Origin of the sequence: Weissella coleopterorum (assembly GCF_011304355.1) — a bacterium.
GTDB classification, from domain to species: Bacteria; Bacillota; Bacilli; order Lactobacillales; family Lactobacillaceae; genus Weissella; species Weissella coleopterorum.
The window spans coordinates 230,685-346,027 of sequence record NZ_CP049888.1 but is presented as its reverse complement, the minus strand read 5'-3'; the positions used below and the strand labels follow the sequence as shown (position 1 = coordinate 346,027).

At 37.5% G+C, this 115,343-nt stretch carries 132 protein-coding genes, 1 tRNA gene, 3 pseudogenes, 1 riboswitch and 2 other annotated features (1 of these 139 only partly in view); of the genes and pseudogenes, 28 read left to right on the top strand and 108 right to left on the bottom strand.

Features of this window, described 5'->3' with window-relative positions; genetic code table 11:
* Positions 1 to 678, bottom strand: the start of a protein-coding gene (gene leuS / locus G7084_RS01870) for a leucine--tRNA ligase (protein ID WP_166009530.1). Its footprint begins 1,740 nt before the window's first position; only the first 678 of its 2,418 coding nucleotides appear in the window; it begins with the start codon at positions 676 to 678; its stop codon lies beyond the left edge, outside the window.
* 323 nt (positions 679 to 1,001) lie between these two features.
* Here leuS and G7084_RS01865 point away from each other — a divergent pair, with 323 nt between their 5' ends.
* Positions 1,002 to 1,643, top strand: coding sequence for a phosphatase PAP2 family protein (locus tag G7084_RS01865; protein ID WP_166009528.1), 642 nt, complete (start codon positions 1,002 to 1,004; stop codon positions 1,641 to 1,643).
* Positions 1,644 to 1,646: 3 nt separating this feature from the next.
* Positions 1,647 to 2,162 (top strand): class I SAM-dependent methyltransferase, encoded by a 516-nt coding sequence (locus G7084_RS01860; protein WP_166009526.1) that lies wholly within the window; start codon positions 1,647 to 1,649, stop codon positions 2,160 to 2,162.
* Between the two features lie 53 nt (positions 2,163 to 2,215).
* Here the strand turns inward: G7084_RS01860 and rlmD are convergent, their stop codons facing one another.
* From rlmD to G7084_RS01835, 5 genes are all read right to left on the bottom strand, one after another.
* Positions 2,216 to 3,595: a 23S rRNA (uracil(1939)-C(5))-methyltransferase RlmD gene (gene rlmD / locus G7084_RS01855; protein ID WP_166009524.1), complete on the bottom strand. Its 1,380-nt coding sequence runs from the start codon at positions 3,593 to 3,595 to the stop codon at positions 2,216 to 2,218.
* A gap of 29 nt (positions 3,596 to 3,624) precedes the next feature.
* Positions 3,625 to 4,977 (bottom strand): branched-chain amino acid transport system II carrier protein, encoded by a 1,353-nt coding sequence (brnQ, locus tag G7084_RS01850; protein ID WP_166009522.1) that lies wholly within the window; start codon positions 4,975 to 4,977, stop codon positions 3,625 to 3,627.
* A gap of 234 nt (positions 4,978 to 5,211) precedes the next feature.
* Positions 5,212 to 6,723, bottom strand: coding sequence for a glutamate/gamma-aminobutyrate family transporter YjeM (gene yjeM, locus G7084_RS01845; protein WP_166009520.1), 1,512 nt, complete (start codon positions 6,721 to 6,723; stop codon positions 5,212 to 5,214).
* A 33-nt stretch (positions 6,724 to 6,756) separates the two neighbouring features.
* Positions 6,757 to 8,181 carry a C69 family dipeptidase gene (locus G7084_RS01840; protein ID WP_166009518.1) on the bottom strand — a complete coding sequence of 475 codons (1,425 nt, stop codon included), beginning with the start codon at positions 8,179 to 8,181 and terminating at the stop codon, positions 6,757 to 6,759.
* Between the two features lie 321 nt (positions 8,182 to 8,502).
* Positions 8,503 to 9,834 (bottom strand): APC family permease, encoded by a 1,332-nt coding sequence (locus G7084_RS01835; protein ID WP_166009516.1) that lies wholly within the window; start codon positions 9,832 to 9,834, stop codon positions 8,503 to 8,505.
* Positions 9,835 to 10,141: 307 nt separating this feature from the next.
* On the opposite strand from G7084_RS01835, the gene G7084_RS01830 reads away from it, so the two are divergent.
* From G7084_RS01830 to G7084_RS01820, 3 genes are all read left to right on the top strand, one after another.
* Positions 10,142 to 10,600, top strand: coding sequence for a LytTR family DNA-binding domain-containing protein (locus G7084_RS01830; protein ID WP_166009514.1), 459 nt, complete (start codon positions 10,142 to 10,144; stop codon positions 10,598 to 10,600).
* Positions 10,597 to 11,397, top strand: a complete 801-nt coding sequence (locus G7084_RS01825; protein ID WP_166009512.1) for a LiaF transmembrane domain-containing protein — start codon at positions 10,597 to 10,599, stop codon at positions 11,395 to 11,397. Before G7084_RS01830 ends, G7084_RS01825 begins: the two co-directional genes overlap by 4 nt.
* 273 nt (positions 11,398 to 11,670) lie before the next feature.
* Entirely contained in the window at positions 11,671 to 12,843 is a 1,173-nt protein-coding gene (locus G7084_RS01820) for an iron-containing alcohol dehydrogenase (RefSeq protein ID WP_166009510.1), read from the top strand.
* A gap of 123 nt (positions 12,844 to 12,966) precedes the next feature.
* Here G7084_RS01820 and G7084_RS01815 read toward each other — a convergent pair whose 3' ends face one another.
* The 6 genes and pseudogenes from G7084_RS01815 to G7084_RS01790 form a co-directional block, all read right to left on the bottom strand.
* Positions 12,967 to 13,920 (bottom strand): nucleoside hydrolase, encoded by a 954-nt coding sequence (locus tag G7084_RS01815; protein ID WP_166009508.1) that lies wholly within the window; start codon positions 13,918 to 13,920, stop codon positions 12,967 to 12,969.
* A gap of 172 nt (positions 13,921 to 14,092) precedes the next feature.
* Positions 14,093 to 14,761 (bottom strand): ABC transporter ATP-binding protein, encoded by a 669-nt coding sequence (locus G7084_RS01810; protein ID WP_166009506.1) that lies wholly within the window; start codon positions 14,759 to 14,761, stop codon positions 14,093 to 14,095.
* Positions 14,762 to 14,802: 41 nt separating this feature from the next.
* Positions 14,803 to 16,251 carry an ABC transporter permease gene (locus tag G7084_RS01805; RefSeq protein WP_166009504.1) on the bottom strand — a complete coding sequence of 483 codons (1,449 nt, stop codon included), beginning with the start codon at positions 16,249 to 16,251 and terminating at the stop codon, positions 14,803 to 14,805.
* A gap of 212 nt (positions 16,252 to 16,463) precedes the next feature.
* Positions 16,464 to 17,656, bottom strand: a pseudogene (gene metK / locus G7084_RS01800) (methionine adenosyltransferase).
* 98 nt (positions 17,657 to 17,754) lie between these two features.
* A riboswitch (SAM riboswitch) is annotated at positions 17,755 to 17,846 on the bottom strand.
* 94 nt (positions 17,847 to 17,940) lie between these two features.
* Complete coding sequence (locus G7084_RS01795; RefSeq protein ID WP_166009502.1) at positions 17,941 to 18,789, bottom strand: DNA-binding domain-containing protein; 849 nt, start codon at positions 18,787 to 18,789, stop codon at positions 17,941 to 17,943.
* Positions 18,786 to 20,060 (bottom strand): ATP-binding protein, encoded by a 1,275-nt coding sequence (locus G7084_RS01790; protein ID WP_166009500.1) that lies wholly within the window; start codon positions 20,058 to 20,060, stop codon positions 18,786 to 18,788. The genes G7084_RS01795 and G7084_RS01790 overlap by 4 nt, the downstream gene beginning before the upstream one ends.
* A gap of 204 nt (positions 20,061 to 20,264) precedes the next feature.
* Between G7084_RS01790 and G7084_RS01785 the strand changes: the two genes are divergently transcribed.
* The gene (locus G7084_RS01785) at positions 20,265 to 21,815 is read left to right on the top strand and encodes a YfcC family protein (protein ID WP_166009498.1); all 1,551 of its coding nucleotides are present in this window, start codon (positions 20,265 to 20,267) and stop codon (positions 21,813 to 21,815) included.
* A gap of 222 nt (positions 21,816 to 22,037) precedes the next feature.
* Here G7084_RS01785 and G7084_RS01780 read toward each other — a convergent pair whose 3' ends face one another.
* From G7084_RS01780 to G7084_RS01740, 9 genes are all read right to left on the bottom strand, one after another.
* Complete coding sequence (locus G7084_RS01780) at positions 22,038 to 22,952, bottom strand: GRP family sugar transporter (RefSeq protein WP_166009496.1); 915 nt, start codon at positions 22,950 to 22,952, stop codon at positions 22,038 to 22,040.
* A gap of 148 nt (positions 22,953 to 23,100) precedes the next feature.
* Positions 23,101 to 23,523, bottom strand: coding sequence for a D-ribose pyranase (gene rbsD / locus G7084_RS01775; RefSeq protein WP_166009494.1), 423 nt, complete (start codon positions 23,521 to 23,523; stop codon positions 23,101 to 23,103).
* 27 nt (positions 23,524 to 23,550) lie between these two features.
* The gene (gene rbsK / locus G7084_RS01770; RefSeq protein WP_166009493.1) at positions 23,551 to 24,486 is read right to left on the bottom strand and encodes a ribokinase; all 936 of its coding nucleotides are present in this window, start codon (positions 24,484 to 24,486) and stop codon (positions 23,551 to 23,553) included.
* 498 nt (positions 24,487 to 24,984) lie between these two features.
* The gene (locus G7084_RS01765; protein ID WP_166009491.1) at positions 24,985 to 26,088 is read right to left on the bottom strand and encodes an SLC13 family permease; all 1,104 of its coding nucleotides are present in this window, start codon (positions 26,086 to 26,088) and stop codon (positions 24,985 to 24,987) included.
* Positions 26,081 to 26,263, bottom strand: a complete 183-nt coding sequence (locus G7084_RS01760; RefSeq protein WP_166009489.1) for a hypothetical protein — start codon at positions 26,261 to 26,263, stop codon at positions 26,081 to 26,083. Before G7084_RS01760 ends, G7084_RS01765 begins: the two co-directional genes overlap by 8 nt.
* 331 nt (positions 26,264 to 26,594) lie before the next feature.
* Positions 26,595 to 27,293, bottom strand: coding sequence for a D-lyxose/D-mannose family sugar isomerase (locus G7084_RS01755; RefSeq protein ID WP_166009487.1), 699 nt, complete (start codon positions 27,291 to 27,293; stop codon positions 26,595 to 26,597).
* Positions 27,280 to 27,738, bottom strand: coding sequence for an HIT family protein (locus G7084_RS01750; RefSeq protein WP_166009485.1), 459 nt, complete (start codon positions 27,736 to 27,738; stop codon positions 27,280 to 27,282). Before G7084_RS01750 ends, G7084_RS01755 begins: the two co-directional genes overlap by 14 nt.
* A 3-nt stretch (positions 27,739 to 27,741) precedes the next feature.
* Complete coding sequence (locus G7084_RS01745) at positions 27,742 to 28,839, bottom strand: zinc-dependent alcohol dehydrogenase (RefSeq protein ID WP_166009483.1); 1,098 nt, start codon at positions 28,837 to 28,839, stop codon at positions 27,742 to 27,744.
* Positions 28,839 to 30,140, bottom strand: coding sequence for an MFS transporter (locus G7084_RS01740; RefSeq protein WP_166009481.1), 1,302 nt, complete (start codon positions 30,138 to 30,140; stop codon positions 28,839 to 28,841). Before G7084_RS01740 ends, G7084_RS01745 begins: the two co-directional genes overlap by 1 nt.
* 55 nt (positions 30,141 to 30,195) lie before the next feature.
* On the opposite strand from G7084_RS01740, the gene G7084_RS01735 reads away from it, so the two are divergent.
* Together G7084_RS01735 and G7084_RS01730 are read left to right on the top strand one after the other, a co-directional pair.
* A complete protein-coding gene (locus G7084_RS01735) occupies positions 30,196 to 31,089 on the top strand; it encodes an AraC family transcriptional regulator (protein ID WP_246163837.1) in 894 nt (297 codons plus the stop codon).
* A gap of 102 nt (positions 31,090 to 31,191) precedes the next feature.
* Positions 31,192 to 31,713: a dihydrofolate reductase family protein gene (locus tag G7084_RS01730; protein ID WP_166009479.1), complete on the top strand. Its 522-nt coding sequence runs from the start codon at positions 31,192 to 31,194 to the stop codon at positions 31,711 to 31,713.
* Positions 31,714 to 31,864: 151 nt separating this feature from the next.
* Here G7084_RS01730 and G7084_RS01725 read toward each other — a convergent pair whose 3' ends face one another.
* The 3 genes from G7084_RS01725 to G7084_RS01715 form a co-directional block, all read right to left on the bottom strand.
* Positions 31,865 to 32,188: a DMT family transporter gene (locus G7084_RS01725; RefSeq protein WP_166009477.1), complete on the bottom strand. Its 324-nt coding sequence runs from the start codon at positions 32,186 to 32,188 to the stop codon at positions 31,865 to 31,867.
* A gap of 235 nt (positions 32,189 to 32,423) precedes the next feature.
* A complete protein-coding gene (locus tag G7084_RS01720) occupies positions 32,424 to 32,765 on the bottom strand; it encodes an MmcQ/YjbR family DNA-binding protein (protein ID WP_166009475.1) in 342 nt (113 codons plus the stop codon).
* A gap of 376 nt (positions 32,766 to 33,141) precedes the next feature.
* Positions 33,142 to 34,371: a hypothetical protein gene (locus G7084_RS01715; RefSeq protein ID WP_166009473.1), complete on the bottom strand. Its 1,230-nt coding sequence runs from the start codon at positions 34,369 to 34,371 to the stop codon at positions 33,142 to 33,144.
* A gap of 319 nt (positions 34,372 to 34,690) precedes the next feature.
* Here G7084_RS01715 and G7084_RS01710 point away from each other — a divergent pair, with 319 nt between their 5' ends.
* Positions 34,691 to 36,067, top strand: a complete 1,377-nt coding sequence (locus tag G7084_RS01710) for an ArnT family glycosyltransferase (protein WP_206212045.1) — start codon at positions 34,691 to 34,693, stop codon at positions 36,065 to 36,067.
* Between the two features lie 245 nt (positions 36,068 to 36,312).
* Here G7084_RS01710 and rplL read toward each other — a convergent pair whose 3' ends face one another.
* From rplL to rplK, 4 genes are all read right to left on the bottom strand, one after another.
* Positions 36,313 to 36,678, bottom strand: a complete 366-nt coding sequence (gene rplL, locus G7084_RS01705) for a 50S ribosomal protein L7/L12 (protein ID WP_166009469.1) — start codon at positions 36,676 to 36,678, stop codon at positions 36,313 to 36,315.
* A gap of 95 nt (positions 36,679 to 36,773) precedes the next feature.
* Entirely contained in the window at positions 36,774 to 37,271 is a 498-nt protein-coding gene (gene rplJ, locus G7084_RS01700; RefSeq protein ID WP_166009467.1) for a 50S ribosomal protein L10, read from the bottom strand.
* 28 nt (positions 37,272 to 37,299) lie between these two features.
* Positions 37,300 to 37,426, bottom strand: a sequence feature (ribosomal protein L10 leader region).
* A gap of 57 nt (positions 37,427 to 37,483) precedes the next feature.
* On the bottom strand, positions 37,484 to 38,176 hold the full coding sequence (rplA, locus tag G7084_RS01695) for a 50S ribosomal protein L1 (RefSeq protein WP_166009465.1): 693 nt from the start codon (positions 38,174 to 38,176) through the stop codon (positions 37,484 to 37,486).
* A gap of 120 nt (positions 38,177 to 38,296) precedes the next feature.
* Positions 38,297 to 38,722, bottom strand: coding sequence for a 50S ribosomal protein L11 (gene rplK, locus G7084_RS01690; protein WP_166009463.1), 426 nt, complete (start codon positions 38,720 to 38,722; stop codon positions 38,297 to 38,299).
* Positions 38,723 to 39,093: 371 nt separating this feature from the next.
* Between rplK and G7084_RS01685 the strand changes: the two genes are divergently transcribed.
* The gene (locus G7084_RS01685) at positions 39,094 to 39,615 is read left to right on the top strand and encodes a phosphatidylglycerophosphatase A family protein (protein WP_166009461.1); all 522 of its coding nucleotides are present in this window, start codon (positions 39,094 to 39,096) and stop codon (positions 39,613 to 39,615) included.
* A 69-nt stretch (positions 39,616 to 39,684) separates the two neighbouring features.
* On the top strand, positions 39,685 to 40,227 hold the full coding sequence (locus G7084_RS01680; RefSeq protein WP_166009459.1) for a nucleoside 2-deoxyribosyltransferase: 543 nt from the start codon (positions 39,685 to 39,687) through the stop codon (positions 40,225 to 40,227).
* A 305-nt stretch (positions 40,228 to 40,532) separates the two neighbouring features.
* On the opposite strand, the gene nusG is transcribed toward G7084_RS01680, so the two are convergent.
* The 9 genes from nusG to G7084_RS01635 all read right to left on the bottom strand — a co-directional run bounded on the left by nusG (position 40,533) and on the right by G7084_RS01635 (position 47,792).
* Positions 40,533 to 41,156, bottom strand: coding sequence for a transcription termination/antitermination protein NusG (nusG, locus tag G7084_RS01675; protein WP_246163889.1), 624 nt, complete (start codon positions 41,154 to 41,156; stop codon positions 40,533 to 40,535).
* 78 nt (positions 41,157 to 41,234) lie between these two features.
* Positions 41,235 to 41,405 carry a preprotein translocase subunit SecE gene (secE, locus tag G7084_RS01670; protein ID WP_166009457.1) on the bottom strand — a complete coding sequence of 57 codons (171 nt, stop codon included), beginning with the start codon at positions 41,403 to 41,405 and terminating at the stop codon, positions 41,235 to 41,237.
* 38 nt (positions 41,406 to 41,443) lie between these two features.
* Positions 41,444 to 41,593, bottom strand: a complete 150-nt coding sequence (gene rpmG / locus G7084_RS01665) for a 50S ribosomal protein L33 (protein ID WP_166009455.1) — start codon at positions 41,591 to 41,593, stop codon at positions 41,444 to 41,446.
* Positions 41,594 to 41,729: 136 nt separating this feature from the next.
* Entirely contained in the window at positions 41,730 to 42,272 is a 543-nt protein-coding gene (locus G7084_RS01660) for an RNA polymerase sigma factor (RefSeq protein WP_166009453.1), read from the bottom strand.
* Positions 42,273 to 42,578: 306 nt separating this feature from the next.
* Complete coding sequence (rlmB, locus tag G7084_RS01655) at positions 42,579 to 43,439, bottom strand: 23S rRNA (guanosine(2251)-2'-O)-methyltransferase RlmB (protein WP_166009451.1); 861 nt, start codon at positions 43,437 to 43,439, stop codon at positions 42,579 to 42,581.
* Positions 43,423 to 43,848: a Mini-ribonuclease 3 gene (locus tag G7084_RS01650; protein ID WP_166009449.1), complete on the bottom strand. Its 426-nt coding sequence runs from the start codon at positions 43,846 to 43,848 to the stop codon at positions 43,423 to 43,425. Before G7084_RS01650 ends, rlmB begins: the two co-directional genes overlap by 17 nt.
* Before the next feature lie 134 nt (positions 43,849 to 43,982).
* Positions 43,983 to 45,398, bottom strand: a complete 1,416-nt coding sequence (gene cysS, locus G7084_RS01645) for a cysteine--tRNA ligase (RefSeq protein ID WP_166009447.1) — start codon at positions 45,396 to 45,398, stop codon at positions 43,983 to 43,985.
* 41 nt (positions 45,399 to 45,439) lie between these two features.
* Positions 45,440 to 46,264, bottom strand: coding sequence for an ammonia-dependent NAD(+) synthetase (gene nadE, locus G7084_RS01640; RefSeq protein ID WP_166009445.1), 825 nt, complete (start codon positions 46,262 to 46,264; stop codon positions 45,440 to 45,442).
* A 25-nt stretch (positions 46,265 to 46,289) separates the two neighbouring features.
* Positions 46,290 to 47,792, bottom strand: a complete 1,503-nt coding sequence (locus tag G7084_RS01635; RefSeq protein WP_166009443.1) for a nicotinate phosphoribosyltransferase — start codon at positions 47,790 to 47,792, stop codon at positions 46,290 to 46,292.
* 234 nt (positions 47,793 to 48,026) lie between these two features.
* Here G7084_RS01635 and G7084_RS01630 point away from each other — a divergent pair, with 234 nt between their 5' ends.
* From G7084_RS01630 to G7084_RS01615, 4 genes and pseudogenes are all read left to right on the top strand, one after another.
* Entirely contained in the window at positions 48,027 to 48,695 is a 669-nt protein-coding gene (locus tag G7084_RS01630; protein ID WP_166009441.1) for a YoaK family protein, read from the top strand.
* Positions 48,696 to 48,746: 51 nt separating this feature from the next.
* Positions 48,747 to 49,017, top strand: a binding site (T-box leader).
* Positions 49,018 to 49,104: 87 nt separating this feature from the next.
* Complete coding sequence (locus G7084_RS01625) at positions 49,105 to 49,932, top strand: MetQ/NlpA family ABC transporter substrate-binding protein (protein WP_166009439.1); 828 nt, start codon at positions 49,105 to 49,107, stop codon at positions 49,930 to 49,932.
* A gap of 17 nt (positions 49,933 to 49,949) precedes the next feature.
* Positions 49,950 to 50,693, top strand: a pseudogene (locus G7084_RS01620) (methionine ABC transporter ATP-binding protein); the annotation flags it as partial.
* Between the two features lie 48 nt (positions 50,694 to 50,741).
* Entirely contained in the window at positions 50,742 to 51,434 is a 693-nt protein-coding gene (locus G7084_RS01615) for a methionine ABC transporter permease (RefSeq protein ID WP_166009435.1), read from the top strand.
* Positions 51,435 to 51,569: 135 nt separating this feature from the next.
* Here G7084_RS01615 and G7084_RS01610 read toward each other — a convergent pair whose 3' ends face one another.
* The 6 genes and pseudogenes from G7084_RS01610 to G7084_RS01590 form a co-directional block, all read right to left on the bottom strand.
* Positions 51,570 to 51,998: a hypothetical protein gene (locus tag G7084_RS01610; RefSeq protein ID WP_166009433.1), complete on the bottom strand. Its 429-nt coding sequence runs from the start codon at positions 51,996 to 51,998 to the stop codon at positions 51,570 to 51,572.
* Between the two features lie 752 nt (positions 51,999 to 52,750).
* On the bottom strand, positions 52,751 to 53,398 hold the full coding sequence (locus tag G7084_RS01605; RefSeq protein WP_166009431.1) for a FusB/FusC family EF-G-binding protein: 648 nt from the start codon (positions 53,396 to 53,398) through the stop codon (positions 52,751 to 52,753).
* 15 nt (positions 53,399 to 53,413) lie between these two features.
* The gene (gene manA / locus G7084_RS08185) at positions 53,414 to 54,382 is read right to left on the bottom strand and encodes a mannose-6-phosphate isomerase, class I (protein WP_246163887.1); all 969 of its coding nucleotides are present in this window, start codon (positions 54,380 to 54,382) and stop codon (positions 53,414 to 53,416) included.
* A gap of 570 nt (positions 54,383 to 54,952) precedes the next feature.
* Positions 54,953 to 55,156, bottom strand: a pseudogene (locus G7084_RS08180) (MucBP domain-containing protein); the annotation flags it as partial.
* A gap of 26 nt (positions 55,157 to 55,182) precedes the next feature.
* Entirely contained in the window at positions 55,183 to 55,680 is a 498-nt protein-coding gene (locus tag G7084_RS01595; protein WP_166009427.1) for a YbaK/EbsC family protein, read from the bottom strand.
* A 105-nt stretch (positions 55,681 to 55,785) separates the two neighbouring features.
* Positions 55,786 to 56,319 (bottom strand): DUF1836 domain-containing protein, encoded by a 534-nt coding sequence (locus G7084_RS01590; protein ID WP_166009425.1) that lies wholly within the window; start codon positions 56,317 to 56,319, stop codon positions 55,786 to 55,788.
* A 156-nt stretch (positions 56,320 to 56,475) separates the two neighbouring features.
* Here G7084_RS01590 and trhA point away from each other — a divergent pair, with 156 nt between their 5' ends.
* Positions 56,476 to 57,120, top strand: a complete 645-nt coding sequence (gene trhA / locus G7084_RS01585) for a PAQR family membrane homeostasis protein TrhA (protein ID WP_166009423.1) — start codon at positions 56,476 to 56,478, stop codon at positions 57,118 to 57,120.
* A 436-nt stretch (positions 57,121 to 57,556) separates the two neighbouring features.
* Here trhA and G7084_RS01580 read toward each other — a convergent pair whose 3' ends face one another.
* From G7084_RS01580 to G7084_RS01440, 30 genes are all read right to left on the bottom strand, one after another.
* A complete protein-coding gene (locus G7084_RS01580; RefSeq protein ID WP_166009421.1) occupies positions 57,557 to 58,453 on the bottom strand; it encodes a peptidoglycan recognition protein family protein in 897 nt (298 codons plus the stop codon).
* A gap of 12 nt (positions 58,454 to 58,465) precedes the next feature.
* Entirely contained in the window at positions 58,466 to 58,960 is a 495-nt protein-coding gene (locus G7084_RS01575) for a phage holin family protein (RefSeq protein WP_246163835.1), read from the bottom strand.
* Between the two features lie 20 nt (positions 58,961 to 58,980).
* The gene (locus G7084_RS01570) at positions 58,981 to 61,050 is read right to left on the bottom strand and encodes a pyocin knob domain-containing protein (protein ID WP_166009419.1); all 2,070 of its coding nucleotides are present in this window, start codon (positions 61,048 to 61,050) and stop codon (positions 58,981 to 58,983) included.
* Entirely contained in the window at positions 61,005 to 61,655 is a 651-nt protein-coding gene (locus G7084_RS01565) for a hypothetical protein (protein WP_166009417.1), read from the bottom strand. Before G7084_RS01565 ends, G7084_RS01570 begins: the two co-directional genes overlap by 46 nt.
* On the bottom strand, positions 61,645 to 62,802 hold the full coding sequence (locus G7084_RS01560; protein ID WP_166009415.1) for a baseplate J/gp47 family protein: 1,158 nt from the start codon (positions 62,800 to 62,802) through the stop codon (positions 61,645 to 61,647). Before G7084_RS01560 ends, G7084_RS01565 begins: the two co-directional genes overlap by 11 nt.
* A complete protein-coding gene (locus tag G7084_RS01555) occupies positions 62,792 to 63,157 on the bottom strand; it encodes a contractile injection system sheath initiator (RefSeq protein ID WP_166009413.1) in 366 nt (121 codons plus the stop codon). The genes G7084_RS01560 and G7084_RS01555 overlap by 11 nt, the downstream gene beginning before the upstream one ends.
* Before the next feature lie 11 nt (positions 63,158 to 63,168).
* Positions 63,169 to 63,525 (bottom strand): ABC transporter substrate-binding protein, encoded by a 357-nt coding sequence (locus tag G7084_RS01550; RefSeq protein WP_166009411.1) that lies wholly within the window; start codon positions 63,523 to 63,525, stop codon positions 63,169 to 63,171.
* On the bottom strand, positions 63,526 to 64,395 hold the full coding sequence (locus tag G7084_RS01545) for a phage protein (RefSeq protein WP_166009409.1): 870 nt from the start codon (positions 64,393 to 64,395) through the stop codon (positions 63,526 to 63,528).
* A complete protein-coding gene (locus G7084_RS01540) occupies positions 64,395 to 64,736 on the bottom strand; it encodes a phage baseplate plug family protein (protein ID WP_166009407.1) in 342 nt (113 codons plus the stop codon). The genes G7084_RS01545 and G7084_RS01540 overlap by 1 nt, the downstream gene beginning before the upstream one ends.
* Positions 64,736 to 65,296: a LysM peptidoglycan-binding domain-containing protein gene (locus G7084_RS01535; protein ID WP_166009405.1), complete on the bottom strand. Its 561-nt coding sequence runs from the start codon at positions 65,294 to 65,296 to the stop codon at positions 64,736 to 64,738. The genes G7084_RS01540 and G7084_RS01535 overlap by 1 nt, the downstream gene beginning before the upstream one ends.
* Positions 65,297 to 65,311: 15 nt before the next feature.
* Positions 65,312 to 69,448, bottom strand: coding sequence for a hypothetical protein (locus G7084_RS01530; protein ID WP_166009403.1), 4,137 nt, complete (start codon positions 69,446 to 69,448; stop codon positions 65,312 to 65,314).
* Positions 69,405 to 69,662: a hypothetical protein gene (locus G7084_RS01525; RefSeq protein WP_166008872.1), complete on the bottom strand. Its 258-nt coding sequence runs from the start codon at positions 69,660 to 69,662 to the stop codon at positions 69,405 to 69,407. The genes G7084_RS01530 and G7084_RS01525 overlap by 44 nt, the downstream gene beginning before the upstream one ends.
* A complete protein-coding gene (locus tag G7084_RS01520; RefSeq protein ID WP_166009401.1) occupies positions 69,643 to 70,008 on the bottom strand; it encodes a hypothetical protein in 366 nt (121 codons plus the stop codon). The genes G7084_RS01525 and G7084_RS01520 overlap by 20 nt, the downstream gene beginning before the upstream one ends.
* Before the next feature lie 145 nt (positions 70,009 to 70,153).
* Positions 70,154 to 70,558: a phage structural protein gene (locus G7084_RS01515; RefSeq protein WP_166009399.1), complete on the bottom strand. Its 405-nt coding sequence runs from the start codon at positions 70,556 to 70,558 to the stop codon at positions 70,154 to 70,156.
* Positions 70,559 to 70,573: 15 nt separating this feature from the next.
* The gene (locus tag G7084_RS01510; protein ID WP_166009397.1) at positions 70,574 to 71,698 is read right to left on the bottom strand and encodes a DUF3383 family protein; all 1,125 of its coding nucleotides are present in this window, start codon (positions 71,696 to 71,698) and stop codon (positions 70,574 to 70,576) included.
* A 54-nt stretch (positions 71,699 to 71,752) separates the two neighbouring features.
* Positions 71,753 to 72,049, bottom strand: a complete 297-nt coding sequence (locus G7084_RS01505; RefSeq protein ID WP_425508991.1) for a phage neck terminator protein — start codon at positions 72,047 to 72,049, stop codon at positions 71,753 to 71,755.
* Positions 72,050 to 72,096: 47 nt separating this feature from the next.
* Complete coding sequence (locus tag G7084_RS08335) at positions 72,097 to 72,219, bottom strand: hypothetical protein (RefSeq protein ID WP_281346937.1); 123 nt, start codon at positions 72,217 to 72,219, stop codon at positions 72,097 to 72,099.
* On the bottom strand, positions 72,203 to 72,586 hold the full coding sequence (locus G7084_RS01500) for a hypothetical protein (protein WP_166009393.1): 384 nt from the start codon (positions 72,584 to 72,586) through the stop codon (positions 72,203 to 72,205). Before G7084_RS01500 ends, G7084_RS08335 begins: the two co-directional genes overlap by 17 nt.
* A gap of 2 nt (positions 72,587 to 72,588) precedes the next feature.
* Positions 72,589 to 73,026 carry a hypothetical protein gene (locus G7084_RS01495; protein WP_166009391.1) on the bottom strand — a complete coding sequence of 146 codons (438 nt, stop codon included), beginning with the start codon at positions 73,024 to 73,026 and terminating at the stop codon, positions 72,589 to 72,591.
* Positions 73,027 to 73,036: 10 nt separating this feature from the next.
* A complete protein-coding gene (locus G7084_RS01490) occupies positions 73,037 to 73,375 on the bottom strand; it encodes a DUF4054 domain-containing protein (protein ID WP_166009389.1) in 339 nt (112 codons plus the stop codon).
* 2 nt (positions 73,376 to 73,377) lie between these two features.
* Positions 73,378 to 73,836 (bottom strand): LysM peptidoglycan-binding domain-containing protein, encoded by a 459-nt coding sequence (locus tag G7084_RS01485; RefSeq protein ID WP_166009387.1) that lies wholly within the window; start codon positions 73,834 to 73,836, stop codon positions 73,378 to 73,380.
* Between the two features lie 13 nt (positions 73,837 to 73,849).
* Complete coding sequence (locus tag G7084_RS01480) at positions 73,850 to 74,863, bottom strand: major capsid protein (protein ID WP_166009386.1); 1,014 nt, start codon at positions 74,861 to 74,863, stop codon at positions 73,850 to 73,852.
* Complete coding sequence (locus tag G7084_RS01475) at positions 74,863 to 75,213, bottom strand: hypothetical protein (RefSeq protein ID WP_166009384.1); 351 nt, start codon at positions 75,211 to 75,213, stop codon at positions 74,863 to 74,865. The genes G7084_RS01480 and G7084_RS01475 overlap by 1 nt, the downstream gene beginning before the upstream one ends.
* A gap of 13 nt (positions 75,214 to 75,226) precedes the next feature.
* Positions 75,227 to 75,838, bottom strand: a complete 612-nt coding sequence (locus tag G7084_RS01470) for a capsid assembly scaffolding protein Gp46 family protein (protein ID WP_166009382.1) — start codon at positions 75,836 to 75,838, stop codon at positions 75,227 to 75,229.
* Positions 75,839 to 75,949: 111 nt separating this feature from the next.
* Positions 75,950 to 76,159 carry a hypothetical protein gene (locus tag G7084_RS01465; RefSeq protein WP_166009380.1) on the bottom strand — a complete coding sequence of 70 codons (210 nt, stop codon included), beginning with the start codon at positions 76,157 to 76,159 and terminating at the stop codon, positions 75,950 to 75,952.
* Between the two features lie 12 nt (positions 76,160 to 76,171).
* The gene (locus tag G7084_RS01460; RefSeq protein WP_166009378.1) at positions 76,172 to 77,041 is read right to left on the bottom strand and encodes a polymorphic toxin type 50 domain-containing protein; all 870 of its coding nucleotides are present in this window, start codon (positions 77,039 to 77,041) and stop codon (positions 76,172 to 76,174) included.
* Positions 77,042 to 77,644, bottom strand: coding sequence for a hypothetical protein (locus tag G7084_RS01455; protein ID WP_166009376.1), 603 nt, complete (start codon positions 77,642 to 77,644; stop codon positions 77,042 to 77,044).
* A 5-nt stretch (positions 77,645 to 77,649) separates the two neighbouring features.
* Positions 77,650 to 79,065 (bottom strand): phage portal protein, encoded by a 1,416-nt coding sequence (locus G7084_RS01450; protein ID WP_166009374.1) that lies wholly within the window; start codon positions 79,063 to 79,065, stop codon positions 77,650 to 77,652.
* Positions 79,066 to 80,298 carry a PBSX family phage terminase large subunit gene (locus G7084_RS01445; protein WP_246163833.1) on the bottom strand — a complete coding sequence of 411 codons (1,233 nt, stop codon included), beginning with the start codon at positions 80,296 to 80,298 and terminating at the stop codon, positions 79,066 to 79,068.
* Entirely contained in the window at positions 80,282 to 81,025 is a 744-nt protein-coding gene (locus tag G7084_RS01440; RefSeq protein WP_166009372.1) for a terminase small subunit, read from the bottom strand. The genes G7084_RS01445 and G7084_RS01440 overlap by 17 nt, the downstream gene beginning before the upstream one ends.
* A gap of 16 nt (positions 81,026 to 81,041) precedes the next feature.
* Between G7084_RS01440 and G7084_RS01435 the strand changes: the two genes are divergently transcribed.
* Positions 81,042 to 82,111 (top strand): IS3 family transposase gene (locus G7084_RS01435; protein ID WP_166009362.1). Its coding sequence is split into 2 segments (ribosomal slippage): positions 81,042 to 81,258 and positions 81,258 to 82,111, totalling 1,071 coding nucleotides; the frame shifts between segments, so codons are not numbered across the junction.
* A gap of 109 nt (positions 82,112 to 82,220) precedes the next feature.
* Here G7084_RS01435 and G7084_RS01430 read toward each other — a convergent pair.
* The 29 genes from G7084_RS01430 to G7084_RS01295 all read right to left on the bottom strand — a co-directional run bounded on the left by G7084_RS01430 (position 82,221) and on the right by G7084_RS01295 (position 96,395).
* Positions 82,221 to 82,466: a terminase gpP N-terminus-related DNA-binding protein gene (locus G7084_RS01430; protein ID WP_166009370.1), complete on the bottom strand. Its 246-nt coding sequence runs from the start codon at positions 82,464 to 82,466 to the stop codon at positions 82,221 to 82,223.
* A gap of 99 nt (positions 82,467 to 82,565) precedes the next feature.
* Positions 82,566 to 82,763 (bottom strand): hypothetical protein, encoded by a 198-nt coding sequence (locus tag G7084_RS01425; RefSeq protein WP_166009368.1) that lies wholly within the window; start codon positions 82,761 to 82,763, stop codon positions 82,566 to 82,568.
* 46 nt (positions 82,764 to 82,809) lie between these two features.
* Positions 82,810 to 83,313: a hypothetical protein gene (locus tag G7084_RS01420; protein WP_166009366.1), complete on the bottom strand. Its 504-nt coding sequence runs from the start codon at positions 83,311 to 83,313 to the stop codon at positions 82,810 to 82,812.
* Positions 83,314 to 83,348: 35 nt separating this feature from the next.
* Positions 83,349 to 84,254 carry a DUF6731 family protein gene (locus G7084_RS01415; RefSeq protein ID WP_166009364.1) on the bottom strand — a complete coding sequence of 302 codons (906 nt, stop codon included), beginning with the start codon at positions 84,252 to 84,254 and terminating at the stop codon, positions 83,349 to 83,351.
* Between the two features lie 345 nt (positions 84,255 to 84,599).
* On the bottom strand, positions 84,600 to 84,890 hold the full coding sequence (locus G7084_RS01410; RefSeq protein ID WP_281346946.1) for a hypothetical protein: 291 nt from the start codon (positions 84,888 to 84,890) through the stop codon (positions 84,600 to 84,602).
* 240 nt (positions 84,891 to 85,130) lie between these two features.
* A protein-coding gene (locus G7084_RS01405) for an IS3 family transposase (RefSeq protein WP_166009362.1) occupies positions 85,131 to 86,200 on the bottom strand; the annotation gives its coding sequence in 2 pieces (ribosomal slippage) (positions 85,131 to 85,984 and positions 85,984 to 86,200; 1,071 coding nt in all).
* A 105-nt stretch (positions 86,201 to 86,305) separates the two neighbouring features.
* On the bottom strand, positions 86,306 to 86,629 hold the full coding sequence (locus tag G7084_RS01400) for a hypothetical protein (RefSeq protein ID WP_166009360.1): 324 nt from the start codon (positions 86,627 to 86,629) through the stop codon (positions 86,306 to 86,308).
* Positions 86,622 to 86,876: a hypothetical protein gene (locus G7084_RS01395; RefSeq protein ID WP_166009358.1), complete on the bottom strand. Its 255-nt coding sequence runs from the start codon at positions 86,874 to 86,876 to the stop codon at positions 86,622 to 86,624. Before G7084_RS01395 ends, G7084_RS01400 begins: the two co-directional genes overlap by 8 nt.
* Positions 86,877 to 87,059, bottom strand: coding sequence for a hypothetical protein (locus G7084_RS01390; RefSeq protein WP_166009356.1), 183 nt, complete (start codon positions 87,057 to 87,059; stop codon positions 86,877 to 86,879).
* The gene (locus G7084_RS01385; RefSeq protein WP_166009354.1) at positions 87,046 to 87,324 is read right to left on the bottom strand and encodes a hypothetical protein; all 279 of its coding nucleotides are present in this window, start codon (positions 87,322 to 87,324) and stop codon (positions 87,046 to 87,048) included. Before G7084_RS01385 ends, G7084_RS01390 begins: the two co-directional genes overlap by 14 nt.
* Positions 87,325 to 87,684, bottom strand: coding sequence for a YopX family protein (locus tag G7084_RS01380; RefSeq protein WP_166009352.1), 360 nt, complete (start codon positions 87,682 to 87,684; stop codon positions 87,325 to 87,327). It abuts the gene before it with no gap.
* A 1-nt stretch (position 87,685) separates the two neighbouring features.
* Positions 87,686 to 87,955, bottom strand: a complete 270-nt coding sequence (locus tag G7084_RS01375) for a hypothetical protein (RefSeq protein WP_166009350.1) — start codon at positions 87,953 to 87,955, stop codon at positions 87,686 to 87,688.
* 2 nt (positions 87,956 to 87,957) lie between these two features.
* Positions 87,958 to 88,209 carry a hypothetical protein gene (locus G7084_RS01370; RefSeq protein ID WP_166009348.1) on the bottom strand — a complete coding sequence of 84 codons (252 nt, stop codon included), beginning with the start codon at positions 88,207 to 88,209 and terminating at the stop codon, positions 87,958 to 87,960.
* A 1-nt stretch (position 88,210) separates the two neighbouring features.
* Entirely contained in the window at positions 88,211 to 88,651 is a 441-nt protein-coding gene (locus tag G7084_RS01365; RefSeq protein ID WP_166009346.1) for a hypothetical protein, read from the bottom strand.
* Positions 88,644 to 89,093, bottom strand: coding sequence for a hypothetical protein (locus G7084_RS01360; protein WP_166009344.1), 450 nt, complete (start codon positions 89,091 to 89,093; stop codon positions 88,644 to 88,646). Before G7084_RS01360 ends, G7084_RS01365 begins: the two co-directional genes overlap by 8 nt.
* 216 nt (positions 89,094 to 89,309) lie before the next feature.
* Positions 89,310 to 90,338: an adenine-specific methyltransferase EcoRI family protein gene (locus G7084_RS01355; RefSeq protein ID WP_166009342.1), complete on the bottom strand. Its 1,029-nt coding sequence runs from the start codon at positions 90,336 to 90,338 to the stop codon at positions 89,310 to 89,312.
* Between the two features lie 3 nt (positions 90,339 to 90,341).
* On the bottom strand, positions 90,342 to 90,530 hold the full coding sequence (locus tag G7084_RS08110) for a hypothetical protein (protein WP_206212044.1): 189 nt from the start codon (positions 90,528 to 90,530) through the stop codon (positions 90,342 to 90,344).
* Positions 90,527 to 90,925, bottom strand: a complete 399-nt coding sequence (locus G7084_RS01350; RefSeq protein WP_166009340.1) for a hypothetical protein — start codon at positions 90,923 to 90,925, stop codon at positions 90,527 to 90,529. Before G7084_RS01350 ends, G7084_RS08110 begins: the two co-directional genes overlap by 4 nt.
* A 232-nt stretch (positions 90,926 to 91,157) precedes the next feature.
* On the bottom strand, positions 91,158 to 91,337 hold the full coding sequence (locus tag G7084_RS01345; protein WP_166009338.1) for a hypothetical protein: 180 nt from the start codon (positions 91,335 to 91,337) through the stop codon (positions 91,158 to 91,160).
* 9 nt (positions 91,338 to 91,346) lie between these two features.
* Positions 91,347 to 91,841 (bottom strand): single-stranded DNA-binding protein, encoded by a 495-nt coding sequence (ssb, locus tag G7084_RS01340; RefSeq protein ID WP_166009336.1) that lies wholly within the window; start codon positions 91,839 to 91,841, stop codon positions 91,347 to 91,349.
* Complete coding sequence (locus tag G7084_RS01335; RefSeq protein ID WP_166009334.1) at positions 91,807 to 92,520, bottom strand: putative HNHc nuclease; 714 nt, start codon at positions 92,518 to 92,520, stop codon at positions 91,807 to 91,809. The genes ssb and G7084_RS01335 overlap by 35 nt, the downstream gene beginning before the upstream one ends.
* The gene (locus G7084_RS01330) at positions 92,521 to 93,246 is read right to left on the bottom strand and encodes an ERF family protein (protein WP_166009332.1); all 726 of its coding nucleotides are present in this window, start codon (positions 93,244 to 93,246) and stop codon (positions 92,521 to 92,523) included.
* A 10-nt stretch (positions 93,247 to 93,256) separates the two neighbouring features.
* Positions 93,257 to 93,751, bottom strand: coding sequence for a siphovirus Gp157 family protein (locus G7084_RS01325; RefSeq protein ID WP_166009330.1), 495 nt, complete (start codon positions 93,749 to 93,751; stop codon positions 93,257 to 93,259).
* 27 nt (positions 93,752 to 93,778) lie between these two features.
* A complete protein-coding gene (locus G7084_RS01320; RefSeq protein WP_166009328.1) occupies positions 93,779 to 94,303 on the bottom strand; it encodes a hypothetical protein in 525 nt (174 codons plus the stop codon).
* 278 nt (positions 94,304 to 94,581) lie between these two features.
* Positions 94,582 to 94,770, bottom strand: a complete 189-nt coding sequence (locus G7084_RS01315; RefSeq protein ID WP_166009326.1) for a hypothetical protein — start codon at positions 94,768 to 94,770, stop codon at positions 94,582 to 94,584.
* A 95-nt stretch (positions 94,771 to 94,865) separates the two neighbouring features.
* A complete protein-coding gene (locus G7084_RS01310; protein WP_166009324.1) occupies positions 94,866 to 95,096 on the bottom strand; it encodes a hypothetical protein in 231 nt (76 codons plus the stop codon).
* Between the two features lie 6 nt (positions 95,097 to 95,102).
* Positions 95,103 to 95,324: a hypothetical protein gene (locus G7084_RS01305; RefSeq protein ID WP_166009322.1), complete on the bottom strand. Its 222-nt coding sequence runs from the start codon at positions 95,322 to 95,324 to the stop codon at positions 95,103 to 95,105.
* Between the two features lie 59 nt (positions 95,325 to 95,383).
* The gene (locus G7084_RS01300) at positions 95,384 to 96,160 is read right to left on the bottom strand and encodes a phage antirepressor (protein WP_166009320.1); all 777 of its coding nucleotides are present in this window, start codon (positions 96,158 to 96,160) and stop codon (positions 95,384 to 95,386) included.
* A 13-nt stretch (positions 96,161 to 96,173) separates the two neighbouring features.
* A complete protein-coding gene (locus tag G7084_RS01295; protein WP_166009318.1) occupies positions 96,174 to 96,395 on the bottom strand; it encodes a hypothetical protein in 222 nt (73 codons plus the stop codon).
* A 227-nt stretch (positions 96,396 to 96,622) separates the two neighbouring features.
* On the opposite strand from G7084_RS01295, the gene G7084_RS01290 reads away from it, so the two are divergent.
* The 10 genes from G7084_RS01290 to G7084_RS01245 all read left to right on the top strand — a co-directional run bounded on the left by G7084_RS01290 (position 96,623) and on the right by G7084_RS01245 (position 104,601).
* On the top strand, positions 96,623 to 96,988 hold the full coding sequence (locus G7084_RS01290) for a helix-turn-helix domain-containing protein (protein WP_166009316.1): 366 nt from the start codon (positions 96,623 to 96,625) through the stop codon (positions 96,986 to 96,988).
* Positions 96,969 to 98,219 carry an ImmA/IrrE family metallo-endopeptidase gene (locus G7084_RS01285; RefSeq protein WP_166009314.1) on the top strand — a complete coding sequence of 417 codons (1,251 nt, stop codon included), beginning with the start codon at positions 96,969 to 96,971 and terminating at the stop codon, positions 98,217 to 98,219. The genes G7084_RS01290 and G7084_RS01285 overlap by 20 nt, the downstream gene beginning before the upstream one ends.
* Positions 98,220 to 98,235: 16 nt before the next feature.
* The gene (locus tag G7084_RS01280; RefSeq protein WP_166009312.1) at positions 98,236 to 98,661 is read left to right on the top strand and encodes a hypothetical protein; all 426 of its coding nucleotides are present in this window, start codon (positions 98,236 to 98,238) and stop codon (positions 98,659 to 98,661) included.
* A gap of 83 nt (positions 98,662 to 98,744) precedes the next feature.
* Positions 98,745 to 99,680, top strand: coding sequence for a hypothetical protein (locus G7084_RS01275; protein ID WP_166009309.1), 936 nt, complete (start codon positions 98,745 to 98,747; stop codon positions 99,678 to 99,680).
* Between the two features lie 7 nt (positions 99,681 to 99,687).
* On the top strand, positions 99,688 to 100,431 hold the full coding sequence (locus G7084_RS01270; protein ID WP_166009307.1) for a competence protein CoiA family protein: 744 nt from the start codon (positions 99,688 to 99,690) through the stop codon (positions 100,429 to 100,431).
* Positions 100,432 to 100,491: 60 nt separating this feature from the next.
* A complete protein-coding gene (locus tag G7084_RS01265) occupies positions 100,492 to 101,307 on the top strand; it encodes an FxLYD domain-containing protein (protein WP_166009306.1) in 816 nt (271 codons plus the stop codon).
* A 71-nt stretch (positions 101,308 to 101,378) separates the two neighbouring features.
* Positions 101,379 to 102,236, top strand: coding sequence for a hypothetical protein (locus tag G7084_RS01260; RefSeq protein WP_166009304.1), 858 nt, complete (start codon positions 101,379 to 101,381; stop codon positions 102,234 to 102,236).
* A 41-nt stretch (positions 102,237 to 102,277) separates the two neighbouring features.
* A tRNA-Ile gene (locus tag G7084_RS01255) sits at positions 102,278 to 102,351 on the top strand.
* Between the two features lie 119 nt (positions 102,352 to 102,470).
* Entirely contained in the window at positions 102,471 to 103,295 is an 825-nt protein-coding gene (locus tag G7084_RS01250; RefSeq protein WP_166009302.1) for a KilA-N domain-containing protein, read from the top strand.
* A gap of 166 nt (positions 103,296 to 103,461) precedes the next feature.
* Positions 103,462 to 104,601 (top strand): tyrosine-type recombinase/integrase, encoded by a 1,140-nt coding sequence (locus G7084_RS01245; RefSeq protein WP_166009300.1) that lies wholly within the window; start codon positions 103,462 to 103,464, stop codon positions 104,599 to 104,601.
* Between the two features lie 131 nt (positions 104,602 to 104,732).
* Here G7084_RS01245 and G7084_RS01240 read toward each other — a convergent pair whose 3' ends face one another.
* Entirely contained in the window at positions 104,733 to 107,186 is a 2,454-nt protein-coding gene (locus tag G7084_RS01240) for a phosphoketolase family protein (protein ID WP_166009298.1), read from the bottom strand.
* A 326-nt stretch (positions 107,187 to 107,512) separates the two neighbouring features.
* On the opposite strand from G7084_RS01240, the gene G7084_RS01235 reads away from it, so the two are divergent.
* On the top strand, positions 107,513 to 108,877 hold the full coding sequence (locus tag G7084_RS01235) for a cytosine permease (protein ID WP_166009296.1): 1,365 nt from the start codon (positions 107,513 to 107,515) through the stop codon (positions 108,875 to 108,877).
* Between the two features lie 64 nt (positions 108,878 to 108,941).
* Here G7084_RS01235 and G7084_RS01230 read toward each other — a convergent pair whose 3' ends face one another.
* From G7084_RS01230 to G7084_RS01210, 5 genes are all read right to left on the bottom strand, one after another.
* Positions 108,942 to 109,673 carry a GntR family transcriptional regulator gene (locus G7084_RS01230; RefSeq protein WP_166009294.1) on the bottom strand — a complete coding sequence of 244 codons (732 nt, stop codon included), beginning with the start codon at positions 109,671 to 109,673 and terminating at the stop codon, positions 108,942 to 108,944.
* An 89-nt stretch (positions 109,674 to 109,762) separates the two neighbouring features.
* The gene (locus G7084_RS01225; protein ID WP_166009292.1) at positions 109,763 to 111,145 is read right to left on the bottom strand and encodes an MDR family MFS transporter; all 1,383 of its coding nucleotides are present in this window, start codon (positions 111,143 to 111,145) and stop codon (positions 109,763 to 109,765) included.
* A gap of 24 nt (positions 111,146 to 111,169) precedes the next feature.
* Complete coding sequence (locus G7084_RS01220) at positions 111,170 to 111,871, bottom strand: hypothetical protein (protein ID WP_166009290.1); 702 nt, start codon at positions 111,869 to 111,871, stop codon at positions 111,170 to 111,172.
* A 17-nt stretch (positions 111,872 to 111,888) separates the two neighbouring features.
* The gene (locus G7084_RS01215) at positions 111,889 to 112,944 is read right to left on the bottom strand and encodes a hypothetical protein (RefSeq protein ID WP_166009288.1); all 1,056 of its coding nucleotides are present in this window, start codon (positions 112,942 to 112,944) and stop codon (positions 111,889 to 111,891) included.
* A 275-nt stretch (positions 112,945 to 113,219) separates the two neighbouring features.
* Positions 113,220 to 115,202, bottom strand: a complete 1,983-nt coding sequence (locus G7084_RS01210) for a hypothetical protein (RefSeq protein ID WP_166009286.1) — start codon at positions 115,200 to 115,202, stop codon at positions 113,220 to 113,222.
* Positions 115,203 to 115,343 lie beyond the last annotated feature (141 nt).

Here is a 115,343-nt window from a genome sequence, read left to right as displayed (position 1 = left end):
ACGACCAATCCAATTTCTCTGTTGCTCTTTAATGGCTTCCGGCCAATCTAAATCATCCAAATCATCCAAGAGCCGGTCGGCATATTCAGTAATTTTCAAAACCCACTGCCGCATTGGAACCCGATATACAGGGTAGTCTCCACGCTCAGTCCGGCCATTAATAATTTCTTCGTTGGCGACCACAGTTCCACCATTATAATCAGGGGCCCAGTTCACCATCATTTCATCTTCGTAAGCCAAACCTTTTTTATACAACTGCTCAAAAATCCACTGTGTCCATTTGTAGTACTTTGGATTAGTCGTGTTAACTTCCCGCGACCAATCATATGAAAGTCCCAATGAACGCATTTGACGGCGAAAATTATTTACATTCGTTTTCGTCACATCTTTAGGGTTCGCCCCCGTCTTAATTGCGTAGTCTTCCGTAGGGAGTCCAAAGGCATCAAATCCCATTGGATGCAAAACATTAAATCCTTGCATCCGCTTCATCCGTGCTAAAATATCAGTCGCCGTGTATCCCTCTGGATGCCCCACATGAAGTCCTTGTCCTGAAGGAAAGGGGAACATATCCAAAACATAGTACTTAGGTTTCGATTGATCGGTTCCAGTTTTAAATGTCTGATTAGCATCCCAAAAATGTTGCCATTTTTGTTCCACTTCTTGATGTTGGTATGCCATTGATCTCATCCTCACTTTGCTGACCATTCGATTTAACAGCATTTTATCGATGGTCGGTTTTTTCAGTTTATATAAAAAAATTATACGCTAATTCCAACTTAATTTGTATGTGTATTTTTTGAAGGCGCCAAAAGTTATCAAAGGTTTAAATCACCTGATCTCTAAACGCTTCTTCCCATTTTTAATGGTCGCTGCGTTCAAGCCAGTTTCCTATATAATTCATTCAAATCATTCAACATTCGACTGTGTTTTCGTCCCCGCGTTTCTAACATTGTGTGCTAATATGAAAGGTAAATTATTTTAAAATGAGGAGAAAGTTTCGTATGCAACGTCAAATCAATCGCTGGCAAATTAGTTTAGCCTTTTTTTGCCTCGCTATCTTTCTAATCCTCCTGATGGGGGTCGTCTGGCACCTACCTTACATCCACCAATTAGATCAGTGGGGGCTTCAAAACATTCGTGAACCTGTCACACCAGAACGAACTTGGTTTTTTAAAAATATCACGCGAGCTGGGAATCCTATTTGGACCGGTTTCATTGCACTGTGGGCTTGTTTTTTTGCCTTAATTTTTAAAAAGTATGATATTGCGCTCTTCGTGATGCTCAATGTCGGCATCTTTGGCCTTGGAGTCATGAAAATATTTAAACACTTTGTGAATCGGCCTCGGCCTAACATTCTCCATCTAGTTGACGAAGGTGGTTCATCATTTCCATCTGGACATTCCATGAATGCCATGCTTCTCTATGGCTCATTAATTGTATTAGTTTACTATTACGTCAAAAACGATCCAATTAAATATGCATTCATGACATTATTAACCTGTCTGATTGTGACAATCCCAATGAGTCGCGTATATCTAGGTGTACATTACCTTTCCGATGTCCTAGCTGGCCTTGTTTTAGCTGGCTTTTTACTCATTATCTCAAAAGAATTTATTTTCAGATATAAACCCAAGGAGAAATAAAGCATGCGTAAAACCCATAATTTAGCTCAAATCCAAATTGACGAAATTCTACACGTAGGTGATACCGTCGTTGATGCCACCATCAAAGCGGGAGATAGTACCCGATTTTTAGCCAGTCGTGTCGGAGATGGCGGTCACGTCCTAGCTTTTTCTGATCAAAAAAAAGAAATTGATGATATGGCCGCATCCCTCTTTTTAAGTGGACTAACGGCCCGCGTAGAGCCAATTGAAAAAGCCTTCACGGAAATCCCAAACTATTTAAGCCCCGCTGAATTGATTACCGTCTTTTTATTTCAAATTGATGCGCAAACTGATGCCAACGCACTAAAACAAACGATTCAACAAATTCAACTCTATCTGCGAACACTCGGTTTGATCGTTTTAGACGGTCATCATCAAGATCCGGCGATGCAGCAAATCCTAGCCATAACCAAAAACCTCCCCATTAATGCTTATGAGGTTCGTTATTTTTATGACGTGCTTACTGATGAGGCCGCTTTGTTATTACAGCGTAAATAAACTAAAAACGCCACCTAGATTGTTTTAAATCTAGGTGGCGTTTTTAGTTGATATTAATGCTTATTGACTAATAAAGCCACACATTCAACGTGTGCTGTCTGTGGAAACTGATCAAGGGGCTGAATCGGTCCTTGCACTTGATACCCATGTTCCGTCATATATTTAATATCCCGCGCCATCGTAACCGGGTTACATGAAACATAAACCACCCGGTCTGGATTAAGATACACCATGGCATCCATTAATGTTTCCGTTAAGCCACGCCGTGGCGGATCCACAAAGATGATATCAGCAGGTAAATTTTCATCTCGCCACTTTTCCATCTGGACTGGAGCGTCAGCTGCAATATATTGCGCATTTTTAATTTGATTTTGCGCAATATTTATTTTAGCGTCTTCAACCGCTCGCTCCACTACCTCAACTCCGTAAACTTGCTGAACTTGATCTGCAATCGAAAGACCAATCGTTCCAATCCCCGAGTATGCATCAATAGCATGATCACTTGCTTTCAATTCGCCCATCTGTGCGGCCAATTGGTAGAGAACTTCGGTCGTTTTAGGATTAACTTGATAAAAAGAATTTGGTCCAATCACAAAGTCATGCCCAAGTAATTGGTCATGAATAGCTGCATCCCCCCACAAAACGCGATTATCACCGGTCAATTGTTGACTTGTTTGACGTGGATTATGATTTAAGATTAAACTTTTCAAGGCCGGGACTTGTTCCACAATGGCTTGTGCAATCGCGGCTTCATCTGGTATTTGCGCCAAGTGGCTGACCAAAACGACCATGACTTGCTGCGAATAATATCCGCGTCGCACCATAATATAGCGCATGGCACCTTGCTTAGTGACATCATTATAAATTGGCGTCTTAAATTGATCCAAAATATCACGGACAATCCCAATCGTTTGATCGATGATAGGATCATTCAAATAATAATCATCCATCGGGACAATGGTATCTTTATTTTTCCGATCAAAGAAACCAGTTGTCAGATGCCCATTTTGATTTTTCAAAGGCACGACCGTCTTATTACGATAATGCGTTGGTTGGTCTGCTCCAATGGTGGCTGCCACAGGGAGCTTTAAATCAACGGCCGCAAACGCTTGTTCGACCTGTCGCCGTTTTAACTTCAATTGCCCCGAATAACTTAAGTTCACATACGGCGCCACCCCCGCTTCAAGCAGATATGCTTTATTTTGATTCTGCCGATCCGCGGACGGTTTTACAACCGTCAGGACCTCACCGTATGCCGATAAGCGATCAACCTGGGTCAAACGACACCGAATTTTTTCACCTAAAAAAGCATCCACTAACTTTACTGGATAGTGTTGATCAACCATGATCACGCCCATCCCATTATGTAAGATGTCTGTGACCACGCCTTCTTTAATTTCATTTAATTTTACAGGCAGAATATTTCTGGGCATGTCGATCCTCCCCCATTTAAATCTAGTGCTTATTTCTCAATCTTTTGCATAATCTTGGTTTGAATCAAACGATATTGACCATAACCTAGTAACGCTCCAATGAATCCCGGTAGAATCCAACCCAGTCCTTGGCTACTAAATGGGACCAAATGATGGTATCCCGCTACTAGATGATCCAAACCAGCATTTGAAACCGGTAAATTAGCCAACATATCACCGATTGCTGGAATCGTGATTAAACCGATTGTCCAACGATAAACAACTGGTGAGCCTTCAAAATATTTTTTACATAAACTTAAGCCAATGATCCCTAAGGCATAAGGATATAACATCATCATCACCGGAACGGACCAAGCAATAATTGTCGTTAATCCGAGGTTGGCCACGATCAATGAACCAATCGTAATCACGCGCAACCAGAATCGGTAAGAGTACTTTGGAAAGACAGCTTCCATATCTTGAGCGAAAGCTTGAAATAGCCCCATCGCGGTCGTAAAGACGGTCAGCGTGACCAAAATGGCGGTCAAAATTAAGCCAGCATTTCCAGCATAATGACTAATAATTTGTGCTAAAGCAATCCCACCATTTTCCGAAAGCTTTAATTGCCCTAAACTCATCGTGCCCATTAAGATCAAGATGATATAGATTACTGCTTCGACAATCACACTTAAAGCCCCAGCTTTGGCGATTTCTTTAGAAATATTATCATTGTGTACGCCTAAACCACGCACCGCATAGACAATAGTTACCCCGACTGTTAACAGGCCAACTCCATCCATTGTGTTATAGCCTTCCATGAAACCAGCTGTAAAAGCACTAGTTCGATAGGCCGCCGTTGGAATGTGATTTAGATGCCCCATTGGGAATAGAAACGCGACCACAAATAGGGCAAACAACCCCATCAAGAAAAGTGGATTCAAATATTTGCCGATCCAAGCCGTAATATCGGCTTCCTTAACCGTTAATAGATAGGCTAACCCGAAAAAAATGATCGTAAAAATCAATAAGCCGAAACTAGCGTACTTAGCAGGTAAAAGCGGCGCAATTCCCGTAGAAAAAGCGACCGCCGGCAAGCGGGGCGTAGCAAAAAGAGGCCCAATGACCAAGTGAAATGCGACCACGATAAACAAAGCAAAGTAATGTGAAACTGGTTGGGCTAAAGCATATAAGTCTTCACTTTTAGTCACCGAGACTGCCAACATTGCTAGATAGGGTACGATCGTCCCCGTTAATACGAAACCAATCGTTGCTGGCAACCAATTAGCACCCGCTGCTTGTCCCAAATGAATCGGAAATATCAAATTCCCCGCTCCAAAGAAAATCCCAAAGATCAACGAAGCTAGTAAAAGTACTTTATTAAAGCCTAACTTTTCATTTTTCATAACTAGGGTACCTCTGTCCTAATTTTATATTTATCCGTAAATTTAAAGATACCATATTTGCTTCCAAAAAGGCAGACAAACCTCATGAATTCAACCGTAATTCACCATAGTTTTTAACATATTTTAGAATGTACTATAAATATAATCTAAATAATTAAATTAAAAACGACTGACACCGAGATTTATGATCCCAGGCCTGCCGCTTCAATATAAATTTAAATAAATTTACGTTTTTTAATTTTCATGCCGTTTCTTACGCTCATAGCGACGGTATAAAATTACCGCAATCAAAGTGAAGAAGACCGGTCCAGATACCGTCCAAAACGCATCTGTCCATTGGTGTTGCAAAATTGGTTCCACACAAGTAAATAACACACTCAGCGCTAATACAATAAATGAAATCGACGTAACAATCCACATACCTGTCTTATTTTTAAAGAAGACATACGGCTTTTCAATGGTTTGGTTTTGGTTGAAGAAAGGATATGCTCCTACCAAGAACAAGTAAGGCAAAGCCGTTGAAACATTCCCCATCAATGTCAAAATATTGTAGAAAACTTGGGCGGTTGAACCACCAAAAGCAATCGCAATAATCAAAACAATCACGAAAAGTGCTTGATACCACATTGCATTTGAGGGCATTCCCTTCGCATTGAGCTCGGTCACATGTTTTGGCCAGAAATCCTTAGGCGTTCCTAGGACAAAGGCTTTAATCGGTGAATAAATCAAAACGAAAAATGAACCAATGTAAACAATAAACATGTCAAAGCCCGCAAAACGTGCGAACCACTGGCCCAATGTGGCTGCGCCCGTGGCATTCAAGCCAATTTGATGCCCAAAGGTGCTTCCCAAATTATTCATCATTACGTAGGTTACGTTCCCCAAGTTAACATGGCCTTGATCAATAATTTGTGACCAATTCGCGCTGACCCCCCATAAGAAGATTGAGAATGCATATAAAACAGCAATGATGGCGGTTGAAATCAAAACTCCCCGGGGGAAATCACGTTTGGGATTCTCCATACTATCAGTAATTCCACCCATTGACTCCATCCCAGCGTAGGCAAAGACCGCATAGACAACGAAACTAAGCATCGCAATCGGTGATGTGAAACTAGGGTTGGCACTGTGGATAAAAGTCGAAATACCATGGACTGGTTCAGCTGTATGGAACCCATTCGCCAAAAGAATAAAAATACTTAAAATGAAAAAGAGAATATTAATTGTCACCATCATAATTCCACCAAATGATGAAATTTTTGAAATCCAATCAATTCCTTTCGAAGCAAAAAAGGTAACCACAATAATCAGCAAAACCGCTAATATTCCAATCACTTGATTCGAATTAAGCCCGAAAAGGTGCCAAGTTTGCGTTTGATCGGATCCGCTAATAAAGGTTGAAAACGGAATCCAAATTTTAGATGCGGTGGCTACCAGCCAAGTTTCCCAAGAAGCTAACCACATAAAGGTTCCAATAAACGCCGTCTTAGGTCCAACGGCTCCTTCAATCCAAGAGTAGATTCCACCCTTAGCCTCATTAAAGGCTGATCCATATTCTGCCATCATAAATCCTAATGGCAAGAAGAAGAAAATCGCCGCAAAAATATACCAAATAATACTTGCATAACCCATTTGCATGAAAGCAATCGGGGTATTGGCAAACCCAAAGATGGTCGTAAAGATCATCATAATTAATGTCATTAATTTAATCGATTTGCCTGTTTTTCCGTTCTCAGCGTCGTTCATAGTTTCATTCACTCCTTCAAAGCTCTCTATCAATTATAAATTTAAATCAGTTTTAAAATTCAACCGCGAAAAATCGGTCGAAGCGGTAATTATATCAGCCGTTAACTTCCGGTAGGCACTTAGGGCTTGGTTCGATAATGCTACACCCGTCTGCGTTAAGAACTTGGTCAATTCCACTCCTGCTAACGATTGGGCCTGTTGGTCAGCATCCCGCAACCCCTTGTTCAAGGTAATATTAACTTGTTTTTGGGTTGCTTGGAGCTGCTTACCAAACTCCTTATAATGCCCATCTACTAAGACACTTACCAACTTATAAACCCAGTAAGCAGAGTTGCCATCATACGGTAAGGTTCCTAGCTGATATGCCTCCGGCGTTTCATCAATTCCAAGATAAAATGGTACATAGACGCTCTGCGCTGAAACACCCATCGCAATCCATTGAACACAAGCTACTGTTGGATCTAAATTAGGCCGATGTTGTAAGATATGTGATTCTTGCGTCTTAGCTAAACTAATTGGCCGGAAAAGATGGTTTTGTGATGACTCATTCATCGGATCATACGGAGTTTTCTCAAAATGTGAACTTAGATACATTTTGACATCATCAATACTTAACAAGCGGTTGGCCTTTTTAATAAAAGCTAGCTCTTCACTCATAGGTGATTCATCAGTAAAACCGGAAAATTGTTGTTGGCCCCACCAGACACGTGGAGTACTATAATGTTCATCCGACAAGGTCTGTGTTCCAAAAATCTTTCGAAAATTAAAAGTCTGTGGATTCGGATTTAAATGGTTCGTTTCGACAAATTCAGCAATCTGATCAGCGAACATAAAATTGTCAGAATCTGCAAAGTCAATTGTTTGAATCGCTAATTGATTAGCCACAACGGCATAACTATCATCAGGAATTCGTTGTGCAACCCAATAATGCCCAGTTCCCGTCTCCATATACCAAACTTCATCATCATCGGAAAATAGAATTCCATTCGTCTCACATGTTCCATATTCTTCAACAATCGCCCCTAGGCGGGCAACCCCGTCACGCGCCGATTTAACATATGGCAAGACCACGGTCACCATTGCTTCTTCGCCAATCCCATCTTCCACCAAGGGATCTGCTCCTAATACAGTTTCATTGGCATACGCACTTTCGGTGGCACTCATCGCCACTCCGTATTCATTGAACCCATCTTCTTCAAAAAGGCCTTCTTTGGTAGTCCATTCAGGTGTCGCGGTGTATTTGAATTGCTCTTGTGGCAGAGACATTTTAAACCCATTGGCTTTTGACACAAAAGTTTGTGCGGTGGTGTGTTCTATATGGGGATGCACTACAAAATGCTTGGGCCATGAGGCTTGAGCATCTTCGTTTCGTCCAATCATGGTTGAGCCATCAATCGTAGCCTTCTTACCCACTAAAATACTTGTACAAGCACTCAATTCCGCCTTATTATATTCCATCTTATTTCTCCAATAATTAATGCATACGGTGTATAAATATTCTAATATTATTCACTAATTGAAAAATATCTTCATTAGAATTATATACCTATTTCCCCATAAGTCATTAGTTAATTTATATATTTAACATTTATTCAATCCCGATCATCATTCAAACGTGCAATACTATTTTCCATAACGTAATTGAATTAATTTTATGCATTCACTTGCATAAAATCACACAACTTCTCATTAATTTAATAGCGCTTTGTAACATAGTTTTAAATATTGCATAAAAAAAGGGGCTATCGCCCCTCGTCGTTCAAAAAAATTTACATTATCCTAATTTTGTTTCTGATTTTGATATTGCATCCAAAAATAAACCGGAAGCCCCAACACCGTTAATCCAATTCCAGTCATGGCGAGCCAGAAATTGGAGAATAACGTCATCGCTAAAATAAAGACGCCACCTAAGATCGCAATAATAGGCATCAAAGGATAAAATGGGACTTTGTATGGTCGGTCGAGATCAGGTTCCGAATGTCTTAACTTGATCACGGCAACAAAGACTAACGTATAGAACATCCAAATCACAAAGATCAGCATATCGGTCAAAAGGTCAAAACCACCCACAAACATTAGAGCAATCGCGACCACTAATTGAAAAATACCTGCCACATATGGAATCTGATAACGATTTAATTTAACTAAGTACTTTGAGAATGGTAAATTATTTTCGCGTGCCATCGCGTATGGTAAACGCATCCCCGTCATTGTATAACCATTCAGAGTTCCATAAATAGAAACCAGGATTCCGATCGTAATTAACTTTCCACCAAAATTACCAAAAATTCGTTCAGCTACATCCATGGCGGCATTTTCATTCCCGGCAATGGCTTGAATTGGTAATGTATGGAGGAAAACATAGTTCACTAATAAGTAGATGATCATGATTCCCAATAAACCACCGGCAATGGCCCGTGGTAAATCACGTGATGGGTTTTTCAACTCACCGGCAATATTTCCAACATGGATCCAGCCATCATAGGCGTACATGGTTGCTAATAGTCCAGCTCCTAATCCTGTTAAGAAACCACTTGTATGCGCTCCTGTATGAATAGGGAAGAAACTAACTTCTACGCCTCCCGGTTGCATTAACCCGAAAATAATAATGAGGGCTAGCGGAATTAATTTAAATAACAATGTAATCGCTTGAAAATGTCCTGCTACCTTCGAACCTAATAAATTAATCAGAAAAACTGAAATCAATGCCGCAATTCCAGCTGGCACCACATAATTAACTGATAGATGAAATAAGTTCACCACTTGAGTTCCAAAGATAATACCTTTCGCGGCAATACTGGCGGGAAAATATACGATCACTTGAGCCCAACCTAACAGGTAACTTAATAACTTACCGTACGCGCGTTCGATGTAAACTAACATCCCACCAGTTTCAGGAATTGCAGCCGCTAATTCCGCCCCGGTTAATCCGGCCGCTAAACTAATCAGTCCCCCTAATACCCAAACTAAAATTGACATGTTAGCATTTTCAGTCGCTAACGCTACCCCGGAAGCTTTAAAAAATACTCCCGCACCAATTACCGTTCCCATCACGGTGGAAATCGCTGGGATCAAAGTCATCGTTCGCTTTAATTCTGTTTGCTCACTCATTCTGTATCCTACCCCTAATTTATTTATATTTGATCTAAAAAAACATGCTGCGATAGCTCATCACCACCACTCAACGAGCTAATTAATCGTAATAATCAGCTTTCCAAACTAGAAAATTATAACAAACCAAACTGTGATATGAAATAATTATGTTAAAAAAGCTCACATCGATTGGTATTAAAATATCTAGACCATTTACTTAAAGTAAGCTGGCACCCACTCACTCATGAGATTTAACCGGTTAGTCAAAATCAATTTACGCCCGACCATATTTATGGTGTACTACTAAATGAAAGGATTCAGGCATATGAAAATCACGTTAGAAATTGATCCCAGTTTAACAGCCCCAGAGGTAATCATTCGTGCACCGGCCGCATCAGCAGAAGTTAATGCGCTCAAAGAACAGTTAAGCACTGGAAATCAACCTGTCAAACAAATCACTCTTTATCAACACCAAACCAAATTTGAATTACCACTCGATCAAATTATCTTTTTTGAAACTGATGAACGTCAAGTTTGGGCTCATACAGTCAAGCAAAGTTTTGCCACGCATCAACGGCTCTATACATTAGAAGCTACCTTACCACCACAATTTATTCGAATTTCTAAAGCTGGAATTGTCAACGTAACTAAGATTCAAGCTTTAACCAAATCAATCTCAAATACCCTCATTCAATTTCAGAACTCACATAAACAAATTTACGCCTCACGTCGATATCACAAAGCTTTAGAGGCCCGCTTACAAGATTGGAGAAAATTATCATGAAAAAAACTAACTGGTTCTGGGGTAGCTTCTTTATTATTGCCGCTGCCTTTCTTATTGCGACCCAAATAGGTTGGCTCAGTTTCCAGATGCCTTTGGTGACCGTAACCTTCGCTATTATTTTAATTGCTCTTTTAGTGTCAAACCTCATGTATCGGTCGATCGGAGGAAGTATAATTACTCTCACTGGATTAGCCATGTTATTCAATCGTCAATTAGGAATTCAGGCATTAATGCCTTGGACCATCATTGGTGTTGCACTGCTCTTGCTCATCGGTTTAAAGTTGATTTTCGGTTCTAGAAACCGTTGGTATCATTATGATTGGCACCAAGTTCAAACTGATCAATTTTATCACAGTTCTCCCCACCACTCTTTTGATCAATCCGCAGATCGACCTTTGCATGCCGATCAAGCCTCAAATTCAACGAATGCTTCCGCTGAATTCGAGGAAGGTACTACAGATTCTGGTTCAACGACCATCAATATTACAACAACCATGGGCAATAATATTCGGTATCTACAAGAACCCAATGTAAACAAGATTAATTTACATAATTATATGGGAGATACCAAGGTCTACTTTGATCAACTCGCCAATGTCGACCAAATTGAATTAATCCTGGATAATTCATTAGGCAGCGTGAATCTATATCTTCCTGGTAATTGGCAAATCACCAATGAACTCAATTCTTTCCTATCGGCATTAGATGAACGTGGTATTCGGCGTCAAGCTGACGGTCCTCAATTAGTCATCCGTGGGCGCGTGTATCTTGGGAACGTAGTCATTCACTATATTTAAATAAATTTTAAAGTCGCATGCCATATTGGTTGCGGCTTTTTAGTTTAATATACCCTAGTCCAAGACATATATTCCCGTAATTTATTTTTAATAAATATTATATAAATTTAATTTCTATGCTCAACAATCAACAATAGCTATAATTATAATTTTATTTGTATGCAACACCTCAAACCTAATTTGGTATTCCTAAGTAAAGCGTGGTAAGATCAACACTGTAAGCGTTATCAATTAATAGACTTGATTTTACAATAATAGAAAGAAGGCTTCAAAATGAGCGAACGTAGTTTTGATTTTCTAATGCCCAGTGTTAATTTTTTCGGACCTAATGTTATCCAAAAGCTCGGTGAACGTGCCAAAATGTTAGGGATGCAGAAACCCGTCATTGTAACTGATCATTTTTTGGAGACGCTACCAAATGGTGCCGTTGCACAGGCACTGGTGTCGTTACAAAAAGCAGGCGTTGATTATGTCATTTACAATGGCGTTGAAGCTAATCCCAAAATCCACAATATTCAAGCCGTCAAAGCCCTCTATTTAAAGGAGCAGGCCGATTCCATCATTACCATTGGTGGTGGTTCCGCTCACGACACCGGAAAAGGTGCCGGAATAATTTTAACCAACGGAGATGATATCACCCAGTTAGCGGGAATCGAGACACTCAATAACCCCTTACCACCACTAATTGCAGTTAATACCACTGCTGGAACGGGATCCGAGTTAACCCGACACGCCGTTATTACAAACGAAGCCACTCATCTAAAATTCGTGGTAGTCTCATGGCGCAATATTCCGCTTGTTTCTTTCAACGATCCCACTTTGATGCTGGAAGTACCTGCTAGCCTAACAGCCGCCACGGGGATGGACGCCTTCGTACAAGCAGTGGAACCTTATGTTTCAATTGATCACAATCCAATCACAGACGCTCAATGTATCGAAGCGATTAAGTTAATTGAAAGTTCCTTACGCGAAGCTGTTGCCAATGGTCATAATCTAGACGCTCGTACTAAAATGGTTGAAGCAGAAATGCTCGCCGGTATGGCTTTCAACAATGCGAACTTAGGTTACGTCCATGCTATGGCTCATCAACTTGGCGGACAATATGATGCTCCACACGGTGTTTGTTGCGCTCTTTTGCTCCCTTATGTTGAACAATATAACTTAATTGCCGATCCAACCCGTTTTGCGGAACTAGCTGAAATCATGGGTGAAAACACCACTGGTCTCTCAACACGAGATGCGGCTGAATTAGCCATTAAGGCCATGAAGCAATTAGCAGAAGATGTTGGGATCCCTCGTTCAATTAAAGCTATCGGGTCTAAGCCAGAAGACTTCGCAATGATGGCCGAAAATGCTTTGCAAGATGGTAATGCATTCTCCAATCCTCGCAAGGGTACCAAACAAGATATCATCAATATCTTCCAAGCCGCTTACGATGCCAAATAACCATACTACAAGCTTCTAAATGTAAAAAAGCAACCCAATCTTGGATTTAACTCCAACCTTGGGTTGCTTTTTTTAATACTTTTCTTTAAAGAATAAAATATATAAATAGATTCAATCGTCTCATCATTTACCATTCAGCCCCAATAGGGTATTTTCAAAATAACTAAAGAAAGCATCATGGTCCACTTGATAAACAAATTCAACTGGGTGTCCATCAGGAGTAATCATCGTTCTTCCTCGACTAATTCCCTTTGTAATCACGTCTATCGTTAATACTTTTGTTTGAACCAATTCGGCATTCAGCATAAAGGCTGTTGTTAATACATCCCATAAGAAATACGTTGAATTGGTTTCAAAATGATTGAGCACTGGGACCGTGGCATAGGCCTGACCAATAAAATCAAGACTTAAGTGTTGGCGTAGTTTCGCCCACCGTAGGCGGTCCACGGGGCGTAGTGGCACTTCATGGGTACTCTCTAATCCGACCATTTGAAATTTCAAACCGGCATCAACCACAATCTTAAACGCCTGGGGATCCCAAAATACATTCCATTCAGCGGTACCATCTTGTTCTGGTTCCGCAATATTGCCTGGTCCAAACGTTCCTCCCATAACAACGAGACGCTTTATCTTTTTATTTAACTCCGGTTGCCGTAGTAGGACCGTTGCCAAATCACTCACCGGACCCGTAAATAGTAGAGTTAACGGATCACTGGTTTGCATTAACAATCTTTGAAGATCATCTGCGGCCGAATGAGACGAAATTTTCGTTTGACCCACGCCTAATTCATTTAAAATAGGCAATGCATCGACCGTGAAGGCATCCATACGCCATTCTTTAGGAAATGGATCACTCGACCGAGCATCCGATGCACTAATCAGCATTTCAGCATGTCGTGAAAAGCGGTGAATAATCTTTTGCGTTGCTGAAATGGCGGGAGCTAAATATGAGTCGGCTGGGACCACTCCAATTCCTACTAAATCAATTTGATGTTGAGCTTCAGCTGCTAACAATAACATTAATGATGCTAAATCATCCACACCACCATCATGACTAAAATAGACTTTTTCAACCATTTTTTAAACTCCCTCATCTGAATCATTCGTAGTTATGTCATTATTAGAATAATAACATAACTTTTAAGATGAATAAACGAACATTGTTTCAATATATATGTTTAAAATCAAATTTTAAACAAACATTTTTAATATATACATATATCATCCCAAGTGACCCTCGCATTTTATATTAGACCTGGTTGTCCACGACAAAATGGTTTTGTTTTAGTTTAATTTGAATATCAGCTTGACCGGCTAGTTGCTGATCATGGGTTATCATGATCACTGTTTTACCATGTTCACTAGCCAATTCTTTAAATAAATCGACGATTAATTGTGAATTAGTATGATCTAGGTTACCTGTCGGTTCATCTGCCGCCACAATTCGGGCGTCGACTAATAAAGCCCGGACAATGGCTACACGCTGCTGTTCTCCTCCCGACAATTTTCTCACAGGTAACTTGGCTTGTTCTCGACTAATACCAACTCGCTCAAGGGTACTTAATATATATTTCTTATCTCCAAGATGGCTCGATTTCGTAATCGCTAATGCCGTTTCAATATTTTGATAAACCGTCATCGTATTGAGTAGATTATACGCTTGATAGATTGTCGAAACATACTTCTGACGGTATTTTGTAAGACCAATTTGATAAATGGAAACCCCATCGACCGTAATATCACCCTGCCGTGGTACATCTAAACCGGCCAAAAAGGACAGCAACGTTGTTTTTCCTGAACCCGATTCACCCACAATGGAATAAAATTTACCTGCTTCAAAGGTTAAATCAACGTCTTCATATAATTTTTGATCTTCACTGGCATACCAATGACTGAGTTTTCTAATTTTTAAGGTCATACTGTCGTTCCTCGTTTCTAGTTTTCTTTATCATTCGTTGTTTAATCCACTTGTAAAATTTGTTTTGGTTGTAATTTCAAAATCATGATGGCACCACCACCCACGGATAACAAAGCAATCAAAATAGCAATCCCACCTAATTCCAACACAGTTATCGGTGTCATCACATTATTTAACTTAACCGTTTTTGAAGATTGACTAAAACTCTGTTCCATGCCAGCACCTGGTTGGTGATCGCCACTCGGTTGACCATTTGTCGCACTACCCTTACTTGGGGCTTGACCACCACCTGGGGCCCCACCCATCCGTTGCTGCGTTTGACTAGTTTGTTGCTGACTAACTAAGCTTTTTCCAACTTGATTGGATACCGTAGTACCGACTGCCGTCGCAATTCCTAGGGCAACAACCAATATCATTAATAACTCAACAAATAGTTGGCTCACAACCTTACTTTTAGTCTCACCTAAGGACACCAAAATTCCAATTTCACGCCGGCGCTCCCGCGTTAATAATAAGATAATCAATCCCAAAATCAACGCACCAGCGATTGCTACAACCCAAACAATTTGACCGGCTAAGCTAGCTACTCGTCGCATATTTTTAGCAGCCAACTTATAAGCCGAGGCATCCGATGTTAAAGTTATCTTATTATCGTTTAAGATTTTCTTAGCAGCTTGGACAAACTGCTTTGTTTTGGCAGGTTCTTGCATATTAAAGGTTACATTTGCCACTTCATTTTCTGTTCCTGCCAAACTATTGACTAAGGTATACGAACCATAAATAGTATTCCCCGCTCCAGCCCCCATTGGGCCACTATCAGTTGCCTTACTCTGATAAATTCCAACGACTTTTAGCGAAGTTGTTTTACTACTATCATCCGAATTAGCTACTTTCAAGTGGTCACCAACCTTAATCCCATTGGCCAAAGCTAATTCTGTTTCCACAATGATATTTTTGGTATTCACATCACTTGCCTTAATCCCACGCCCAGACGTAATCTTACTGGTCTTGTCCTGAAATCCAGATACACCTGCGGTAGTCAATGTTCCACTGATTGAGATATCGCCGCTACTCGTCTGACTCATTCCTCCCAACATCTGGCCTTGCTTCTTAGAAGTAGAAATTGCCTTAAAACTATTCGCATTTACCGAAGTACTATTGGTAATATTATAAGAACTCACATTGGATAATGCTGCCATTTTTTGAACTTTCGCTACCGTCGTGGTCGGTGTTTGAATCGTTGTATCCGAAGTGCTATCACTATCAGTACTTTGCTTACGCATTTGTTCAAACATTTTTTCACGATTAGCCGAAAGTGTCACCGTTGATCCAACCGCATCCGCTGCAATTTTAGCTGAACTTTGCGCCGCATTTTGAATAATGAGTCCCGCCATTACAAACACTAAAATCACACTGGATACAATCGTCAATAAAATCGTGCGCCCTTTTTGCGTCCACAGGGTAATTCCCGCCCTTTTGATAAAATTCATAATAAGTCCCTCGTTTCTCTATCTTGAATAATTTTCATTATAGAAACGATCACTTAGGTTAAGCATAAATCTACTTCAAACCAAACTTAAATTCCCTAAAACTCTTAAATTGAAATGCATCTTGGTCTAACTTCCTCTTGAAATTAATATTTTTGATAAATAAAAAGCCATGCCTTGTTATGAAATAACAATCCATGACTATTGAATACTAATCAATTTTTAAAATAAGCTTTTAGCGCATCAACCTTATCCAAACGCTCCCATGGCAAGTCCAATTCTGGACGGCCAAAGTGACCATAAGCGGCGGTTGCTTCATAACGCGGTTGGCGCAGATCCAACTCTTCAATGATCCCGGCCGGCCGTAGTTCAAACAAATCACGAATGGCCGTAACTAACTGTGTATCGGTAACCCGACCGGTCCCAAATGTATTAACATCAATCGAAACTGGTGCTGCCACACCGATGGCATAAGCAACTTGAATTTCAACGCGCTCAGCTAATTCAGCTGCAACAATATTCTTGGCAATATGTCGCGTAGCATAAGCTGCACTCCGATCCACCTTGGTCGCATCCTTTCCTGAAAAAGCACCACCACCATGACGAGCATAGCCACCATAGGTATCTACAATAATTTTCCGACCAGTCATCCCCGCATCACCCTTAGGACCCCAATGACGAAACGACCCGTCGGATTAATGTAATAACGGGTTTTTTCATCAACTAAAGCAGCGGGCAAGATCTCATCAATAATAGCCGTTTTAACTTCCGACCGTAGTTGCTCTAGACTGACACTGGCACGGTGTTGCGTTGACAAAACCACAGCATCAATTCGCTTAGCTTGATCATTTTCATCTAACTCAACCGTCACCTGAGCTTTAGCATCTGGCAACAAGTATGGTAAGGTTTTAGCCCGTCGGATTTCCGCTTGTTTTTTCACCAAAGCATGCGATAAGACTACCGACAAAGGTAAGTATTGGTCAGTCTCATTGGTGGCATACCCAAACATCAAACCTTGATCACCTGCTCCAATTTGGTCCAATGGATCAACACCTCCGGCCTCACGCTGTTCCAAAGCTGAATCAACCCCTTGGGCAATGTCGGGTGATTGTTCATCAATCGTTAAAGCGACGTGAATATCATCTGCTAAAAAGCCAGCATCCGGATCATCATAACCAATCCGCTTGAGCGTTTGCCTAACAATCTGGTTCATATTTACATATGCACTTGTTGACACTTCACCAAATATATTAACAAAACCAGTGGTTACCGCAGTTTCGATGGCCGTACGTGCCATTGGATCTGCTTTTAAAATTGCATCTAAAATTGCATCTGAAATTTGGTCAGAAACCTTATCGGGATGACCTTCTGAAACTGATTCTGAGGTAAAGAGACGTTTTTCAACCATTATAAAACTCCTTTAATATAGCAGACTCCCTTGGAGCCCAATTTTTAATCAATTAAAAAATGACATACGATAAGCGCATGTCATTTTAACGATCATTACGCCCATCTGCTAGAAGTTACCACATCGCCCATTACGGGTACGTTGGCGTCAGATCATCGGGTCTAGTCCCTCCCTGAACTCTTGATAGGAATGTTATTTTTAACTGTTATCTTACATTTTACACGATCAACCAAATTTAACAAGTCTTTTTAACCCAGGGATTATTCAACACGACCATCATCACTTTAAGCTTGACTCTCCAAAACTAAACCTTCAAAAAAATGTCGCAAAGAAGTTTTACCATGTTCAGACCGCTTGCCCTGCAAATATTGCATTTCTTCATGAACATTTTTATATTCAAATAAAATATTCCCGTAATTAATTAATAATTCATTTTCAAAATCATCAAGACAGAGATGTGCTAAATTAGTTAGTCCCACTTTCAGTGCACGCCGAATCCGTTGAAAAATAATTCTTTTTTCATGTTCATCAATTTGATAATCAACCGCAAAATCAATTTCTTTAAAATGCAATTGTTGCTCCAACATGATCTCAGCAATAAATAAAATATCAGATGCACCAGTTTCTGTAGAGATACCCAGCAAATTTAAGATAGAGCGAATTTTGGCTTGTTGATTCTTTTGTACAACTCCTTGCGCCATGGACTCTTCCACTACGGCACTTTGATCACCAATCAACTTTTGAATGTGCTTTAATTTTTGCTCCATTTGAAGGTTTTGAACAACCTTTTCGAGCACCGTTTTCACCTCAACGACATTAATTGGTTTATCGATGAAAAATTCAATTCCTCCTCGATATGCCTCTTCCCGTAAATGTGGTGAACGAACTTGCGAAATCATTACCACTCGTAAATTTGGTTGTATTCCTTTTAATTTTTTCACCAAATCGATCCCTGACATTTCGGCCATCAATAAATCCACTAATAAAATATCCACATCTAACGCCAACCATTGATCCAACGCCGCTTGGGCGGAGTGAGCAGTCCCGACCACGGTAAAGTCAAAATTTTGTTCGATAATTTGTTGTAGGACCAATGGTACTGCGACATCGTCATCTACGATATAGAAATTCATTGCGCCTCATCCTCCAATTGACCTTGTAAAAGGTGCACCGTAACAGTGGTTCCTTCCTTAGGGACCGACTGAACCATAATTTGACCTTTGAATTGCTCTTCAACGATTTGTTTCGTGTGATACAATCCAATTCCCCGGTATACATCGCCGGTTTGAACATTATATTTAGTCGTGAATCCCGGTTGAAAAATTGCGGCTTGTACTGCCGTAGTCATCCCCATACCATTATCCGCTATTTCTAATATAATTTCATTATTTTGCCGACTAATATTGATTTGTAAACGCCCAAATTTTTGGTCAGCCATCGCCTCAAGCCCATTTAATAATAAATTAGATAAAATCGTTACCAAAACATAGTGTTTAGCAACCATCACATCAACTTCATTTTGAACTTGCACCACAATATTTAAATGTTGTTCTTTGATCGTTGTCCGTAGATCGGACAACACAATCCGCAAAATTTCCGTTAAGTGCATCGCTTGCATTTGACCCAGATCAAACTGTCCCCCTAACCCGGTAATCACATTGCGATAATTTTTTTTAATTTCATGCACATCGCGGGCAATTTCTAATGCTCTTTGACTCGCTGCCGGATTCTCTTCCTTCAAAGTTTGATTTAAGACATAAGCATTCTGCATAATACGTTCAATTTCAGCCACATTTTTTTGCATAAAATAAACTTCGTTTTTTACAGCAGCAGCGACTAGCACAAATTGGTAATATTGTTTCTCATGTTGTTCTTTACGCATCATCAGATTTAAATAATGATAACCAAAGGCAAAAACACAACTTAAAATAGTACGTATCAGCGCCACAATAAACAAAAGTTGAAAAAATCGATAATCGGCAAAATCACCATGATTCATGATCGCAATTTCAAAGAGATTTGCCCCATAATCACACAGGACGATCGTACAGAAAAACGTTAAATTATTCCAACCGCCTCGCCGCCAATAGAGCCAGTAATATAAAACTCCATAGCAAATATAAAAACCAATATCTGAGAGTGTCAACGTACCAATTTGCCCTGAGTGACTCAACCAAAGAAGTAACCCGCGAAAAATTGGTGAAGCCAAAGCAACAACTCCAACCAATCGCAGGGGATTTAAATCCGTATTAAAATAAAGAAAAACTGGCAAAAGAAGCGGCGAAAGAGCTACAATAAAACCCGGTGTCAAAATTTCAAAATTAACTTGCGAAGCCAAGGCAACACACATGGCTACCACTAAAATTCTTTGCCAACGACCAAACCGATTCATTCTTAATCCCATGATAAAACCTTCCCTATTATCTCATTTTTGAAACTTTTTGAAACTTAATGAAACCGCTTACTTATAATACCATTGTAAATAAGAAATCATCCACTATACAAGTATCTGATTCCCAAATAAGATTGTTCATTTACATATTGCATTTTTCAAGGCCCTGATTTCTTAATTTTACAAATTTATCCATAAAGGTATAGGTGAATTCGTATGACTGGTCTTAAAAAACGCGCCCATTTTCATTTGAAAATGCCAGGTGCTTTCGTAATTCTTTTTGCATTAACCATTCTGGCCGTTCTTGCAACTTGGTTCGTTCCGGCCGGAAGCTATTCTAAATTATCATATGATCAACCAAGTAAACAGCTTAAGGTCAATGTCCCCGATGGACCGACTAAAAAACTCCCCGCCACACAAGATTCCCTAAAGGAATTAGGCGTTAAAATTGATATCAAACAATTTACCAGTGGCGGTATCACCCAAGAAATCTCAGTTCCAGGAACTTATCAACGGCTCAAGCAACGTCCCGCTAGTGTGAGTGCGATTCCAAATAGTATGGTCCGTGGAACAATTGAAGCGGTTGATATCATGGTCTTCATCTTCGTCTTAGGCGGCTTAATTGGGGTCGTAAAAGCGAGTGGCGCCTTTGAATCTGGTTTGATGGCCTTGACTAAGAAAACCAAAGGGCATGAATTTATGCTGATTTTCTTAGTAGCAATTCTAATGGTCTTAGGTGGAACTTTATGTGGAATTGAAGAAGAAGCGGTCGCCTTTTATCCAATTTTGGTTCCCGTCTTTATCGCCATGGGCTATGATTCGATCGTCAGTGTCGGGGCAATCTTCCTAGCTAGTTCCGTGGGAACGGCTTTCTCAACCATCAATCCATTCTCGGTTGTCATCGCTTCGAATGCAGCCGGAATTAATTTCACCCAGGGAATTGCTTGGCGAATCGTTGGTTGTGCTGTTGCGGCTTGTTTCGTAATTGCTTATCTCTACTGGTACAGTAAAAAAGTTAAAGCAGATCCCAGTTTCTCATACGCTTATGAAGATCGCACTCAATTTGAAAAAATGTGGTCGATTACTGGTGAAAATGGTGGTATTGCCCGCATTTTTGATTTCCGTCAAAAGTTAATTTTGATTCTCTTCGTCATAACTTTCCCTCTAATGGTTTGGGGAGTAATGTCACAAGGTTGGTGGTTCCCAACCATGGCTGCTTCTTTTCTAACCTTTGCCATCTTCATTATGTTTCTAACTGCAACTGGACCTAATGGAATTGGTGAAAAAGGGGTTGTTGATGCATTTGTAGCAGGTTCATCTAGCTTGGTCGGAGTTTCCCTCATTATTGGGTTAGCGCGTGGAATCAATATTGTCTTAAACGAAGGAATGATTTCAGATACCATGTTGCAGTTCTCATCTTCATTGGTCACGCACATGAGCGGTCCCTTCTTCATTCTGGTTATGCTTTTAATCTTCTTCGTCTTAGGATTCATTGTTCCATCATCATCAGGATTAGCAGTCCTTTCAATGCCAATTATGGCTCCCTTGGCCGACACCGTCGACATTCCACGATTCGTCGTCGTGACTGCTTACCAATTCGGACAATACGCAATGCTCTTCCTTGCTCCAACAGGCTTAGTCATGGCAACCCTTCAGATGTTAGATATGAAGTATTCTCACTGGCTCAAATTCGTTTGGCCGGTTGTCGCTTTCGTACTCGGCTTTGGAGCAATCATCTTAGTCGCTGAAGTTCTTATTTATTCATAACATCATCGTTGTTCTAAAAAATGTTTCGCTACTTTCTACTAGCGAAACTTTTTTTGTATCGTTCAATATCTGACAATTACTAAGTCAACTTAATCTTAACTAGGTCAACCATTCAGTAACTTAACTCCATTTGAGCATCATCACTATTTTATATTTGGCAACATCTACTTCTAAAAAAAAACGTTAAATTGTTCAATTTAAACAATTTAACGTTTTATATTATTAATTCTTTAAGAACGCCGTAACCGCTGCAGCAATCACAATTAAGATCAACCCAATCGCAATAACTAACCATTCTTTATTTGTCTTCTTAGTGTGCATTACAAGAATTCCTGAGATTGTGGCTCCCACAATTGAAACTTGTGAAAGAACAAATCCAGTTGCCAAACCAAGCATTGCTGGTTGGGCAGACACCAAGTAACCTAATGCGGCCATTGCAAAGAAGAAACCAGAGAAGATTTGCTTGTAAGTTGTGCTTTGTTGGAAGATGTTATTGTGGTTCTTAGCAACTTCGTAGATTCCAAGAATCAATCCGAAGGCAGCCATTCCCATTGCTTGGGCCAAGAACATGTGCATTCCATCAGTTCCATGCGTATATTGTGGAAGAATTCCGTACAATGAGTACCCAACTTGAGCAATCAACAAAACTCCAACCGCTTTCATCAATAATTGCATGTTTCCTGCGGACTTCTTTTCTTGGTAAGTAGTCATGTAAGCTCCCACCAAGATTACAACAACGGCAATAAATCCGTAAACCTTTGATGAGACAGGACCCCAGTTACCAAGCATGATAACACCCCAAACAACGTTCGCAGTGATTTGGAAAGCCGTTGAAATTGGCATTGCCTTCGCTGAGCCCAAGACATTACCGTCTTGATCCTTCATTCCAAAAGCCATAATTGTCAAAACATTTCCAAAAGCCCACGCAGCTCCTGAGAAGAAGGCCAACCAGAAGTTAGCACCCTGCAACATAGGCATTTGCATTACTAATGAAAGTACAATCGCCACGATAAACGTTCCCCAAGTGGCTCCAAAGATTCCTTGCACCGGCTTACCACCAAAGTAAGAAACCAAAGTTGGATACGCACTCCAACCGATAATCGCTAATAGCGAGAAAAACAATCCTAACATATTCATTTTTTCATCATCCTATTCTGATTTATTAAATTGTAAAAAGTTCAAAATTAAAGAAGCCACACCCTAAATGAGTTCAAGATCCCTGCAAAATTGGGATAATCAATTCATCGATGCCCGCTTCTTAATCTAAAAAATATTAATATATATATTACTTAATTGCTTCACCAGCAAAATCAACGTTTGATTCCAAAACAATATTTGAGAATGGCGTGATTTCACCTGTGCGAACCGTCGCGATATTGTTATCATCACGACTCATAGCTTTAAGCTCGTCATGTGAGATGAAGACAACTTCAACATCATCATCTAACAATGCTTGAATAGCAGCAAATTGTTCTGGGTTTTCAGTCTTGATTTCTTCAGCTAAGTAAGCCTTTTGAATCTTCATTTCTGAAAGTGTTGCAGCTAAAACATCAATAAACAAAGGAAGTCCACGAACAACTGAAAGGTCAATCTTTCGACCGTCATCCTTAACTGGAAGTCCTGAATCACCAATAGTTAACCATTGAGTGTGTCCAATTTCTGAAATTGCATTTGATAATTTTGTATTTAAAAGATTTGTCTTACGCATAATTTATCTCCTATGTTGAGTCAAAAATTACTTGTGAGCATCCAAAACAGCCAAAACTTCAGCTTCAGTTGGGATACTTGGTTGTGCTCCGGCACGTGAAACCGTCAAAGATGACGCAGCTGAACCGTAACGCATTGCCTCAGCTAAGTTATCCAAGTTTGCGTTCAAACGTGTAGCAGTTGCTCCGATAAATGTATCTCCGGCTGCAGTAGTATCAACGGCCTTAACCTTAAAGGCAGGGACAATTCCCTCAGTTCCGTTATCACGCATGAAGAATGATCCTTCTGATCCAATGGTGATAATTACAGTATCAATTCCACGTTCAAAGTAGTAAGCCGCATTGTGCAACATTGAATGTTCATCAGTTACTTCAATCCCAGTCAACAAGAATGTCTCGTGTTCATTAGGTGCAATGATATCCGTCAATTCCAATAATTCAGCTGGTAAACCACCCACTTCAGGCATTGGAGCGGGGTTTAAAATTGTCTTAACACCATTTTCATGCGCGATTTTGAATCCTTCAATAACTGTTTCCATTGGAGTTTCCAATTGAGCAATCACGAAATCTGATTCAGCAATGGCTGCTTCATGCGCACGGACATCAGCTGCCGTCATATCTGCATTAGCTCCACCGTAAATATGAATGATATTATCACCAGTTTCAGCAGAAACCGTGATATATGCTTGTCCAGTTTCTTCAGTTTCAGAAACCATAACATGTTCAGTATTTAAGTTGGCAACATTCATGCTCTTGGCGGTGTCAAATTCCTTACCCACCTTAGTAATCATGTTAGTTTTAACTCCTGAGCGCGCTACAGCGACGGCTTGGTTCAAACCTTTTCCACCCATTGCTTCAACTTGATGGTTTGGAGTGTGAAGTGTTTCTCCACTAGTTCCAAAACGGGGTACTGAAACAACTTTGTCAATGTTAGTTGATCCTAAAACAGTAATAATCTTTGCCATTAAATTATCCTTCATTTCTTTATTTTTTTGATGACCACCTGCACGCGCCCGAGCCGATTAAATTAGATTAAATCGACAGCAATGTGAAGCGACTTTCAATAACCATAGTATAATATATCATTTTTCTTTTGTAAACGTTTTCTGAATGTTTTTTTCAAATGTTGCATTCAATGTATGTTAAACGTTTTATCAAATTTAGTTAAACGTTTTATTTGGAATCGTTTGCTGTATGTTTTTTAATATACTTTATATATACATTATCATATTAATGGTTTATACAAGCAATTTTGATTATTTTTATATTTTTTTTGAAAATTTAATCAAATTAGGTAATCATGAAAATCACTTACATTAACACAAACTTTTCTGAATTAAAACGACGATAATTTTGAAATAAAGCCAGCCTTATAACTTTTGTATTGTATTTCACATTTTTTAAATTTATATAAAAAAAGAGACCGTCAACGACGATCTACTTACGTTATATATTTAAATTAATTAGCGCCAAAGTCCAAAGATCAATAACAATACAGCTGCAAAGGCAAAATTTACCAACATAAAGACCTTAAGGAAGGTCCAAGAAAATTTTGGATCCAACTGTCGGAAAACCCGATAACCAATCAAGTTGGCCATTGAAGCAAAAATTGATCCATATCCCCCAATATTTGACCCAATAAATAAATCATAAGCATGATCAGTAAAAGTTGAAATCAAAATGGTTGAGGGAAGATTAGAAATGAATTGACTTAAGAAGAACGTTCCAAACATAACATGAGTCTTCGTATCAAACAACGTTTCAATCATATGTTTAACCCCATCTAAGTGGGCGAGATTATTCGTTGCAATAAAGAAGAAGATAAACGTAGCCAAAAGTCCAAAATCAACTAATTTGAACATTTTAGGATTATATAGAAAAAACGCAATCAAAATGAGTGGAACCACGACATTGAACGGTGTCCAACCAAAAATGGTAATAATCAAAATAATTCCAGTGAATGTTAAAAAACCTAGCCGTCCCCGGTGAATTTTCTCTGGTTTTGGTAAATCGATTTGTAAGGGTGTACTACGCACAAAACGCGTAATTATGAACATTAAGGCTAAGGTTGCTAACGTTAGTGACGCCGACCATTCAAAGAATTGAATCACATTGATCTTATAATGAACAAACATGTATAAATTCTGCGATTTACCAAAAGGAAACAGAATCGCACCAGAATTGGCCGCCATAATAACTAACGTTGAACCAACGACTTTTAACCGAGTCGTCAATTGATCCGCTAGTCTTAAATAGATTGGTAGGATTGTTAAGATCGCGATGTCATTGGATAATAACATGGCCCCAAAAAAAGATAAGATGGTAACACTCGTCATTAACGTTCGTGCGTGATGACTGCGGTTCACTAACCAAACCGCGACAGTATGTAGAATTCCAGCTTTCTCTAAAAAGCCGACCCAAATCATCATGGTCATTAAACTAAAAACAGTATGCCAATTGACCGCCCCAATATCGGGACGAACCAGAAAAGATGTAATCACAGCTAACATCATACTAGCCGTAAACATTACATCCTCTTTCAAGTATGTAAAGATACGATTAATCATTAAGATGCTTCTCTTTCTCCATCACTGTGCCATATGCGTTTGCTAATCGAATTATTTGGTACGCTTTTGCAGCCATTAATGCTGTTAGTCCTGTTGCAAGAATCATTACAGGAATACTAGCCACTGCGATACTTTCCGTTGTAATTGAACGGTCCGCATGCGTTTGATGTGTCATACCACAATCTCCTTAACTTATAAAACTCAACCTTTCTATTATCTGAAATTTACTATTATTTATCAAACGCTAAACTGTAACATTTCCAACTTGGAATTATAACTAATCTTTTTTTTATGAACTATATTTTTTGTAAACCGCTTTAAAAGGCCCATGTCATCATCAAATGCGAACATTTTAAGTCTAAAACCATTTTAAAGTTAATATTTCGTTGTAATAATCTTTACAAATATCTTTGACGTTTTATTTTTTACATGTTAATCGTTTTAAACATTGATCTTAAAACAAAAAGGGATCGCACCTTTGAGCACCATCCCTTTTGTTTATTTATTTATTTGTTTAAAAATTCATCATAATCTGAAACCAACAGCATTTCACTTTCAATGTCTTCAGTCACTTGACTCATCCGAGGCATCTTTTCATAAAAGCGATTATCCGTACTATCGTCATTTGTAGATGAAACTTCAAATAACATCACTTTTCCTAACCCAGGCTTAGCTTGCCATTGATGATAAATTCGTGGCGTAAGTGTAATACTTTGCCCTGGTAGAAGTTCAATGATACTACCCGCAGTAAATGTTTTTAGAACTCCATCCATTACCACATGAACCTGATGCGTTTGATCTAACGCTTCTTGTGGTGTGGCATTATATAGTTTGATTTGAAGCACACCTCCACCACGGTTAATAATATCCTCCGTTTTCTCCCAATGAAAATGCAGCGGTAAAATTTGACCGTCCTCAACTAGTAGCATTTTTTCAGCATAAGGTTTGGGATATTTGTCTGGCTGATTAAAATTTCCATTCCGCATCGTCAGAGCGGTTAACCCGTAATTGAAAAAGTCGCCCTTATCAAAATCTGTTACATCCCAACCCAATCGATTGTCAATAATTTCATCAATTTGATGATTCTGGGATAAATTTTTGAAAATCATTTTATCCCAATCAGCAAACGGTGGCAATGGGACCTGCAAATTCTGTGCGAATTGCTTGGCCTCTATAATTATAGTTGCAATTTCAGAACGTTTCATCAGCTGCCTCCTCTAATAACTTTCGTAGCTGTTCAATCCTTGCCGCTTCTTGAGCTGGACTAATCACTTTAATTGAGCCGGGATTATTGGTAAATGCTTCCCCAAAGCCGGCTTCAGATTTCTTTTTGGGAACCATGTGGACATGTAAATGTGAAACTAGATCACCATAAATACCATAATTAATTTTATCGGCCCAAAAAACATCCATTAGAACCTGCGCAACTATACTGACGTCTTTAAAAAAGGCATTTCTTTGCCCATCTGTCAGTTCAAACATTTCATCAACATGCCAATTTAAAGCGACAATCACCCGCCCAGCATAGGTTTGATCATGATTTAAATAAACAGTTGAGACTGATAATGAGGTAATGGCTGTCATTTTACTATCTTGCTCTGCATTGTGCTCACAATAAAAACATCCCACTCGCATTGGCATCTCAGTCATCGGCTATTCCTCATATTGATCCATGGTTGCCAAAGCATGACTGTTAGCTTCATCATAACGTCCATCATCGTGAGTAACATCCGCGTCAATCATAATATGAATAACATCTCCACGCGTTTGATTTCTTAAGGCAAAGGCCTTATCAATCTGCGACAAGGGAAAAATATTGGTAACAGTTCGCTCTGTATTAATCAAACCATTGACCACCATATCACGCCCTTCGCGGAACAACCGATGGTTATCAACGTCGCGCTTCGGTTCGGTCGTGAAAATATCGACCCGCCGGCGATGCATCTTAAAGAAGTCCATGGGCTTGGTCGTCTTACCGATTCCACCATACATCACAATGCGACCATTTTGAGCTGTCGCATCCAAAGCATCAATGACAGCATCACCCTCCAATAGAGCGGGGATGACAACATCAAAGCCATCTGGGAAATCTTTACCCACAATATCCATTGTTGGCGTATCTTTATTTGGAATCTGATAAGTTTTTGTAGCTCCAAATTCACGTGCAATGGCCAACTTATCTTCAAAGAGATCAGTTACAACCAGGTTCTTTGGGCTGTATAGTTTGGCAAACTGGGTTAGTTGCAGTCCACTGACCCCCTGCCCGGTAATTAACACATTCTTCGCTTGACTAATTTCACCACGTTCCATTCCAGTCAGAATTGTTGGAGTAATCTCAACCAATGATCCATGCATCAATTCAAAATCGTCGGGAAGTTTGACTGCTGAAAACGGATCAACTGTAACATATTCGGCAAACGCACCCCAAACATATCGCAAGGCAACTTGATCCCCCACTTCAAAACCAACGACATGCTTACCAACTTCATCAATCACTCCGGCCACTTCATGGCCTAATCGCATCGGATAAGTTAAAAATTCAGGTGAACGGACACCACGATAAACCTCCAAATCACTACCACAAATTCCAACCCACTTCACAGCAACCCGAATTTGATAATCATCAGCATGCGGAATTTCGGCATATTTAATATCAATCTTACCGATCTCTTCCATCACCGCCACTTGTTGTGTCCCTGCCGCTTGTTCATCAACCCACTTCATATCTGGAACTACCATTTTACGTACCATTATTTTATTCCTCCATTATTATCTTGTTCCTTCAAAAACATCGTCATTAATCCTGCCAAAATCAAAGAAACCGCTAAAAAGACTACCCCTGACATCTGGGTTCCCGTGATATCATTTAAAGCCCCTACCGTGTAAGGACCAACGAAACCACCTAAATTACCTAAAGCATTAATAATCCCTAACCCTACCGCTGCAATTCGCGGATCGAGTTGTGTTGAAATGGCCCAATATGGGCCCGACCATGCATAGACACCCAACGTCCCAAAAATAATAAAAATAAACGCAATCAAGGGTGTCGCCTGAAAAATACTAACTGCGATCAACGATAACCCTGCTAATACGGTCGCTCCCACCAGAAAAATCTTTCTTTTTTGCAATTTATCCGATATTTTAGCTGTGACCACTAATGAAACTGCCCCTAATAAATACGGAATAGCCGTTAATAATCCAACCTGTATATCCGATGCATTCTGAATTAAGGATGCGATGATTTTAGGCAAGAAAAAGGTTATCCCATAGAGACCCACCACATAAAAGACATTCATTAAGGTTACAATCCAAACTTTCCGATTTTTAAACGCGGCCTTAAAGGATGATTCAATAACCCCATGACTGGTACTATTTTTTAATTTATCCGCATCTAAGGCTTGAACTAAACTCTGCCGCTCTTTTATCGTTAACCACTTAGCTTGGCTCGGATCATCATCTAAATATTTAAATGTAATCAACCCTAAGACAATAGCTGGTAACCCCACGATGACAAAAAGCCACCGCCAACCGGCTAGTCCAATAAAGTTATGAACATAATCAATAATCGTCATTGCTACCGGGGCACCAATAGCATTAGCTAATGGGGGCGCGACCATAAACATCGCCACTGCTGCGGCTCGATGCACACTAACAAACCAATAAGTCGTAATCAAGGTCATTCCCGGAAAGAGAGCTGCCTCAAAAACTCCCAACAGAAAGCGTAAAATCACTAACATGGTTGCCGAATGTACGAACCCGGTAGCAACCGTCACAGCTCCCCATAACAATAGAATGATCCCAATCCATTTTCTAGCTCCGACTTTCTCCAATAACATATTCCCCGGCACACCAAATAGAAAATAACCAATGAAGAAAATTCCAGCAACAAAGCCATAAAAAGTACTAGTTAAGCCCAGTTCGGCATCCATACCTCCAAGGGATGCGTATGTTATACTACTGCGATCTAAAAAGGCAACAAAATAGATAATGAACAAAAAAGGTAATAATCGATATCTAACTTTACGTTCAATTCCAGGATCTAAATTATCCATAACACTCCTCCAATTACTTGATATAAACTGATTTACAAGATAAAATTATAGGGTAATGTTAGCGCTTTCATTTGTTGCTTTTAGACTGTTTTTTTGCTTTTTTTGGAGAATAGCTATGAATATTTACTGTTCAGCCATCAAAAAATATAAAAATAAAATGGTGATTCCTATCCACAAACATAAGTTCCATCAAATTCTATTTGTCAAAAGTGGTCTCCACGAATTTATGATTGATGGGACAACCTATCATGCGAATAAAAATACTTTGCTTGGTATCCCTAAAAATTGTGAACACACCTACACTTGTTTAGAGAAAGGGAATATTCTTGATTTCAAGTTAAACATTGCCAGCTCAGACACGGTGATGTTTAATACTTTTTTCATGGAAAAAATTAATGACGGACTCGATTTAACGCTCCTCAATCAAATTTATGAAAATCTGTTAAACAATCGCTACCATGCCGACCAAGAAATCATTTTCATCAAGTCAATTGATTTACTTTTAACCTTGATCAAACAAAAAAACACCAATATTCCGGTGCTTCCGCTAGATATTGAAGTCAATAATGATATCTCAACAAATATTATTAATTATTTTGAAACCCATTTTTTAGATAATCCCAGCATGTCCGAAATTGCGCAACATTTTAATATTTCAGTGCACGAAATTGATAAAATTTTTTTACAAGATTTTGGCCTATCTCCAAAATCCTTACTACAAAATATTCGATTAGAATATGCTCGCGAACAGCTTCACCAAGCTACTTCAATTTCCTACATTGCAAATAGCATCGATATGACTCTCTCGCACTTTTCTCGGACCTTTAAAGCCAAGTATGGTCTCTCACCGAAACAGTATCAACAAAATTACTTGGCCAATCGCAATATTCAAATCACATTTAACACTGAGTTTGACATTTCATCCGAGCCCAAAGTCGTAAAAAAATAGTTCTGTATCTTCATCTTCGCTATTTTTCAGATTTCATCAAGTTCGGGTATTAATCTCAACTGTTGGCTGGTTTTAGAAAATACTTTTTAAGGAGCATCTTCAATGAGAAAAATAGTCTTTTACGGCGCCGTTAGTTTAGACGGTTATCTAGCCGACCCCGCAGACGGATTAGAATGGTTATTTCAAACTGATTTAAAGGGACAATCTACCTATGAAGCCTTTGAAGTCAAGGTTGATACATTTGTTATGGGGCGTAAAACGTACCAAGAAACTCAAAAACATCTAAAAAATGCGGAATTATATCCAGGAAAAGATAAAATCGTTTTTTCACATCAGGTTCTATCTGACGCCGCAGATACGACTTTTGTATCAGGTGATCCTATCAAGATCTTTCACGAATTACAACGAACCAATGGCGGCTTGATTTGGATTATTGGTGGTGGATCAATCGTCAAACCCCTCTTAGAACAGGAGATGCTTGATGAAATTTGGTTACAAATTGCTCCTGTCTTACTCGGTGCAGGCAAGCGTCTATTTGAACCCGGTGATTATGCTCAACGTTTTGCATTATTAGGTACCCAAACGATGGGAGAATTAACAGAATTACATCTGAAGAAAAAGTAACTAATCACACACTCGGCTAACCTTAGCATGCACTCTGTAAGAACCTTGAAGCCTAAAATGAACTTTTAGCTCCCAGAATATTATTTACAGACTTGGCATAAATTTAAAAAGCATCTCTAATGAGATGCTTTTTAAAGCGCGCACTTATAATTTAATGACCAGCCCCAAAGGTATTCACTAAGACCACGCCCACTACGATTAGTGCAGTTCCGATCATCGTTGGACAATTAATCGTATTGTGAAAGATGAAAACCGAGATTAGTGTTACTAGGACAATCCCAGCCCCACTCCAAATCGCATAGACGACATTAACCGGTAAAGTTTTAACCACGATTGATAAACTATAAAAAGCGGTCCCATAAGCCATCAAGGTAATGATCGTTGGATATAATTTGGTAAATCCATCTGTAAACTTTAAAAAAATAGTTCCTGCCAATTCGGCACCAATTGCCAGAATTAATAATAAATATTGCATGTTTCATCCCCTCTGATTTTTGATTTTAACGGTTTTAAATCAAAAAGCCCTCACCAAAGGGGCTCCCAAGCAATATAAAAAAATACGTATGGTTCCATTCCACTTCGACCTCAGAGCTAGCGTAGGTTTTAAAAATTCCATTTTCTGTTGTTCCAATCAAGTTCATAAACACTTCGGGTCTATGATGGATCGACATAAATTAAATTAACTATACTGTTTAATAATATATAACGCCCTATCGAGTTAATTCATAACTTTCTTTAATAATATTTTTAAGCTCAGTCAATGTTAATTCTGTGTTATTAATGGCAATTGTCGACCAATATTTTTTATTCATATGATAGCCTGGCTCGACCCCCTTTAACATGCGTAAACTCTCACTATGTTCAGGTAAAAGCTTCACGTTCATTAGCAGTTCTTCATCTTTGACATAGACCATCGCCAAAATCTTATCATTTTTTTGATGCTTTAAAACGGACCATTTAATAGTGGAGTTCACACCTGGTTTATTAAATGGATAAGATAAATATGCATCTGTCTCAACTTCAATTAGCTTGATCAATTGTTTTTCATTCATTAAAAATACCTCTATCGCGAACTAGTCGTCTTATCTCGATTATTTGCCTATTTATGTATTATCGCCGCCGAACACTAATTGCTAATCTAGTCAATTGTTCATGTCTTATTATGATCTATTTAGATTTAAACGATTGCTAGTTTCTCCACCATCGAATGTTTAAATATTTCATATCTGAATTGTTAACCTAGGTATATTGTAAATTAAAATTCCACGTAACTGTTGAATTTTCAAAAAAATTTTGTCCAAAGTTTGGAAATCAACATAAGAAAAGAGCTCCATCCACATGTGAAGCTCTTTAATTCCGACCTTGAAGTGGCAAGCCATTCCTCGTCAGCTAAGACCCACCAAAAAAGTAAACCGCGCTTAATTTGATCTACATGCGTCCCAACTTATTACTGCTATTCGCCAGAAAAACATCCATATTCGATAATCGAACGATTTCAAAGACGAGATAAAGAATTAATCCAATCAACAAGTAGGTACAAAAAACTTGGTTAACGCCTTGACGAAAGCCATGATAACCAGACCAAACCAAGAAATTGGTCATCAACAATATCAACCAATGCTTCAAATTAGGATGGACGCCAACTAAAATAATCGCAAAAACTCCGGCTATATTGAAATATGTTTCATGTTGGGCGGGTAAAAACAACCAACATAACATGGGTGATGCGACTAACAGATATAGTAGAGCTTCATTTTGTTGACTCAATTTCGGAATTAGATAGATCATCAGATAAAGGCCTAAGAAGATGAGCGCCAAGACAGCGATTCCAGCTAATTGCATCTCAACTTTTTGGGCATGATTTAAATTCGGGAACCAAACCCATGATCCACCATCAATTAATTTAAGAATTCCAAAATCACGTTTACTCAAACCACCACTTCGCGTCATAATGTTACCAAACATCGCCATGAAGGGGTGTTCACCTAAAATAATGGCAGGCAAGGCGCAAATCGCCATTCCAATTACCGTCATGAGCGGGCTTAAACGAGCCCATAAACTCATTTTCTTAAAATCACGTAGATAAAAGAATGCAAGAAACGGGGTAACATAAATGCCCATTGCTTTAAATGAAACTGCGACGCCCACCCAAAACCAACTTAACCAGTGTTTTTGTTTAAAAACAGCGACAATAGCTAAGATACTAAATAAAAAGAAAGAGCTGTCCGGTAAATTGGTCTTAAATATATCACCCAAGAAGACGGGGCTGAACAAAACTAAAGTATATGCCAAAACATCATTCCAAACTTTATCCCCAATAATGACACGCATGAGGACAGCCATCGCCCATGCTGATAAAAAGGTGAAGATCCCCGCTAGGATTTTAATACACCAAACCGTTGGTAACGCTGAATAAACGCCCAATTTGCATAAAACAACAATGGTAAAGTACCAAATGGGACCATAATTACCATTAATGTCATGATTTATATTTAAAATCCCATGGAAGCCATGACCGTTCAAATATTCCCACCATGGAATCTGGAAAGCATTCAAATCTGAATGTGGTGATAATGGATACAAATTTCTCTGTGCAAACATGACGATTAACCATAAAAATGTAACAATTCCAAAAATCATTTTCTTATTAATTCGCATTTGTTTTCTAAATGTCTATAATTTAAACATAATTTTAGACATTTCCCCCTTTATATTTCAAGTTAGAAATAAAATTACCAATATTAATTCGCTGACTCAATCATCGTTTTATTCAACGATTTACCGGGTCGAATTCATTACTTTTGAACACATTGTATTCTACATGATTCAATCTTGTTATACTAGACGTATTATGATTAATAAAACCAAAATATATCTTTCTAAAAATTATTTCATTTTAATAATATTTATTTTAGCAATTTTCCTTCGTGTTTTTCACTTTGGGACCATTCCAGGCGGACTAACCACCGATGAAGCAATGACTGGATATAATGCTTGGACACTAGCTAACTTTCAAACCGATATGTGGGGGCATCACTATCCGTTTTATTTGAAAGCTTGGGGGAGTGGTATGAATGCCCTTTATGAATATTTAATGTTGCCCATTCTTAAAATATGGACTTTAAATATTTATTCTGAACGAGCCGTTTCATTAATAACCAGTCTGATCTTGCTCCCCATTTTCTACTTATTTTTAAAAAAAATCTGGAACCAAAAAGTAGCAACAACTGGTTTGCTTTTGTTGGCGATCAATCCTTGGGCCATCATGATTGCCCGTCAAGGTTTGGAATCAAATATTCTACCTTGTATCTTATTGATCGCTTTCACCTGTTTTGTCTACCAACACTACTATTGGGCAGCCGCTTTTTTCGCCTTGTCAATCTATGCGTATTCAAGTGTCCTTCTCGCCCTTCCCTTAATCTTAGGGGTATTATATCTTTGGTCTCTTTACCAGCAACAAATGACCTGGTTTCAGGCTTTTAAATCAGCCGGAATCTTTCTACTAATTGCTTTACCAATGATCCTATGGTTTGCCGTTAACTCATTTAATATGTCCGCTTTTGATTTAGGTTTCTTTTCCGTTGAAAGATTCACGATGATCCGTAAAACATTAGGCGGGAATCCAGCACAAAATTGGTTATTACTGGGGACCCAATTTGATGGTCTTTGGCAAAATGCAACCCCAATTTCAGCCATCACCTACATCGTTAATTTGTTTTTTGCTTTTATCGGCCTGCTGATGGCTGTGAAAATGCGACAATGGGTACTGGGCGCTTGGGGGAGTGGTATTATTGCATTAACTTTTTCAGTACAAGGAAATATTAATCGTTATAATTTAGCTTGGTTGGCTATTCTAGCTCTGACAGCACTGGGTTTAAGCAAGACTTGGCAATGGCTTAGCCAACACTCTAATTGGCTATTTCAATGGCTGAAAATATTAATAATCGTAATCCTCACGCTGCCGAATCTCTTATTTCTCAAACAATATTTCACAACATTTAATAACACCCCTGCCATTCAAAAAGTCTATAATCAAGGCTTTGAGGCAGCCCTACACAAAGCAAAGCAGCAGCATGGACCTATTAATATTATTCAACCAGGCAATCAACGATACTCCCTGGTCTTATTCTATGACCGACCGACCCCAAAAGAATTTATCAGCACAGTAAAATTCGCCCCCGAGAAACATGAATTTTTACATATTACTCAATTTACAAACTACACTTTCACTAAACAGCCGATTATAAATCAACAGACTACGGTTATTACTCCTAATTACGCTCATCTAAAGTTATCAAACGAACATTACACCTCAAATAAATTTGGTATTTATACCGTTTATCAGCCAAAATAATCATCATATGATTTCATAAATTAACCGCGATTTGTTTCCAATAATGTATCAATGCATCATTTTGAACACCTTAGGATTAAATCTTTACAATTTTTCAATTAGCTCTGATGGTCTACTCTAACAAGAAAATAATATCACTATATTAATTCAGGATAATTTTATCCAGCAAAAAACCGTTACACAAGCAGCAGCTTATATAACGGTTTTTAGTTTACCTTTTGCAAGGTAATCAAGCCTAAATGAAATTACTTAACAGTAACTTCGGCTCCAGTTTCTTCCAACTTAGCCTTCAATTCGTTAGCTTCGTCTTCTGAAAGACCTTCCTTGATAACTGAAGGTGCGTTGTCTACAAGACCCTTAGCATCCTTCAATCCCAAACCAGTAATTTCACGAACAGCCTTGATTACTTGAACCTTAGCGTTACCTGCTGAAGTCAATTCAACATCGAATTCAGTTTGAGCAGCGGCGTCACCACCAGCAGCACCAGCAGCGGCAACAGGGGCAGCAGCTGAAACACCAAATTCTTCTTCGATAGCTGAAACCAAGTCAGCCAAGTCCATGATCGTTGCTTCCTTCAATGAAGCGATGATTGAATCCTTATCAAAAGCCATGATAATAATCTCCTTTAATTTTAGCCATAATGGCAAATTTATTGTAATTGTATACAGAAATGGTTAAATAGGTTTTTAACCATACCTTGAAAGCCTTATGCTTCTGCCTTCGCGTCTGACACAGCCTTAACGGCATAAGCGACGTTACGAACAGGTGCTTGCAATGTTGACAACAACATTGAAAGCAATCCATCGCGGTCTGGCAAAGCGGCATACTTGTTAATGTCTTCGACACTAGCAATGTTTCCGTCAACCACACCACCCTTGATTTCAAGGGCTTCGATTTCATCAGCATACTTCTTCAAGATCCGGGCTGGAGCGATTGCATCTTCGTTTGAAAATGCAACAGCTGAAGGACCGGCAAACAAGTCGTTCAAGGCTGACAAGTCAGCAGCTTCGGCGGCACGCGTCAAAACTTTGTTCTTGATAACCTTCAACTCAACGCCTTCCTCACGTAATGACTTACGTAAGTTATTAGATTGTTCAACTGTCAATCCACGGACGTCAACCACAACAGAAGTCGTTGCATCTTTAAACTTTGATGCAATTTCTTCTACTTTTTGGGCTTTAACAGCAATTGTTGCTTCACTCATGATATTTGATTCCTCCTATATTAGATTTGATTCTAACTAAGAACCCCCAACACATAGTGCCGGGGGTTCAAATTTGCTTTCGCTCATTTTCACTTCCTCGGCAGGTTATTAAGGCCATAGGCCACCGGCGTCTTAGGTAGAATCGATTTAATTCATTAGACAATATACCAGATAACTCTGGGAAGTGTCAATAAACGTCTACAACTTTTTAATTACAATGAAGTAACATCTAAGTTAATAGCAGGTCCAAATGTAGAAGCGATTGATACGTGTTGTACATAAGTTCCCTTAACAGCAGATGGGCGCGCTTTGATAACAACGTCAGAAATTGACTTGATATTTCCAGCAAGCTTATCAGCATCAAATGAAACCTTACCAACAGGAACTGCAACGTTTCCGTCACGATCAGTCCGGTAAGTAACCTTTCCAGCTTTAGACTCTTCAACGGCCTTAGCCACTTCAAAGGTAACTGTTCCAGTCTTAGGGTTAGGCATCAATCCCTTAGGTCCAAGCACACGTCCAACACGTCCAACTTGAGCCATCATATCAGGTGTAGCAATGGCAACGTCAAAGTCCAACCATCCATCAGCAATGCGCTTAACTAAGTCAGCACCACCAACGACGTCGGCTCCAGCAGCCTCAGCTTCTTTTGCCTTGTCTCCTTGAGCGAAGACAACAACTGTTTGATCCTTACCAGTTCCGTTAGGCAAAACTACTGCCCCACGCAATTGTTGGTCAGCTTGACGTGTATCCACATTCAAGTTGAATGAGATTTCAACAGTTGAATCAAACTTGGCGAAGTCAATTTCCTTCACCAATGCAGCAGCTTCATCCAAGTTGTATAACTTTTCAGCTTCAACTTTTTCTGCGGCTGCTAAATACTTTTTTCCATACTTCTTAGCCATGGTAGCTATTCCTCCTTGCAGATGCGGTCAAACGGTCGTCTAAGACCTCCCGCTTGATCATGCTTAGTTTCCTATGCGATCCGTCTGAAACGCCAATCGTAATCCTTGTGAGATAAAAAATTATCCTTCAACAACGAATCCCATTGAGCGTGCAGTACCTTCGATCATGCGAACAGCTGCATCAACGTCAGCCGCGTTTAGATCTTGCATCTTAGTCTCAGCGATTTCCTTGACTTGCGCCGCAGTAACCGTTGCTACCTTCTTAGTGTTAGGTTCTCCTGAACCCTTAGCAACACCAGCGGCCTTCTTCAAAAGAACGGCAGCAGGTGGTGTCTTTGTGATGAATGTGAATGAACGATCTTCATACACTGTGATCACAACAGGAATCAAAAGACCCCCTTGATCCGCTGTACGAGCATTAAACTCTTTGGCGAACCCCATGATATTAACACCAGCTTGTCCCAACGCAGGACCAACTGGAGGAGCAGGTGTAGCCTTACCGGCTGGAATCTGCAACTTAACAATACTTGAAACTTTCTTAGCCACGATTGTATCCTCCTTCGTGCTTGTGGTATAAAATGGCGAGTTTCGATTTCCGCCTCCCACATATCCGTGTCACCACGCATACAATGAATATAATAACAAACAATATTAATAAAGACAAGAACATCTCACTATAATGAAACTGTCATGCTACACAAGCTGGAGATTTTAAATTTTTTTAATAATATGTACTATCCATTTCTGTATATTTCTTTGGTTTTTGTTCTTACGCACAAAAAGTAACAATGCGTTATTATTTATAATTTTCGAAATAATATTTTTATTATTATGTTGATAATACCAGTTGATTTTACGATTTTTTCTAGTAAAATAAAATAACGTAACGTTACATTAAGAGTTAGAAAGGTTTGTGCATGTCTAAGGAGAATTTAGAATATATATCAAAAGAATTTATGAAGCGTCACATCTCAATTGCCGATATTGCATACGAAGTTTTCAAGAGTCAAATTGATTATGTAGAGAACCTTAAAATTTCCGATGCTAATATAGCTGTTTCAAAAGTATTATCTAAAACAGAAGTTCAAAATGCCCTTATGGTAGCTATCAATTTAGATAATTTAGCTAATAAAAATATGTTGGATGGTCCGCTTCAAGAAGCTGTTCACTCTGACAAAGGAACATTTGGAATCGATGAGGTGATCGCACTAAGTACATCTGGACTTTATGGTTCAATTGCCACAACTAATTATGGATATCTAGATAAAATTAAACCAGGTATCATCGGTAGGCTAAATGATTTACAACGCGAAACAGGTTTCGTGACTACATTCTTAGATGACATGGTTGCTGCTATCATTTCAAGCGCTGAAGGTAAAATTGCGCATAACACTGAAGAATCAGATACAGTGTACGTTGAAATGATGGTCAAAAGATAGCCTCTAAAAACTAAGAACATCAATTGTAATTTGCAAATAAAAAAATAATTAAAACATGGAGAAAATATTATGTTATCTGAAAATGAAGTTATGCAAGAGTTATTTAAATTAGAAAAAGCCTACGTAAATATGGAAAAAGTACCCGGAGCTCGCTCAATCTATCTAGCTCACTCTTGGTGGACTGACACACAAATTGATGCGACTTTAGCAACCTACGAATCATTATTAAAAAACCCTACAATCGCCCACATTCACGTTCCATTAATGCACCAATACAAAGGCATGGCTTTTACAGAAGACGGAGATTTTAAACCTGACTTCGAATGGGCAACGATGACTTATAAGGCAGATATTCGAGCAATTGATAATTCAGATTTGATTGTAGCAACATATCCTGCTGATGCACCTGATATGGGCGAAGCCGTCGAAATTGGTTATGCTATCGGAACAAATAAACCCGTTGTCATGGGATATTATGGAGACATTAATAAAAATCCCGTGAACTTGATGGTGAGTTTTGGTGCCGATGCATATGTATATAACCCCGAAGAATTTGCATCATTTGACTTTTTGGATATTGAATCAAAAGCATTTGAAGGTAAAATCATATAATCATTAGATTATCAAAGCAATAGCTTAGGCTGTTGCTTTTTATTTTAGAAACGAACCTGATTCTAATTATATATGTCAATCACCTTACTAAATTAGATTTATTTTTTAATAACTTGCTCATGTCGGTTACTTTGTTGGCTTTTTATTCGTTCTCTATAATCATCAATCTTCAACTATATTACATTTTTCAAAAAAAACGCTTTAACAATTAAGTTAAAGCGAATATGCCAAACAGCAAACATTTCCTTTATAAACACAATACTCTGTGATCTTAAAATAATCAGTCTTAATAAGATCACCACATATTAATACTTAACTGGTTCTACTTCAGCAAATGAAACTTGCGTCGGTGTTTCGCGACCAAAGAAGGTAACCAAAACTGTTACTTCAGCCTTATCGGCATCAATTTCAGTAATGGGACCTTCTTGATCGGCCATCGGTCCAGCAATAATTCTAACGTAATCACCCACTCCAGCATCTAACTTCAATTCCTCACGGGTTACTTCCGCTTCAGCATCTAATGGATTACCATCATCATCATAACGATGCAAGAAGGTTGCTGCTTCATCTGCGGTTAGTGAAACTGGCTTAGCCCCACCACCACGTGAACCAAGAAATCCCGTAACGTTTGGCGTATTTCGGACGACATACCAAGCTTCATTGGTCATAACCATCTTAACCAAAACATACCCAGGATATTCATTTTCCATATGGGTTTTAATTGCCCCATCAGCATCACGAACAGGCATTCCGTCTTTATCACGGTCCACCACTTCTTGTTCTGGTACGATCACACGATAGATATAGTCAATCATGTTCATTGTTTCAATTCGAGATTCCAAACTAGATTTAACTTTATTTTCATACCCTGAATACGTTTGCAAGACGTACCATTCCGCTTCAACTGATTCAACCATTAGTGCCTCCATTTTTTCCAAATTAAAAACCCCCTGTATCAGAGGGTCGGTTTATATCTCAATTAATATCTTAATTATAAGCTGTTTTAATTACTTGGACAAGAGTAAAATTCCTTGTTCTAAGAGCCAGTCGACTCCACCAAAAAATAGGGCGAAGAAAATCGATGTCCATAAAACAATTCCCGTGTCACGCATATTTTCGCCAAAGGTTGGCCAAGTTACACGCCGCATTTCTGATGCAACTGATCCTAAAAACTTCATTTCTAAATCTCCTCTTCCAAAATAATTTTAATCTAAGCTTACATTGTTTCCCGATGTAAAGTATGATGTCCACAAAATGAGCAATACTTTTTTACTTCAAGGCGTTCCATGCGTTCTGGCTTTTTTGTAACCATATAATTACGCGAAGCACAGACGCTACATGCTAAAGCTACCTTTTTAACTCCCATGTCGTTTCCCCACTTATTCCATAGTGAAGTAATTATAACATAATTATTCAAAAACAATAGTAATTTAGGTTACCAAGGCTTTAAAATCTGCGGTGCTTCAGACCATGTACGGCATTTTGGTTAGAGTTACCCCTCATTAATCTGCTCGTCTTAACTTTTTTCGAATTCGCATCAAATTAGTGCGGACCTGCGTAACCGTTTGATTTAAGATCAATGCGATTTCGGTCCCTTTATAGCCCGCAACTGACAGCAACAACAAATTTTGTTGAGCAATCGTCAGTTGCTTTGTACTCCACTGGATATTCAATAATCTTTCGATTAGCTGTAAATGGTGTCCACCACCCAGTGGCAATATTTCTTCCACTGTTTGGTTTTCTAATGGAACGATCATTTGATGATAATTGATGGATTGCTGTTTCAAGCGATAAATGCGACGCCAACAAGCCGTTTGAAAATATTTTGTAAAAGCACGATAATCTGTTGGTTGAAGTGCTTTTGCTGTTTTCATGAGTAAAATACTGACTTCTTGTCGCCAATCTGCTTCAGTCAGTTCTTTAGGACGTTGGCGAAACTGTTTCCAAATTAACGGTCGATATAATTGATATAATTCAGCGAAAACAGAACCATCATTGGCTTTCAATCGTAGATATTGCTCATAGGTTATTCCAATCTGACTCATCCAAACCACCTCCGGACCTAAGTATCGCAAATTTTCTCCTTGATGGGGATTAAATGTTGAAAAGCACCCAAGTCAAAGCTAATCTTCTGAATATTGAAATGGTAGTTATGACGGCTCAGCAAAATCATGATCCTATTTTTCAATCGTCTTGAACAATTAACTACCAGTAGTCAATGAATTCCCTTTTGATATAAACCACTAAAAAACAACAATTAAAATTTATAACGATGTATATCAATAGCATATCGAATTTAATTTATAAAAAAATCGTCATCTCCTTGATGACGACTGAATTTAATTTAATACTTAAAATGGATGCCGTGAATTAAACCCACTATAAATCAAAAGGCTGGCTGCCACAGAGGCGTTAAGTGATTGTACATGTCCAACCATTGGGATCGTCAACATCTCATCCACTGATTTTTTCAATAGTGGTGCAATCCCCTTACCTTCGTTTCCAATAATCAAGGCCACAGCTCCTCGGGCATCCCACTTTCGATAATCTTTGCCATCCATGTCAGTTCCAAAGATCCACAAACCACGTTCCTTTAGTTGTTCCACTGTTTGAACCAAATTAGTTACACGGGCCACGGGCACATGCTCAATCGCTCCAGTGGATGTTTTTGCCACCGTAGCTGTTAATTGAACGGCACGACGCTTGGGAATAATAATTCCATGTACTCCAGCTGCATCAGCCGTTCGCAAAATAGAACCAAGGTTATGTGGATCCTCAATTGAATCTAAAATCAAAAAAAATGGTTGTTCACCTTTAGCTTCAGCTTTTTGGAATAAATCATCAATTGTGGCGTAAGCATAGGCGGCAATTGATAAGACAATTCCCTGATGATTTTGTCCGTCCACTAATTCATCTAATTTTGACTTAGGTGCATCTTGGATCACCAAGCCACGTTTTTTAGCTAGCGCAACGATCTCTTGATGAAGTGTTTCAGCAACACCAGTTTGTAGCCACACTTTATTAATTTCAGTGGTTCCTTTTAGGGCTTCTACAGAGGCATGGTGTCCATAAACAAATTCAACTGCTGTATCAACCACTGACGGCTCTTCATCATGGTGTTTAATTTGCTTTGGCTTAAATTTTCGATCTGATTTTGGATTGACCTGTTTTTTATTTTTTCGTGGTTTTATCTGCTTATTTCTTGGTTCCATAGTATCTGGTCTGCCCGCTTTCTACTTGATTAATGACCCACGTAACAACTTCATCCAGTCTTGTAAATTGCTGACTGGCATGTAAATAGCCGATGAGCGCTTCAAAGCCTGTTGAAATTCGATAAGTGACGACATCGGTATTTTTTGCTTTAGTATGGGAATTAGCATTCCGTCCGCGTTTAAAAAACGTTAATTCCGTTTCAGTTAAAAAATTATCAGCTTCCATTAACTCAAATAATGCCGCATGCGCTTTAGCTGACACAAATGCTTTGGCCTGTCTCTGTAATCGTCCTGGTTTCGTAATGCCTTTAGCTAAAAGGTGCTGTCGGATATAGGTTTCATAAACCGCATCCCCTAGATATGCTAAATCCAATCCGTTTAATTGCTGATAATTAATATTTTCATCCATATAGTTAATCGCCTATTCTTATTTTCAAATCTTACTCTACATTGAGTAATTTCTATGTTTCACATGAAACATACGTCACCTTCATCGGATTTATTCATCTAACACTTTAACATTACTCGGCTATAACCCGCAAATTATCTCCGATGCCAGCGAATCCCTTGTGGTGTGTCTTCTAAAATAATTCCTTGTTGCGTTAATTCATTTCTAATTTGATCTGCTCGAACATAATCTTTATTCTGACGAGCTAACTCACGCGCATTAATCAGTTCATCAACTGCTTGATCTAATTGATCATTTTTAGCTAAATTATCCACCCCAAAGACCATCATTAAGTCACTTATCGACTTTAAAATAAATTCAATTGTCTGTGCTTTAACTTCAGGTTCAGTCCCATAGACATTTGCTAACTCGGCTAAATCAAAAATCGCCGCCAAACCATTTTGAGCATTAAAATCATCATCCATCGCCAAAACGAAACGTTCAATAATCGCGTTCACTTTTTGTTCGATCAACATGTCGGCGCCCGTTTGACTACTGTTCAAACGGAAGGCTAAATTTTGATAGGCTGTCTTAATCCGTTGTAAATTACGCGTAGCAAGCTCAAGATTTTTTTGCGAATATGCAATAGGTCGTCGATATTGGGTGGTAGCCATCATAAACCGAAGAATCATCGGATCATCAAGCTCTGCTAATAATTCGTGAACAGTGGTAAAGTTCCCCATCGACTTGGACATTTTTTCATGTTCATCTCCGACGGTCACAAATCCATTATGGAGCCACTGATTGACAAATTTTTCACCTGTTTTGGCTTCAGCTTGTGCAATTTCGTTAGTATGATGTGGAAAGGCTAAATCAATGCCACCACCATGCAAATCAAAATGATTTCCCAAATACTTTGTCGACATAACTGAGCACTCAATGTGCCAACCTGGCCGTCCGAGTCCCCATGGCGACTCCCATGCAATCGCTCCGTCATTTTGGGCGCCCTTCCAAACGGCAAAGTCCATCGGATCTTCTTTTCGTTCCATTTCTTCGTCATCCAGCCGGCCAGCGGCATTATGTTCCATCTCATTCAAGTCTTGGTGCGCTAATATTCCATAATCTTGATATTTTTTAGCTCGAAAATAAACATCACCATCTACCGCGTACGCATAATTTTTAGCTACCAAGGCCTCAACAAATTCTATAATCTCGGTAATATTTTCCGTGGCTCGCGGGCGAACCGTTGCTGGTAGAATGTTTAATGCTTTAGTATCCTCTTCATACGCATTTATATATCGATCAGCTAACTCGGGCACCGAAATCCCCTGCTCTTTCGCTGCTTTAATCATCTTATCATCGACATCGGTGAAATTTGAAACATAACGTACTTCATATCCCCGATAGATAAAATAACGTCGAATCGTATCAAATGCAATTGCTGAACGAGCATTTCCAATATGAATATAGTTATAGACGGTCGGACCACAAACATACATGCTTACCTTCATCGGTTCAATTGGGCTAAATGGTTCCTTTTGTAAAGTCATGGTATTAAAAACATTAATCATAACTAATCCACCTCCACGCTGCGTTTATATTTTCGATTCGATTATTGCCACCATTGTGAGAAAACCGTCACTGCACCTTGTCGTTTATGCTCGGTTTGAGCGTACCACCGTTCAATCTTTTCAGCGTCTTTGACTGCCACTGCCTTTCCTTCTAAGTATTGATCTAATACTTCATAGGTTACGCCCAAAGCTTTTTCATCCGGTAATGCGGGGTGATCTTCTTCTAAATCAGCCGTAGGTACTTTTTCATAGAATTTCTTAGGGGCATTGAGCCAAGCTAAAATAGCGCGACCCTGATTTTTATCTAAGCGATACAATGGCATAATATCGGCTGCACCGTCCCCAAATTTAGTATAAAATCCGGTGACTGCTTCGGCCGCATGATCCGTCCCGATTACAGCCCCTTGCGTGGCTCCGGCCACTCCATATTGGGCGATCATCCGCTGACGGGCTTTAATATTCCCCTTATTAAAGTCTGTCATCATTAAACCTGCTGATGTCAGACTTTCCACCATAGCTTGTGTAGCCGGCTTAATGTTACTAATCACTACTTGGTCTGCTTGCTGCCATTCAATTGCAGCAAGCGCATCTGCTTCATCATTTTGTGTCCCGTAAGGCAAACGCATGGCAATAAATTGATAATCTGATTGCCCCGTTTGAGCACGTAACTCAGTGACCGCTGTTTCAGCCATCTGGCCCGCTAAAGTTGAATCCTGGCCGCCCGAGATTCCCAAAACGTAGGTCTTTAAGCCCGTCTTTAATAAATAATCTTTCAACAAATCAACAGATCGTCGATATTCTACTTCAGGATCAATTACTGGTTTGACCCCCAACACTTGAATAATCTCTGCTTGTTTCGCTCGCATTTCCACCCTCCCTGTTGAACTTCATCTAATCGATGATTGCATCTTTTGCTAACGGGCGTCCATCATCTTCCAGATCGCGCACATATGCTCGCACATCATGGATTAATTTCATTTTATTGTCCCAAGCCTTTTGTGACAAATCAACTGGATATTCCTGTGGATTTAAGCCCCGTCGATATTCTGACCATAAGTGCTCGAGCCGTTGTTCTGAATAGGTTTGAATGGTTTGTACATCCGGTAAATCATAAACCACTTGACCATCTACCACCATAGTTTCTAGAATGGGGCGGGCCGTAAAGTCCGTGATCGTTTTATTCAAATAAGTATATTGTGGATGGAACATATAAATTTGATCTGCCAAGCGCGGATCCTCATCCCAAAGCGCAACGTAATCACCTTGTGATTTACCGTCGACATTCCGTGTAACCCGCCAAACTTGTTTTTTACCTGGCGTCGAAATTTTAACGGCACTGCCAGAAATTTTAATTGTGTCCACCATTTGACCATGCTCATCTTCAACTGACACCACCTTATAAACGGCACCAAGTGCTGGTTGATCAAAGGCCGTAATTAATTTTGTCCCGACCCCCCAAACATCAATTTTAGCGCCTTGTAATTTCAAAGACGTAATGGTCTCTTCATCAAGGTCATTTGAAGCATAGATTTTTGCATCTTCAAAACCCGCATCATCCAATAGTTTACGCACTCCTTTAGAAAGGTAGGCCATATCACCCGAATCAATCCGCACACCTAAGAAATTAATTTTATCACCCATTTCTTTGGCCACACGAATTGCACTGGGAACTCCGGAAGTTAGCGTATCGTAGGTATCCACTAAAAAGACGCAGTCGCGATGAGTATTTGCATACGCTTTAAAAGCCGCGTAGTCATTCCGGTAAATTTGTACTAGGGCATGGGCATGCGTTCCGCTAATGGGAATCCCAAACAACTTTCCAGCACGGACATTTGAGGTTGCATCAAAGCCACCAATAAAGGCTGCCCGAGTCCCCCACAAGGCGGCATCCATTTCTTGCGCGCGACGTGTTCCAAATTCTAATAGTCCTTGATTGCCGACCACCGAGCGAATCCGTGAAGCTTTCGTAGCAATCAAAGTTTGATAATTAACAATATTCAACAGCGGCGTTTCAATAATTTGTGCATCAAAGATTGAACCCTCTACTTGTAAAATTGGTTCGTTATTAAATACGACCTCCCCTTCACGCGGGGCACGAATAGTCGCTTTAAAGCGCCATTGTTCCAAATAATCAACAAAATCGTCAGCAAACATTGGTTCTGAGCGCATATATTCAATATCACTTTTTGAAAAATGTAAATCTTCAATAAATTCCAAGATATGTTCTAAACCAGCAAAGATCGCATAACCGTTCTTAAAAGGAAGATCCCGAAAATATAATTCAAAAACTGCCTGCCGTTCATGAATTCCTTCTTGAAAATATGTCTGCATCATGGTTAGTTGATAAGCATCAGTGTGGAGCACTAATCCGTCGTCGGTAAATTGATTTTTCATGGGTTTTTCTCCATTTTTCACAATTCGTTTAATTCAATCTTCTAAATTTTATCATATTTTTCACTAATTCGTTGCTTTTGTCATCGTTTTCCGCATTCCAAGACATAAGGTGTATAATATTGTGTAATATGTCTTTTTGAAATATAAATTTCGGACGTCGCCACCAACTCTAGTTTTTTATTTCACAAAGCAATTAAATCCACCATATCTTTTTAAACAGAGGTGTCAAATAAAATGATAAATTCTAATCGTAAAATGAAAGAGTCTGTGCGCGTCGGCGCATTGTTAGCTGCGACCGCCGGGTTCATTGACTCATACACTTTTGCTTTTCACGATGGCCGCTTGGCTTCATTTCAAAGCGGAAACATGCTCCAGTTTGGTGTCTATTTAGCACGGGGAAATCTCAATCATGCCTTGATTTTCATTTGGCCGGCACTTGCATTCTTCTTTGGAGCTATGTTTAACCAAGTTGTTAAACGGATTCGCTATGTAAATCAATTCCAATGGGAAGAATTTTCAATTCTCTTTGAAATTCTTGGCATAACTGTAACTGCCATTTTAGAAATCATGCACGCGCCCAGTGTTTTAATTCTTTCATTATTAGCCATTAGCATGGCCTTGCAGACTGATACCTTTACTAAATTACATGGGGCTCCTTATGTCACCACCATGTTTACTGGTAATCTTAAACGCTTAGGAGTCGCCTTAGCCAGTTACGGTTTAAATCATCAATCCTCCGAATTAACCAAAGCTCGCAATATTGGCTTAATTATTGCTAGTTTCTTATCAGGAGTGGTGTTAGCTACTTTTGTTGGAATTAAATTAGCTGGATGGGCGCTATTTTTGCCAGTCTTAGCATTGCTAGTTATCTGGTTGATCATCACAGCTGATCGACCAATTTAAAATTTAATTTGACAAATTTTATAAAGCAATTTATGATGATGCATATAGAAATGAAACAAGTTGAGCAGAAAAGTAACTACCGGGCAATCGCTCAGAGAGACAACGTTGGTGTGAGTTGTTCGAAAAGCCAGTAGTGAAAATGATCTGGGATTGGCAATGGTGAGTAGCAAGTCTATCAGCCGTTGACGGATTGGTCTACGTTACAAGACACGCGAATCGGTAGGGCATCATATCGCTCACTACCTGCTCGTTGTTAAGGCTTTAAAGTACACACGTTTCTTTAAGGTGAAGTAGAATGGTACCACGGACACCCGTTTCTATTTGATATTTAGTTATCAAATAGAAACGGGTGTTTTTTTGACTTCATCAATCACATTAACCATCATATTCATTCCAATGGAGGAACATTATGAAAAATATATTCAAATTAAGTCTAACACTCATAGCAATTACCCTCTCATTTACCGCACTGGTTCCTTTGACTTCTGTCTCAGCTGCTCAAAAAACGGTGACTGTGGGAATCGTAGGCACTTCGGAACAGGATTTATGGAAATCAGTTGCTAAGACCGCTAAAAAAGATGCTGGTATTACGGTTAAAACCAAAGTATTTACCGACTATAATACCCCCAATAAGGCTCTAGTTGATGGTTCTTTAGATTTAAACGCTTTTCAACACGCTAACTTCTTAAATAATTGGAATAAATCAAACAATAATCAATTACAAGCTATCGGTAAAACCTATCTAACTCCAATGCGTGTTTACGCTAATGACATCCATGCTGTCAAGGATCTCAAAGCGCACGCACAGATCGCCATTCCAAATGACCCTACGAATGAAGGACGAGCTTTAACCTTACTTCAGACCGCTGGTATCATTAAATTAAAAAAATCGGCGTTACCCACGCTAAAAGACGTTAAAGAGAACAAACTACAAATTAAATTTAAAGAGATTGCCGCAGACCAAACACCAAGTGCTTTAAAATCGGTCGATGCTGCCATCATCAACGCCAATTATGCACAAGAGGCCCATCTGAGTCCAAAGAAAGCCATTTACGTGGAACCAATTAATAAAGCTTCCAAACAATGGATCAACATCATCGTTGCCAATAAAAAACAAGCAAAAAATAAAGCTTATCAAGCTGTTGTGCAAGCCTATCAAACCAAAAAAACTGAAAAATATTTCAAAACAACATGGGGTGATACCCAATTACCTGCTTGGAATATTAAACTGAAATAAGCTGGAGGAACTTTGGTATGTCCTTAATTGAACTATCTCACATTAATGTCGATTTTAAACAAGCCCCTGGATCCGTCCCAGCGGTTTTCGATGTTTCTTTAAAAATTAATCGCGGATCCATCTTTGGAATCGTCGGATATTCAGGAGCTGGTAAATCTACTTTAGTCCGCACAATCAATCTTTTACAACGCCCAACAGAAGGTTCCGTTAAAGTTAATGACGTCGAAATGACCAACCTATCGCCGCAAGAGTTACGATTAAAACGCCAAAAAATTGGTATGATTTTCCAACATTTCAATCTCTTAGATGAAATGACAGTCCAACAAAATATCTTACAGCCTTTAAAACATTCAACACAATCCCAAACGCAAAAGCACGCAAAGGTCCAGCAACTGCTCGATTTAGTCGGACTTACCGCCCAAGCCCAAAATTATCCTCATCAACTTTCAGGCGGTCAAAAGCAACGCGTGGCCATCGCCCGCGCGCTCGCCAATGATCCTGATATTTTGATTTCTGATGAGGCTACCTCCGCGTTGGATCCTAAAACCACCCAACAAATTTTAGAACTACTTAATCATTTAAACCAAACTCTCGGTCTCACCATTTTGATCATTACCCATGAAATGCAGGTCATCGAGGCCTTAGCTGATCAGGTCGCCATTATGGAAAAGGGGCAGATTATTGAAACTGGGTCTGTTGCCAACGTTTTTCAGCATCCTAAACAAAAATTGACCCAAGAATTTATCACCCTGGCGCAAGGCTTTTCCATTTCAAAGCTACAACGTACCCCTTAGAAAGGCGGACATTTCATGTTTAATTGGTTCAATCTTCATTTTCAAAATATCATGATGCTCGGTTGGGGTGGTGATTCTGGTTTCGGTACGGCCTTAAGTCAAACATTATACATGACCATTGGTTCGGCTTTGATCGGCGGAATTTTAGGATTAAGCTTTGGCTTAGGTTTAGTTCTAACGGCAGCATCAGGACTCACCCCGCATGCTCGTTGGTTCAAAATATTAGATTTTTGTGTTTCTGTTGGTCGGGCAATTCCTTTTATTATTATGGTCGTAGTCATCTCACCGTTAACGCAATTAATAACACAAACTACGATTGGTCCAACTGCCGCTCTAATTCCGCTCGCCTTTGGAATTTTTCCTTTTTTTGCACGCCAAGTGCAAGTCGTCTTGCTTAGCATTGATCCCGGTAAAATTGAAGCGGCGCAATCCTATGGCGCTACCAATTGGGATATTATTTGGGACGTCTATCTTCGCGAAGGGCGTGCTGAATTAATTCGGATTAGTACCGTTTCATTGATCTCCTTAGTAGGCCTAACAGCTATGGCGGGGGTCATTGGCGCCGGTGGATTAGGTACAACGGCAATTGTCACCGGATACCAACGTTTTCAACCCGACGTTATGTGGTTGGCAACTATCTTATTATTGACCTTAATTTTAATCATTCAATTCAGTGGTGATTATCTGGCCAGAAAATTTCAACATTAAACTATCTTAACAGCGTTCCTGGAATAACGGATGCTGTTTTTTTGTTCAAAAAACCGTTTAATTTTTTTAATAATGATTGGCTTTTTAAAATACCCTTATCCACAATAATATCAACAAAGAAATTACTTTAATTATTCATTCTAACGTAATGTAATAATCTACTAAATACTTAATTCTTGCTATGGACGCATATACACAAATTATTAATAGCGTTACAAATCCAAAATTATCCATATAAGGTCTAAACTGCCTTGTTCGTTTATTTGTTTCATCCCATAAAATTGAAATTTTATCTCCTTCATTGAAAAATGAATTACCTACCAAACGAACTCCATTCACTTGTGTCACACCGTGTAGGCTGGGGAATGTAGCACTCACAACTGTTGTATAGGAATCAAGACCTTTTGAACTATTATCTTCATACTCGTTTTTAATATATGTAATTGTGGCGACCTTATGCTCTAGCTTTATTTCTTGGTAGAAAAAATTCAAACTATAACAAATTCCCAAAAGTACAAAAATTAACGAACCGATATTACTCCACAATTCTTTTGTTTTATTCATAATTAACACCTTTTTTAAGTCAAAATATATATCCATTTATTTATTAAATGAGTCCTATCTGCCAACACTTTCATCTAATAATTAAAAATCTTCATTATCGATTTTGAACGGTATGATATGGCCATTTAGCCTTATCTTTGAAACTTTGTAAAATAACTTATCTACTAAACAAAGAAAAAATTGCCACACAACCGAAAACCGGTGACTTATTATAACATCAGCTAAATCATATTGAAGCTACATTTAATACGCGCACGAACAACAAAAATAATATTATAAAACAGAAAACTAAGCGCCAATACACTAACAAAAATGTATATGGAGACGCCTATTATACTAACAAAGACATCAAATTTTTTTAAAATTAATACTAGTAATCTCTTAAATCATCACTAGTTGCTAGTTTCCCTCGTTAAGCCAAATGAATTGGTACCTCAAAAATCAATTATGACGATCTATTTTTAATTAGGTCGTTTTTATTTTTAGGCCAGCTTTACCTTCCCTCCTTTTGAAAAATAATAACAAAACCATTTAAGTAATATTTCACTGTTTTTATTTGGCTTCTTTTTATAGTAAGCAACTGCACGGCAATAAAAAATCGCTTCAACAATTAAGTTAAAGCGAACATACCCACGGGCAAATTTTTAATTTTTAAGCAAGTTCTTACACAACACCCCTAAACAAAGGTACATTATATATCCAGTTTAACCGTTGGTTTATATAATTATTTACACGCTTTGATTAGGTTAGTTCTAACGATTAGTCATGTAATCAACAAATCGCTCTAAATGCTTAGGATCATTAATTCGTGCATTACACTCCGTACTATTACGGCAAATTAAGTTACCCCGTTTGGTGTAATTACCAGCTGCTCCACGCGCCTTTAATTTCACCGAAAACATTGAAACCGTACTAAGTTCATGGCAAATCGCACAAAGACCGTTCAAGGGTTGTGGATCCATGTCACCATGGAGACCCACATAACGATTCTTTTGGGGTACAATCAGGTATTTTTTCTGATTGCCAAAATCATCCCAGCCCCAATAAGTTTGTTGATAACGGTCCGTTGTCCAGTCACTAGGATATTGAACCTTTTTTTGTTTTTTAAATAGTTTATCAATTTGTTTCTCATCCATTTCCGGAAATGGCTCGACTAAAGTTTTTAAACTTTGTAATGCCTTACTTGCCCGTTCATGTGTACAGTTTTTTTCCATTACGACTTCTAACATTTTTTCAACAACGGGTTCCAATTTAATGCTCAGCTCATCTAAAAGTTTAATTAGATCTAGCTGCAACACCCCTACGACTTTACTATCATTCACAGATTTATAAGCGCTAATAACATGCTGAACCTCTTGCGTAATTTGTACAAATTGAAATGGTTGTAATTGTTTTTTCATAATTTCCTCACGTTTTTAACGTGATTGAGGGCCCGGTGTTGACATGATTAAGGTCATTTTCCCTTTCAGGGTCCATTCAGCTACCGTCGCCGGCATAATAAAACTAGTTGCTAGTTCCAACGGGTAATTCTGCCCGTCGACAATAACTGCGCCTGAGCCCGCGATCACTGTATACTGAGTATAAGGAGCCCGTTTGACGATATATGCTTCACCATCTAATTCATCCTTATACACATTAAAATATGGTGCTTCCACCAAAGTAGTTTCTTGTAACGCCCCCATTTGGAGGCTTGTTTGCGCGGGGCTTTCCGCCTTAAAAGGAATAGTCGTAACATTTTTTGCATCTTCAAGATGCAAACTCCGTAATTGACCTGTTTTTTGATCCGGACGGTCAAAGTCATAAACCCGATAAGTTACATCTGAACTTTGTTGAGTTTCTAAGGCCAAAACGCCAGTCCCTAAGGCATGTAACGTTCCTGCTGGGACATAAAAGAAGTCGCCAGCGTGAACTGGAACTTTTTGTAAAAGATGCTCCCAATCTGCTTGGTCAATCATTTGGTTAAATTCAAGAGACGTTTTAGCCTTATGACCATAATAAATTTCGGCGCCTGGCTTGGCCGCCAAAATATACCATGATTCAGTTTTACCTAATTCACCATTATTATGCGCTGCAGCATATTCATCACCCGGATGTACTTGGACTGACAAATCCTGGTGAGCATCCAGAAATTTAACTAGTAGTGGATAAGGACGCGTAACATCATTATTCTCAAAAAGATCAGGATACGTCTGCCAAACTTCAGCTAATGTTTTCCCAGCCAAAGGCCCGCGTGCAATGGGCGAAACACCATTTGGATGGCCTGAAATAATCCAAGCTTCACCGGTTGTATCACTTGGAATTGGTAAATCAAAAACATCATTTAAGGCTGTACCGCCCCATATTTTTTCATGTAAAACTGGCGTTAAAAATAGTGGTTCTGCCATTGCTAATCCCTCTCCTTCATTTTCAAATAAAACGACATTATCTCCCTCAATCCAACCTTGACTCCCAATAGCGTACCAATCATTTTTGGAGGGGTCATGAATTACTTGAGTTAATAAAACGTCTAATCCAGCCATTAGTTCATTTTTATGACTACCATAAGGTTTTGAATAAACCGAAACTTGTTTAGCTGAATTGTTAGATATTAAACGCCCCCGTTTTTTTAGCGGTTGTGGTTGCCAATCGTAATGTTCAAAGTTTTTTTTCGCATTACTTTTATTTTGATTCACAATTTGGTTCGTTAAAACTTGATCATCTGCCTGGGGACCTTTTTTGATATTCATCAATTTTCGATCATATAAAATCCATCGCGAATCTCCCAATTGGTGCCAAAAAAGGCCTTTAGTTGTAGCTAAACGCTTTACCACTGGCCAAATCGTATCAGCCATCAATGAGGTTGGTAGCTCGGTTTTAAGATCTGGTTTCGCATACGTTGGGGTTAGAGCTTGAATTTCAGCTTGGTAATTGGTCAAAGCTTCGATTTGTGCTACATCACCTTGTTGATAATAGACTGTCACCGTCTGCATTTGATCCGTAAAACTACCCGCCAACGCACCGTCAACATGATCAACAACATAATTATCAATAACCTGAGGTTTTAGTTTAAACGTCGTCCCAAGATCGCCTTCAATAATTTGGGCTGGGGCTAAATTTTTATTAGTTCCTTGTTCTTTGGTATAAAGCCAAACTGGTACGCCCTTCAGTGCTAATTCCATCAAACTAACCTCCCCATTAAACCTATCTAATTTTCATCTACGGCAATATCAACAAATTCGCTATGCACAAATTCAGCAATATCTTCAGCTTGAACCCGAATTGAACGTCCAATTTCACCGGCTGACAACACAATTTGACCCGCCTGTTGTGCCCGAATATCAAAATAAATCGGAAATTTCTTCGTTTGCCAAATTCCGACTGGATTATTCGCACCGTGTACATATCCTGTTGTTTTCTGCAGATCTTTAGTAGCAATCATGTCGGTCCGTTTATTGCCGGAAATAGCTGCTAATTTTTTCTCACTTAGATGCATATCAAGTGGCACAATTCCAATTAATGGTCCTGTCACATTCCCCGTTAAAGCGAGAGTCTTATAAATATCATGTTCCTTAATTTGATATTTTTCCATTTCCCCATTAGAACGATCCATTCCCTGGCTAAAAATAATTGACTCATACGGTACACCGGCTTTGTCTAAAATTTGTTCAACTAAGATCTTTTTGATTCGCTCTTTCTTGGCCATGATGCTTCCCCTCATTCGTATAATTCCTTATAGTCATTATACCTGATCAGTTTTAATTTTTTACTTTTTTAACATAATTTATATCTTTTTGTATCTTTATAAAAATTATTTCTCAAAAATGTGATTTGAATCACCGTCAATTTCAATTAGTTGCATACAAATGATTTTATATATCACCGCTTGAATTGCCATTTGCTGAAAATCAGGTACTCCAAACGCCGCCTGTTGAAACTGAACCACCGGATTCTTCACGTCAATTCCTGCTAATGCCTGATTGAATCGTTCCACAAAATTATCGTAGGCCTTTTGCGTATTTTCTTTCTTTGAACCAAGTTGTTTGAACACACCTTTTTTTACGGTATCTAATGGAAAAACCACTTTCATGATACTAATCAAAATGATCTCCACTAATTGTTGGCGCTGGTATTTTTTCTTCACAGGTCGCTGAACCATATCCGTTTTTACGTAACTATTAATCATCGCTTTGGTGATCGTTGTTTGTAGAATCGGTGTCAAGATTTTATTAACCTCGGTAACAACTTGATCCATGTATAGATCCAGATCGGGGAAAGCATCCCAGGTCGGAATTTGCTGGCTTTGTAGGTTATCTAACCATTTTTTAAATTCGATTGATTCCATATATGCTTGCTACCCCGTTACTCATCTTTTGTAAGTTCAATTATGGCATAAAATGTCTTATTTGTCATCTGATCTAAAATCCAATTCTACTTTAAGTTGACTTTTTTTCTACATTGCTTTTATAATAATTGTATCTTAACGAATAGGAAATTTATTATGAAATTGGATATTACTAATCACAAAACTGTTATTTACGAAACATGGAACGCTATTACACATGGTCTTGGACTATTAATCAGTTTAATGCTAGTCGTGGCACTCATTCAACGTGGCATGCTACAGCATCTACCATTTTATCAAATAGCCAGTTTATGGGTATATAGCGCTACATTACTTCTTTTATATTTTGCCTCAACCTTATTTCATTGCTTAGCATTCACTCCTGCCTATCGTTTTTTTCAAATTTTTGATCATAGCAATATTTTTTTATTGATTGCTGGGACATACACTCCTTATTGCGTGATTACTCTAAATAATCAACATGGTTTTATTTTATTAATCTCGATCTGGCTTTTAGCCCTCGGTGGAATTTTCACACATATTTTAAGTCATGGTCGGCATCAAAGAATTGAAACGACTTTTTATATTGTCATGGGCTGGCTCTGTCTCATAACTGCAAAAGAATTGTATCAAAATTTATCAACGGCAGGATTTTGGTTATTAGTATCCGGTGGAATTGTTTTTACATTGGGAGCCATCATCTATAGCTTCCCTAAAATTCCTGGGCTACATTTAATTTGGCATTTCTTCGTTATGGCCGGAACTTGGTTAATGTTCTTCTCGATCTATTTCAATATTTAAGATTAGAATTGTTTGTTCCTTTCTACAACCAAATATTAAAATTATACAAACTAAAACCTACTTTTGATTTGCGATACTCATCAGCATGATCAATTCTATAGAACAACAAAAAAGCGTTTAGGTTGGATATAACCTAAACGCTTTTATTGTATAACCATTATTTAATTAATTAAAATTAAACAAGTGGTGACCACTTCCAGTCAACTAAGACATAAAATGCTTATTCGTTGATATAGCAGGAATTGGCAGTTTTTGCCGCTTTCTAAATACACACCAAAATACACAATATATCTCCCGACTCAAAATAAACTTTCTTTCAATCTTCATCTATATTATAGGTAGATAAATAAAAAATACTGTTCGCTACTGTTATTTACTGTTCCAAACTAAAAAAGCCTACCAACTAGAAATCTAGTCAGTAGGCTTTTAATTTATATTAATGATTCAACAATGCGTCTGCATCAAACCAAGTACCATCATAATTTCCACCCCATGAGATATAAATACCATTCGTAGGTTCATCATACTTATCAATCGTACCGCTATTATATCCATCGTCAAATGCAATCATTGCTCCGGGTTCAACATTATTATTATCCCCGCCATCAGTTCGATGTACTAATGCAAGTGGAATTCCATTATCCAACCAATTAGCGCTATCTCCACCAGCCATCTCATAACTGATAGCTTGCCACATACCATAGATGTTTTTAACCTCATTTACCTTAAATGGCTTATTCAATGTAAAACTACTATCTTGTTTGAATGCTTTCATTCCTTCTGTTTCATTATCATGAACTTCATTGCTTGCCCCACCAGTACCACCAGCTGCTTCACGAGTATATTGAATTAACTTATCAATATCTAATCCACCGGGACATTGTGTGGCCGTGATCTCCCCATGCAATTTGATAGCACTTCGATCAATTGGTAGTCCATAACGAATACAAATATCAGCTAATAATTTACCGCCAGATCGTAATGTCTCATCTCCGACTTCCCAATTTGGCGCACCAGTCGAGTTTAAAAATTCCAGTCCAATCGAACGATTGTTAATATCACTAATTTTAGGAACATCTGCTCCTCCAGTTCCGCCAGCATGATAAGCGACAAAGTTCTCGCCTAGTACACCAATGATTTCGCCGTTAGCAATTTCATAATGTGCTGATGTAAACGCTCCTGATCCCACTACCCAAGTACCAATTGCCACATCTTTATTAGTTGTCGCATTGTGATGGACCACTACGAAATCAACTGCTCGTGTTCGCTCTCCGCCGTTATAAACTGGGCGTGAATCTAAACTAGTTGCTAAATTTGAATATACCTCTGCCATTATTAATTCCTCCTATTTAATGTCATTTCGACTGCCGTACGTTTGTGATACTTGCTTTTGATCTTTCTTTGCTGAATTAGGTTCAGTTTTGATCTTCCCTAATTTAACGTGATACTCATCTTCAATAAACTTCTCTAACCAGTCTGGCGGATTATATCCAGCTAATTTTGCATTGGCCAAGATTGATTTAACCCAATACCAAGCAATTAACAGGAATACCAAAAAGGCAATTACATCAAAAATAACTGGATTAAAATTAATTGCTAATCCAGCAATATGATCCGGTGCTAACGATAATGGAATTTCCACAATCCAAATTAAAACCGGCATTAAGGCTAATGGTATTGACTTAATCAATCCACCTAATCCACCCCCACTAGTAATAGCCACACCTCGACGTCTTCGCCACGTATTAGCAAATACTGTATCAATCATCATAAATAAAAACAGAACCGTCGTCTCAGTGGCCCCGTTCAAATTCATATACATTAATTTTAAAAACTGCACTATCTTCCCTCTCTCCATAATTAGTGAATAGGGTACCAACCACTTGTGTCTATTCCTAACGTTCCCGGCGTATATTCCTTAGTACTATCTTCTTTTGTGGTTTGTTGCTTATAATAAATGTCCCTTGATCCCTTTTTTAGTAAGAAAAAACCAATAAATCCAGTTCTATGAGTAACGTCTGTAATTCCAGACCATGTTGCCCAAGGAAGTCTTACATCATAGGCTGGCACCGGAACGCCAGCTGGAATTTGTGCACCAGTTTTTTTACTCCCATCACTAGTAGGAACATTTTTTAACGATCCAGCTACTACAACCCCAACTCCAGTATCGGTGACATGAAATTGGATTGCTCCAGAAACTCCGAATAGAGTAGCTGAATAGTCTTTAACAGATAACGCCGCTTTTTTGTGAATTGCATCTGAATCCACTGCCGTTCCATCCGCTTTAATAACATTTACAGCTTTACCATTAATCCACTTATTCAAAGTTCCGCTTGAGGTGAATTCCCATAATTGTCCGGCTGTTCCACCGCTTTGGTAACCAACAAGAATAAAAGCTGATGAATCTGATGCTAATACTGCATTTTCACTACTTGCCACTTTAGGGAATCCAGCTGGTGTTGTTCCAGCGACAATTGCATCCAGTAAGCTAGCAGCAGCTTCACCTCCTCCTAATACCGTAATTCCACCAGAACCAATACCAATAGCTCGGCCATAACCATCAGGACTAGCTAACATACTTAAAATTGCGCCACCGTAAGTATCATCAGTAACAGTATATAGAGCTAATCTGGAAGCAGGACGCTTAGTCATATCTTGCTTGATGGTTTGTTTAAATGTCTTTGTCCCATCGACCGTCTCATCACCGGTTTTATGAATTGCCGTTGAATCAATTACAGTAATATCCTTAGAGCCATCAAATAAAACGCTGTTTATTTTTCTACCGGGGCTCAACTTTGATGCACTTGGGGCATTCCCAGTAGTCGTTCCAGTACCACCATTTGCTACGGGTAACGTTCCAGCGACACCAGGTTTAACATCGGCTGTACCATCAAAATTTGCTGCACTAGTCGATGACAAATTCGTTTGAATACTCCGACCTGTTAATAATTTAATAGCCGTACCAGCAGTACCGGTAATACTTCCAATAATCTTTTGTAGAAAAGTCTTGTTGCCATCAATAGATTCATCTTTCTTTTTATGAACAATATTCATATCTAGATTATTCATTTCTGAGACAGTAAAAAAACGTTCCCATTTATTGAAAACGGAACCGTTTATTGAACGATAATATTGTTTGTTAGTCTGTAAATCAATAAAACGCTGTTCAAAGCTCTCAACAACTAGAACAAATACTTCACCAGCTTCATCAGGCTTATTTGTAGTAATTTTGTCCAAAGATGTTGCTAAATATAAGCCATTAGTCATCTTATTTAAATCTACTGCAGTATTTAAGTCTAATGTATTAACTCGATTAGTAGTCCCTGAATTTCCCGAAACGCTACCGTTGATTGTTTTAAGAAACTTCTTAATCCCATCGACATTTTCATTATTAAATAAATGAACTACTTTATCGTCATCAGCTTTCAATGCGTCCTTAGAATCAATATAACTCATTAATGCAATATAATCTTCTACGGTTAGCATTCCCGCTAATTGTGTATTGATCGTAACTACGGAAGTGTCTGAGATAGCAAAAGATACGTCTAATGCGATTGACTGCCCTGATATACCATCATATTTAGGAATAGTTGTTACTTCATTTGTAAAAATAACTCCTAAAATAAAGTTTGAATCGTTATATTGCCCAATGATTGCAACACTTTTCAAAGAGTAATCAATAGTTACATCCAAATTATCTAAAATCAACCGTGATTCAATTGTATTATTAGGCTTTGCTGTTACTGTCCCAACGGGTTTAAATTGTTTAGGATTATTTGCTTGAATTTGATCATATTCAATTTGCTTATTAATAACCTTATCAAAGGTATAAAATGACATAATTGCCATTTTACCTTTATTTGCCAACACTTCAGAAATGACTTTCAAACCTTCGTCTGTAAATTCAAATGCTGAAAACTTATTCGACATTTATGCCCCTCCTTTTTTTCATATACTTTATAAATTAATGTAGAACTTGAGATTCCACGTATTGATAATACGGAATTAGAGCGGTCTATAAAACTAATCTCATCAACGCGAATTCCAGCCGCCACTCCATCTCTAATTCGATTGATAATATAATTTTGCTCCCAATCTTCGTCAATCCACTGTAGAGGAATATTTTTAATGGATATGGCCAATGGTTCACCAGTATCTACACCCTTATAACTATAATTTCTTAGTGGGGTAATTGTAATCCCATCGGGTTTTACATTTAACGATTGACTGATAATATCCAACAACCCATTAACTGTGGTCCGACCTGAATTCAATGCCATTTTGGATCTTATCATAATACGATAAAAAACATCATCGGCTTCTCCTCGTGGTTGATTATAGTTATCGCCAATTTCATCCAAAACTTTTCCTTTTGCATCATCAAGTGACCGCATTTTTTCAATTTGGTTAAATAAATGAACTAATAATCCGAATTCATAATTGAAAAAAGAAGCTAATTTATTAAAATTATCATCTAATTTATTCAGTGGTCCTGGTAGATGATTCAAGAAAAATTTTTTAAAGTCAAATTCCATCGCGTGTAATCTCCATACTTTCACTTGTTGATGTAGCTGTCGCAAATTGTTCAAGTTTAATATCGGCCATCGACAAGTTTTCCAATGAATCACCGATCTTAACTTCTGCTACAACAATCCCTTTAACGTTGTCATATATATACTTGTAAAGGTAAGAATATCTAACAGAATCGCCCATTTTAACCGTATCTAGATATTCCAAAATAGCCTGTTCAACTTGCTTTTCTCCATCCAACTCAAAGTCAGAATTAACCGAAAGTTTTACATTTACATAAATAACTTGTTTCTTAGCAAAATCAAATGCAACATGATTATTTGGATTACCTGATAAATCAGTTATGTTAAATTCCTTACTTCCAACCATCAAAATTCCAGCAGCTACCGATTCAAACAAAGCAGTTGAAATATGTTTCTCTTCACCACCATCCACATAAACATGTATCGATTTAGCAGGGTTATCATATTCATCTATTTCCATAGTATTGTTTAAAATAACTTGAACATTTTTAACTCCTGGAACCTTCATAACAGCTGAGATAACACCATTAACCGGACTTGATGGCTTTGTATCATTAGCTAAGCGAACACGACGGGCTAATTCTGCATCTGTTTCATTATCTGATCCGCCCTCTGCTTGCTCTGGATTAGTTACTGAAAATATATCTGCCGTAACTTCCAATTGATTAACAATTGTATTAGCCGGGACATTATATTCTGAACCTAGTTCAACAGCGTATGCAATTCCTTGATTGGTACCTTTATTATTCAAGATAACTGAACTTCCCAATTGATACACTTTATCATCACTAGTTTTGAATAATGATCCACTAGGAATTACATATCCTGGTGTACCTGTAAAAGATAGATCAACAATAGATCTAGTCGCAGTATTTCGATTGATACCAAAATTGGCAGCAATTCTATCTAATGAAACGCCCGAAGCAGTATTTAAATATTGAGAATAATACACTTTCTCAGATAACTGATAAACTAAGTCAAAAAAGAATGCCAACATTCTAATGATAATACCAGCAACTGAATGTGAAGACACATCACTATTTGAACCAAATAACTCAATCCACTTAGAAGACAATTCTCGAACTAATTCCATCTTGGCCGGTCTGGAAAAACCATTCTCATTTAACATCTAACTTAACCTCCACTTCTTCATAATCTTTTTGATCTGATTCATTGCTACCAATATATAATTTTAATTTAACCAACACCGCTCTATGAGATTTTTCAATTGAGATCTGGAAATTATCAAAGCGGCTAATCTGAGCGTCACTTTGCAATACGTTTTGAATTGCATCTTTTATAATTCGCTCATCATATTTTTCACCCAAAATATTTTCAATATCTAAACCCATTGATTTATCTTCAATAAATTCACCAAGCTGTGTCTCTAATAATATTGTGATTCCTTGTTTTACCTGTTCAATATCATCAACTGGTTTACCAAAATCAATACCACCTTCATCAGATAACTTAATATCGATCATTCCGATCCTCCTTAGTAAATATCAATAACAAAAGCATCATTCAAGCTGTGCATACGTTTGCTGCTTAACTCAAATGTCTCATTATCTCCATTAAAATTTGCAATAGAGCGATCTAAAAACATAACTAATACAACATCATTCACTTCAATTTCTTGTCTTAGACGTTTCCCGACATGAACTCCAACTAATATAGGACGCTTATCTCCATCGCTCTTTAATGCCAATGGTTGTACATACGCTTTTCTGTCGTCATCATATAGCTTAATAACTCGACCTAACTGAGATACATTAATTTCACTCTTAATAGCATCCGGAAGTACATGTAGAAAAAATGATACATCATTATTTCTATTTTTAATCTTACCCATCTATTGAACTCCAATCTCTAACGAAGTTATGGGGTTAGTACCATCAAAAGAATGTTCACCGCTAATAACCGTACCTGTAACATCAACGAATGTACTCTTAACATGGACATATTCACCGGTTGTAATTCTATAATTCAAGATACTATCCACAGAATACTGATATTTACCATTACCATCGTTATCTTCACTTTTAACCCAATCATCATCACGACGTTCCATCACTGGTGAACTTATCATTCCTGATTCAGTGTTCAATTGCCACGTCCCCGTGTTATTTCCGTCATACATATGTCTAAAAGTAAGTTGGCCTCTACGATAATATAATGCGGAATGACAATCCTCTGCTATTTCTGATAGAGCATCAAATGGAGACCCATCCACACTATATCCTTCTTTATATACATGATTCTCCTTCATCGAAATTACATTTAAATTTATCCCTGATGTTTGAGTTATTTTATTAATAATCGTCCTTGCTGATGTCCCCTCGCCGAATGTCAATTTGATATCTTTCTTCTTTCGATATTCTTCTCCCTCGACAACTCTCAAAATATACTGCTGGTCAGCATCTTCAAAATTTGGAATAGTGGTTCGAAAAATATGTCCGTCAAATATTATTCCAACATCATCTTTATATCCTGCTCTGATCTGAACACGATCTCCTTGATGGATTCTGTTCAAACTAATTTGGCTCATGTTCCAAATTGTTACTTCACCAATACTTTGATCACTAGAATTATCAAACGGCAGGCTAAATTCTATGTCCAAAGAACCACCCAAATCGTTGGTAGATTTATGAATGTAGTGCATGACCGCTGATTCTGTGTAAATATCCACATATACTTCAAATAAAAATTGTTTCTTACCCATTACAAATATTCTCCATCAGCCTCTAATGTCATTAAATACAAAAAAACCGTTACACCTAAATTGTCTGGCGTAATGGTCTTTTCTTTTAAACTTTCATCAAATGGCATAATATCAACATTTGGAATTCTAGGATCATTCAATCCATTCCATAGTTTTCGTCCATATGATAGCTTTTCACCAATAATTATAGGATCCATATTGTTATCAAACAAATCTACAGTGTAAAAACTCCCTACTGTATTAAAATCAAATTTCAAATATACATTTTTACCAGCTAATTCAATTTCAAATATTTCAGGTAGGTCCTCTTTATCAATTTCAATATAAACTCTCTTTGACATTATTTAACCCTCGCTCTCACTCCAACTGGAATTTGCCTATCTGGCCAATGATTCCATGATCTGAGCTGATCAATAGATGTACCGTATTGTTGCCACCATCCCCAATATGTATTACCAGGAACAACCGTAACCCATACCCCATCATTTGGTGTAGCTTGCTTTTTGCCATAGTTTTTATTTTTTACCCAATTTAAATTAACTTTATATAGGGCTGTCAATTCAATTTCAAACTTTACTGCATTTGCAAAACCGCCCTCATCATAAGTTTTACTTAGATGAGAGATAATAACATTATCATGACGAATAGCTCCGTGATACTGTAATTCTTCACCTTCTTGTGACCACCAAAGAAGCTGTATATATCGATTATCTACTTCTGATTGATCACGTCCCATTATCAATCCTGTAAACGAAAATATCTTGTTGTTTGCCTGAACGTGGTCCGTAATCGGTGAACCTGTTTCAATCGGATGTGTTGATACATTCATCTCAACCGATTCATTTTCAGATTCGACCATTATTTCAATTTTTTGTCCTTTGGAATTTTTTAAATATGCCATTTATGCCTCCAATAATTAAATCGTCACTGAATTCATAACAATACTCAATTTTTCTCCGATTTTATTTGCGATTGTATCCGCATCGTTGGCACTAGCATTCCCATTAACATTAATATTCATATTAATTTCCACACTTTTACTTCCGCCTGAGCTAGTTCCAAACGCTTGTTTAGCACCACCAGTTCCATTTGCATATCTAGGGAACATCTTACGAGTAGAATTACCATCTAATACTTGTGTACCTTGTGGCAACACGGTATGAACATTACGTTCATTAGGAAATAGTCCTACTAGACCGTTTGGCAACATGAATGCTTCACGCCAATTTGAACCTGGTGCATCATTTACTAATGCAGCACCACCACTGTGACCTCCGGCAGTTGTTCCATTCGCATAATGTGGCATAAGGCTAGAGAACGCTGAACGAGCACCTGCCGTACCGCTAGCAAGCTTAGAAGATCCCTTACCGGTAACATTAGCAGTTATGGTTACTGTCTTAGACTTCAATCCATTAATCGCTGATTGAAGCGCTTTTACTTTACCCGATGCCGTGTCAGCTGAACTTCCAATTTTACTGAATGAACTAGCAACCTTACTAGTAGCTGATTTAGCTGCATTAACCATTCCGTTCAAACTAGTCTTTAATGAGTTGGTAGCCTTATCAGCACCACTCTTGACTGACGATGACCACTTACTTGAACCAGATTTAATTGCTGAATCAACCTTGTTCATTTCGCTTTTAACATTACTAGTCAATTTACTAAATGCACTTTTAGCAGCATTACCCGCCTTAATTCCGTTTTTTAGAGTATTAGTAATCTTTGTAGCACCAGATTTAGCAGCACTATTGGCTTTATTCATTCCTGATTTGGTTGCTGAACTTAACTTATTCATTTCCTTTTTAAGGCCATTGCTTGCACCTTTGCCCAAATTCTTGAATGACTTACTGAAGCTTTTTGATGCACTCTTAGCTGTTTTGTTTGCCTTATTCAAAGAGGTTTTCGTTACCTTAGAAATTTTATCTAGGTTCTTCTTAATTCCCTTTTCGGCACCTCTACCCATATTTTTAAAAGACTTAGCAAATTTCTTAGATGCACTTTTAGCAGTCTTATTAGCTTTATTCAATGAAGTCTTGGTAACTTTTGAAATTTTATTCAAATTCTTTTTGATACCCTTTTCAGCGCCCTTACCCATGTTCTTAAATGCTTTACTAAATTTTTTAGAAGCGCCTTTTGCTGATTTATTTGCTTTATTTAAGGCAGATTTAGTCGATTTACCCAGTTTACCTAGATTTTTCTTAATACCTTTTTCTGCACCTTTACCAACATTTTTTAACGACTTACCAATACCCTTAGCTCCATCACTAGCCTTCTTTTTAGCACTTTTAAAAGACTTACCAATATCCTTTCCCATTTTACTTAAACGTTTATTATTGGCATTCTTCATTTTATCGTTTTGCTTAGTTACATCTTTAGAATTTTTATTAAAATCTTTTTTGAAGTTTTTAAAACTCTTAGACATACCCTTGGTACTTTTATCAATTTTCTTGCGGTTTTTATCGTGCTCCTTAACCGCTGAATCACTATCATAAACACCTTTTGATGCTTTTTTATCTTTTTTAGGAGATGCTTTCTTAATATTTTTCTTATTGGTTTTTTGTTGTTGCTTCAATTGACCAGTTAAGGTCTTTATCTGATCGACATCCCCATTTGATATTGCATCATTAAGCTTTAACAACTCTTTTTGTTGCTTTGTACTAGTAGACTTACTTGCCTTCTCCATGGCTTTATATGCTGATTGAGAATCCTTCTTACTAATTCCCATCGATCCCAACGAGTCAACAAATTGATCTTTTTGATAAGCTGCTTGTGCACTAGATTGAGCTTTAGAAATTTGACTTGCCTTAGATGGTTTATCTTTGGTTCCCCCAAATAACGATCCTGCCCAAGAACCAACTTTATTTCCAACCCATTGCCCAGCTATTCCACCTGCTACAGTACCTAATGGTCCAAGCAAAGATCCCAATGCACCACCGGCAACGGCACCAACACCGCCACCAACTGCCCCACCAACACCTTTATGACGAGCTAATGATCCAGATTTTGTAGATCCCATAACACTCATGACATCAAGGCCTGACATAATAGCATTTAAACCCGGTAATCCTTTACCTAGAAACTTACCCGCTTTACCAACTGCTCCACCAAACTTACCAACCATACTACCAAATTTAGTTGCGCTTACCGCTGTTCCAAGTGCGCCAACCTTTGATACACCCATTCCAGCAAAGTTCATTAATTTACCTTTAAATCCGCCAGTTCTAGCCACTCTACTCATTCCATTAGTTTCGAGGTATTGCATACTCCTACCTTTTTGACTAACATTACCCCAAAATCCTCCTGAATTAGATGAACCATGTAATCGTTCCATTCTAGTTCCTGGTTTTTTTCCATTTGATCCACCTAATAAATCACTAGCTGATCCCGCAGCGCTACCACCAGCAAACCTATCAACAGCAGCACTAAATGTACCCGTAGCTTTGTTAAAAATAGAATCATTTTTTGGTGTATTTTTGCCAAATCCAAGTAATTTGCTTAATCCTGGAATCATTTTACCAAGTCCCATGGCACCGTCTTTCAAAAGTCCCATGCTTCCTTTAATACCGGCAAAAGCTACTTTAGCGGCTGCAATAGCACCAACTACTTTTCCAACTTCTCCAACAAATCCAGAGAGTTTATCAGCAGTACCTTTGGGCAACATATCTCCAATTTTAGAACCAATACCGCCAATCGTTTTACCAAATCCTTCAATTAGTTTGAATACAGATTTAACACCGTCAAACGCTCCTTTACCAAACGCTGAAGCATAAGGTGCAACTCCTTTTATAAAGCCACCTAAGCCGTTTGCCACTGATGATAATGCTTTAGAAACTCCCTGCGCATTCTTTTCGATTGCTCCTGCATTAGTAAACATTTTAGATAGTCCGCCGACTAAATCTTTAAAAGCGCCACCCTTAGCAATATTGCTTCCAAAAGACTCCATAATCTTAGAAATCCAAGCACCGCTACCAGCTTTAGCTGATCGAAGCATTCCAGGCAAAGTGGAGTTATACCGTTCGGATGCTTTACCAATACCACCAGAATTACCATATTTATCAATGGCTTTGAACGCAGTTTGGGCATCAACATCTTTCCAGTTCCAACCACCCTGAGAATTTTTACCTAACTCATGACCAGTTTCTTTTTTGTACTGTTGTCTAATTTTGCGACTGATTTTACCGTCTAATAAATTCAAACTTTTGGCGATAGTACCCGACATCTTACCTGTATCACCAATGTTACCAACTGCAGTCTTAAATGATTCCATTTCACGCTGATTCAAAGCATTAGCGTCCTGAATGTTAAACATTCCTTTTAGCATACTATTGGTTTTTCCAACGTTTCCAGAATATGCTCCAGCATCAGAAGAATAGATTTGCTTAGCAATGGAATTACCTTCTGCGAAATCATTACCTGCCTTTAAAGAAGTTGCAAACACTGCGTCGTTAGCTCTTCTAGCCTGACCTGTCAATCGCTTACCGGTTACATCACCATGGGCATCTTGAATAGATGTAGCCCACATAGCTTGCCCTTGTTGACGTTGTTTTAATGTTTCCCAACCATTAGCAACAAGTTTCTTAGCACCGTCCATTGCCCCCATAACAGCGGAAGCTCCTAGCATTCCGACTGAGAACATTGATGCTACTTCTTTAAATGAACTTCGTAACTTTTCACCACCAGCACTCAATTTTTCGACATTTTGATGTGCTTGATTTCCAGCTGTATTAGATTGTTTAGTCGCTGCTTCCATCTTCTTATAAGCTTCAGTGACTTTATTAATTTCTGATGCTTGTTTAGCAAATTGTTCACTATTTGATGACTTAACAGTTATATTGGCTTTCTCGGCCATTGAATGTAGTTTCTCAATTGATGCTGTAGCTTTATTTGCACCTTCAACATATCCACTAAAAGTTGACGATCCGCCTGAGCTATGAATACCAGATAATGATTTTGCCTTACTTTCTAATTTATCCAATAAGGAACTTGCTCTTTCCAGCTGATCAAGCCCACTAACATGCATTTCCGTATTGATTGTTGTTGAATATCCTGCCAATTTTATCCTCCTTCCCCATAAATGGCATCATTGTCATCTCTTGCTTTTTATCAGCAAGACCATTTAAATATTGCAATTCTCTTTGAGTCGCCACTTCAACTTCTCGTCTTGTAGCAATCCCCATAATAACTGGCCATTCAAAATACCAATTATCTTCAATTGCTTTCTTTAAATGCAGTTCATTTTTATAACCGTTAGTCGTTAATCTTTCCAAGAAATTCATCAGCCGCATCGATCAACTCATTCATTCCTGGACGCTCATCAAAATCATCAATAGTCAAATTCATTGGATCCACAACAACATGTTCAAGTAACAAATCTGCGAAAATAGTACGTGAAATAATACCATTGGCCATACGTGAATTATCCAAAATTTCCATTGCAGTCCGCATACCTGGATATTGGAATGTATAGCCCCATTCCTTCCCGTTTTTATCGGTATAAGTCCAATTTTCTTGCTTACCATACTTAGATACTTGTGGAACTGGCACGTTCGCTGCTGCTTCTTTTGACTTTGCTGCTGCATTCTTTACCGCTTGATTAGTCTTGGATTCTGTCATTATTAAACCCTCCGTGGTTTTAAGGCCTAGCCTTGTGCTTATTTTATGTGGTCAATTCCACAAATGCTGACTTGGGATTCGAACCCAAGCCAACAAAAAAGCCCCGAAATTATCGAGACCTAAACGAATTCATATATTAATACTCTTACAGAGCAGTTACTTCCATAGACAATGCTTCTACAGTATAAGTCCGCTTTGGTGTATCCTTTCCAAATGCACCATCTGCAGGTTTGGCAATAATACATTGAGTGCTTGATACCTTTTCAAGATCAGATTTAATTACAATTGGAAATACCTTACGTGTATTCGCTAAATTATTCAAGAATTTATGCGATTTTGAATTACCACTCAAATTAATAACAATATTTCCTAAGTGATTATTGTTCTTGGCCAAAGATGGAACACCTTGTGCATCAACAGATGTACGAACTTGTTCTTCCTTAAATGAGTAGGTGATCATATCGTTATCTTGAAATCCTTGAATTACTACACCATCTACGGTTAATACGACGCTTTTAGCGTCATACAATTTAATACCACTATCTGCCATGTTTTAAATTCCTCCTTAAATATTATCGATAGTTCCATGAATAGTTACATCATGAATAGCTCCCGCTCGCGTATATTCAAATGACAATCCATTATATTTACGAGAGGCGACATCAGCAGCTGACATTTGGTCACGAGATAATGCTGTCACAGTAAACTTACCCATACCTGTTTCAGAATCAACTAGAATAATTCCATTTTCTGTGGCAGTTCGCAAGACTGTAGTTACAACAGCTTCGATTTGACCAATTCCAGTAGCATCAAACGTGATCTTGTCGTTATCTTGCAATAACTTTTGAACTTCTGTTTCAAGTTCAGCCCGAATCCAATCATCTGCATGTAATGCGTCAATATAATCACCGCTCAATGTTAATCCTTCTGATGTCTGATCCTTTCCAGCCTTATTAACGTATAAATTAACATGAGAGTCTACAGCTTGTTTTACAACGGCTCCTGATACAATCAGTGGCGTTGAACCTTGCAATCCTTTGAACTTCCAAGTCACAGATCCAGGCGTCTTATTACCAATAGCTCCAACTAATGCTCCAATATTATATTGTGCATCCTTATCGGTCCCAATAATCATTAAAGTTCGAGTGTTATCAATGAATGGTGCTTCCCCAAGAGCTTTTAACTTAGCAATGGTTTCTGAAGCTTCACCTTCAAATCCAGTTCCACTTAATACTAAGAACTTACGCCCAATTGCTTCAATCCCATTAGATAACGCTGTAATATCATTATCAATTCCGGGAATAATTGATGCGAATTCCCAGTCATCTCCACTAACTAAGTCAAATTTCTTAGTAGTTTCTGATGCATCTAGACTGTTAGCTACTCCATAAATATATAGCTTCTTGCCATGACCAGTTTGTGCAAAGAATCCCTTTGCAATTGCATCAGCCTCTACGCCCAAGTCAATTCCTATATCACTAATTTCTTCATAAGAAGACAAAATAACATCTTCTAAAACATTTGATGTATCAACTGATGCGGTTTCTGTTTCGCCTCCATCACCAGAACCGTTACCTGTTCCTGGATCAGCCGGACTAACCACGAAAATTGCCATATTTCCCAAATTTAATGGGACGGCCGGCGTTTGAACATCTAAGACAACGTGTACATCTAATAAATCACTTGCCATTTTAAATTCCTTTCATAACTCTAAATAAAAATCATCTACATAAAAATAGATGACTTAAGTTTCATTAAATTCAATTGAATCCATTTCTGGAATATCATCACCATACGGATCTCTAAGCCTTAGCCGCATATCAAATCCAACCATGAATTTATCATTGTCTTTGCTTTGAATTGACCTAATATTTGTAGGCATTACTTCAACAATAATAATTTCTTGCTTCCGCAAGTCTTCTCGTGCAGTGTCTGAATACATTAATTTCCGTAAATTTTCTGCTAAATTCAATGCTTGCAACTTTGTATACGAAAACAATGTAAAACTCACAACAGCTTCAAATATTTCGTGCTCATTTATATCATGATCATCATAAATATTAATGTGAGGACTAATTACATCGAAAATTACAAAGGGGGATTAGGTTGCTGACCAACTCCACCCGCTTCAATCATTGTTAATCTTTGTTGTTCTTGAATAATTTGAGAAAAGGATTTATATAAACCGCCATAATCAAAAGTCTGTTCCATCAAGCCCTCCTTCCCGTGTTAATTCATATTGAACAACATTCGAATAATCTAAATATGATTGCTTTCGTGTCACTTTCCATGTGGTTCCATTATGAATGACTTTAGTCCCAACTGAATAATCATGTTCTGAAAACCATGCTGCCTTATCACTCATATCGTCGCCTTGATTATTGCTTTCCAATAATCCAGCTAGTATGGACCCTGATATTTCAAATGTTAGAAACGGCTCATTCAGTTCAATTGATTTAGTTGGTGCTTCCTTCCACACTCCATCAACCCATTCCCCAGATTCTTTATCATCATCAAGGACGGTCAATGGAACTCCAAACATTTGAATCAATGAATCCATATCCAAATAAAACGCCATTATCAATGCTCCTTATGTGTAATCGATCCACGCATATCACCGGTATCAATCAATGGACGGCTTGAACCCTTATGCCTGATAGTCGACAAAGCAAGTGAAGCGAAGTTACCAGAATCAATCGTCGACTTAATATCATCAGCCATTTTCTTCCCAAGTTTAACTCCAACTGACTGTCCACTAATACTACCTCTAAAAACATTCACCATATCCCGACCAACCTGTTGACTCCATTCAGCTTCATGCTCATATTGACTATTACGTAAGAATGGACGTGCAGGAATACCCCTACTCGTCCCATATTCATTCCACATAGCTTTATCTTGAGCAAAACTACCAAATATACCAGCTTCAACTTTTTGACCGTCAACGGTCTTTAAACGAGTAATTATTTCATCAAAATCGAAATTTTTTTCAACAGTAGTGCTAAAACCAATATCCATAATAAACCACCTACATAAATGTGACTCTGTTTCGATGATGATCGGTTAGTGTGTCTAACAAATTATTGTATTGATTAAGATAATCACTTTTAAATGAATCGTTTTTATAGGTAACTTCCATAACTGACAATTTTTGTTTCACAACATTGTTATTTTTACCATTAACTACACTTGCATAGTGAGCGGCTAAATAACTGGCAGCAATAACCAACATCGGATCAACAAATCCATCAGCTTCCGCAATTAAAATAGCATCACTAGCTAGAGTAGATAATGTTTTATCATCAAGACTACTAAATTGCGGAGCGATTATTTTAATTCTTTCAACTACATCAGCTGTTTTAACCATAATTACACCAATCTCAATTTACGGCCAACTCTAACAACGTTAGAAGTCATGTTATTTAACTTCTTAATCTTAGCAACTGATTTAGCAAACTTATTTGCAATAGCCACCAAAGTGTCCCCCTCAACTACCGTGTAATAATTTTCATCTGGAATATCATTAGTTGGTCCGCCTTTGCTGTTTCCACCCATGATAATATCTGACCAAGAATCACTAGCCGGCTCTGTTGGTACATAAGGCACATCTGGAATATCAACAATTGAATCAGAAGTTTCTGGCTTCGGATTTTTTGTCGGGGTATTAGTGGTAACGTCCTCCATAGGATCTGATTCCGAATTATCCTCTTCTAAAGGAATTAAATTCAATAATTCACTCTTACTCAATGATCCTGAATACTCAATACCATTTTCATCTAAAAACTTTTTAATGTCATTAACTGTACTTTTGTCATTAACTTGAGTCATTTTTTAAACCTCCTTACTTCAATACAGTAGCTTGGAAAATATTTTCAGCTTGTGCCAAAGTTGGAACAACCATCGCTGATGCCTTAACTACAGTACGGATAGGGTCATGAGTTTCCTCATACATATCTGTGTACACATTCCCAACTTCAGATGATGATACATCTCCTGCTGAGACTGCTCGTGATTCTTCTGGAGTCAATCCATAAATAGTTTCACCAACAATCCCATCTGCAAACATTGCAAAGGCATTATCGTCAACATACTTATGTGATTCTAGTGTACCCTTCTTCCCTACTTCGTTATAACGTCCGCTATATGAACGTAATACGGGAAGCCCATTAGACGTCATAAATGCATCTAAATCAGATTGCATAACAGTACGACCATTGTTAGACCCAAAGATGTTGGCAATTACATGTGGATTTTTACGAAGCGCTGCCAAAGCCTGAGTTGATAACACGGCCCGAGTTGGCGTTACATCTACCAGTTGTGCCCAATTCATAATAGTTTCAATTGGATCCACATTCTCATCAGAGAAATCAGCAGTTCCCTTGTGATTCTCGTTAATTTTATAATCAACTTTATATGAGTTTCCATCAGCGCCCTTAACGTTGATCTTACCCTTCATAAGAGCTTGCATACGCATATATTCAGCCATTGCTTCAATTGAACGGATTAAATTACCAGTGTCGTTATAAACTTCATTTTTAATATAAGATTGTTCCTCTGGGGTACGTGGAGTACGTAACTTTACAAGGTCATCTTCTTTCAAAACCATCTTCCGCTTAACAAAGAATGGTTCTTGCTCTGTTACCTTTGCTGTACGTGAACCAATCTCTGCTTCAGTATCAAACGCATGGACATGGGCAATTGTTGGCGTTGTGGTCCCAGATGTCAAAATCTTAATGTCATTAGATTGAACCTTACGACTTGGAAACAATGACGTTCCTAACAAATTGGAAGGTTGAATTGCCTTTGTATAATCTAAAATATCTTGGTGTGGGAATAAATCAAAAATATTACTCATTACTTAGCTCCTTTTGTTGATGATTTGGCTGATTCTGATGGCTTATCTTCTGACTTAGCCCCCTCTTCGCCACGAAACTTAATACCAGATTCTTGAAGAGATGTCTTATCAGCATCTGTTAATTCAGTAGGGAGATTATCAGCGATAACCCATCCTTCATACATAACCGCTACTGGCATTGGGTCGTCTGCTGTTGCCTTAACGTCATTCACAACCAATCCAACCGGTACATCGTTTTTATTAAACACTTCACCGCTCTTCATGTTCGCCACAGCTTGTTCAGTAAATGATTGCATACGTGATGATGCCAACCAATTAATTTGATCGACCGTCGTTGTATTAAACTTCATTGTTGTATTCCTCCTATTTTTTTACTCCAAAGAAATCATCTGCAACATTGGTGTTATTTTGCTGATTAGTTCGTTCAGCAGCCAATGTTCCAAATGACTTTCCTTGACCATTACTATTACCTAACTTAGGTGTTGAGCCTTTTAGTGATTCTTGACGCTTGGCTTCAGCTTTGTCTTCCACTAATTTAACAAAGTCATCTACAGCTTGTTGAGTTGAATCTGCATTTTCTCGTACCACAAATTGCAGTACAGCTTCATCCGCAACCATCCCTTTATCAGCTAGCAAACTAGAAGCAGCGTTCACCATATTTAAATGATTTAACTCTTGTTGCAAAGATTCCTTTTCAGCATTAGCAGCTTCAAGCTGTTTATTTTGCACTTCCTGCTCATGCTTTTTTCTTTGATCTTCCGGCATTTTATCTAGCTTAGCCTTTTCTGCTGCTTCTGCTTCCCACTTAGCTTTTGCTTCGGAGATTGCTTGTTGAGTTGCATCAGCATTCTTAGCGGCTTGGCGGTCTAAACGAACGCCAATTAGTTCATCAACCTTAACCTGTTGTTCTTCTGTGAAAGTAATCTCACCATCACCTTGAGTAGCGCCATTTCCATTATTTGGTTCATCAGCCATAAAATAATCTCCCGTTTAATGCTCGTCAGCAATTAATTCCTTGCATCTTTTTAAGCCATAAGCACGTTTTGGGCATAATAAAAGCGCTTAGCCCATTTGACTAAACGCTTATTAATCTAAAATTTTTACATTTGATACCTTATCAATTCCGTACCCTTTAGCTATTTTGAACCCTTCCAAAGCAAACCATGGTAGGTCTCGCTCTTCTGGTTCATCATCTTCACCATCAAAAAAAGCACTTACTATTCCTACAATAGTTTCACCTTGATACTCAAATGATATTTTTTTATGTTCCTCTTCCAATGCATACCAATCTATCATTTAATTTATCTCCTATAAACTAGGGACTACATGATATCCGCCCTTTTTTAGACTATAATGAATTTTCAATTTCTTTGTTAAAACCATTGAACCGTCTCTTTTAACTACGTAACCAACATATTGATCGGTTGTTATTATTGACTTGATATTTCCATTAGGACTTACTTTCCAATCTGCTTGCCATATATGTTTATTATACAACTCTTCAATGGCTGTGTAATCAAATTTATTCTTTGTTCCAGGCACCTTTTTATATAGTTCAGGCAATAAGAAACTTCGACCATCAATATAATCATTTGATTCTTGAATATGCTTATTTTGTGCTTCAAATACCTCTTTAGGAATATCAGCCACCAATGCCTCTGATTCCATTCTATTTAAGTCTTCTTGTGTCAGTTCATAATCAGAATCACCACTATCTTGCTCATTATTTTTATCAGATTGAGAACCATTTAACGTTCCAGCGATCATACCAGGTAACAAACCATTATCGTCATCTAACAAAACAAACGTGCAACGACAATTATAGTGAATCGGAATGATCGACCTAGCTTCATCTAACGTATACTCTTGTCCAAGATACGGAACACATCGTTCACATGCACCAAATTCATTAATCAATGTAACTTTAGGATTATTCATCGTATCCCAAATACTAAATTTAGCTTCTCTATCCGCAACGGCTGAATATGTTTTTAGATTACGAACGGTGGAACTTCTGAATGAACGTAAATACCACCACAAGCCCATAAATCCACCGACCATTTCGCTTAAATGCTTATGTTTTTCGGCATCCTTTTCTTCTTGTTGCTTTTTACTGTCCTTAATATATGAAATTAGTTCATTTTCAAAATCTTCATCCGAATAGTCTTCATAACTCATTTAACCACCTACTATCCGTTGCCATTCTTTGTTATTGACACCTTGTTTAACGGCTTTGATTATTTCTAGTGACAAGTTAGTAACGATTAAGTCAAAGCTCTTCCAAAAGGACTGTTCAGGCTTTAAATTATTAAAACTAGCTTGCGACAATCGTCGAACTACACTTTCCTGTAAACTTTCATAATCACCTTGTTGTCGATGGTATTCTTCTTCAAATTGGCTAGATATTTCATTTATAAAATATTCATATAAATCCATTCCCAGTGGCAATAAAACAAGTCCAACCATTGACTGCATATACAATTCCATGTCGGCAAGTCCTAAACTAACGTAAGCTAATTTACGTTTATTAACTTGATTGCCACCATTTTTAGATATATGTTCCATCAAATGCTTTAATTTAGAAATATCATTTGTCTTAGGCGGCTTACTTAGAATGGTTGAATCAATAAGGCCATCAATACTATGTGCAACAAAAAAAGCGCTCAGTGAGGCGCTAATGGTGGTTTCATATTTATTAATAATACTAGTCACATTCTTTTCAAGCGTTGCGTCATTCTTCTGAGTTTCGAGTAAATGTATTTTTTCATCTAGCAAAGTCATATCATCTACTCCTTATCAGATACTGCGTTATCGCTCGTCTCATTTTGTTGAACCATATCTAACATACCTTTGGTTTTGACTTTCTGATCCTGCTTTTTAGCTTCCATTACAGCATCCGGATCATCAACAATTGATAAAGCTGATAAAGCTGTACGTTCATCAGTTACTTCTAATAATGTCTTTGCCGTATTAGCCTCATCTTGAACATTATGTGGAACTGTTCGCTTAAACGTCATATTTACGTACTTCTCAGCACCCGGATTATGTGGCAAGGATGCTCCTACTTGAAAACCTAACTTAAATACCTGTTGCAATGAAGTCTTAAACTTACGTTCTTTCATTCCAGCGGCATTCGACATAGATTGAAGTTTAAACTCCAAAGCAGTCCCAGATGCATTACCAAATACTTCATCATTGAAATTAGCGCTATTTGCTTTTGAGTAAATAAAATCAATGGCCCGTTCTAAGAAATGCTCCTGGATATTATCAGCATCAGGTTTATTCAAAAAATCAATATCAACGTTACCATTCTCACTAGATACACTCGGAATATTCAACAGCCTTTTATCAATCATGGCTTCGACGTTCTTTTGATCAATTGAAGCATTGATAACTTTCATAATAGTATTAGCAAAGTAATCAATATCATTATTTTTATTGCTAAATGCCTGTTCTACTGAATCAATCAATGAAATGACTTGTTCAAACAATCCTTGACGTTCAGTTGATGCATAGAACTCAATAAGTGGAATATCTTGAAATACATTATCTTTTTCATCCCCAAAAGTGATGTTCCCTGATATATCTCCTCCAAAATCAATACTCTTCGTTTTGGTATATAAAACACCACTAACTGAACCATTCCGTTTTAATTGATTATAGTAAATTCCAAATACCATATTCTTATTAATACTAGTGTCATACACCACGAACGATTGGCGCGGATCAATTGTATTAACTAATGTATTTGCATTTTCATCTTGATACAATAATAAGTTTGATCTACCAAATATATCAACATGTTTAGCCAGTTCAGCAACGGTGTCCGACAACATATTCATATTTACAAAATCAGCAATTTTCTTGTCAATTTCTTTGTTTTGAATACCGTTTTCATCATAATCAAATTTTACCGGTGTACCGGCAAAGTAACCCACTTCATTATCAACAATTTCCTTAGCAAAATTAACGACAATTCGGTTATCCGGCTTACCTTTAGACTTATTTGGTTTATTCAAAATATCATGTCGACCTAGATAGTAGCGCATCAACTTGTTAAATCTTTTAACGATTTTACGTGAATGAACACTAATTAGCTCTCCCAATTCTTCATTGGACAGTATTTCATTGTCTGTTTGATCAAAATAAAAAACGTCATTTTCATCAGCCGATAAATTATCAGCATTAAATTTTAAAGCCATTTAAAAGATACCCTCCAATACTTGAATTTTATTATTATCAGCGAATTGATTATGAATCGCATACCTAGCTGTATCCATAGCGTGATCGTTCTCTTTAATGGGTTTCCCGGTTCTTTCATCCCACACATAATCAAATACCTCAGACGCGAATTCCGGGGCATTATCTTTAATCACAAATAACTTATCCTGCTTAATTCGTTGAGCCACATCTTCAACACCTTTTAAGATACGTTTATCCGCGTTTCTAGCATCTAAATTCTCATTTATAAATCTACTTACATGTTCAGGACGAGCTGAATCGACCCAGAATACTAATTTGCCGTACTTATTTTCATAATTCTTAGCTACATTAACCCAATAATCAATCTCTCTATGTTGCTTAGCAGTCTCATCAACTAAATAGACAATACCATTACTATCCTCGCCCCAAATTTGAATAACTCCTTTGTGTTCATAACCCCAGTCCACTCCAGCAAAATAATTATTAATACGTGGTAAATCGTTCCCTTTAATGAAATGTTTTGACTCATCAAAGTCTCGATAGACAGCACCTTCGCTATTAACCCAACGTCCTAAAATTTTACGATCATAAAACATACCGCTTGGTGTTTCAGCTTTTAAAGATTTAACATAATCATCTGACAAAAACGTATTATCATCTAACACAAATTGAATACTCTTTATTCGGGCATCTGGATCCTTATTATCAATATAATTTGTCTTTAACCAATGTGTTGGAGTATCGGGATTAGTATCAACAAAAATGTGTGCGTTTGGTTTAGATACACGACTTAAAATTTCATCAAATACAGCACGATTAGCCAATGAAGCCTCATTAATGTAAGCTCCATAAGCTGTCATACCACGAATTGCACCAACTCCACGCTCGGAATTAGTATAAGTAACAGTAATTTGAACCCCGAACAACGAGAAATTACCATGTCTATCAAACTTAGCTTCCCAACCATATTTATTGGTCAACTCATTTAAGACATTGTTTTGAAGTGTTGAACTTGAATAACCAGCTAATATATATTGAGGCCGCCTACCCCGTTCTTTTATAGGTAACCGGCTAATTCTTAATACATCAGCTACGAAAGCATCATTATTTACAACTGTTTTACCAGTTCGAACCGCACCATGAAGGATCAGCATCCGAAAATCACCATCAAATGCTACGTGTAAAGCTTCTCGTTGCTTTAATGTATATGCATTTTTAAGCGTCTCCATCATTCTTATCACCCTTCATCAACAAATCCATTACATTAGTCAACCCAGTTTCAATATCATCTTGTTTAGCAGTAATTTGTTCAAGTTTAGCTTCAGACATATTGGCATCTGAAATAGTTTTTCTAGCCTTAGCTTCATCAACACCACGAATGATATTAAGTAAATTCTCTTGTGCCTTAGTCTTATCAAACAGTTCAACAACCGGACCATCTTTTCCAACGGTTATCTTTTTAATTGCTGTTGTATCGACATCAGACTTTGATTTTAACTGAACGTAAGATTTATGGTTAATCACCCGATTACCGTTAATATCCAACACAGTTCCCTGGCTATCTATTTTATATTCATCATGACCACCAAATTCAACATAATCTCCAACGTCCGCAAATGATTGCTTAGCCCACTGTGCTATTATGTCCTCTTCTTCAACTGCAACGTCTTTTAATCGAGCTGCTTTGATACGTTTGATAGCCGATTGAATATCAACATTTACCAACAATCTAGAACCCGACCTATTAGCTGATTGATAATCAACACCGTAAGCATCCATATATGCCTGTGTTGCATTAAATGACTTCAAATACCGCACTACAAACAGATTCTGCTTATCAGTCAGTCCGTATTCATCTAACTCATCAATCACGTCATTAACGTTATTTTTTGTGTGCATACTTTTTTGTTTGGCTCCTATGATGGAATTACGGACAAATTGTTCGATATAATACATCATAAAGGAGCTTTTTATTATGGTTATCAAATATTCAAATGACTTTAAAGAATCGATCGTAAGCTTGCATAAAGTTGGTCGTTCAGCTAATTCATTAGCAAAAGAATACAACGTTAGTGTTTCAACGGTTTCTAAATGGGTTAATCAAGCCGATCCTAACAATACGAAAGTATTGTCAGCAAATGAAAGGGCATTGATTAAAGAAAATAAACAACTAAAAGAAGAACTTGATATTTTAAAACGAGCAGCGGTGCTTATGGCGAAAAATTGATCATCAAAGGACGTATTCCTACCTTAAAAATTATTAATGACAATCTACAGGTTGGGCACCGCATTACTAAAATTTTGAACGTCCTCAGAATTCCACGATCGACTTATTATGGCTATATACATTGGAAGCCTGGTAAAACACTTCTTCGTCGCAATTTCATTAAGCAAAAGGTATTAGATGCATGGTTAAAATATCCTATGTATGGATACCCGCGATTAACAATTTTATTAAATCGTCAGTTAAAAATTAAAATTAGCCAGCGTATGGTTTATAAACAGATGTACGCTTTAAAAATTAGGTCTAGGATGACTAAACGAATTAATAAGCCTAAAACACATACTGAATATGATCAACGACCAAATCTAATTAAAGGATTACCTGATCAATCCAATATTCTTTTAACAGATATTACGTATATTCCCGTTAAAAATACTTGGGTTTATCTAGCTAGTATGTACAATCCCGTAACCCGGCGGGTTATTTCTTATAAAGTTGGAAGTCATATGACTAAGGAATTAGCAACCGACGTCATTAATCAAGTCGCAGTAAAGTCTGTTAAACCAAGCATTATTCATAGCGATATGGGGAGTCAGTATACAAGCGATTTATTTGAAAGTACTTTAACTCGTTTTGGGATTAAGCATTCTTATTCTCGTAAAGGACAACCTGGTGATAACGCAAGAATTGAGAGCTTTCACTCAATTTTGAAGCGTGAATACATTAATTTTCAAGAATTTAAGACAATTCATGAAGCAATAGCTGGCATTGATAGCTATATTCGCTGGTATAACAGTGATCGAATTTCCCTTGTAGCGTAGCTACAAATAAATCATATTAATATCCCGTTTAAAACGATAAGTATAGACGGGTTGTTTAGAATGGCATGGAAACATTAAAGGATGCACTTTTTTAGATAAATCACATACTTTACCAGTACGTTAAATAATTAAAACGTTTTTCAAAATTTATTCGTATTTTTATGTCCGAATTATTGACATAGGAGCCTTTTGTGTGCACACTTTTTTGCTTAGGGGGTGCGCCACTTCGGGACCATTCATAACGTTGTTTCCACGACTTAACCGTATTTAACGTTACGTCATACTTGGCGGCAATGTCCTTATACTTCATACCAGTTAAATAGTCTTGTTCTGCTTCTTCCCATTTCTCTGTCATGTCATATCACCACCTCCTACTTCTTCTTTTGTTGCTTGCGCTTCTTCTTATCTAATCGACCAATGATCTGACTCTCTAACTTTCTATAATCTTCCTGTTTCATAGTGAATCCAAAATAAACAACGACACAAGCATAGCTGCAAATGCTGCCATTTCGGAGCTACCTTTGATCACCGCGATTGCTAACAAGGAAATACATACAATAATTTCAAATAATTTAATTTTACTCATGTTTATTCCCAAACATAGCAGTCCTAATATGGTTAAAGCCAATATACCTGTAATGTTAAATAACATGTTTTCCTCCTACAAAAAAACGCCTAACATTTGTCAGACGTTAATTTTACTTTTTATTAATCTTGTCGTAACTATCAGCAGGAGTTCGTAAACTAGCATTACGTTCTTGCGTATCTAAAATAGCTTTTATGAAAAACCACATCATAATAATCACGGATACAAAAAAATATCCTATTAATCCAAACCATAATACATATAAATATTTAAGAATCACTACTGTTATTGCATAGCTTATAAATTTTAATAAAAAAGAATAAATTAATACTATAAAGGAAATTATTACCGATTCCCAAACTTTCCATTTATAGTAATTAAAAATTCTATTTTTAATCATATTATCAAATAATTCATTGACATCTTTAGCCATAATCAAACCAAACATCGCACCAAATAGTCCAATGAATATAGATGCTATTGTCATAGCCATATCAAATGACGTTAAAACATTTTTAACAAATCCATTTACATCATTGTTCATCAGATATAATGCAAAAACAAAAAATACAATAAAAGAGACAATTTCTATCCAAGAATTTTTAATAAATTTCATAATAGATATAAAACTCCCTTCTTAGCTATACTTATTTACTTAAACTTATGTGATTTTTCAATCTCCATACGAGCTCTCATTGCTCCCTCTATCTCCACTGGATCCAACATCTCCTTTGGTCTAATATCGAATTCTAAAAACAGTGTTTTATTTTCATCTAATAAATCTAACGTCTCGGTTTTTTCAGTATAATCATCTAAATATACTACCTCGGCCTTACTGAATCCCCGAACATTCTCAATATCTTCTCTAATGGCATCTTCTAATAAAAATTTATTCCCGCTACGCTCTTTAGAAATGGTAATGTCCACTTTATACCCATTGTATCTATTAATGGTTCTTAATCCACTTAACAGAGAGGAAGGTAAATTTCTTGATTCTGCATCATTAAAATCTTCTACAGCAAAATGGAATTTTTTAAAATTTTTACCTTTTTTTAAATTAACTTCATCAGCAGGTATCTCATCGACACAAATAGCTGACCTACCTTTGTTATATTTATTATAACTCCAAAATAAATTAATATACTCTACAAACCGTTTTGCAGTCATGGCAAATTTGTTATTCTGAAGCATCATTATACCACTTGCTTTATCAACGATAGCAGATACGTCAAAAGCAACATATTCGTCTTCATCTAAATCTAAATCCTTAATACCGCTTTTAATAGCCTTTGCCTTTGAAGCCCCGTTTTCTGATAATTTAACAAAGTTCATGTATAAAAATCCGTCTCTGTCAGACATATGGTCTAATCTAATGATGCCATTCCCAAAATCTAAATTTCTATATTTACCATCTTGATTTCCAAATTTCTTACCAGTATCATCTGAATTTTCCGTTGGGAAATATTCTAAAAAATCTTCCCACTTTAGTTTTGTTCTTGCTCCATTTTGAGACAAAGAAATGTTATAGAATGAAAATTTAACTTTTTTAACAGTCATATTGTTACCCCTAAATATTTTTTTCACATTCTACTATATTAAACAACAAAAAAGACAAGTAATCAACTTGTCTAATCAATGTGAAAAAATATTTAAAAGGTTCCAGAATAAAAATTCTGAATATAGTAGGTAAGCATTGCAGCTTACACGAGTTTTCTAACCGAGCAACAAAGAGGTTTAAGAGGCTCGAGACCTACGTCTACTACTATTTAATCGAATAACCCATGCGCGAATTAAGTAACTAATTTTTAAAGGAGACTTACTTTTTCAATTATTCGATAATACTAATTTAACACCTTTTTTCACCCTAAAACGGGCATTATGCTTCTAAAAACGGACACCCTTTTACGGAATCCAAGCAGAAACTCCATTTTTGAAGTCATCTCGCCAACGTCTGGCCGTCTTTTCATCTATATGTCTATCGTCTGCAATCTTATCCCAACTCTTATTATCCCGATATTTATCAACCAATACCTCTTGAATATCAGGTCTAGCACTCTTATAAAATGATCCAATAATGTACTCTTGCCTAATGAGATTATTTAATTCTTCACTCATCTCAATTTTAGACATAGCCCCTTCTACTGGATTCTTATAATCGTTCTCCAGTTTCCCGCCTCCGATATTCTCATCAATACTACTATGAACAGCTAATTCAGCTTTTTTAAAATCAATTAATTTTGGAAATAGGCTCCTATGTCAATAATTCGGACATAAAAATACGAATAAATTTTGAAAAACGTTTTAATTATTTAACGTACTGGTAAAGTATGTGATTTATCTAAAAAAGTGCATCCTTTAATGTTTCCATGCCATTCTAAACAACCCGTCTATACTTATCGTTTTAAACGGGATATTAATATGATTTATTTGTAGCTACGCTACAAGGGAAATTCGATCACTGTTATACCAGCGAATATAGCTATCAATGCCAGCTATTGCTTCATGAATTGTCTTAAATTCTTGAAAATTAATGTATTCACGCTTCAAAATTGAGTGAAAGCTCTCAATTCTTGCGTTATCACCAGGTTGTCCTTTACGAGAATAAGAATGCTTAATCCCAAAACGAGTTAAAGTACTTTCAAATAAATCGCTTGTATACTGACTCCCCATATCGCTATGAATAATGCTTGGTTTAACAGACTTTACTGCGACTTGATTAATGACGTCGGTTGCTAATTCCTTAGTCATATGACTTCCAACTTTATAAGAAATAACCCGCCGGGTTACGGGATTGTACATACTAGCTAGATAAACCCAAGTATTTTTAACGGGAATATACGTAATATCTGTTAAAAGAATATTGGATTGATCAGGTAATCCTTTAATTAGATTTGGTCGTTGATCATATTCAGTATGTGTTTTAGGCTTATTAATTCGTTTAGTCATCCTAGACCTAATTTTTAAAGCGTACATCTGTTTATAAACCATACGCTGGCTAATTTTAATTTTTAACTGACGATTTAATAAAATTGTTAATCGCGGGTATCCATACATAGGATATTTTAACCATGCATCTAATACCTTTTGCTTAATGAAATTGCGACGAAGAAGTGTTTTACCAGGCTTCCAATGTATATAGCCATAATAAGTCGATCGTGGAATTCTGAGGACGTTCAAAATTTTAGTAATGCGGTGCCCAACCTGTAGATTGTCATTAATAATTTTTAAGGTAGGAATACGTCCTTTGATGATCAATTTTTCGCCATAAGCACCGCTGCTCGTTTTAAAATATCAAGTTCTTCTTTTAGTTGTTTATTTTCTTTAATCAATGCCCTTTCATTTGCTGACAATACTTTCGTATTGTTAGGATCGGCTTGATTAACCCATTTAGAAACCGTTGAAACACTAACGTTGTATTCTTTTGCTAATGAATTAGCTGAACGACCAACTTTATGCAAGCTTACGATCGATTCTTTAAAGTCATTTGAATATTTGATAACCATAATAAAAAGCTCCTTTATGATGTATTATATCGAACAATTTGTCCGTAATTCCATCATAGGAGCCATATATTATTAAAATAAAGCTTCATTAACTTATCCACATTATCAGCCATCTGTCCCCTCCTTGTCCTGCACAACTCTTTCAAAAAAGAATAGCTTCTCAGTGCTATATCCCATTGACCAACCAACATTCAATAACTTTTCCATTATTGGGGGTGCATCTTCCAAATCGTCTAGCGCAATAACTTTAAATTCTTTACGCACGTTTGCCGTTACTTCTGCGACTGGCGGGTCTAAAATATACTCGACATAATCATCAACTGATATGGCCATTCTAACTTCATATCCTTGGCTCAAATAATCGTACAATTCAGAGGTATCCCTATCGTTTAATCTGGAACTGGTAACAGCTACTACTTGATTAGCCATCTATACCCTCCCGCGATTTTAAAGTTCTATATAGTATCTCAGTTAGCAAATTGATTCTTTCCTGCTTAAAATCGTTTATTTCATCTTTAATATATACCGTAGCATCTAATACTCCTATAACCGCATACAGCATCACTGCCATTATTAAGTTGTGCCAATCTCTGTTGACTGTCAAATTGAACAAATAGAATATTGCACCAACTCCCATAAATATTTCAGCCCACCATTTTTTAATAAATTTAGTCATTTACTGAACCTCATTCAAATCACGCTTCAATATCCAAAATGTAGAATGGAAAAAATCTACTAACAACAGTCTCAAACCTAAATCAGTATCGTATTCGTCCACACACGTCCCGATGGCACCACGAGAAACTAATGCCTCGGTAAATTTAGTCTTGAATTTTTTACCCTTATCACTTGGTTCCATCCAATCCCTCCAAACGTTCAATATGCTTAACCAACTTACACCGGCCTTCACCGTATTTATGTGACTTACGATCAAACCATTTATTTGTTGTGGTCCAAAAATCTAGTTTACGATTGCCAACTGTAATTACCGCTAAACCATTTGCTTTAAGCTCACATTCGTAATTAGTAGATAACAGCCATTCCACATTCAGAATTGATTGGCGCTCTCTGTGTGTTTTATTGGCTTGTTTTGCTTCTCTCCAATAATCGCCCAAATCACTCATTTACTCACCCTCCAATAATTCCGGGTTCTCGTGGATATTGCCACCCACAAAGGTGCTGGCTACTTCGTCATACAAACGATCTCCATTTGCACTAAATTCGCCATTGTCAAAGGTTACAACACCATAAACTCGGTTATCGTCAGGATCAATTAGAATATCGCCCTCGTAGACTTCTTGACCACTTTCATCTTTAACACCGGTGTATTGTTCTAGGATTAAGTCATTTGTTATATTTTTAAACAATACGCGCCCACCCGAAATAAACACGTTATGATCTGATAAACGCAAATAATAATTAGTCGTATCTTCTACATATTTACCGGAATTAATATCCCACGCTCTAAATTTAATTTCACGCATGCTATTCCTCCACAATGTCGTATGTCTCTTCAAAAATATCTTTACGCACGGGCCAAATCTCTCCCTTTGTTCCTTTGACGATATAGTCGCCTATCTTTGCAGTCATGCTACCTTCTAAAGTTAATATAAGTAATCCATCATCATAGGATTTAATATTGCCCATAGAATTATCCCACTCATGAATTACCCAATTGGGTGCCTCATATTTTCTCAAAGCTTCTACATCAATTTGCCATACATCTAAAACAATTGGCTTCTTCTTTGCTTTCATGATTAGTCATCTCCCAACACATCTAACACGCCATCAATAGGGTCATCCACGAATACTAAATCTTGAACCTGCATCTTAATAAGTCGTTTACCATCATCATCTTTTACAGCAGATATGATAATCGCTTGCGTTTTACTATAAGGTTGAACGAATACAAATTCATCTGTCTTAGGGTCAAATCCCTGCTCTTCAGCCATTTTATCTATTCTGTCTTTAACAACATCAAATTGCTCTTTATAATCAAATACTTTCATGCTATTCCTCCACCTCGATTGCTTCAAAATCTTTATTGGCATATAACAGGGCATCTTTTAACTTTGGGTCTGTGATACGTGTAGCAAAGTCAAGAGCGATAGCTTTACTTTGACCAAAATCAGGGCACCATGTAGGTATAAAATTGGTATCTTTTCTAAGGAAATACCAATCGCCGTCCTCGCCAGAGTTCTTACTAACAATCACCCACGTTGGTGTTTTAACTTCAAAGTTATCAGCACCATTAAATACATAATCGATTACGGCTTGTTCACGTATCCTAGTAACAGAACTATCGTGATCGCCACCATATACCCAAAAGCCTAGAGCATCAACGTCCTCAAAGAGGCCATCTAACAAACATTGATAATTTTCATACCCTCTACTTGCTACTTCATATAGCCCAACCATCACTGCTGTAGGTACTTTATTTTTATCAGTCATTGGTAGTCTCCTTTGCTTTCAATGCTTTTAAAAATCCAATAAATTGCTTTCTATCATGCTCTTCCTCAATTGTCCCCATAGCTGCATGTAAAATGTCATACACTTGGTTGGCGCTGAATTTACCTTCTGGATCAGAATCCACACCTAATACAGATGTAAAACTGAATGGCTTATTGATCCTTTCTAATACTTCTTTAGCTTCATCCGCTGCGAATCCATCAAGAGTACTGATCATTTTTAGAGCCTTATACATAGCAGCTGCATCTCCAACTGATCCATGTCCATCTAAAACTTCTTTATAATATTCAAGATATTCATTTACAATTGTTTCCACTTTTTTTGTAGATTTTTCATATCTACGTCTTTCTTTTGACATAACCCATGAACACCAAAATGCAAAAACAGCAGCTAACACATAAATTCCAAATGCTAAATAATCCATCATTCGTTCTCCAATCCTTTAATCAATCCGCCGATGCTACTAAATAGGTCTAGGAATTTCAATTCAGTATTCATTACTATTTTCGCCTAATAGAAATACGCCTGTACACCTCAACCCCATGAATTTTAGCACCGCCATTAGGTCTTTCAATTATATTTCCACCTAATGATGATTCTAGCGTACGTAATTCTGTCCCCGATTCGTCCTTCGGTGTTCTTAATGAGTCCCGGTATCGCTGTGCTTGATAAGAATCCGGAGATATGGCTGAACTCTGCTCGGCTGGACTCGACTCAAGCTGTATACTAAATCCTTTCCATCTTTTCCTTTCCGGAAAGAAACTATTTCAAACTGATCTGGATTATATTTACCTAGAAATCCAATGGGGACGCCCATTACACCATCATAATCCGATGGTATTGCATCGACATAAGGAACTTCAATTGCATCATAATTATCATATTCAGGATATGTCACTTTTCCTTTATGATTGTTGAATTTTAGATTGTCCTTCCTAGTCATTAAATTCAATGGCTGATGGCGCCTACCGTGGTCTATATTAGTGAACCAAGCCGAATTTCCAATAGTTTGGTATCGCTTTCCTTCTTCCCACTTTTGTCCAGTTTTAACCGGAAAATTACCATCAACCCGAAACCACATTGAACCGCTCCCAGTTCTTGTAACACCTAACCACATTTGATTACGTGCAATAAGTGGAAACACATCTTTATACGTAACAGCATTCATATTCCCAATAATACAAAATTCTTTATCAGATTCCATAATCCACGCCAAGAATTCACGAAATAATGAAAAGGGCGGATTTGTAATGATGATATCGGCTTCATCTCTTAATTTTTTTACTTCCTCCGATCTGAAATCTCCATCATCAGATAAATATTCAAATTCCAAATCATCGATATCTATTTCGCTACGTTTGTTTATATCTTTAGCCTCAAGCGTAAATACTTTACCCTTTATTTTGGTCTTTGTTTCAATTTGCTCACTTGCATGAGCATAACTTGTTGAAATAAGTTTTTTCAATCCAAAATTATTAAAATTATGCGCAAAATACTTAGTGAAATTAGACCATTCCGGATCATCACAAGGCAATAGAATTGTCTTATCTCGAAATACATCAGGGTTAAATTCAAGGTAGACATTCATCTCTTTTTCAATATCACCCCATTGTGTATAAAATTCGTCATTTTTAGCTTTTTTGGCATTTGATAAGTTCGTATTAGTCATATTTCATATCTCCACCCTTTCATATTCCAGCCCATCAAACTTGCTCTCAATGTAGCGTTCATATTGAGGCGTGTTGCTTCGTTCCTTGTAGGCTTTGCGTAAATCATCTGTAAACTTCCACGACCGCTTGCCACTCATCAAATAGCGTTCTTGAAAGTAGCGACCATCTTTATTTTTAAATGCGTATTTCATTTTTCAGAAACCTTGATTAATTCAGGGTGTAAATACGCTTCAACGAATCTAGTTTCATTACTCAAAATAGGCTGTTCATCCATAACTAGAGCTACTTTTACATCTGGCATTTTTCGTAGTTGTTGAATAGTAGCCGCTAGCGATTCATCCATATAAATGAAGTCGTTATTACTCTCACTAATGAGCTTGAAATTGTTAGCTCCGTGTAACACATATTCAATTACCGCCTGCTCTTTGGCGATTATTTCAGTAAGTGCATCGCTCTTATAAAACCAAGCGTATAAATCAAGCCCTTTACTAAAAATATCAATCATAAGTTCGTTGATTGTACTGATACTATTACCGTTTTTAAGAGTATTTAACTCGTCCATAATTTCTTTTGATACTGTATACATCACAAATCCCCTTATCTAATACTTTCCAGAATGAATATAAATAACCGCACCATAAATTCGATAAAAAACATCAAGATAATAAACATTATGCACGCTCTGAATGTACCCCAAATCTTTAACCCGAATAGGTCTGTGGCTTGATCATAAACAATGTACACACCGACCGCTGATACAAATAATACTGAGATGACTTCAATAGCTAACGTTGTTATGTTCCATACCTTTTTAAACTTCATCCGTTATAACCCTTCCGTTCTTGAAATGCCTTTGCGGCGTTGTACTCTTTGCTTATATCCGACAAATCTTCGATCATATCTGTGACGTCTTGATTAGTGTCATAATCGCCATTGAATTTTTTATCAATATCAGATAACTTCTCGTTAAATCGGTTTGTAATTCCGTCTAATCCCATATCAGTCACCTAAAATGGTAATTCTTCATCAGAAATATCAATCTCTTGATTATTAGCAAATGGATCGATCTGCGGTTTGAAACCACCGCTAGGCGCTCCGCCTTGATTGTTAGTTGGTGTTCCAAATGGAGTGCTATTATTCATCGGTGCTTGATTGCCTTGTTCATTTCGGCGATTTTCTGATTCTGCCCGTGTCTCTAATAAGTCAAAATTTTCAACAATTACTTCCGTTCTATAAACTGTTTGTCCCTGCTGATTCTGATAACTGCTTGTTTGTAATCGACCATCAATCGCAACCCGTGAACCCTTTGAAGTGAAGCTCGCAAAGTTCTCTGCTGCCTTAGACCAAATTGTGGCGTTAATAAAATCAGTCTCACGCTCCCCGTTCTGATTAGTCTTGCGTCGATCAACAGCAACGCTAAATGATGCTACTGCTGTTCCTGATTGTGTGTAACGTAATTCAACGTCTCTAACTAGACGTCCTACTAGCACTACTCTGTTCATCGTCAATCTCCTTCATTCGTTTGTATGTCATAATTCCTAAATCATTAAGTGTTTTCGGATCTAATATGATCCCTTTAACGTGATATACCTGACTAAATGTGGGCCATCCTTTTTGATGTGCTTCTGCGTGATGATCCCAACATAATGCAATTAATCGCTTGCCCCGGTGGTCTACTAATTTACGATCATTTCCCATTCCAACGGTGTCAATATGATGAACTTGAGCATGCTTCCCACAAAGAACACACGACTTATATTTCAACGACTGATACATATAAACGTCTATATCGTCCTGAATGTCGTTGGCGCTTTGACTAAGCGGTACTCCAAATCTAATGGCATTCGTCACCATGTAAGATATAAATTTCCTTGCTGTGGTCACATCCGTATTTGAAAAACTAAATGCTTCATGTTCGGTGTCATAGTAGAAAGCATCTTTCAAAACCCGTTTAGCATCTGCAATAGTTGGCTCATTCCAAAATCGTCGATAATCCTCGATAATGGCATGCGCTTTTCTAACTTGCTTCGGGCTAACATTTCTGCCATCAGTAACATGTAACATTGCTTCCGGCTTGCCATCATTTAGCAATTCAAGCAGCTTATTTGCCTCTTCTTTGCTTTCAACGGCGAATGTAACCTTATTACCCAAAACACTTACTACACGTCCCCATAGCTTCATTTATTCCACCTTGTGCTCAAATACATCCGACGGATTAGAATTGTCCGCAACTTCTTTCGATTGTTCTGCTTCTTTTGCTTCTAGTTCAGTTATTTTCGACTGTTGATAGGTCGTTACGTAAAGTTCCATATTTGCGTACGCCTGTTCAGGATCCATAGCTTTCCATTTTGCAACCTGTTCCGGACTAGCTTCATATTCATCCACGGCCTTTTTAATCATGGACGGAACTTTTTTAATCTTTATTTCACGCTCTGTAGGCTTCTTAGGAGCATTTTGCTTGTTATTGGAATAATTACCCTGATTGTTATTTTGGTTGTACTGTGGGACTTGCTGTTGAACCTGAACAGCATTCCCGTCATCATCAACGTCAGCAGCAATTCCAAATGCCATACTTAACGAATATCGACGAGCATAAGTCAATGCGCTACCTTCTGCTTGTGCCGCATTAGTTCCACGATTACCCAAATTTTCAGCAACTCGGCTACCTGAAAGTTCTAGCGTCTCCCCATAACCATAAATAGTTGTGTACATTAACCCATCTCGAACGGTATTGGTCCAAAAGAACTTAGCTCCAGCTTTCTTCTTTGCATTATTAATAGCTGCAACAACCCCATCTAAATTGACATAACCTGATTTAAACATTGGATTTTCGGCAGTCTTCTTAGGCTGTTCAATGTTCTCTTGAGTTGCCCCTAATGCTTCATAAATTGTTTTATATTCAGCCATGATTCACTCCTTATTTGATGCGAAGTGAACGTGTTTGTTTCACCGAAACGCCTTCAACTTCAAGTCCTTTTTTCATTGCGGCTAATAAAGCCACTCTGTTAATCTTCGGTGCTTCATGTTTCATAAATTCATCTGGTACATGTTCTCCTGTTCTAATATCCAAACTCTTCGGATTGTTTTGAATATTGAACTTATTGATAGCCGTATTGAACTTGGTCTTTTCAACCTTCTCCATTGCTTCCTGTAAGCTGGCTTTCATACGATCAACTTTGTTCTTCCTTGATTTTTTAATGCCCTGCAATCGTTCCATCTCTTTATCCACTGCTTCAACATCCGCATTGAACGTTTTGATAAGCGCTGCATAGGCATCAGCCTTATCTTCGATAGCATCGTCAATTGATTCCAACGTATCCATCCAGACATCAATTGAAATTGGATTTCCTTCGGAATCTTCTTCCATTGCATAAACTTGTTGATACTTACTTGCTAAGTTAAATAAATTCATAGTAAAATTACTCCTGTAATATGTGTGTTACCCATTCGCATGGGTTGAGTTATCAGTGCCCGCTGATAGCTCTTTTTTTGTTTGCAACGCTTTCCAATCATCAAACTTGGAAATCTTTTTATATGCATCTTTGTTACCTTGATATTTCTCTCGATCATTAAACCAAGGTATCCTAGCTTGATGTGCATCTAATCGTTCTTGAGTAACTGCAACAACTTCTTGCTTATCCCAATCAGGAACAGTCTCTCTTGCATCTACATGTTTGACTGGCTTCTTATTCCGCTTCTCAATAATCGCTTTTACAGCGGCAGTTGTTTTAGCTTCTCGTTGAATAAAGTTATCAACTTGAAATTCAATGTCTCGAGTGTCATAGGATTTAGTTTCAATCCCAGCTTGACGAATGGCGAGAACCAAAATATTAGCTGCAGTACGTTCATCACCAATAAAAGATTTGAGTTTTCTATAAAGTCCATCTGTATCTCTTCTGGTAAAAGAGTTATCAGCAAACCCGTTTTCGATCATTTCATCATTGATCTTTAATTTATAATCCAAAGTATTTTCCTTTCAGCCGAGCAGACGACGGCAAATTTTGCATAAAGACTTAGTAACTCCTGCGCCTTTCTCAGCAACACGATTTATAAGTTAAAGTAAATAGAAAAGGTGCCGTTCTTCCAGAGTTAAAGTTGGCAGAAAATCAGTATATTAACTTAGTATTAGTAACTTAGTATTAGTAGGAGGTAAACTAGTACACTTTTGGTGTACTGTGAGTACACTTTCGATGTACGGAGAGTACACTTTTAACAAATTAATGTACTGTGAGTACACTTTATTTACTCTTCATTTGTGTACTGTGAGTACACTATTTTCCACTTAGAATTACCGTCTTTTTTATCTACCTTGTCCACCAATCCTAAATTTTTCATCTCGGTTAAATAATGCCTAATTGTTTTAACTGACTTTCCTAAATCTTTGGCCATTACCGTTGTGTGAAATACCCACCCCGGTGGCATACCAACCATGTATGCTAATATTCTGAAATGCTTGTCCGAGACTTCAACGTCTCTTATCCAATCATTTGATATCTGTGTAAAGTTCGTTTGAACTTCGAAATCGTTTAGCCACGTTGTCGTACCTCCGAACGTTGTTCAAAGTATTGGTGTGCCTTTTCAGCTTCAACCACTGGATCATTTTGTAATAGATATTGCCGATGTGCTGGCTTCGATTGTTTGATCCTTGAGCGTTGCTCTAAATACTCTTGATCACGTTTATCTTGCCTAGCTTCTCGCAAGATTTGAGGCGTTTGTGCTAATACCACGCCAATTGCTAAACAGATTGCGTTTATCATTATTGATTACCTCTTTAACATTTCTTGATCAAGTTCATTTCGATTCCAGCGTTCAATTGCAACGCCTTCCTCATATAAACTATGAGATTTGAATTGAATATCCTTAAACGAATTAATACTCATTCTTAGATATGCAGCTGCTTGCTTCTGGTTTAACCAGGGTGAATTAACTTTTGCTGTTATTATCGCCTCAGCTAACTTATCAATTGCCTTGATTAGTCCTTTCATAATCTTTCTCCTGAGTCGGGAAACCCTTTTTATTTGTGTTGTTAGTTTAGTTAACTTTTTCAAGCAACATCATCACGTTCAATAGTTGGTAAAATACCAACATTTTTTAATAAGTTGTAAATGAATACCCGTCCTTTTTGAGTCCATTTAGTATTCATTTTTACGTCACTGCTACCATCTTTTTTAGCTATATTCACAGTTTCGCTAAAAGTGTAACCGTGATTTTTATGCTTTGCATAAAGTAACCATTGTTTGCCAACTTTATGCTGAACACCTAAGTCATGTAACTTAGCATTCATTTTTTGCGCTGACCAACCATAATCTTCAGCAATCTGACTAATAGCAACTAATGACTTTGATTTCATAATACGGTCATAATAATCAGTTTTTGGGCGACTTTCAGCGACTTGTTGTTCTAACATCAGGCTCTTATTGCGCTCTTCCTTTAACTGTGTAGCAATTTTAATTATTGTGTCTGGATCAGATAAGACTTCTTCAATTTTAGAATCGGTTAGATATGCGTCATGTTTACGAATAGACGGTAGAACTTCCGATGTGACCCATTTTTTGAATCGTTTGGCTGAATCAAGCTTTGATCCAAAAACTAGTGAATAAACACCAGATTCATTAATTACCGTCATTTCACGTGCTTGACCTGAGGTCGTAATTCGCGACCCCAGCTTATCATCCGTATCAACATGCTTTATCAATGCATCCTTAGTATTTTTGTACCCTAAAATATCAGCGACATCTTTTCCGACAAAATATGGTTCGTTTTCCACTGTCACTGTTCGAACGTTTGAATGTTCAAAATTGAAAATCTGTACTTTGTTCATATGATTTCTCCTCCTATATATCTTCAATATCAAGTAATTGACGAATTTTACGGCGCAATTCAATAGATTTATCAGACATAGTGTATGTAGTTACAGCAGCAGTAAAAGCTGGTAATGTAGAGATGCCAATTTCATTTACAAATTGAGTATCTGAACGAAATCCGCGTTTTCGTAATTCTGTGGTTACTTGAATACGAAATTTATCTCTGGCTTCAATCATTTTTTGTTCTGACATTTTATATTTCTCCTTCCTCGGAATTTATTGTAAGAAATCATTTACATCCGGAATTTTTCGGAATATAATGACATAGTAAATAAGACCAAACGACCATTACAAATTAGTATATTCCATGGTTGTTTAATGATTTTTATCACTATCAATGTCTTTCAATTAACTTACAATATATAGTATATTCCGGAATTTTTCGGAATCAGATCCCTAAAAAGGAAAACACATCCAAAATGACTATTTTTAATAGAATTAAAGAAACGGCAACTAAAAAAGGGCTGTCTATTGAGCGAGTTGCAGATATGGCAACCGAATCAGGTGTAAAAGTTTCTAAAAGCGCCATATACGATTGGAAAATACATGAGCCAAACCCAGATAAAATTAAAGCTGTATCAGATGTATTAAATGTTCCTGTTGATTACCTACTTGGTAATAATGATAATCCCACACCTCCTACTAGAAGATTTGTAGAGAGTGGCCTATCCAGAGCAGATAAATTAGAGGATGTCACGTCAGTTGGTGCTGATATGTCAGATGCAGAGTTGGAAAAAGTTCTCGACTATATGGGGTTATTGAAAAATGCGCGACAAGAAGATTGATTGGGACAAAATTAACAAAGCTGTTGCACAAAGTTATGTTAATTTAGACCCAAACACAATACCTTTTAATTTATTTAAAGAAATTGATAAAATACCAAATTTTGCAATATCTTCATATCAAGATATATCATCAATTTTAAATATCGATATCGATACTTTTAAAGACAGATTTCATACAAGTTCAAATGATGCATTTATCAGAAAATATCACGATACATCCACAGGAAAAGATCTGTACACACTCTTTTATAACGATAACCCTTCATATCTTACAATAGGCAGAATTAGATTTAGCATTGCTCACGAACTTGGGCACTTTTATCTTAACCATTTAAAAGATCAACAAACTCAACTTGATCGTGGTGGTATAGATAAAACAACATATAAAGAATTAGAAATAGAAGCTAATCATTTTGCTTCATTATTTCTAATAAACCCAATATTCATTACAGATAAAGATGATTATAAAAGAATAGAAAAAAGATTTGATGTGTCCTCGCAAGCTGCTCGAATTGCTTTTAATAGATTTAAAGGGTTTCCTTTTATAAAACAATATTGGAAACGTCGACTAAAATATGATTCTCCGATTAAATTTATACCTAGGAAAAATTATATTGAATATTCACCTACTTATGGATACAATACTTTATTTGAATCATTTGAACTGTCGGAACTTCCTTTTATCGTCTGTAGACATTGCAAATCTCTTAATTACACAATGTCTTCTGATGTTAAATTTTGTCCCGTATGTAGTAGCAATAAAATTGAAATAAAGCCAAAAACTGCTAAATTTCACGAAACTGAGGAACAAGAAGTGTTTGAATATAAAAAAATACCCGTCGAAGGTAAACCAAGTCACATCAAAGATGAATGTCCTACTTGTGGTAACGAAGTAAAATATGAGGATGATTTTTGTGATGTTTGTGGACTATATTTAATAAATAGATGTGCAGGACATTCAAAGAATGAATTTTCATATGACAGAACTAGCGGGGATCCCACATACTTAACTATTGAGACTGGTTTCGATCCGACTGTTCTAGATGTTAATTCAGCCCAATTCAAAAATAATGATGATTTTATTGGTTGCGAGTATCCTTGTTCAGGTAAGGCGCGATATTGCGCAAAATGCGGTAGCGTTACAACTTTCTACCTACAATCTCTATTTGAATCATGGGATACTGAAAAAATAAATTCTAAAGGTGTTACCGACGAAGATTTACCATTCTAATAATGGAGGTTTTAACTTGACTAAATACTACTCTTTTAATGTCGTTGGAAATCCTTCCAGATTAAAAGGAGGATGTCCAGGATGTGAAAATGAATTAACTGGAACAGAAGATTTTTGTTCTAATTGTGGACTTTATCTAATAAATAGATGTACAGGATTCAGTTTTATGGAATTAGTTTCAGCTACTGAATTCGGCTTATCAAATGGAAATCCTCTTGATACTGATAGCGAATGGAAAATTGATATGCACGTGATCGATAAGTATAAAAAGTACTCAGGGTGTGGTGCATATTGCTCTGGAAAATCTAGACATTGTCCTAAATGCGGAAGCACAACTACATTTGAGCTTCAATCAATGTTTGACGATCTAATAAACAAAGCCAAAGGTACAACTGCTCATAATCCTTATCTGGCTAAAATTATAAAAAATCGTTTGTCTTGAATTGTGAATAAATATGCTAACTAAAACAATTATCAATTTGAATAACATATGTCAAAACTACAGTAATACATTAGGAGAACAACATGCTTACCTCAACAAAAAATAAATTAATTGGTAAAACTGTTTCAGTCGAAGGAACAATTACTGAATCTATAAGTAACCCTATAGATTATCTATTAGGTAGTGGTGCTAGATTTGACGTTAAAAACGTCATGCTTCATTACAATGATGGTATCCAACACTTAAATTCAATACAAGTAGTGATTAAAAACGAATTACCTAATTTTAAGCTCACACACCAAAAAGTAAAATTTAGTGGTATATTTTCCATTAATGGAGGTGTTGTTAATATAACAGATATTAATAAAATTCATTTTGTTAGTAACCCTATCGACATAATTAAACCCACTGTAGATCTCTTTACTGAATTCTATAATAACGAGTTAAAATTAGATCCTTTAATGGTTAATGCAACTAAATTTCGACAAAGTAATAGTAACTTTTCTATTAAAGATTTTTCATTTAAGAACCTATTAACTGATATATTTTATATTTTTTCAAATAAGAAAAATATCACTCCTAATACCACAGATGCATTAAAAGACTTACTCGACTTAATGAAATTAGATATAAGAGAGATAGATTTCTTTAAAACACTTTCATCCGCTCAATATAATCTAACTCAATCAGATATTAATTATATATCCATACTAAAAGGGCACGATAATCTTTATACTTCAGAACCAAACAAACCGTTAGACTTAAAAAATGACTCAGAAATAATACTTAATAAGTTAAATAATATCGATTTATCAGAGTTTAACTTACCTAAATTGGATGAATTAAAAAATTACATAACCAATTTATTATCAACCACCACTCAATTTAACGAGAGAAATAAACTTAATTATAAAAAACAATCACTAATTGATTTTATAAAAAATGTATCTCTAGATACTGCTACAGACAATGAAATAAATAAATTAAATACAATGATAGACTTAATCAAGGATAAATAAAAACGTTATGAGAACAATTAGGAGTTTAAATATTTACTCCAAAAGAAAAGATAATAGAATATTAAAAATATCTGAATTTGGTAAATATGTAGGTCTCATCTCAGAAGAGCAAGATAAATTATTTACAGATAATTTCATCACAGCTTCAACCTCTTCTACAGAATATATAGCCATTAGTATACATGCCGATAATATTAAGACACAAAAGGATTTGTTTTGCCCTATCTGTGGTCAACGAGTTTATACAAGACTAGGTAATAAAAATAAACATAGTTTTTCTCATTTTCCAGATGAATCATGTAGAGAAGACGAAACTGATAAGAAAGATACTCAAAATTTTAAAGTTAACAATGATGATTCCGGTGACAAAAATAAATCAAAATTAGATAAGCTACAAAAATTTAGATACAAAGTATCGGGACAAGGATTAGCTAATGCAATAACACAAATAAGAAATAATAAAATAAAAGGACAGGCTAATATAATAATGCAAAAAAAAGATAATGAAAATGAGATTAATATTACTTCAATATTTAATAATATCAATATTGAAAATATTGAAAATTTGGATACTTTTATTAAAAACTTAGAAGACTTAGTATCAAATATCACTAAAAAACAAGAAACTATTCATAAAGTTGTTGATAACTACACAGATGAAGAACTATTAAAAAATGGATTTGGTCCCAATTTTAAAGAATTACTCACCGTATCCGGTGCATTGAAAATATTAAATATAAATAATAAGTAAGATTAATTTTAACGTGCAATACTGATCCACGTTAAAAGCTGTATTTTAAGGAGTTATAGTATGAATACCACCCCTTGGTTCAAGAAGAAGCCTGTTATTTTTTCTTCAATCGCCATTATTTTAATTGCCATTATCGGATTGATCGTATATTTTACAACTCAAAATAATGAGGATAAGACTTATGACAATCAATTCATGTCTAGCCTTAGCAAAGGACTAGAACGTCGTTGGAATATCGCAGATTCAACGCCTGATGATGAATACGGTAAAGCCGAATACAAAAAATCAGTTAATGCTGAATTAGATGTCATAGAACAATACCAGGATAAAAAGTTTGAAGACTCTAAGTTAAAAGAACAAGCAGTCGCTTATATAAACGTTCTTAAAGATTCTAAATCAACTTTAGATTCTTATGGATCTGACGAATTCACTGATGATTGGGAAGCTCAATACGATAAGCGTACTGGTATCCTTGTAAAAATAAATAATATTAAAAAGATTACTGTTTCAAAGAAATATCAAGATAATCTTGATGAAATTCTAGGTTCTGGTCACGCTGCCAACAAAAATGACACATTTAAGACCAACTTAGATAACATGTTTAAGTCAATTGATTTCAAGGCTCAACCTGATGAATTTTATGAGGAAGGTGACTACCTTGACTACACCGCTACACTTAAGAACACTACTGGCGAAAATATTGAAAATTTCACAGCAGACATTAAGCTAAAAGACGATAACGGAACAGTTGTAGATACTGATTATATTGATGCCGATTCTTGGAATAAAGATGAGTCAGTAAATTTTGAATTCTCAACAGATAAGCACTTCTCTTCTTATGAAGTAAAAATTACAAATGCTGATATTGCAAAATAAGAAATCTCCCGCTCCTGCGGGATACATACGTGCTAGAATATCCACGTTAAACTGTTTAACAAGGAAAAAACATGAAATTAGATCCACCCTACATAATGTTAGTTACTGCTTTATTAATATTTTCCTGCGTATTTTCTTTTAATATATTGATTAATATTTATGAAGAATATTTAAAAAAAATCAAAATAAACATTCAAAGAACAATGAAAATAATTCATATTAAAAAAATATTATTTTTAATAAATACTAGAATGATATTTAATAACTCATTTATCTCGCATTTTGTACTATGGATTATCATCATTTTTATTCCTGCTATAGTATTTATAGCATCATCATCATGGATGACTAATTCAAGTCAAGATATTTTTACTGATAAAAATAATAATACATATTTAAAGATAGTGAATATTAAAAAAAATACTAATATGTATGAAGATTTCGATAAGATGGATGACTCTGATCGTAATAAGTTTAATTCTAACAAATCAAGTTATCTTATTTCAGAGAAACAATGGAACAAGATAGAATACCGTCAAGATAATACAAAGTCAAAAACAATTAGAAATACACTAATTAAAAAATTTAATAGTAAACAGTTTCATGAGAAATTAGTAATCACTCATTTACCGATAAAAATCATCATTTGGACTACTTCATTCTTAATTACTTTTTCTATATTTCACTATAGATATAGTTCATATGGTTGGTATTCAATAATGATTTATATTTCCAGATATATAACTACCATACCAATTATTATTGTATTTATCCCTAAAACATTATTATATTTATTCCCAAATGCTGAAATTATATTCAATAATGAAAATTTATTTTCTAATAATATTGGTACTACAAGTCTTTTGTTATTACTTTACTTTACCTCATTTCTCATCACAACCTTTGATGCCATTTTAAGTAGTAAATAGAAATTAAACATTCCTTGACCTGCAAGTCATAAAACTGTCCCGGACCTTTAGCTCAGTTGGTTAGAGCAAACGGCTCATAACCGTTCGGTCGTCAGTTCGAGTCTGACAAGGTCCATTTGTAGTGTAAAATACATTACTTGAAAACTATCACTTAACATTAAACTGCAATGCTGTCAAATGTATGAATTTAAACCCCTCGATTTCGAGGGGTTTAAAAAAAGGAGGTTAGTTGAAATGTCAAAAATTAATCACGAAACTATATCACCAGATGGATTGGAAATTAATATTTTTAATACAGATGGAAGAACGGATTTCATTAGCCTTACTGATATAGCTAAGTATAAAAATTCTACTGAATCTAACGCAATCATTCAAAATTGGATACGTTCTAGAAGCACCTTGGAATTTTTATCATTATGGGAATCGATGAATAACGAAAATTTTAATCAAGAAGCAGCTGATGAATTCATTAACGCTTCAGGCGCAAACGCTTTTGTCATGTCACCTAAGAAATGGACATCTTCTACAAATGCGATTGGTATATCTAGTAAATCCGGTCGCGGTGGCGGAACATTTGCACAGTCAGATATAGCTTTCAATTTTGCATCTTGGATTTCACCGGCGTTTCAACTCTATGTAATAAAAGACTATCAACGACTTAAAGAGGACGAAAGTAACAAATTAAGTCTGGATTGGAATTTGAAAAGAAGCCTATCAAAAGTTAATTATAAATTTCATACTAATGCAATTAAGGACCATCTAATAGCCGAAACATCAGCCAAAACTATTCAAGGATATACTTATGCTAACGAAGCCGATCGTCTAAACATGATTGTCTTCGGAACCACTGCTTCAGAATGGCGAAAAAGTAATAAAAAGAAAAAAGGAAACATCAGAGATAATGCTGATATTAATCAACTGTTGATTCTTTCAAATCTAGAAAGTTTTAATGCTCAATTGATTAGTGACGGTGTAGATGATGATACTAGAACAAAAAAATTAATCAAAATGGCTCGTACTCAATCTATTGGCATAGAGAGTCAAAAATTAATTAAATAAAAAACGCACATCCCCTACCGACCAAAGTAAACGGGATATGCGTAAAACTGAAAATCACTATTACTAGCTCTTTCAGGTATTTATTATACCAGACCTGAGCATGTCTTTAAACTGCTTTACTCATAACCTATTTTGAGTCGGGAAACCCAAAAAAAGGAGATTTACTATGAGTATTAAAAAACAATCTGATGGCACATATAGCGTAAGAGTTTCTTTCACAGATAACTTAGGTAAGCGTCGTGAGAAAAATAAAAAAGGTATCAAGTCCTCCACTATTGCCAAGAAGTGGGAACGAGATATCTTAAATAAAATTGATGCAGGTGACTTTGACGAATTCAGTACCGATATGACCTTGAATTTAGCTTTTGATTTGTGGCTTAAAACATACTCAACCAAAGTTGCCCCATCTACTTATCGTAAAACAGAGCAATTTATTAACATTCATATCTTAACACATGAATGGTTTGATAAAGTAAAAGTAGATGATATATCTTCAGTCATGTTACAAAGATATATAAATGAGTTAAGCACTAAAATATTCACGTATAAACAGAATTTATCTTCGTTTAAGCACGTCATGAATATGTTAGTATCATTGGAAGTTATTAAGGTAAATCCATTTAATAAAGTAACATTTCCTAAACCGGTCCAACCTAAAGTCTATACAGATAGAGTCGATTATTACACTAAGGATCAACTAAAAATATTTTTAGAAACTACTAGAAATATTTATCAAGATTCTAAGTATTATGTTTACGCCTTTTTTAGAATATTAGCTTTTTCTGGTTTGCGTAAAGGTGAAGCTTTAGCCCTAGAATGGACTGATATAGATTTCTCTAATAATACAATCAACATAAATAAGGCTCTGTCACTCGATAAAATGGGTAATACGATTTTAAGCACTCCAAAAACAAAAGCGGGTATTCGTACAATACGAGTTGATTCAACCACTATATCGATACTGAAACACTATCAAGCAATCCAATCTACATTAATTTTAAAACGTGGTTTAAAGTCTACAGGTTTCATTTTTACGGACACTACTATGAAAAGCTATCTTAAGGCTAGACAACCACGTAAATGGTGTGAAGCTATTGTTAAAGAAGCTGGGCTACCTAGAATTAAAATACACGGTTTTAGGCATACTTACGCTACACTTTCAATTCAAGCTGGAATGAACGTTAAACAACTACAATATCAACTTGGCCATGATGATATTCAGACAACACTTGGAGTATACACGTCCATCACAGAAGATATGAAAGAAACAACTGCTGATATTTTTACTAGCTTAGTGAACTTCTAAAAATACACACCTAAAATACACACTTTATTGATATTTGATGACGCTCAATGACGTTTATTGACATCAGTACAAAAAATAAACCCCATTGTACCAACGAGACATCGCGGTATAACGGGGTTTATTTAAGTTAATTAAACAAGTGGTGACCACTTCCAGTCAGTGAATTCTTCGATATCACGACCTTCGTTACGAGTAACTTCGAAGTGCTTTGCCAAGATAGCATCCATCTTCTCGAAGAAGACATCAGCCTTATCAGAAGCAACGACACCATTTTCAAGCAAGGCTGAAACAGCATCCTTGGCTTGGTGGAATCGATCCAATTCTGAGTAGACACGCATATCGTAAGTAGTAGTGATGTCACCATCTTCACGGTATCCGTGAACACGAAGTCCAAGGTGGGCACGTTCGTAGAAGAATGATTGGATCAAATCTTCATAACCGTGGAATCCAAAGACAACAGGTGTTCCTGACTCACCGAAGAACTTAGTAAATTCTTCATCAGTCAATGAACGTTCTGAGTTCATGGCACCGTTCTTGTTTTGCAAACGCATCAATTCAACAACGTTGACATAACGCATTGCAACTTCAGGGAAGGCAGCGTTAACAAGGTGCAAAGCAGCCAAAGTTTCGATTGTTGGTTCAACACCAGCAGATGCGAAGACGATGTCAGCCTTACCTTGTGGTGCAGTAGAAGCCCAGTCAACAACCATCAAACCTTCGTTAGCAAGAGTTTCAGCTTCAGCAACTGAGAACCATTGTTGACGAGGTTGCTTTGATGCAACCACGTGGTTAACCTTGTGACGTTCAGTGAAGGCACGGTCAAAGACGGCCAACAATGAATTACCATCAGCTGGCAAGTATTGACGGATAAAGTCTGCCTTCTTTTCGGCCAAGTGAGTCAACATACCAGGATCTTGGTGTGTGTAACCGTTGTGGTCTTGTTGGAAAACAGTTGATGTTGAAATCAAGTTCAATGATGGGTAATCATTACGCCATGATTGTTCTGAAGCATGACGCAACCACTTGAAGTGTTGAGTGATCATTGAATCTACGACACGCAAGAATGATTCGTATGATGCGAAGATTCCAACACGACCAGTCAATGTATAAGCTTCAAGCCAACCTTCAGCTTGGTGCTCTGAAAGTTGTGAATCAATGATTCGACCTTCAGGAGCTTGATGTTGGTCATAAGGTTCGTTGATTGGTTCCATCCATTGACGGTTCGTCATCTTGAACATGTCCCATAGACGATTTGACATCGTCTCATCAGGTCCAAAGACACGGAATGAAGTAGGGTTCATCTTAGCAACTTCAGCGAAGAAGCCTGACAAAACGTTCATGTCCATGTTACGGTTTCCGTCAGCTAATTCAGTTCCACGGTTTTCCGCAGTAATTTCGTTAGCGAACTTCTTCCAGTCTGGCAAGTCCAAGTTCTTTGGAGCTTCACCACGGTGACGTCCACCGTTAGTGATAGGGTTAGCAGCCATACGCTTGTCACCCTTAGGTGCCATTGCAGCTACTTCATCCTTCAAAGTTCCATCAGCATTGAACAATTCAGTTGGCTTGTATGAATTCATCCACTCTTCAAATTGTGGCAAAGTTGCCAACTTGTTTTGTGAAAGATTCAATGGAACTTGGTGCGCACGGAATGAACCTTCGATTGGTTCTCCAGCTTCGTTGTGCGTAGGTCCACCCCATCCCTTTGGCAAACGAGCGATGATTACTGGCCATGGGGCAACAGTTCCATCTTCATACTTACCATTTTCGCGGGCATCCTTTTGAATTGCTTGGATATCTTCGATGGCTTGGTCAAGAACCTTAGCAGCCATTTCGTGATACGCAGCGTAGTCATGAATATCATCGTTTTCAATGAAACGAGGTGAGTATCCAAGACCTTCAAAGAACTTGTTGATTTCTTCGTCTGACATGCGTGAGAACAAAGTTGGGTTTGAGATCTTGAATCCGTTCAAATCCAAGATAGGCAAAACCGCACCATCGTTCTTTGGGTTAACAAACTTAATTGAGTGCCATGCAGTCATTGCAGGACCAGTTTCAACTTCACCGTCACCAACAACAGCGAAAGCAATTTGGTCAGGATTGTCCAAGATTGCACCAGTTGCGTGTGACAATGAGTATCCAAGTTCTCCACCTTCGTGAAGTGATCCTGGAGTTTGAGCGGTCATGTGTGATCCAATTCCACCAGGGAATGAGAACTTCTTGAACAACTTTGACATACCCTCAATATCTTGAGTGATCTCAGGATAATTGTCAGTATAAGTTCCGTCCAAGTATGAGTTCGTAACCATCACTTGTCCACCGTGACCAGGTCCACCAACGTAGAACATGTTCAAGTTGTACTTGTTGATCAAACGATTTGCATGTGCATACAAGAAAGTTTGACCTGAGATAGTTCCCCAGTGCCCGATAGGCTTAACCTTAACATCATCAGCCACGATTGGTGTATCAGTAACTGAGAACAATGGGTTGCTCTTCAAAAAGATCATACCAGCTGAAAGATAGTTGGTAGCGCGCCACCAAGCATCAACTTTAGCAAGGTATTCTTGTGAATCAAAATCTACTGCCATTTTGATTAAATCTCCTTTATAGGTTTGAGAATTGTAATTCCAACTTAGGACCATCCCTAAGAATAAGTTCATGATAACATCAATTTAATTGTTTTTCAATCATTAATCGCAAATTGGACCGTTCCAATTTTAGCAATAAATTTGAATTGTTTTTCTGTTTTCAACCTGCTATGATACATAAAACCACTTTAAATTGATCCCGTGAGATCAATAAGGGCGTAAATCAAAGCAAATAAGTGGTCCCATAGTATCCTTTTTACTGCGGGACCTTTCTTTTTGCCTAATTCACCCAAAATAGGAAGTGGCTGATCTTCAAGGAGGAAATTATGCAAAAGTCTTTTGGTCAGGTTCATCCCATTCCCCCAGTTGCTCGTTATTCCAATAAATGGGATATGTTTGCGACTTGGGTTGGTGCGAACGCGAATAATGGAACTTGGTACATCGGTGGAGTGATTGCGGCCGCGGGGATGTATACTGCCTCAACGGCGTTAATCGTCGCTGGAGTTTTATCTTACGCTTTACTAGCAATTTCTAGCTTAATGGGGTATCACACTGGATTATCGGCCATGACCCTCACCCGCGCCTCCTTTGGAATTCGTGGTTCATTTCTCCCATCATTAATTAATATTGTCCAATTTATTGGCTGGGCAGCTGCTAATACTTTTATTGCGGCTATTTCCGTCTCAACCATTCTCCATACTATTTTAGGCTGGCCCAGCTACGGTCAGCCTGGTGGACAGTGGGGACTAATTGTTGGGATCATAATTATGTCCCTTTTACACTTAGCATCGATTTCACTGGGCGAAAAATCCGTCCGCTTAATTGAACGAATCGGAATCATCCTTGTCATCATCTTTGTCGTCTGGGAATCAATTATCGTCTTTCAGACCGTTTCACTCCATGCTATCTTTGCTTGGCAGCCGCCAAAACATCTTCAAATTAGTTCAGGAGCTGCCATTGATATCTTAGCAGCCTTCAATTTAGCTTGGGTCACAGCAGGATCTGATTTTTCACGATTTAGTAAATCAAAACAAGGCGCAACTTCAATGGCCTTTCTGGGAGCCAACTTGGGCCTATTCTGGTTTGCCTTTATTGGTTTAACCGCTACAATTGCAACGGCAATCGCCCTTAATAATTATGATCCCAATTATTCCGACCCTTCAACCATTGCCATGCGCTTGGGACTTGGAACTTTGGCTCTAATCGTGATCATGATTACCTCAACCACGGCTAATGCAGTTAATTTAATGGCTGCAGGTTCGGCTCTTACCAACATTTGGCATCAATTAAGTTTGAAAGTGGCGCTTTGGATCGTTACCATCACTGCCACTTTAGTCTCATTCATTCCACTTTTCGTAGCCAGTTTTTTGACTGATTTCATCACCTTTTTAGATCTCATCGGGATGGTACTTGGTCCTGAGATTGCAATCTTTCTAGTTGACTACTTCTTAATTCGTCGAGGAAATTATCAAATGACCGAGTTCACTAAGGTTGATGGTCAATTTTGGTATAACGGCGGAATCAATTGGCGTGCCATTGGGGCTTGGATCTTCGGTCTACTTACCTATTGGGGGCTCGGTTACGTTGCCTTCATCAAGGAATCGATTGGCGCAACCTTTGTAGCTATGCTTCTAACTGCACTTGTCTATCTCATCCTGGCATTACCTCACCGAAATAAGGTTAGCCAGTAATCCTTCTTAATTAAAAAGTCTCCGCATTAGTTTAACTAATGCGAAGACTTTTTTGATTCAATGCTTATTCGCCATCCATTGAAATAAACGAATTGTAGTGCATGTATTTATAATGGACTCGCATCATCCCATACTCAAACGGCGTTCCATCATCCAGAAAATAAATTCCCGACATGATCCCAACTGGTTCATTGACATTTAGATCTAACATTTGTTGATCAAATTCATTTGAAGGCTCCACGGTCACTGTCACAAACGACTTTGAGACTGATTTTTTAGTCGCTTTTTCAGCATAATGAAACATCGAATATTGAAAATCATCTTTGGTGGCTAGCGGAATTAATTTAACTGGAATTAGGGCATTTTCAATCATAAAATATGTATTATCAAGTGTCCTTAATCGTTGAACTTCCCAAACTTCCTCCCCTGGTTCAAGGAATAACGCTTGGCGAGTTTCTTCGTCGGCTTCATGTACCTTTGCAGATAATAAATGAATCGCAGGGGTCTCACCATGATGGCGGAATGAATCTGAAACTCCAAGATTTGATCCAACTGAACGAAACATGGACTTATTTTTTAAATACAAAGGATTCACAAATGTACCTGAGCCACGTTTTTTAAAAATAATTCCCTGTCCTACTAACCCACTCACTGCACGTTTAATCGAACTACGGGAAACTTCATACTCTAACGCTAAAGAGCGCTCATCTGGCAATTTTAAAGCTGGAAACTGTTCTGTATCGATTCTCTTCTGTAAATCTGCCATAATGCGCACATAGATCGCTTCTTGCGTCATTTTGTTGTGTCTCCTCGTTATCTTTAATAATTAAATTCTAACATAAAAGTGGTTGGACCAAAACCGTTTGGTCCAACCACTTTTTTAAATTATCGTTTATGTAGTAGACGCGTAAGCAGTGCTGAAACAAATACAATTAAAGCAGCCACATAAAAAGCTGTTTGAATTCCACTCAATTCTGCTAACCGATAACTAACTCCTTGATGTCGTTGACCTAGACTTACTAAACTATATAGGGTAATCAAGGCAGCGGTTCCAAAGGAAGCCGAAACTTGTCGAACCGTGGTAAAGGCTGCTGAAGCATCGGGCATTAATGCCAGCGGCACCGCATTAAAGGCCTCGGTTTGAATTGGCATAGTGACCAAAACAAGACCGATTTGTCGAATCAATTGTCCAATGACTGGCACCCACAATGGAGTATGCATCCCCAAATTCGCTAATAACAACGTTCCAAATAACGTAATGGTTAATCCAATTGGTGCGAGAATTTTCGCACCATAACGATCATATAATTTCCCCGAAGTGGGCGATAAGAAGGCCGTTACAATTGCTCCGGGCATCAAAACCATTCCCGAAATCATCGCTGATTGTCCGCGTACAGATTGTAGATAAAGTGGCAACATCAAAGCACCACCATATAATGCTGTCATCAGCACCACGTTAATAATTACAGCCACCCAAAAATTATGGTATGAAAATACTCGTAAGTTTAAAAGTGGAACCTTGGTATGTGTTTGCTGGTAGACAAATGCTCCCGTCGTCAATATCCCCACTAACCCATAGGCCCAAACATTCGGACTGGTCCAATTTCCGGTGCCCGCATTTGAAAATCCATATAATAGTGTCCCTAACCCAATCGATGATAAGACAACACCTGTAAAATCGAATTTCAGAAACTTCTGTTCACCTACATTTGTCAGACGCACTAATGCAAACAATAAATCAATGACCATTAAGGGCGCTAATCCTAAGAAAAGCCAACGCCAAGAGGCAAATGAAACAATTGTTCCCGAGAGAGTTGGACCAATGGTAGGTGCAAAATTCAATGCTAGACCAATCATCCCCATCGCGGCGCCACGCCGATCGCTAGAGAACAGGTTCATGACCACCACATTCATTAGTGGACCAAACACACCGCCACCCATTGCTTGCACCATTCTACCTAAAATTAGAATCCCGTAATTAGGGGCAAGTCCGGCAATGATTGTCCCAACCGTAAACATAAACATCGCTGTCAAGTAGAGCTGCCGGGTTTTAAATCGTTGAATCAAAAAAGCTGTCAACGGAACCATCACACCATTCACTAACATATATCCATTTGTCATCCACTGTCCCAGTGATGTGTCGATATTAAATTCACGCATGATGCTAGGCAGGGCTGTGTTCATCAAAGTTTGATTCAAAAAACTCAGGAACACACCCGCCATCAGTATGTACAACGCCCCGCGTTGACGTTTGGTTAATTCTTGCATAATCATCCTTTCCTTAAAAATGGGCTAAGCTTTCAGACGAGCTAAGCCTGCTACTAAAATTCTAATCAAAAAACTCAATCCCATTAGAATGGCAAAAAAATACACAACTTGTTTGGCGCCAAATTGCCAATATTGAACTCCCGTAATTTTAAAAAAATACGCACAGCTTAAACTAAAGAACGTTAATAATCCCAAATATAACCACATCCCCGTTTGGGCTCCTGCCCAATCAGCTGCACTCAAATCAATGCCGCAAAATAAAGTGAAGCATAGATAGGCCCAGACAACTCCGTGCACTATCGATGGTGCTCCCGTTGGGGACGTAGTCAACAAGCTGGGCCACAACCAGTATGTGACTAAATACATACTCAGACTAATCCCAAAAATCGGGGCAATGCCAATAAAAAAATTACCTAATTTTTGATACCAATTATGAGGATCATATGTATGCTCAACATACCCCAGTGTCCCCCTAGCATCCGCTGGTTGTAGGAACGAAATAGACTGAATCTGATGGCCAAAGAGAACTGCAATAACAGCATGTGACAGTTCATGCACAATAATACCTAACCAAGCCCACCAAATTTTTTGACCGAATCGATTACTACTAATGGCCATGTTATGCGAAATCATCCAACTGGCACCAACCGGGATTAAAAAGTTAATTCCTACAACTAAAGCCCATAACCCTAAAACTGGGTGTGCCAACATTATTTCTTGCCACATCGCGCTTGATTCCTTTCTCAATGACTTGAAGGGTCAGATGCATCTTTAGCAAAAGTTAATTGACCACTCACATTATCGAGGACTCCTTGGAATAACTCTTTTACCATAAACCGATCTGATTTTAAACCAACCGGCAACCTAAGATCTGTAAATTTCAATGGCTCAAAACCCAATTTTTCTAACTGCCCAAAATTACTTTCCGCCACCATCAGAACTGCCGGTGTCGAAGTTATAAGGGCCTCTTCCAATCTGATTAAGAATTGTTCAAGGAGTCCATGAGCCCGTTCCACACCACTAAACGTTAAATCCAAAAGATTGCCCACGATCCATCCATCAGATTCATCATCAGACATTAAGACGCCCAATTCCACCGTAGCATGTCCACAAATAGTTCCCTCAACTGTCGCCACTATTTCAAGATTATTATACTTCCGAATACGGCTTTTTCGAGCATTTTTAATTCGCTTTAATAAGATTTTTAAATCATCTGGGCGCTGATCTCGCAACATATCTTCAATTTGTGCATCATCAGTTGGCTGGACAATTCGATACTCCCAAGGTACCAATTGATCAACCGGATTTAGATTTAAACGATCCAAGATATACCCATGCGCTTCCAAATAATTCATCATGGTTTTATCTTGGCTTTTTAACACATCTGAACGCTTTGGCATCCGCAGCAAGGCGTCTAATGTGCCAATTGTATACGTAGCAGGCATTACTTGATAATTGGGATTTTGATGTTTATGTAGATCCAACATATCGTTAAGTTGAAAACCTGTGTATGCCTCAAATTCAGAATAACTCAATAAATCCAAACTAATCACATCGTCAGAGAAAAGCATTTGATTCTCATCAACACCAGGTTTAAACGCTAAACGTTGCATGATCTCTGTGATATTTTGCGTATTATTCATCATTTTATCTGCAAGCACTAACGGAATCATCTTGGCATCAAAATCCAAATTGGCCAATAATTCAACGGAAGCCGTTCCAACCACGATTGGCTCAATTTTATACTGATTTAATTCCGCCACGATAGTTTTAAAGTGCTGATATTGTTGATGATTCATTAACCCACCTCCATCTTTATTTAACTTACTTTTTTCTTGAATTACATATTTTTTTGGTTATAGAGATATATGTGACAAATATTTAGATAAAATTCCAATCGCCACCGCTTAATCCAAAAACAAAAGGCCGGGACAAAATGTTCCAGACCTCTTAATAACAAATTCAATGCATTTTTATGATAAAAATCAAGACTTTCCTTGATTATCTGTAACCTAACCAGTAATAATCAAACTTTTTCTCTATTTTACACCTTTTAAAATAAAAATCTATTTTTCTATAATTGAACGCGCCTTTGTTGATCGTAAAATGTATAAATGAATGAGCTTCCATTTGGCATCGGCTGCGTTCCTTGAATCGAATAAGGTGCCAAGCGATAATCCAAAAGAGCAACACTCCAAATTTTTTGAGCTTGGTGGGTATTATTTTTCAATTCAATCCGATAATGACCGGCCGCTAAAGGCTTTGAATTGACCATAAAGGTTCCCTTTGGTGTAGTCACATACTGCAAAGGATAGTTTCGATCATCATCTAACCTTACTAAATGCGCCGAAACTTGTGATCCCAGTGGGACTTGCAGAGTAAACTGGCTAATTTTAGTACCCACGCGAACTTGTTGTGTCAAGCTGTGACCTGGCAATAATAAAGTTGGCTGAGCATGATATTGCTTAGAAAGTTGACTGCGCTGGGCAATCGTTACCACTTCCTCGCTTTTACGCGTGCCCAATCCTGCCGTCAGCGCCATTCCTACGATAAAAATAGGTAGCCCCCACCAAAAAATTTTGCGTAACCGCGGTTTCTGTAAACTCAAACTTTGATTTAAATATTCATGATTATGCCAAATAATATAAAACAACAAAGGAATTAACACTAATCCATAGCGTGCCTCGGTTTCCCAGATTAAGGTATGTAATGCCACATACCCTAATAAACTCAGATTAACGAAGCCCAGCTGATCGCCCGGACGACCAAACTTTATATTTTTAAAAGCTTGAATTGTTGAAAGCAACGCCAAACTATACAGACTTCCCCATAAAATACGCTGTACTAAGCCAATGTATTGAGCGAAGGCAGCTTGATTTTTCTGCTGCCAATCTGGCGCCATAGTATGCCCTCCCGTGTAAGCCGTTGGTAGAGGCTGGCTCGACAACAAAATCGCCATCTTAATAAATGAATGTTCCACAAAACCGATCAATGAATAAGTTTTTAAGCGTTCTGGAATCTTGTGATTTAAGGCTTGCTGGCGAGCATCCTTATTTTCTAGTTTTAATAGGCTGTGTACATCATCCCCTGCATAAATACCGTGTTGCCTTGAATTTAATCCCATATAAATCCATGAACCAGTCGGTAACTCATACTTGGCATTTTGTTGATAGTTAGCCGAATTTAAAATCAAAGGTTTAATTGGTAATGTCAACGTAAACCCAATAGTTAGTAGAACGATCGGAACCATAACCTCTTTTTTGAAAATTTCACGATGCCAGATTAAGTTCCACAAAGCCCATAAAAGACCAGCAATCAGAAGAATAATTAAATTTGGTTTAACCAACTGGCCTATTACGACTAAAATAATCAACAATAATCCATTGACATAGCGTTGTGACTTAGGGTGCCTAGACCAGTCTAAAACTAAATAAACAATCCAAGTCAAACATAATAACACGACTGAATCGGTATAGAAAACTTTAATCATATAGGTATATGACAGAGGCAATAAAGCAAAGAAGGATACAATTCCAATCTGCACAACCGGCAGATTATTCGTTTTTTTACGTGCAATAGACAGAATCGAAGCAATGAACCCATCAAAAAATAAGATTGATAAGCCCTGCAAAGTTAATTGGGTTGAAACACCGAATAAATGAGTGAGCTTGAGTACCCATGAAAGTAGAATTGCAATTACCGCATTGTTGGGATAACGCCAAAAATATGACGTATCTGACCAATCGGAATGCTGCAATGCTAGTTGTTCAGCTTGATAATATACCCGGAATGGATCATGGTAAACTGAGCTTGGTAAAAACTTCAAAACTAAAATTTGTCCCACTACCATCAAGGCAAAAACACCTACAACCATGCATTTAATTGTCTTGGGCTTCAAATGGTTGAGCTTAGGTCCGAAATACAGCCAACCTATGGTCAATAAAATCACTCCCAGCAAAACCAATAATGAAAAAGGAGCCACCAGACTGGCAATTACCCCCACTCCTAGTACCAAAATGGTAATTCCTAAAATCATTTTTTGTAAAAACTTTGACATTATCATCCCCAACTCATCATTATTTATATTTAATTATGCTTTTTTAGCTAATTATAATGTAAAACGTTATACAGTCTATCATATCATCATCTGGGATAGAGATTATGCTACATTTTTCACACTGAATAAAGTCGCAATTGA

Coding starts and splice junctions, on each gene's coding strand:
- G7084_RS01520 (WP_166009401.1), bottom strand. CDS start 70,008: ATGACAGAATCCAAGACTAATCAAGCGGTAAAGAATGCAGCAGCAAAG.
- G7084_RS01865 (WP_166009528.1), top strand. CDS start 1,002: ATGCAACGTCAAATCAATCGCTGGCAAATTAGTTTAGCCTTTTTTTGC.
- G7084_RS01720 (WP_166009475.1), bottom strand. CDS start 32,765: ATGAATGAAAAACAATTGATCAAGCTAATTGAAGTTGAGACAGATGCA.
- cysS (WP_166009447.1), bottom strand. CDS start 45,398: ATGATTAATGTTTTTAATACCATGACTTTACAAAAGGAACCATTTAGC.
- G7084_RS01495 (WP_166009391.1), bottom strand. CDS start 73,026: ATGGATATTGGTTTTAGCACTACTGTTGAAAAAAATTTCGATTTTGAT.
- G7084_RS01590 (WP_166009425.1), bottom strand. CDS start 56,319: ATGGAATCAATCGAATTTAAAAAATGGTTAGATAACCTACAAAGCCAG.
- G7084_RS01540 (WP_166009407.1), bottom strand. CDS start 64,736: ATGTCAAAGAGAGTTTATATTGAAATTGATAAAGAGGACCTACCTGAA.
- G7084_RS01805 (WP_166009504.1), bottom strand. CDS start 16,251: ATGAATTTTATCAAAAGGGCGGGAATTACCCTGTGGACGCAAAAAGGG.
- secE (WP_166009457.1), bottom strand. CDS start 41,405: ATGAAGTTTTTAGGATCAGTTGCATCAGAAATGCGGCGTGTAACTTGG.
- G7084_RS01365 (WP_166009346.1), bottom strand. CDS start 88,651: ATGACTGATAAAAATAAAGTACCTACAGCAGTGATGGTTGGGCTATAT.
- G7084_RS01450 (WP_166009374.1), bottom strand. CDS start 79,065: ATGGCTTTAAAATTTAATGCTGATAATTTATCGGCTGATGAAAATGAC.
- G7084_RS01345 (WP_166009338.1), bottom strand. CDS start 91,337: ATGGGATTAGACGGAATTACAAACCGATTTAACGAGAAGTTATCTGAT.
- G7084_RS01660 (WP_166009453.1), bottom strand. CDS start 42,272: ATGAGTCAGATTGGAATAACCTATGAGCAATATCTACGATTGAAAGCC.
- G7084_RS01835 (WP_166009516.1), bottom strand. CDS start 9,834: ATGAGTGAGCAAACAGAATTAAAGCGAACGATGACTTTGATCCCAGCG.
- G7084_RS01630 (WP_166009441.1), top strand. CDS start 48,027: ATGATAAATTCTAATCGTAAAATGAAAGAGTCTGTGCGCGTCGGCGCA.
- G7084_RS01315 (WP_166009326.1), bottom strand. CDS start 94,770: ATGGTTGGTATGCCACCGGGGTGGGTATTTCACACAACGGTAATGGCC.
- G7084_RS01290 (WP_166009316.1), top strand. CDS start 96,623: ATGACTATTTTTAATAGAATTAAAGAAACGGCAACTAAAAAAGGGCTG.
- G7084_RS01325 (WP_166009330.1), bottom strand. CDS start 93,751: ATGAATTTATTTAACTTAGCAAGTAAGTATCAACAAGTTTATGCAATG.
- G7084_RS01220 (WP_166009290.1), bottom strand. CDS start 111,871: ATGTGGCAAGAAATAATGTTGGCACACCCAGTTTTAGGGTTATGGGCT.
- G7084_RS01795 (WP_166009502.1), bottom strand. CDS start 18,789: ATGAATTTCTATATCGTAGATGACGATGTCGCAGTACCATTGGTCCTA.
- G7084_RS01430 (WP_166009370.1), bottom strand. CDS start 82,466: ATGACAGAGAAATGGGAAGAAGCAGAACAAGACTATTTAACTGGTATG.
- G7084_RS01260 (WP_166009304.1), top strand. CDS start 101,379: ATGAAATTAGATCCACCCTACATAATGTTAGTTACTGCTTTATTAATA.
- G7084_RS01395 (WP_166009358.1), bottom strand. CDS start 86,876: ATGACTAAATTTATTAAAAAATGGTGGGCTGAAATATTTATGGGAGTT.
- G7084_RS01650 (WP_166009449.1), bottom strand. CDS start 43,848: ATGGATGAAAATATTAATTATCAGCAATTAAACGGATTGGATTTAGCA.
- rlmB (WP_166009451.1), bottom strand. CDS start 43,439: ATGGAACCAAGAAATAAGCAGATAAAACCACGAAAAAATAAAAAACAG.
- G7084_RS01625 (WP_166009439.1), top strand. CDS start 49,105: ATGAAAAATATATTCAAATTAAGTCTAACACTCATAGCAATTACCCTC.
- G7084_RS01455 (WP_166009376.1), bottom strand. CDS start 77,644: ATGACTTTGCTAGATGAAAAAATACATTTACTCGAAACTCAGAAGAAT.
- G7084_RS01790 (WP_166009500.1), bottom strand. CDS start 20,060: ATGGGATTAAGAATGAATCGGTTTGGTCGTTGGCAAAGAATTTTAGTG.
- G7084_RS01370 (WP_166009348.1), bottom strand. CDS start 88,209: ATGAAAGTATTTGATTATAAAGAGCAATTTGATGTTGTTAAAGACAGA.
- G7084_RS01710 (WP_206212045.1), top strand. CDS start 34,691: ATGACTGGATATAATGCTTGGACACTAGCTAACTTTCAAACCGATATG.
- G7084_RS01550 (WP_166009411.1), bottom strand. CDS start 63,525: ATGGGTAAGATTAAAAATAGAAATAATGATGTATCATTTTTTCTACAT.
- G7084_RS01635 (WP_166009443.1), bottom strand. CDS start 47,792: ATGAAAAATCAATTTACCGACGACGGATTAGTGCTCCACACTGATGCT.
- G7084_RS01780 (WP_166009496.1), bottom strand. CDS start 22,952: ATGAATATGTTAGGATTGTTTTTCTCGCTATTAGCGATTATCGGTTGG.
- G7084_RS01535 (WP_166009405.1), bottom strand. CDS start 65,296: ATGGCATATTTAAAAAATTCCAAAGGACAAAAAATTGAAATAATGGTC.
- G7084_RS01685 (WP_166009461.1), top strand. CDS start 39,094: ATGTCTAAGGAGAATTTAGAATATATATCAAAAGAATTTATGAAGCGT.
- G7084_RS01570 (WP_166009419.1), bottom strand. CDS start 61,050: ATGTCGAATAAGTTTTCAGCATTTGAATTTACAGACGAAGGTTTGAAA.
- G7084_RS01715 (WP_166009473.1), bottom strand. CDS start 34,371: ATGCGAATTAATAAGAAAATGATTTTTGGAATTGTTACATTTTTATGG.
- G7084_RS01470 (WP_166009382.1), bottom strand. CDS start 75,838: ATGGCTGATGAACCAAATAATGGAAATGGCGCTACTCAAGGTGATGGT.
- nadE (WP_166009445.1), bottom strand. CDS start 46,264: ATGCGAGCGAAACAAGCAGAGATTATTCAAGTGTTGGGGGTCAAACCA.
- G7084_RS01270 (WP_166009307.1), top strand. CDS start 99,688: ATGAGAACAATTAGGAGTTTAAATATTTACTCCAAAAGAAAAGATAAT.
- G7084_RS01460 (WP_166009378.1), bottom strand. CDS start 77,041: ATGAGTTATGAAGACTATTCGGATGAAGATTTTGAAAATGAACTAATT.
- G7084_RS08110 (WP_206212044.1), bottom strand. CDS start 90,530: ATGAAATACGCATTTAAAAATAAAGATGGTCGCTACTTTCAAGAACGC.
- rbsK (WP_166009493.1), bottom strand. CDS start 24,486: ATGGCAAAGATTATTACTGTTTTAGGATCAACTAACATTGACAAAGTT.
- G7084_RS01310 (WP_166009324.1), bottom strand. CDS start 95,096: ATGATAAACGCAATCTGTTTAGCAATTGGCGTGGTATTAGCACAAACG.
- G7084_RS01305 (WP_166009322.1), bottom strand. CDS start 95,324: ATGAAAGGACTAATCAAGGCAATTGATAAGTTAGCTGAGGCGATAATA.
- G7084_RS01680 (WP_166009459.1), top strand. CDS start 39,685: ATGTTATCTGAAAATGAAGTTATGCAAGAGTTATTTAAATTAGAAAAA.
- G7084_RS01820 (WP_166009510.1), top strand. CDS start 11,671: ATGAGCGAACGTAGTTTTGATTTTCTAATGCCCAGTGTTAATTTTTTC.
- G7084_RS01740 (WP_166009481.1), bottom strand. CDS start 30,140: ATGGATAATTTAGATCCTGGAATTGAACGTAAAGTTAGATATCGATTA.
- G7084_RS01560 (WP_166009415.1), bottom strand. CDS start 62,802: ATGTTAAATGAGAATGGTTTTTCCAGACCGGCCAAGATGGAATTAGTT.
- G7084_RS01300 (WP_166009320.1), bottom strand. CDS start 96,160: ATGAACAAAGTACAGATTTTCAATTTTGAACATTCAAACGTTCGAACA.
- G7084_RS01475 (WP_166009384.1), bottom strand. CDS start 75,213: ATGAAGTTTAATACAACGACGGTCGATCAAATTAATTGGTTGGCATCA.
- G7084_RS01860 (WP_166009526.1), top strand. CDS start 1,647: ATGCGTAAAACCCATAATTTAGCTCAAATCCAAATTGACGAAATTCTA.
- G7084_RS01330 (WP_166009332.1), bottom strand. CDS start 93,246: ATGGCTGAATATAAAACAATTTATGAAGCATTAGGGGCAACTCAAGAG.
- G7084_RS01615 (WP_166009435.1), top strand. CDS start 50,742: ATGTTTAATTGGTTCAATCTTCATTTTCAAAATATCATGATGCTCGGT.
- rbsD (WP_166009494.1), bottom strand. CDS start 23,523: ATGCGTAAGACAAATCTTTTAAATACAAAATTATCAAATGCAATTTCA.
- G7084_RS01735 (WP_246163837.1), top strand. CDS start 30,196: ATGTTAGCGCTTTCATTTGTTGCTTTTAGACTGTTTTTTTGCTTTTTT.
- G7084_RS01480 (WP_166009386.1), bottom strand. CDS start 74,863: ATGAGTAATATTTTTGATTTATTCCCACACCAAGATATTTTAGATTAT.
- G7084_RS01335 (WP_166009334.1), bottom strand. CDS start 92,520: ATGAAGCTATGGGGACGTGTAGTAAGTGTTTTGGGTAATAAGGTTACA.
- G7084_RS01360 (WP_166009344.1), bottom strand. CDS start 89,093: ATGGATTATTTAGCATTTGGAATTTATGTGTTAGCTGCTGTTTTTGCA.
- G7084_RS01765 (WP_166009491.1), bottom strand. CDS start 26,088: ATGATTAATCGTATCTTTACATACTTGAAAGAGGATGTAATGTTTACG.
- G7084_RS01750 (WP_166009485.1), bottom strand. CDS start 27,738: ATGACTGAGATGCCAATGCGAGTGGGATGTTTTTATTGTGAGCACAAT.
- G7084_RS01275 (WP_166009309.1), top strand. CDS start 98,745: ATGCTTACCTCAACAAAAAATAAATTAATTGGTAAAACTGTTTCAGTC.
- G7084_RS01420 (WP_166009366.1), bottom strand. CDS start 83,313: ATGAAATTTATTAAAAATTCTTGGATAGAAATTGTCTCTTTTATTGTA.
- rplL (WP_166009469.1), bottom strand. CDS start 36,678: ATGGCTTTTGATAAGGATTCAATCATCGCTTCATTGAAGGAAGCAACG.
- G7084_RS01610 (WP_166009433.1), bottom strand. CDS start 51,998: ATGAATAAAACAAAAGAATTGTGGAGTAATATCGGTTCGTTAATTTTT.
- G7084_RS01465 (WP_166009380.1), bottom strand. CDS start 76,159: ATGATAGATTGGTATGCATTGGAAGAGGAACATAAAAAAATATCATTT.
- G7084_RS01580 (WP_166009421.1), bottom strand. CDS start 58,453: ATGGCAGAGGTATATTCAAATTTAGCAACTAGTTTAGATTCACGCCCA.
- G7084_RS01295 (WP_166009318.1), bottom strand. CDS start 96,395: ATGTCAGAACAAAAAATGATTGAAGCCAGAGATAAATTTCGTATTCAA.
- rplJ (WP_166009467.1), bottom strand. CDS start 37,271: ATGAGTGAAGCAACAATTGCTGTTAAAGCCCAAAAAGTAGAAGAAATT.
- G7084_RS01785 (WP_166009498.1), top strand. CDS start 20,265: ATGACTGGTCTTAAAAAACGCGCCCATTTTCATTTGAAAATGCCAGGT.
- G7084_RS01285 (WP_166009314.1), top strand. CDS start 96,969: ATGCGCGACAAGAAGATTGATTGGGACAAAATTAACAAAGCTGTTGCA.
- G7084_RS08335 (WP_281346937.1), bottom strand. CDS start 72,219: ATGGAACAGACTTTTGATTATGGCGGTTTATATAAATCCTTTTCTCAA.
- G7084_RS01745 (WP_166009483.1), bottom strand. CDS start 28,839: ATGGTACGTAAAATGGTAGTTCCAGATATGAAGTGGGTTGATGAACAA.
- G7084_RS01415 (WP_166009364.1), bottom strand. CDS start 84,254: ATGACTGTTAAAAAAGTTAAATTTTCATTCTATAACATTTCTTTGTCT.
- rlmD (WP_166009524.1), bottom strand. CDS start 3,595: ATGCCCAGAAATATTCTGCCTGTAAAATTAAATGAAATTAAAGAAGGC.
- G7084_RS01730 (WP_166009479.1), top strand. CDS start 31,192: ATGAGAAAAATAGTCTTTTACGGCGCCGTTAGTTTAGACGGTTATCTA.
- G7084_RS01375 (WP_166009350.1), bottom strand. CDS start 87,955: ATGAAAGCAAAGAAGAAGCCAATTGTTTTAGATGTATGGCAAATTGAT.
- G7084_RS01235 (WP_166009296.1), top strand. CDS start 107,513: ATGCAAAAGTCTTTTGGTCAGGTTCATCCCATTCCCCCAGTTGCTCGT.
- G7084_RS01230 (WP_166009294.1), bottom strand. CDS start 109,673: ATGACGCAAGAAGCGATCTATGTGCGCATTATGGCAGATTTACAGAAG.
- G7084_RS01840 (WP_166009518.1), bottom strand. CDS start 8,181: ATGGAATATAATAAGGCGGAATTGAGTGCTTGTACAAGTATTTTAGTG.
- G7084_RS01380 (WP_166009352.1), bottom strand. CDS start 87,684: ATGCGTGAAATTAAATTTAGAGCGTGGGATATTAATTCCGGTAAATAT.
- G7084_RS01815 (WP_166009508.1), bottom strand. CDS start 13,920: ATGGTTGAAAAAGTCTATTTTAGTCATGATGGTGGTGTGGATGATTTA.
- G7084_RS01500 (WP_166009393.1), bottom strand. CDS start 72,586: ATGGCGTTTTATTTGGATATGGATTCATTGATTCAAATGTTTGGAGTT.
- G7084_RS01605 (WP_166009431.1), bottom strand. CDS start 53,398: ATGAAAAAACAATTACAACCATTTCAATTTGTACAAATTACGCAAGAG.
- G7084_RS01265 (WP_166009306.1), top strand. CDS start 100,492: ATGAATACCACCCCTTGGTTCAAGAAGAAGCCTGTTATTTTTTCTTCA.
- G7084_RS01595 (WP_166009427.1), bottom strand. CDS start 55,680: ATGGCCAAGAAAGAGCGAATCAAAAAGATCTTAGTTGAACAAATTTTA.
- G7084_RS01515 (WP_166009399.1), bottom strand. CDS start 70,558: ATGGCAGATAGTGGTATTAAATTGTATGACGCTAAAAGCGTCGTATTA.
- G7084_RS01250 (WP_166009302.1), top strand. CDS start 102,471: ATGTCAAAAATTAATCACGAAACTATATCACCAGATGGATTGGAAATT.
- G7084_RS01825 (WP_166009512.1), top strand. CDS start 10,597: ATGAAAAAAACTAACTGGTTCTGGGGTAGCTTCTTTATTATTGCCGCT.
- manA (WP_246163887.1), bottom strand. CDS start 54,382: ATGGCAGAACCACTATTTTTAACGCCAGTTTTACATGAAAAAATATGG.
- G7084_RS01385 (WP_166009354.1), bottom strand. CDS start 87,324: ATGAGTGATTTGGGCGATTATTGGAGAGAAGCAAAACAAGCCAATAAA.
- G7084_RS01830 (WP_166009514.1), top strand. CDS start 10,142: ATGAAAATCACGTTAGAAATTGATCCCAGTTTAACAGCCCCAGAGGTA.
- rpmG (WP_166009455.1), bottom strand. CDS start 41,593: ATGGGAGTTAAAAAGGTAGCTTTAGCATGTAGCGTCTGTGCTTCGCGT.
- G7084_RS01555 (WP_166009413.1), bottom strand. CDS start 63,157: ATGATCGATATTAAGTTATCTGATGAAGGTGGTATTGATTTTGGTAAA.
- G7084_RS01510 (WP_166009397.1), bottom strand. CDS start 71,698: ATGGCAAGTGATTTATTAGATGTACACGTTGTCTTAGATGTTCAAACG.
- G7084_RS01210 (WP_166009286.1), bottom strand. CDS start 115,202: ATGTCAAAGTTTTTACAAAAAATGATTTTAGGAATTACCATTTTGGTA.
- G7084_RS01215 (WP_166009288.1), bottom strand. CDS start 112,944: ATGAATCATCAACAATATCAGCACTTTAAAACTATCGTGGCGGAATTA.
- G7084_RS01400 (WP_166009360.1), bottom strand. CDS start 86,629: ATGGCTAATCAAGTAGTAGCTGTTACCAGTTCCAGATTAAACGATAGG.
- trhA (WP_166009423.1), top strand. CDS start 56,476: ATGAAATTGGATATTACTAATCACAAAACTGTTATTTACGAAACATGG.
- G7084_RS01490 (WP_166009389.1), bottom strand. CDS start 73,375: ATGGTTAAAACAGCTGATGTAGTTGAAAGAATTAAAATAATCGCTCCG.
- G7084_RS01390 (WP_166009356.1), bottom strand. CDS start 87,059: ATGGAACCAAGTGATAAGGGTAAAAAATTCAAGACTAAATTTACCGAG.
- G7084_RS01440 (WP_166009372.1), bottom strand. CDS start 81,025: ATGATGTATTATATCGAACAATTTGTCCGTAATTCCATCATAGGAGCC.
- G7084_RS01755 (WP_166009487.1), bottom strand. CDS start 27,293: ATGAAACGTTCTGAAATTGCAACTATAATTATAGAGGCCAAGCAATTC.
- G7084_RS01245 (WP_166009300.1), top strand. CDS start 103,462: ATGAGTATTAAAAAACAATCTGATGGCACATATAGCGTAAGAGTTTCT.
- G7084_RS01485 (WP_166009387.1), bottom strand. CDS start 73,836: ATGACTCAAGTTAATGACAAAAGTACAGTTAATGACATTAAAAAGTTT.
- G7084_RS01545 (WP_166009409.1), bottom strand. CDS start 64,395: ATGGGTAAGAAACAATTTTTATTTGAAGTATATGTGGATATTTACACA.
- nusG (WP_246163889.1), bottom strand. CDS start 41,156: ATGGAGGCACTAATGGTTGAATCAGTTGAAGCGGAATGGTACGTCTTG.
- G7084_RS01565 (WP_166009417.1), bottom strand. CDS start 61,655: ATGGAATTTGACTTTAAAAAATTTTTCTTGAATCATCTACCAGGACCA.
- rplA (WP_166009465.1), bottom strand. CDS start 38,176: ATGGCTAAGAAGTATGGAAAAAAGTATTTAGCAGCCGCAGAAAAAGTT.
- yjeM (WP_166009520.1), bottom strand. CDS start 6,723: ATGAACGACGCTGAGAACGGAAAAACAGGCAAATCGATTAAATTAATG.
- G7084_RS01425 (WP_166009368.1), bottom strand. CDS start 82,763: ATGTTATTTAACATTACAGGTATATTGGCTTTAACCATATTAGGACTG.
- G7084_RS01225 (WP_166009292.1), bottom strand. CDS start 111,145: ATGCAAGAATTAACCAAACGTCAACGCGGGGCGTTGTACATACTGATG.
- G7084_RS01725 (WP_166009477.1), bottom strand. CDS start 32,188: ATGCAATATTTATTATTAATTCTGGCAATTGGTGCCGAATTGGCAGGA.
- brnQ (WP_166009522.1), bottom strand. CDS start 4,977: ATGAAAAATGAAAAGTTAGGCTTTAATAAAGTACTTTTACTAGCTTCG.
- ssb (WP_166009336.1), bottom strand. CDS start 91,841: ATGAACAGAGTAGTGCTAGTAGGACGTCTAGTTAGAGACGTTGAATTA.
- G7084_RS01810 (WP_166009506.1), bottom strand. CDS start 14,761: ATGACCTTAAAAATTAGAAAACTCAGTCATTGGTATGCCAGTGAAGAT.
- G7084_RS01240 (WP_166009298.1), bottom strand. CDS start 107,186: ATGGCAGTAGATTTTGATTCACAAGAATACCTTGCTAAAGTTGATGCT.
- G7084_RS01445 (WP_246163833.1), bottom strand. CDS start 80,298: ATGATGGAGACGCTTAAAAATGCATATACATTAAAGCAACGAGAAGCT.
- G7084_RS01760 (WP_166009489.1), bottom strand. CDS start 26,263: ATGACACATCAAACGCATGCGGACCGTTCAATTACAACGGAAAGTATC.
- G7084_RS01355 (WP_166009342.1), bottom strand. CDS start 90,338: ATGACTAATACGAACTTATCAAATGCCAAAAAAGCTAAAAATGACGAA.
- G7084_RS01350 (WP_166009340.1), bottom strand. CDS start 90,925: ATGTATACAGTATCAAAAGAAATTATGGACGAGTTAAATACTCTTAAA.